The organism is Duganella sp. Dugasp78, assembly GCF_059491455.1.
The window spans coordinates 683,096-797,830 of the sequence record NZ_CP168506.1 but is presented as its reverse complement, the minus strand read 5'-3'; the positions used below and the strand labels follow the sequence as shown (position 1 = coordinate 797,830).

Annotated in this window: 100 protein-coding genes and 1 pseudogene (2 of these 101 only partly in view); 64 read left to right on the top strand and 37 right to left on the bottom strand. The window is 63.9% G+C overall.

The features are described from left to right. The 8 genes from ftsW to ACEN9O_RS03445 all read left to right on the top strand — a co-directional run. Positions 1–674: the 3' portion of a putative lipid II flippase FtsW gene (gene ftsW, locus ACEN9O_RS03480; RefSeq protein WP_495616262.1), read on the top strand. The gene continues 547 nt to the left of window position 1, outside the view; only the last 674 of its 1,221 coding nucleotides appear in the window; the start codon falls outside the window, past its left edge; its stop codon occupies positions 672–674. Further along, the gene (gene murG, locus ACEN9O_RS03475) at positions 671–1,738 is read left to right on the top strand and encodes an undecaprenyldiphospho-muramoylpentapeptide beta-N-acetylglucosaminyltransferase (protein WP_495616261.1); all 1,068 of its coding nucleotides are present in this window, start codon (positions 671–673) and stop codon (positions 1,736–1,738) included. The genes ftsW and murG overlap by 4 nt, the downstream gene beginning before the upstream one ends. Continuing rightward, positions 1,735–3,126, top strand: a complete 1,392-nt coding sequence (gene murC / locus ACEN9O_RS03470) for a UDP-N-acetylmuramate--L-alanine ligase (protein WP_495616260.1) — start codon at positions 1,735–1,737, stop codon at positions 3,124–3,126. The genes murG and murC overlap by 4 nt, the downstream gene beginning before the upstream one ends. A gap of 2 nt (positions 3,127–3,128) precedes the next feature. Beyond that, on the top strand, positions 3,129–4,100 hold the full coding sequence (locus ACEN9O_RS03465) for a D-alanine--D-alanine ligase (RefSeq protein ID WP_495616259.1): 972 nt from the start codon (positions 3,129–3,131) through the stop codon (positions 4,098–4,100). 8 nt (positions 4,101–4,108) lie between these two features. Further along, positions 4,109–4,900 carry a cell division protein FtsQ/DivIB gene (locus tag ACEN9O_RS03460; RefSeq protein ID WP_495616258.1) on the top strand — a complete coding sequence of 264 codons (792 nt, stop codon included), beginning with the start codon at positions 4,109–4,111 and terminating at the stop codon, positions 4,898–4,900. Positions 4,901–4,910: 10 nt separating this feature from the next. Next, entirely contained in the window at positions 4,911–6,143 is a 1,233-nt protein-coding gene (gene ftsA, locus ACEN9O_RS03455) for a cell division protein FtsA (RefSeq protein ID WP_020705070.1), read from the top strand. A gap of 140 nt (positions 6,144–6,283) precedes the next feature. Beyond that, entirely contained in the window at positions 6,284–7,507 is a 1,224-nt protein-coding gene (gene ftsZ / locus ACEN9O_RS03450; RefSeq protein ID WP_495616257.1) for a cell division protein FtsZ, read from the top strand. An 84-nt stretch (positions 7,508–7,591) separates the two neighbouring features. Beyond that, the gene (locus tag ACEN9O_RS03445; protein WP_117013038.1) at positions 7,592–8,095 is read left to right on the top strand and encodes a peroxiredoxin; all 504 of its coding nucleotides are present in this window, start codon (positions 7,592–7,594) and stop codon (positions 8,093–8,095) included. 54 nt (positions 8,096–8,149) lie between these two features. On the opposite strand, the gene ACEN9O_RS03440 is transcribed toward ACEN9O_RS03445, so the two are convergent. Beyond that, complete coding sequence (locus ACEN9O_RS03440; protein ID WP_495616256.1) at positions 8,150–8,467, bottom strand: DUF2628 domain-containing protein; 318 nt, start codon at positions 8,465–8,467, stop codon at positions 8,150–8,152. A gap of 88 nt (positions 8,468–8,555) precedes the next feature. Here ACEN9O_RS03440 and ACEN9O_RS03435 point away from each other — a divergent pair, with 88 nt between their 5' ends. Next, complete coding sequence (locus tag ACEN9O_RS03435; protein ID WP_495616255.1) at positions 8,556–9,068, top strand: NADPH-dependent FMN reductase; 513 nt, start codon at positions 8,556–8,558, stop codon at positions 9,066–9,068. On the opposite strand, the gene ACEN9O_RS03430 is transcribed toward ACEN9O_RS03435, so the two are convergent. Beyond that, a complete protein-coding gene (locus ACEN9O_RS03430) occupies positions 9,062–9,529 on the bottom strand; it encodes a DUF2244 domain-containing protein (protein ID WP_495616254.1) in 468 nt (155 codons plus the stop codon). The genes ACEN9O_RS03435 and ACEN9O_RS03430 overlap by 7 nt on opposite strands. 61 nt (positions 9,530–9,590) lie before the next feature. Beyond that, positions 9,591–10,367 (bottom strand): class I SAM-dependent methyltransferase, encoded by a 777-nt coding sequence (locus tag ACEN9O_RS03425; protein WP_495616253.1) that lies wholly within the window; start codon positions 10,365–10,367, stop codon positions 9,591–9,593. A 90-nt stretch (positions 10,368–10,457) separates the two neighbouring features. Here ACEN9O_RS03425 and ACEN9O_RS03420 point away from each other — a divergent pair, with 90 nt between their 5' ends. The 5 genes from ACEN9O_RS03420 (at position 10,458) to lpxC (ending at position 13,902) form a co-directional block, all read left to right on the top strand. Then, the gene (locus ACEN9O_RS03420; protein ID WP_495616252.1) at positions 10,458–11,222 is read left to right on the top strand and encodes a helix-turn-helix transcriptional regulator; all 765 of its coding nucleotides are present in this window, start codon (positions 10,458–10,460) and stop codon (positions 11,220–11,222) included. Between the two features lie 59 nt (positions 11,223–11,281). After that, complete coding sequence (locus tag ACEN9O_RS03415) at positions 11,282–11,746, top strand: VOC family protein (protein WP_495616251.1); 465 nt, start codon at positions 11,282–11,284, stop codon at positions 11,744–11,746. A 9-nt stretch (positions 11,747–11,755) separates the two neighbouring features. After that, positions 11,756–11,890 carry a hypothetical protein gene (locus ACEN9O_RS03410; protein WP_495616250.1) on the top strand — a complete coding sequence of 45 codons (135 nt, stop codon included), beginning with the start codon at positions 11,756–11,758 and terminating at the stop codon, positions 11,888–11,890. Between the two features lie 179 nt (positions 11,891–12,069). Continuing rightward, on the top strand, positions 12,070–12,912 hold the full coding sequence (locus ACEN9O_RS03405) for a DMT family transporter (protein ID WP_495616249.1): 843 nt from the start codon (positions 12,070–12,072) through the stop codon (positions 12,910–12,912). A 54-nt stretch (positions 12,913–12,966) separates the two neighbouring features. Beyond that, positions 12,967–13,902 carry a UDP-3-O-acyl-N-acetylglucosamine deacetylase gene (gene lpxC / locus ACEN9O_RS03400; RefSeq protein ID WP_495616248.1) on the top strand — a complete coding sequence of 312 codons (936 nt, stop codon included), beginning with the start codon at positions 12,967–12,969 and terminating at the stop codon, positions 13,900–13,902. Between the two features lie 69 nt (positions 13,903–13,971). Here lpxC and ACEN9O_RS03395 read toward each other — a convergent pair whose 3' ends face one another. Next, a complete protein-coding gene (locus ACEN9O_RS03395; protein WP_495616247.1) occupies positions 13,972–14,451 on the bottom strand; it encodes a DciA family protein in 480 nt (159 codons plus the stop codon). 223 nt (positions 14,452–14,674) lie between these two features. On the opposite strand from ACEN9O_RS03395, the gene secA reads away from it, so the two are divergent. The 3 genes from secA (at position 14,675) to ACEN9O_RS03380 (ending at position 19,896) form a co-directional block, all read left to right on the top strand. After that, on the top strand, positions 14,675–17,458 hold the full coding sequence (gene secA, locus ACEN9O_RS03390) for a preprotein translocase subunit SecA (protein ID WP_495616246.1): 2,784 nt from the start codon (positions 14,675–14,677) through the stop codon (positions 17,456–17,458). A gap of 108 nt (positions 17,459–17,566) precedes the next feature. Next, positions 17,567–18,346 (top strand): ABC transporter ATP-binding protein, encoded by a 780-nt coding sequence (locus ACEN9O_RS03385; protein ID WP_495616245.1) that lies wholly within the window; start codon positions 17,567–17,569, stop codon positions 18,344–18,346. Then, on the top strand, positions 18,343–19,896 hold the full coding sequence (locus tag ACEN9O_RS03380) for a hypothetical protein (protein ID WP_495616244.1): 1,554 nt from the start codon (positions 18,343–18,345) through the stop codon (positions 19,894–19,896). The genes ACEN9O_RS03385 and ACEN9O_RS03380 overlap by 4 nt, the downstream gene beginning before the upstream one ends. A gap of 34 nt (positions 19,897–19,930) precedes the next feature. Here the strand turns inward: ACEN9O_RS03380 and ACEN9O_RS03375 are convergent, their stop codons facing one another. Further along, positions 19,931–22,015 (bottom strand): TonB-dependent receptor plug domain-containing protein, encoded by a 2,085-nt coding sequence (locus ACEN9O_RS03375; RefSeq protein ID WP_495616243.1) that lies wholly within the window; start codon positions 22,013–22,015, stop codon positions 19,931–19,933. A gap of 144 nt (positions 22,016–22,159) precedes the next feature. On the opposite strand from ACEN9O_RS03375, the gene ACEN9O_RS03370 reads away from it, so the two are divergent. Next, the gene (locus ACEN9O_RS03370) at positions 22,160–23,272 is read left to right on the top strand and encodes a sensor histidine kinase (RefSeq protein WP_495616242.1); all 1,113 of its coding nucleotides are present in this window, start codon (positions 22,160–22,162) and stop codon (positions 23,270–23,272) included. Positions 23,273–23,277: 5 nt separating this feature from the next. Continuing rightward, entirely contained in the window at positions 23,278–24,045 is a 768-nt protein-coding gene (locus ACEN9O_RS03365; protein ID WP_495616241.1) for a LytR/AlgR family response regulator transcription factor, read from the top strand. 6 nt (positions 24,046–24,051) lie between these two features. Here ACEN9O_RS03365 and ACEN9O_RS03360 read toward each other — a convergent pair whose 3' ends face one another. The 3 genes from ACEN9O_RS03360 to ACEN9O_RS03350 all read right to left on the bottom strand — a co-directional run bounded on the left by ACEN9O_RS03360 (position 24,052) and on the right by ACEN9O_RS03350 (position 27,760). Further along, positions 24,052–26,055 carry a sensor histidine kinase gene (locus ACEN9O_RS03360; RefSeq protein WP_495616240.1) on the bottom strand — a complete coding sequence of 668 codons (2,004 nt, stop codon included), beginning with the start codon at positions 26,053–26,055 and terminating at the stop codon, positions 24,052–24,054. A gap of 73 nt (positions 26,056–26,128) precedes the next feature. Next, a complete protein-coding gene (locus tag ACEN9O_RS03355; protein WP_495616239.1) occupies positions 26,129–26,530 on the bottom strand; it encodes a type 2 periplasmic-binding domain-containing protein in 402 nt (133 codons plus the stop codon). 15 nt (positions 26,531–26,545) lie between these two features. Next, complete coding sequence (locus ACEN9O_RS03350; RefSeq protein WP_495616238.1) at positions 26,546–27,760, bottom strand: porin; 1,215 nt, start codon at positions 27,758–27,760, stop codon at positions 26,546–26,548. Positions 27,761–28,150: 390 nt separating this feature from the next. Between ACEN9O_RS03350 and argJ the strand changes: the two genes are divergently transcribed. Genes argJ through ACEN9O_RS03330 form a run of 4 tightly spaced genes read left to right on the top strand, consistent with a single transcriptional unit; the run spans position 28,151 to position 31,119 of the window. Continuing rightward, complete coding sequence (gene argJ / locus ACEN9O_RS03345; protein ID WP_495616237.1) at positions 28,151–29,389, top strand: bifunctional glutamate N-acetyltransferase/amino-acid acetyltransferase ArgJ; 1,239 nt, start codon at positions 28,151–28,153, stop codon at positions 29,387–29,389. 1 nt (position 29,390) lies between these two features. Next, positions 29,391–30,263: an ATP-binding protein gene (locus ACEN9O_RS03340; protein WP_495616236.1), complete on the top strand. Its 873-nt coding sequence runs from the start codon at positions 29,391–29,393 to the stop codon at positions 30,261–30,263. Next, complete coding sequence (locus tag ACEN9O_RS03335; RefSeq protein WP_495616235.1) at positions 30,260–30,676, top strand: NUDIX domain-containing protein; 417 nt, start codon at positions 30,260–30,262, stop codon at positions 30,674–30,676. Before ACEN9O_RS03340 ends, ACEN9O_RS03335 begins: the two co-directional genes overlap by 4 nt. A 20-nt stretch (positions 30,677–30,696) precedes the next feature. Further along, on the top strand, positions 30,697–31,119 hold the full coding sequence (locus tag ACEN9O_RS03330; RefSeq protein ID WP_495616234.1) for an anti-sigma factor domain-containing protein: 423 nt from the start codon (positions 30,697–30,699) through the stop codon (positions 31,117–31,119). A 4-nt stretch (positions 31,120–31,123) separates the two neighbouring features. On the opposite strand, the gene yacG is transcribed toward ACEN9O_RS03330, so the two are convergent. The 4 genes from yacG to ACEN9O_RS03310 form a co-directional block, all read right to left on the bottom strand. Next, a complete protein-coding gene (gene yacG / locus ACEN9O_RS03325) occupies positions 31,124–31,297 on the bottom strand; it encodes a DNA gyrase inhibitor YacG (protein WP_495616233.1) in 174 nt (57 codons plus the stop codon). A gap of 9 nt (positions 31,298–31,306) precedes the next feature. Beyond that, positions 31,307–32,062 carry a cell division protein ZapD gene (gene zapD, locus ACEN9O_RS03320; RefSeq protein ID WP_008445477.1) on the bottom strand — a complete coding sequence of 252 codons (756 nt, stop codon included), beginning with the start codon at positions 32,060–32,062 and terminating at the stop codon, positions 31,307–31,309. 65 nt (positions 32,063–32,127) lie between these two features. After that, complete coding sequence (gene coaE / locus ACEN9O_RS03315; RefSeq protein WP_495616232.1) at positions 32,128–32,766, bottom strand: dephospho-CoA kinase; 639 nt, start codon at positions 32,764–32,766, stop codon at positions 32,128–32,130. Between the two features lie 7 nt (positions 32,767–32,773). Next, positions 32,774–33,649, bottom strand: coding sequence for a prepilin peptidase (locus tag ACEN9O_RS03310; protein ID WP_495616231.1), 876 nt, complete (start codon positions 33,647–33,649; stop codon positions 32,774–32,776). Positions 33,650–33,822: 173 nt separating this feature from the next. Between ACEN9O_RS03310 and ACEN9O_RS03305 the strand changes: the two genes are divergently transcribed. Then, complete coding sequence (locus ACEN9O_RS03305; protein WP_495616230.1) at positions 33,823–34,104, top strand: hypothetical protein; 282 nt, start codon at positions 33,823–33,825, stop codon at positions 34,102–34,104. On the opposite strand, the gene ACEN9O_RS03300 is transcribed toward ACEN9O_RS03305, so the two are convergent. The 3 genes from ACEN9O_RS03300 to ACEN9O_RS03290 form a co-directional block, all read right to left on the bottom strand. Beyond that, complete coding sequence (locus tag ACEN9O_RS03300; RefSeq protein ID WP_495616229.1) at positions 34,101–35,324, bottom strand: type II secretion system F family protein; 1,224 nt, start codon at positions 35,322–35,324, stop codon at positions 34,101–34,103. The genes ACEN9O_RS03305 and ACEN9O_RS03300 overlap by 4 nt on opposite strands. A gap of 11 nt (positions 35,325–35,335) precedes the next feature. Further along, the gene (pilB, locus tag ACEN9O_RS03295; RefSeq protein WP_495616228.1) at positions 35,336–37,069 is read right to left on the bottom strand and encodes a type IV-A pilus assembly ATPase PilB; all 1,734 of its coding nucleotides are present in this window, start codon (positions 37,067–37,069) and stop codon (positions 35,336–35,338) included. 134 nt (positions 37,070–37,203) lie between these two features. After that, on the bottom strand, positions 37,204–38,493 hold the full coding sequence (locus tag ACEN9O_RS03290) for an HlyC/CorC family transporter (protein WP_495616227.1): 1,290 nt from the start codon (positions 38,491–38,493) through the stop codon (positions 37,204–37,206). 414 nt (positions 38,494–38,907) lie between these two features. Here ACEN9O_RS03290 and ACEN9O_RS03285 point away from each other — a divergent pair, with 414 nt between their 5' ends. Further along, on the top strand, positions 38,908–39,918 hold the full coding sequence (locus ACEN9O_RS03285) for an IS110 family RNA-guided transposase (protein ID WP_495612909.1): 1,011 nt from the start codon (positions 38,908–38,910) through the stop codon (positions 39,916–39,918). On the opposite strand, the gene ACEN9O_RS03280 is transcribed toward ACEN9O_RS03285, so the two are convergent. Then, positions 39,903–41,426, bottom strand: a complete 1,524-nt coding sequence (locus ACEN9O_RS03280; protein WP_495616226.1) for a tetratricopeptide repeat protein — start codon at positions 41,424–41,426, stop codon at positions 39,903–39,905. The two genes, ACEN9O_RS03285 and ACEN9O_RS03280, sit on opposite strands and share 16 nt — an antisense overlap. Positions 41,427–41,545: 119 nt before the next feature. On the opposite strand from ACEN9O_RS03280, the gene ACEN9O_RS03275 reads away from it, so the two are divergent. Continuing rightward, entirely contained in the window at positions 41,546–43,501 is a 1,956-nt protein-coding gene (locus ACEN9O_RS03275) for an alpha/beta hydrolase family protein (protein WP_495616225.1), read from the top strand. On the opposite strand, the gene uraH is transcribed toward ACEN9O_RS03275, so the two are convergent. Then, positions 43,502–43,855: a hydroxyisourate hydrolase gene (uraH, locus tag ACEN9O_RS03270; protein WP_495616224.1), complete on the bottom strand. Its 354-nt coding sequence runs from the start codon at positions 43,853–43,855 to the stop codon at positions 43,502–43,504. A 114-nt stretch (positions 43,856–43,969) separates the two neighbouring features. Between uraH and puuE the strand changes: the two genes are divergently transcribed. The 10 genes from puuE to ACEN9O_RS03220 all read left to right on the top strand — a co-directional run bounded on the left by puuE (position 43,970) and on the right by ACEN9O_RS03220 (position 59,876). Then, positions 43,970–44,923 carry an allantoinase PuuE gene (gene puuE, locus ACEN9O_RS03265; RefSeq protein ID WP_495616223.1) on the top strand — a complete coding sequence of 318 codons (954 nt, stop codon included), beginning with the start codon at positions 43,970–43,972 and terminating at the stop codon, positions 44,921–44,923. Positions 44,924–44,930: 7 nt separating this feature from the next. Next, a complete protein-coding gene (gene xdhA / locus ACEN9O_RS03260; protein WP_495616222.1) occupies positions 44,931–46,400 on the top strand; it encodes a xanthine dehydrogenase small subunit in 1,470 nt (489 codons plus the stop codon). An 11-nt stretch (positions 46,401–46,411) separates the two neighbouring features. Continuing rightward, the gene (xdhB, locus tag ACEN9O_RS03255) at positions 46,412–48,745 is read left to right on the top strand and encodes a xanthine dehydrogenase molybdopterin binding subunit (RefSeq protein ID WP_495616221.1); all 2,334 of its coding nucleotides are present in this window, start codon (positions 46,412–46,414) and stop codon (positions 48,743–48,745) included. Between the two features lie 10 nt (positions 48,746–48,755). Continuing rightward, positions 48,756–49,847 (top strand): xanthine dehydrogenase accessory protein XdhC, encoded by a 1,092-nt coding sequence (gene xdhC, locus ACEN9O_RS03250; protein ID WP_495616220.1) that lies wholly within the window; start codon positions 48,756–48,758, stop codon positions 49,845–49,847. A gap of 28 nt (positions 49,848–49,875) precedes the next feature. Next, complete coding sequence (guaD, locus tag ACEN9O_RS03245; protein ID WP_495616219.1) at positions 49,876–51,183, top strand: guanine deaminase; 1,308 nt, start codon at positions 49,876–49,878, stop codon at positions 51,181–51,183. Between the two features lie 17 nt (positions 51,184–51,200). Continuing rightward, positions 51,201–52,676, top strand: a complete 1,476-nt coding sequence (locus ACEN9O_RS03240) for an adenosine deaminase family protein (protein ID WP_495616218.1) — start codon at positions 51,201–51,203, stop codon at positions 52,674–52,676. A 594-nt stretch (positions 52,677–53,270) separates the two neighbouring features. After that, positions 53,271–55,664 carry a TonB-dependent receptor gene (locus ACEN9O_RS03235; protein WP_495616217.1) on the top strand — a complete coding sequence of 798 codons (2,394 nt, stop codon included), beginning with the start codon at positions 53,271–53,273 and terminating at the stop codon, positions 55,662–55,664. Between the two features lie 173 nt (positions 55,665–55,837). Then, the gene (locus ACEN9O_RS03230; RefSeq protein WP_495616216.1) at positions 55,838–57,565 is read left to right on the top strand and encodes a bifunctional metallophosphatase/5'-nucleotidase; all 1,728 of its coding nucleotides are present in this window, start codon (positions 55,838–55,840) and stop codon (positions 57,563–57,565) included. An 8-nt stretch (positions 57,566–57,573) separates the two neighbouring features. Next, positions 57,574–58,800: a phospholipase D-like domain-containing protein gene (locus ACEN9O_RS03225; protein WP_495616215.1), complete on the top strand. Its 1,227-nt coding sequence runs from the start codon at positions 57,574–57,576 to the stop codon at positions 58,798–58,800. Then, positions 58,797–59,876 carry a S1/P1 nuclease gene (locus tag ACEN9O_RS03220; protein ID WP_495616214.1) on the top strand — a complete coding sequence of 360 codons (1,080 nt, stop codon included), beginning with the start codon at positions 58,797–58,799 and terminating at the stop codon, positions 59,874–59,876. The genes ACEN9O_RS03225 and ACEN9O_RS03220 overlap by 4 nt, the downstream gene beginning before the upstream one ends. A gap of 105 nt (positions 59,877–59,981) precedes the next feature. Here the strand turns inward: ACEN9O_RS03220 and ACEN9O_RS03215 are convergent, their stop codons facing one another. Next, a complete protein-coding gene (locus ACEN9O_RS03215; protein WP_495616213.1) occupies positions 59,982–60,878 on the bottom strand; it encodes a hypothetical protein in 897 nt (298 codons plus the stop codon). Between the two features lie 197 nt (positions 60,879–61,075). Here ACEN9O_RS03215 and ACEN9O_RS03210 point away from each other — a divergent pair, with 197 nt between their 5' ends. Beyond that, positions 61,076–61,645: a hypothetical protein gene (locus tag ACEN9O_RS03210; protein WP_495616212.1), complete on the top strand. Its 570-nt coding sequence runs from the start codon at positions 61,076–61,078 to the stop codon at positions 61,643–61,645. Positions 61,646–61,650: 5 nt separating this feature from the next. Here ACEN9O_RS03210 and ACEN9O_RS03205 read toward each other — a convergent pair whose 3' ends face one another. Next, positions 61,651–62,421 carry a DeoR/GlpR family DNA-binding transcription regulator gene (locus ACEN9O_RS03205; RefSeq protein WP_495618420.1) on the bottom strand — a complete coding sequence of 257 codons (771 nt, stop codon included), beginning with the start codon at positions 62,419–62,421 and terminating at the stop codon, positions 61,651–61,653. A gap of 76 nt (positions 62,422–62,497) precedes the next feature. Here ACEN9O_RS03205 and ACEN9O_RS03200 point away from each other — a divergent pair, with 76 nt between their 5' ends. Beyond that, on the top strand, positions 62,498–63,073 hold the full coding sequence (locus tag ACEN9O_RS03200) for an NUDIX domain-containing protein (RefSeq protein ID WP_495616211.1): 576 nt from the start codon (positions 62,498–62,500) through the stop codon (positions 63,071–63,073). A 10-nt stretch (positions 63,074–63,083) separates the two neighbouring features. Next, positions 63,084–63,443 (top strand): c-type cytochrome, encoded by a 360-nt coding sequence (locus ACEN9O_RS03195; RefSeq protein WP_495616210.1) that lies wholly within the window; start codon positions 63,084–63,086, stop codon positions 63,441–63,443. Here ACEN9O_RS03195 and ACEN9O_RS03190 read toward each other — a convergent pair whose 3' ends face one another. The 5 genes from ACEN9O_RS03190 to tal all read right to left on the bottom strand — a co-directional run bounded on the left by ACEN9O_RS03190 (position 63,444) and on the right by tal (position 69,410). Further along, positions 63,444–64,415, bottom strand: coding sequence for an ABC transporter permease (locus ACEN9O_RS03190; protein ID WP_495616209.1), 972 nt, complete (start codon positions 64,413–64,415; stop codon positions 63,444–63,446). A 7-nt stretch (positions 64,416–64,422) separates the two neighbouring features. After that, on the bottom strand, positions 64,423–65,502 hold the full coding sequence (locus ACEN9O_RS03185) for an ABC transporter permease (RefSeq protein ID WP_495616208.1): 1,080 nt from the start codon (positions 65,500–65,502) through the stop codon (positions 64,423–64,425). Then, the gene (locus ACEN9O_RS03180) at positions 65,499–67,028 is read right to left on the bottom strand and encodes an ABC transporter ATP-binding protein (RefSeq protein ID WP_495616207.1); all 1,530 of its coding nucleotides are present in this window, start codon (positions 67,026–67,028) and stop codon (positions 65,499–65,501) included. The genes ACEN9O_RS03185 and ACEN9O_RS03180 overlap by 4 nt, the downstream gene beginning before the upstream one ends. Before the next feature lie 92 nt (positions 67,029–67,120). Then, a complete protein-coding gene (locus ACEN9O_RS03175; protein ID WP_495616206.1) occupies positions 67,121–68,116 on the bottom strand; it encodes a BMP family lipoprotein in 996 nt (331 codons plus the stop codon). A 202-nt stretch (positions 68,117–68,318) separates the two neighbouring features. Continuing rightward, the gene (gene tal, locus ACEN9O_RS03170; protein WP_495616205.1) at positions 68,319–69,410 is read right to left on the bottom strand and encodes a transaldolase; all 1,092 of its coding nucleotides are present in this window, start codon (positions 69,408–69,410) and stop codon (positions 68,319–68,321) included. 532 nt (positions 69,411–69,942) lie between these two features. Between tal and ACEN9O_RS03165 the strand changes: the two genes are divergently transcribed. The 4 genes from ACEN9O_RS03165 (at position 69,943) to pcp (ending at position 74,812) form a co-directional block, all read left to right on the top strand. Then, entirely contained in the window at positions 69,943–72,270 is a 2,328-nt protein-coding gene (locus ACEN9O_RS03165; protein ID WP_495616204.1) for a TonB-dependent receptor, read from the top strand. A gap of 170 nt (positions 72,271–72,440) precedes the next feature. Further along, positions 72,441–73,148, top strand: coding sequence for a DUF969 domain-containing protein (locus ACEN9O_RS03160; RefSeq protein ID WP_495616203.1), 708 nt, complete (start codon positions 72,441–72,443; stop codon positions 73,146–73,148). Next, the gene (locus tag ACEN9O_RS03155; protein WP_495616202.1) at positions 73,145–74,101 is read left to right on the top strand and encodes a DUF979 domain-containing protein; all 957 of its coding nucleotides are present in this window, start codon (positions 73,145–73,147) and stop codon (positions 74,099–74,101) included. The genes ACEN9O_RS03160 and ACEN9O_RS03155 overlap by 4 nt, the downstream gene beginning before the upstream one ends. A gap of 60 nt (positions 74,102–74,161) precedes the next feature. Further along, a complete protein-coding gene (gene pcp, locus ACEN9O_RS03150) occupies positions 74,162–74,812 on the top strand; it encodes a pyroglutamyl-peptidase I (protein ID WP_495616201.1) in 651 nt (216 codons plus the stop codon). 63 nt (positions 74,813–74,875) lie between these two features. Here pcp and ACEN9O_RS03145 read toward each other — a convergent pair whose 3' ends face one another. The 3 genes from ACEN9O_RS03145 to ACEN9O_RS03135 form a co-directional block, all read right to left on the bottom strand. Then, positions 74,876–75,784: a LysR family transcriptional regulator gene (locus ACEN9O_RS03145; protein WP_495616200.1), complete on the bottom strand. Its 909-nt coding sequence runs from the start codon at positions 75,782–75,784 to the stop codon at positions 74,876–74,878. A 125-nt stretch (positions 75,785–75,909) separates the two neighbouring features. Beyond that, positions 75,910–76,821: a pseudouridine-5'-phosphate glycosidase gene (locus ACEN9O_RS03140; RefSeq protein WP_495616199.1), complete on the bottom strand. Its 912-nt coding sequence runs from the start codon at positions 76,819–76,821 to the stop codon at positions 75,910–75,912. 11 nt (positions 76,822–76,832) lie between these two features. After that, positions 76,833–77,975, bottom strand: a complete 1,143-nt coding sequence (locus tag ACEN9O_RS03135; protein WP_495616198.1) for a carbohydrate kinase — start codon at positions 77,973–77,975, stop codon at positions 76,833–76,835. Positions 77,976–78,186: 211 nt separating this feature from the next. Between ACEN9O_RS03135 and xapA the strand changes: the two genes are divergently transcribed. The 7 genes and pseudogenes from xapA to ACEN9O_RS03100 all read left to right on the top strand — a co-directional run bounded on the left by xapA (position 78,187) and on the right by ACEN9O_RS03100 (position 86,922). Beyond that, positions 78,187–79,026, top strand: coding sequence for a xanthosine phosphorylase (gene xapA / locus ACEN9O_RS03130; RefSeq protein WP_495616197.1), 840 nt, complete (start codon positions 78,187–78,189; stop codon positions 79,024–79,026). Positions 79,027–79,168: 142 nt separating this feature from the next. Continuing rightward, the gene (locus ACEN9O_RS03125) at positions 79,169–80,362 is read left to right on the top strand and encodes a phosphopentomutase (RefSeq protein WP_117013091.1); all 1,194 of its coding nucleotides are present in this window, start codon (positions 79,169–79,171) and stop codon (positions 80,360–80,362) included. Further along, positions 80,359–81,321 carry a deoxyribose-phosphate aldolase gene (gene deoC / locus ACEN9O_RS03120; RefSeq protein WP_495616196.1) on the top strand — a complete coding sequence of 321 codons (963 nt, stop codon included), beginning with the start codon at positions 80,359–80,361 and terminating at the stop codon, positions 81,319–81,321. The genes ACEN9O_RS03125 and deoC overlap by 4 nt, the downstream gene beginning before the upstream one ends. A 14-nt stretch (positions 81,322–81,335) precedes the next feature. Beyond that, positions 81,336–83,720: an aldehyde dehydrogenase family protein gene (locus tag ACEN9O_RS03115; protein WP_495616195.1), complete on the top strand. Its 2,385-nt coding sequence runs from the start codon at positions 81,336–81,338 to the stop codon at positions 83,718–83,720. 154 nt (positions 83,721–83,874) lie between these two features. Then, complete coding sequence (gene deoA, locus ACEN9O_RS03110; protein ID WP_495616194.1) at positions 83,875–85,197, top strand: thymidine phosphorylase; 1,323 nt, start codon at positions 83,875–83,877, stop codon at positions 85,195–85,197. A 91-nt stretch (positions 85,198–85,288) separates the two neighbouring features. Continuing rightward, positions 85,289–85,699 (top strand): annotated as a pseudogene (locus ACEN9O_RS03105) (cytidine deaminase); the annotation flags it as partial. A 2-nt stretch (positions 85,700–85,701) separates the two neighbouring features. Further along, the gene (locus tag ACEN9O_RS03100; protein WP_495616193.1) at positions 85,702–86,922 is read left to right on the top strand and encodes a nucleoside deaminase; all 1,221 of its coding nucleotides are present in this window, start codon (positions 85,702–85,704) and stop codon (positions 86,920–86,922) included. An 8-nt stretch (positions 86,923–86,930) separates the two neighbouring features. Here the strand turns inward: ACEN9O_RS03100 and ACEN9O_RS03095 are convergent, their stop codons facing one another. Then, the gene (locus ACEN9O_RS03095) at positions 86,931–88,355 is read right to left on the bottom strand and encodes an HD domain-containing phosphohydrolase (RefSeq protein WP_495616192.1); all 1,425 of its coding nucleotides are present in this window, start codon (positions 88,353–88,355) and stop codon (positions 86,931–86,933) included. Positions 88,356–88,469: 114 nt separating this feature from the next. Here ACEN9O_RS03095 and ACEN9O_RS03090 point away from each other — a divergent pair, with 114 nt between their 5' ends. After that, the gene (locus ACEN9O_RS03090) at positions 88,470–89,072 is read left to right on the top strand and encodes a hypothetical protein (protein WP_495616191.1); all 603 of its coding nucleotides are present in this window, start codon (positions 88,470–88,472) and stop codon (positions 89,070–89,072) included. An 89-nt stretch (positions 89,073–89,161) separates the two neighbouring features. Here ACEN9O_RS03090 and ACEN9O_RS03085 read toward each other — a convergent pair whose 3' ends face one another. The 5 genes from ACEN9O_RS03085 to ACEN9O_RS03065 form a co-directional block, all read right to left on the bottom strand. Continuing rightward, positions 89,162–89,587: a VOC family protein gene (locus ACEN9O_RS03085; protein ID WP_495616190.1), complete on the bottom strand. Its 426-nt coding sequence runs from the start codon at positions 89,585–89,587 to the stop codon at positions 89,162–89,164. A gap of 118 nt (positions 89,588–89,705) precedes the next feature. Next, a complete protein-coding gene (locus ACEN9O_RS03080; protein ID WP_495616189.1) occupies positions 89,706–90,491 on the bottom strand; it encodes a LytR/AlgR family response regulator transcription factor in 786 nt (261 codons plus the stop codon). Beyond that, complete coding sequence (locus tag ACEN9O_RS03075) at positions 90,488–91,417, bottom strand: sensor histidine kinase (RefSeq protein WP_495616188.1); 930 nt, start codon at positions 91,415–91,417, stop codon at positions 90,488–90,490. Before ACEN9O_RS03075 ends, ACEN9O_RS03080 begins: the two co-directional genes overlap by 4 nt. Further along, positions 91,414–91,680, bottom strand: a complete 267-nt coding sequence (locus tag ACEN9O_RS03070; protein ID WP_495616187.1) for a hypothetical protein — start codon at positions 91,678–91,680, stop codon at positions 91,414–91,416. The genes ACEN9O_RS03075 and ACEN9O_RS03070 overlap by 4 nt, the downstream gene beginning before the upstream one ends. A 129-nt stretch (positions 91,681–91,809) precedes the next feature. Further along, the gene (locus ACEN9O_RS03065) at positions 91,810–92,382 is read right to left on the bottom strand and encodes a GNAT family N-acetyltransferase (protein ID WP_495616186.1); all 573 of its coding nucleotides are present in this window, start codon (positions 92,380–92,382) and stop codon (positions 91,810–91,812) included. 143 nt (positions 92,383–92,525) lie between these two features. On the opposite strand from ACEN9O_RS03065, the gene ACEN9O_RS03060 reads away from it, so the two are divergent. Beyond that, complete coding sequence (locus ACEN9O_RS03060) at positions 92,526–93,617, top strand: FxDxF family PEP-CTERM protein (protein WP_495616185.1); 1,092 nt, start codon at positions 92,526–92,528, stop codon at positions 93,615–93,617. On the opposite strand, the gene ACEN9O_RS03055 is transcribed toward ACEN9O_RS03060, so the two are convergent. Together ACEN9O_RS03055 and ACEN9O_RS03050 are read right to left on the bottom strand one after the other, a co-directional pair. Then, positions 93,580–94,260 (bottom strand): TetR family transcriptional regulator C-terminal domain-containing protein, encoded by a 681-nt coding sequence (locus tag ACEN9O_RS03055; protein WP_495616184.1) that lies wholly within the window; start codon positions 94,258–94,260, stop codon positions 93,580–93,582. The genes ACEN9O_RS03060 and ACEN9O_RS03055 overlap by 38 nt on opposite strands. After that, the gene (locus tag ACEN9O_RS03050) at positions 94,242–95,717 is read right to left on the bottom strand and encodes an aminotransferase-like domain-containing protein (RefSeq protein WP_495616183.1); all 1,476 of its coding nucleotides are present in this window, start codon (positions 95,715–95,717) and stop codon (positions 94,242–94,244) included. Before ACEN9O_RS03050 ends, ACEN9O_RS03055 begins: the two co-directional genes overlap by 19 nt. A gap of 203 nt (positions 95,718–95,920) precedes the next feature. Between ACEN9O_RS03050 and aptA the strand changes: the two genes are divergently transcribed. From aptA to ACEN9O_RS02995, 11 genes are all read left to right on the top strand, one after another. After that, positions 95,921–97,237 carry an omega-aminotransferase AptA gene (gene aptA / locus ACEN9O_RS03045; RefSeq protein WP_495616182.1) on the top strand — a complete coding sequence of 439 codons (1,317 nt, stop codon included), beginning with the start codon at positions 95,921–95,923 and terminating at the stop codon, positions 97,235–97,237. A 105-nt stretch (positions 97,238–97,342) separates the two neighbouring features. Further along, positions 97,343–98,458: an alanine dehydrogenase gene (gene ald / locus ACEN9O_RS03040; protein ID WP_495616181.1), complete on the top strand. Its 1,116-nt coding sequence runs from the start codon at positions 97,343–97,345 to the stop codon at positions 98,456–98,458. Positions 98,459–98,478: 20 nt separating this feature from the next. Then, complete coding sequence (locus tag ACEN9O_RS03035; RefSeq protein ID WP_495616180.1) at positions 98,479–99,981, top strand: CoA-acylating methylmalonate-semialdehyde dehydrogenase; 1,503 nt, start codon at positions 98,479–98,481, stop codon at positions 99,979–99,981. A 109-nt stretch (positions 99,982–100,090) separates the two neighbouring features. Next, complete coding sequence (locus ACEN9O_RS03030) at positions 100,091–101,476, top strand: NAD(P)-dependent oxidoreductase (protein WP_495616179.1); 1,386 nt, start codon at positions 100,091–100,093, stop codon at positions 101,474–101,476. After that, the gene (preA, locus tag ACEN9O_RS03025; protein ID WP_495616178.1) at positions 101,476–102,765 is read left to right on the top strand and encodes an NAD-dependent dihydropyrimidine dehydrogenase subunit PreA; all 1,290 of its coding nucleotides are present in this window, start codon (positions 101,476–101,478) and stop codon (positions 102,763–102,765) included. The genes ACEN9O_RS03030 and preA overlap by 1 nt, the downstream gene beginning before the upstream one ends. Positions 102,766–102,913: 148 nt before the next feature. Next, positions 102,914–104,395, top strand: a complete 1,482-nt coding sequence (locus ACEN9O_RS03020; RefSeq protein ID WP_495616177.1) for an NCS1 family nucleobase:cation symporter-1 — start codon at positions 102,914–102,916, stop codon at positions 104,393–104,395. Between the two features lie 19 nt (positions 104,396–104,414). Next, positions 104,415–105,809, top strand: a complete 1,395-nt coding sequence (hydA, locus tag ACEN9O_RS03015) for a dihydropyrimidinase (RefSeq protein ID WP_495616176.1) — start codon at positions 104,415–104,417, stop codon at positions 105,807–105,809. 107 nt (positions 105,810–105,916) lie between these two features. Continuing rightward, entirely contained in the window at positions 105,917–107,152 is a 1,236-nt protein-coding gene (locus ACEN9O_RS03010; RefSeq protein ID WP_495616175.1) for a Zn-dependent hydrolase, read from the top strand. A gap of 80 nt (positions 107,153–107,232) precedes the next feature. Continuing rightward, positions 107,233–108,906 carry a putative bifunctional diguanylate cyclase/phosphodiesterase gene (locus tag ACEN9O_RS03005; protein ID WP_495616174.1) on the top strand — a complete coding sequence of 558 codons (1,674 nt, stop codon included), beginning with the start codon at positions 107,233–107,235 and terminating at the stop codon, positions 108,904–108,906. Positions 108,907–108,955: 49 nt separating this feature from the next. Beyond that, positions 108,956–110,311, top strand: coding sequence for a tetratricopeptide repeat protein (locus tag ACEN9O_RS03000; protein ID WP_495616173.1), 1,356 nt, complete (start codon positions 108,956–108,958; stop codon positions 110,309–110,311). A gap of 134 nt (positions 110,312–110,445) precedes the next feature. Beyond that, positions 110,446–111,276: a PEP-CTERM sorting domain-containing protein gene (locus ACEN9O_RS02995; RefSeq protein WP_495616172.1), complete on the top strand. Its 831-nt coding sequence runs from the start codon at positions 110,446–110,448 to the stop codon at positions 111,274–111,276. On the opposite strand, the gene ACEN9O_RS02990 is transcribed toward ACEN9O_RS02995, so the two are convergent. Next, complete coding sequence (locus ACEN9O_RS02990) at positions 111,267–113,030, bottom strand: allantoate amidohydrolase (protein ID WP_495616171.1); 1,764 nt, start codon at positions 113,028–113,030, stop codon at positions 111,267–111,269. The two genes, ACEN9O_RS02995 and ACEN9O_RS02990, sit on opposite strands and share 10 nt — an antisense overlap. Before the next feature lie 57 nt (positions 113,031–113,087). Then, positions 113,088–114,023: a LysR substrate-binding domain-containing protein gene (locus ACEN9O_RS02985; protein ID WP_495616170.1), complete on the bottom strand. Its 936-nt coding sequence runs from the start codon at positions 114,021–114,023 to the stop codon at positions 113,088–113,090. A 118-nt stretch (positions 114,024–114,141) separates the two neighbouring features. On the opposite strand from ACEN9O_RS02985, the gene ACEN9O_RS02980 reads away from it, so the two are divergent. Further along, on the top strand, positions 114,142–114,735 hold the start of the coding sequence (locus tag ACEN9O_RS02980; protein WP_495616169.1) for a urate hydroxylase PuuD. 624 nt of this gene lie beyond the right edge of the window; 594 of the gene's 1,218 nt are visible here — the first part of the coding sequence; it begins with the start codon at positions 114,142–114,144; the stop codon falls past the right edge of the window.

The following is a 114,735-nucleotide window of genomic DNA, read 5'->3' as shown; positions in this document are numbered from 1 at the left end:
GCCTGTTGCTGCTGCTGGAGCCCGACCTGGGCGCCTTCGGCGTGATTGTCTGCATCGCCATGGGCATCCTGTTCCTGGGCGGGATCAACGCCATCTGGTTCGGCGGCATCGGCGCGGTGCTGGTGGTGATCTTCGGCTCCATCATCGCGCTGTCGAAATTCCGCCGCGAGCGCTACTTCGCGTACCTCAATCCGTGGGAAGAAGACAATGCACTGAACAAGGCCTACCAACTGACCCACTCGCTGATCGCTTTCGGGCGCGGCGAGATTTTTGGCGTTGGCCTGGGCGGCAGCGTCGAGAAGCTGCACTACCTGCCGGAAGCGCACACCGACTTCCTGCTGGCGGTGATCGGCGAAGAACTCGGCCTGGCCGGCGTGCTGGTGGTGATCGCCATGTTCTACTGGCTGATCAAGCGCGCCTTCGACATCGGCCGCCAGGCCATCGCCATCGACCAGACCTTCGCCGGCCTCACGGCCAAGGGCATCGGCATCTGGATCGGTGTGCAGACGTTTATCAATATGGGCGTCAACCTTGGCCTGCTGCCGACCAAGGGCTTGACCCTGCCGCTGATGAGCTATGGCGGCACGGGTGTGGTTATTAACTGCATCGGACTCGCGATCCTGCTCCGGATCGACTACGAGAACCGTGTCCTGATGCGTGGTGGCAGATTATGAAACGACTGATGATCATGGCGGCCGGCACCGGCGGCCACATTTTCCCCGGCCTGGCGATCGCGCAGACGCTGCGCGCGCGCGGCTGGGAAGTGAGCTGGCTGGGCACCGCCGCCGGCATGGAGCAGGACCTGGTACCCAAGCACGGCATCGCGATGGACAGCATCGATTTCACCGGCATGCGCGGCAAGGGCCTGAAGCACACACTGGGCGGCGCGCTGAAGATGGTCAAGGCCTTCGCCGCCTGCTTCGGCTACATCGGCAGCCGCAAACCGGATGTGGTGCTGGGCATGGGCGGCTACGTCACTGTGCCGGGCGGCCTGATGGCGCGCCTGCGCGGCGTGCCGCTGGTGCTGGTCAATGCCGACGCGGCGCTGCTGCTGTCGAATAAAACGCTGGTGCCGTTCGCCGAGCGCGTGTGCTTCGGCTTCCCGGCCAATTTCGGCAAGGCCGCCAGCAAGGCTGTCGTCACCGGCAACCCGGTGCGCAAGGAAATCCTGGAAATGCCTGAGCCGGACCTGCGCTTCTTTGGCCGTGAAGGTCCGCTGCGCATCCTGGTGGTGGGCGGCAGCCTGGGCGCGAAAGCGCTGAACGACAACCTGCCGGCCGCGCTGGCGCTGATTCCGGCCGAGCAGCGCCCGCAGGTGACGCACCAGTCGGGCAAGAAGAACATCGATGCGCTGCGCACCGCCTACGCGCAGGCGGGCGTGGAAGCGAACGTGGTCGACTTCATCGACGACATGGCCGCCGCCTACAGCTACGCCGACGTGGTGATCTGCCGCGCCGGCGCGATCACCTTGTCGGAGCTGACCGCCGCCGGCGTAGCAAGTGTGCTGGTGCCGCTGGTCGCATCGACCACCAGCCACCAGCGCGACAACGCGCAGTGGATGGCGAAACAAAACGCGGCGATCCACATGCCGCAATCGGAAATGAGCGCGCAGAGTGTAGCGACGCTGTTGGAAACGCTGACCCGCGGCGCCTGCCAGACCATGGCAACGGCGGCGCGCGGCGTCGGCAAACGCGATTCGAATGACGCTATCGCACAAGTATTGGAACAATTAGCATGAAGCATAAGGTACAGAATATTCACTTCGTCGGCATCGGCGGCAGCGGCATGAGCGGCATCGCCGAAGTGCTGCTCACGCTCGGCTACACCGTCTCCGGCTCGGACCTGGGCAGCAACGCCGTCACCCAGCGCCTGGCCGACATGGGCGCCACCGTCTATCAAGGGCACGCCGCCGACAACATCGGCAATGCCGACGCCGTCGTCACCTCGACCGCCGTCCAGCAGGATAACCCGGAAGTGGTGGCTGCGCGCAGCCGCAAGATCCCCATCGTTCCGCGCGCCGTGATGCTGGGCGAGTTGATGCGCCTGAAGCGCGGCATCGCCATCGCCGGCACGCACGGCAAGACCACCACCACCAGCCTGGTCGCATCGGTGCTGGCGCAGGGCGGCCTGGACCCGACCTTCGTCATCGGCGGCCGCCTGACCTCCGCCGGCGCCAACGCCAAGCTGGGCACCGGTGATTACCTGGTGGCCGAAGCCGACGAATCGGATGCATCGTTCCTGAATCTGACGCCGATGATCGAAGTCATCACGAACATCGACGCCGACCACATGGAGACCTACGAGCACGATTTCGAAAAGCTCAAGCAGGCCTTCGTCAGCTTCACGCACCGCCTGCCGTTCTACGGCCGCGCCATGCTGTGCATCGACGACCAGCATGTACGCGCCATCCTGCCGCAGGTAACCAAGCCTGTGACCACCTACGGCTTCCACGAGGACGCCGAAGTGCGCGCCGTGAACGCCCGCGCGGTCGGCGTCGAGATGCACTTCACCGTGATCCAGGAAGGCTATCCGGACCTGGACGTGGTGCTGAACCAGCCCGGCCTGCACAACGTGCAGAACGCCTGCTCGGCCATCGCCATCGCGCGCGAGATCGGCATCGAGGACAAGGACACCCAGGCCGGCCTGGCCGCCTTCGCGGGTGTGGGCCGCCGCTTCACCAAATACGGTGATGTCGCCATCCCGGGCGGTGGAACCTTCACGCTGGTTGACGACTTCGGCCACCACCCGCTGGAAATGGAAGTGACCACCGCCGCCGCGCGCGCCGCCTATCCTGGCCGCCGCCTGGTGCTGGCCTTCCAGCCGCACCGCTTCAGCCGCACGCGCGACCTGTTTGAAGATTTCGTCAAGGTGCTGGGCACCGTGGACGTGCTGGTGCTGGCGGAAGTCTACGCCGCCGGCGAAGCGCCTATCGTGGCCGCCGACGGCCGCTCGCTGGCGCATGCGCTGCGCGCACGCGGCAAGACCGAACCGATTTTTGTTGAGGCGATCGGCGATATGCCGGAAACCATCATGGGCGTGGTACGCGACGGCGACGTCGTCATGACCATGGGCGCAGGCTCGATCAGCGGCGTCCCGGCCAAACTGACTAACTATCCAAAGGTCTGAAAGTGAATCACCTTACTCCTGTTGACGCAAAAGCTTTCGGCAAGGTCGGCGTGCTGTACGGCGGCCGCTCCGCCGAGCGCGACGTTTCCATCATGTCCGGTAACGGCGTGCTGGCGGCCCTGCAAAGCAAGGGCATCGACGCCCACCTGTTCGACACCGGCGTGCGCACGCTGGCCGAACTGGCGGCTGAAAAATTCGACCGCGTGTTCATCGCGCTGCACGGCCGCTTCGGCGAAGACGGCAGCCTGCAGGGCGCGCTGGAACTGCTGGGCATTCCCTACACCGGCAGCGGCGTGATGGCCAGCTCGGTGGGTATGGACAAGATCACCACCAAGATCGTGTGGCTGGCCGCCGGCCTGCCGACGCCGCGCTATGCGGTGCTCAACGCCGCCGCCGGTGCAAACCCGGACCTGGACGCCGTCTGCGCCGACCTGGGCCTGCCGCTGATCGTCAAGCCGCCGCATGAAGGTTCGACCATCGGCATCACCAAGGTCAGCGCCGCCGGCGAATTCAAGGCCGCCTTCGACATCGCCGCTGCGCTGGACGATTCGGTGCTGGCCGAGGAATTCGTCACCGGCCGCGAGTTCACGGTCGCCATGCTGGGTTCCGGCGCCAACGCGCGTCCGCTGCCGGTGGTGGAGATCGTGGCCCCGCAAGGCAATTACGATTACCAGAACAAGTACTTCACCGACGACACCAAGTATTTCTGCCCGGCCGTGCTGCCGGAAGCGCTGACGCAGGAGATGCAGCGCCTGGCCGTGCTGGCCTACCGCGCCATCGGCTGCGAGGGCTGGGGACGGGTCGACTTCCTGCTGCGCGAGAGCGACCAGAAGCCCTTCCTGCTGGAGGTGAACACGTCGCCAGGCATGACCGGCCACTCGCTGGTGCCGATGGCGGCGCGCGCGGAAGGCATCAGCTATGAAGACCTGTGCGTGGAAATCCTGCGCACTGCACGTTTGAAAATGAAGGGTTAAGCAGCACGATGTGGCAAGACGCTAAAGCCTTGAATGCGACCGCCAGCGGCATTTTCGTCCTGACGCTGTTGGCATGCATCGCGGCAGGCGTGTGGTGGGTGGCGCAGCGGCCGATGTTCACGCTGCGCACCATCCGGATCGAGACGATCGGGCAGGACGAGTTAAAGCATGTGAATCACCTGACGCTGCGTAACAACGCGCTGGGTCGCATCAAGGGTAACTTCTTCACGACGAATCTGGATGCGGTGCGCCAGGCGTTTGAATCGGTGCCCTGGGTACGCCGCGCGACGGTGCGCCGCGAATGGCCGGACCAGTTGATCGTGGCCCTGGAAGAGCATGAGGCGCTGGGTACGTGGGGCGAGGACGGACGGCTGTTGTCGACCAAGGGCGAGTCCTTCACCGCCAACCTGGCCGAGGCGGAAGAGGACCATGTGCTGCCGGAGTTCGACGGACCGGAAGGCAGCGAGAAGGAAGTGCTGTCGCGTTACGACGAGCTGCGCGCCTGGTTTGCGCCGCTCAAGCTGGTGCCGGAGTCGCTGTCGCTGTCGAGGCGCTATGCATGGACGGTGAAGCTGAATAACGGTATGAGCGTGGCGCTGGGTCGGGAGCAGACCAGCACCACGTTGAAGGAAAGGGTGGACCGCCTGATGGGAATTTATCCGCAGCTGGTGGAGCACTTGCAGAACATCGAGACCATCGATATGCGTTACCAGAACGGGCTGGCCCTGAGCGCGACGGGATTGAAGATTCCGGCCGAGGGAGCCAAGCCAAAACCGATCGTGAAGAAAAAAATACAGTAGGCAGAGATAAATGACTAAAGACGCTAAAAACCTGATCGTTGGCCTCGACATCGGCACCTCGAAAGTGGTGGCCGTGGTGGCCGAGGTGATGGGCGATGGACGCCACGAGGTGATCGGGCTGGGCCAGCACGAATCGAAAGGCCTGAAGAAGGGCGTGGTGGTCAACATCGAAGCGACCGTCGAATCGATCCAGCGCGCGCTGGAGGAAGCGGAGCTGATGGCCGACTGCAAGATCCGCAATGTCTACGCCGGCATCGCGGGCAGCCATATCCGCAGCTTCAATTCCAGCGGCATGGTGGCCATCAAGGACAAGGAAGTGACGGCGACCGACGTGGCGCGCGTCATCGAAACGGCAAAGGCGGTTAACATTCCGACCGATCAGCAGCTGCTGCACACGGTACCGCAAGAATTCATCGTCGACAGCCAGGAGGACGTGCGCGAGCCGATCGGCATGAGCGGCATCCGCCTGGAAGTCAAGGTCCACATCGTCACCGGCGCCGTGTCGGCGGTGCAGAACATCGTCAAGTGCGTGCGCCGCTGCGGCCTGGAAGTGTCGGACCTGATCCTGCAGCCGATGGCCTCGGCCGACGCCGTGCTGACGCCGGACGAGAAGGAACTGGGCGTGGTGCTGATCGACATCGGCGGCGGCACCACCGACGTCGCCGTGTTCTCGGACGGCGCGATCCGCCACACGGCCGTGATCCCGATCGCCGGCGACCAGATCACCAACGACATCGCGATGGCGCTGCGCACCCCGACCTCGGAAGCGGAAGAGATCAAGATCCGCTACGGCGTGGCCAAGCAGGTGCTGGCCGATCCGGGCGAGTCGCTGGAAGTGCCGGGCCTGGGCGACCGCGGTCCGCGCAACCTGTCGCGCCAGGCGCTGGCTGCCGTGATCGAGCCGCGCGTCGAAGAGCTGTTCGCCATGGTGCACCAGGTGGTGCGCGAGTCGGGCTACGAAGGCGTGCTGTCGTCGGGCATCGTGCTGACCGGCGGCACCGCGATCATGCCGGGCATGGTCGAGATGGCGGAAGACATATTCCTCAAGCCGGCGCGCCTGGGCACGCCGGACTACCGTGGCCAGCTGGCCGACGTGGTGCGCAGCCCGCGCTACGCGACCGTGCTGGGCCTGTTGTTGGAAGCGAAAAAGCAGTACCTGCGTGGCCATATCGTCACGCGGCAGGATGGTTCGGTGAAGGCAGTATGGCAGCGCATGAAAGAATGGTTCTTGGGTAATTTTTAACGAAAACCCGTCGTTCCCGCCTGCGCGGGAATGACGGACAACTAAACTATTTATATTAAAACCGCAGTTTTCAATCCCCAGTTCTTCTAACGATATGAGGACTGGCGCTTGAAAACCGCATTCTGATAGGGAGTCACATCATGGAGTTTGATATGGTCGATAACGCAGCTTTGGGCACCGTCATCAAGGTCGTCGGAGTCGGCGGCGCGGGTGGCAATGCAGTTCAACACATGATCAACAAGGGTATGGCCGGCGTCGAGTTCATCGCCGCCAATACCGATGCCCAGGCGCTGGCGACCTCCAAGGCCGACAACGTGATCCAGATCGGTGATACCGGTCTGGGTGCCGGCATGAAGCCCGACGTCGGCCGCAAGCTGGCCGAGGAATCGCGCCAGCGCATCGAGGATTCGCTGCGCGGCGCGCACATGGTGTTCATCGCCGCCGGCATGGGCGGCGGCACCGGCACCGGCGCCGCACCGATCGTGGCGGAAATCGCCAAGTCGCTCGGCGCGCTGACCGTGGCCGTGGTGTCGAAGCCGTTCTCGCACGAAGGCCAGAAGTGCATGGACATCGCCGACGAAGGCCTGGACCAGCTGTCGGCCCACGTCGACTCGCTGATTGTGATCCTGAACGAGAAACTGGAAGAGATCTACGAAGACGAATCGCTGATCGAATGGCTGCAGCACGCCGACGATGTGCTCAACAACGCCGTCGCCGGTATCGCCGAGATCATCAACGTGCCGGGCCACATCAACGTCGACTTCAACGACGTCAAGACCATCATGGGCGAGCAGGGCAAGGCCATGATGGGAACCGCGACCGCGTCCGGCATCGACCGCGCGCGCATCGCCGCCGAGCAGGCCGTCGCTTCGCCGCTGCTGGACGGTGTCGACCTGTCGGGCGCGCGTGGCGTGCTGGTCAACGTGACCGCGTCGCGTGGCCTGAAGGGCAAGGAGATCAAGGAAGTCATGGCCGCCGTGCGCGCCTTCGCCGCGCCGGACGCGTCGATCGCCCAGGGTATCGCCTACGACGACAACATGGGCGACGACATCCGCGTCACCGTGGTCGCCACCGGCCTGGGCAAGGCCAAGAAGCACGTGCAGCTGGTTCCTCAGCAAATGCTGCGCACCGGCACCCACAACAGCCCGATGATGCCATCGGCTGCGCTGGGCGGCGCTGCTTCGTCGTCGGTCTCGATGGGCGCGACCAGCGGCATGGGCGGCGGTGCGTCGCCGGCCTTCGATGGCATGAAGGCGCCGGCAGTATGGCGTCGCGAGTCGGCTTCCGAGCAGGTGCGCGCGATGGAAAAGAATGGCATGGAAACCTATGACATTCCTGCCTTCCTGCGCAAGCAGGCGGATTAAGGCATACTGCACGCTCTAAGCCGGTGAAAGCCGCGCCTAGGCGCGGCTTTTTTACGTTTAACATTTATATAAAAGGAGTCATTCATGACCATCAAGATTGGCGATACCCTGCCAGAAGGCACCCTGTCCGAATTCATCGAAACCGAAACCGAAGGCTGCTCGCTGGGCCCGAACACGTTCAACGTACAAGACCTGGTCAAGGGCAAGAAGATCGCGATCTTCGGCCTGCCAGGCGCCTACACCCCGACCTGCTCGGCACAGCACGTGCCAGGCTACGTCAAGCACGCCGCCGACCTGAAAGCCAAGGGCGTCGACGAAATCTGGTGCATCTCGGTCAATGACGCCTTCGTCATGGGCGCATGGGGCCGCGACCAGAAAGCCACCGGCACCGTCCGCATGATGGCCGACGGCAACGCCGCCTACTCCAAGGCCCTGGGCCTGGACGCCGACTTCAGCAAGTTCGGCATGGGCACCCGCTCGCAGCGCTACTCGATGCTGGTTGAGAACGGTGTCGTGACCCAGCTGAACATCGAACAAGGCGGCAAGTTCGAAGTGTCGAACGCCGAGACCCTGCTGGCCCAGGCGTAATCGCCGGACTGGCTGGATGCAGTAACGAAACGGCGCCGTGTGCGCCGTTTGTCATTACCACCAGCCGTTATCGTGCAATACCACTTTCTTGTAGTAGTCGATGTTGGCGCGCAGCGCGAACAGCACGGTGGTGGCGACCCCCACGCCGTTTGCCAGCAAATCCCCATCGATGGCCGGCATGGCGGCCTCAATCAGAAACAGCAGCAGGAAGCCGGGCAGCCAATACAGCAGCGCCTTGCGCCACATGCCTTTGGCCAGATAGTAGAGCGGGCCGAACAAGAGTGCCCATACATTGAACAGCGTCCGCACACGCTCGCCCTTGGTCAGTTTCTTTTTCCTCGGCAGACCGGGGCCGCCCGCCAGCTCGATCAAATCAAAGCGGATGCGCCATGCGGGGCAAAAAATGGAGGTATGATTTCCAGGGCGCCGTCGGCGTGACACCTGCTAGCAGAAGATACCAATGAAAGTAATTGCCATATCCGGCAGCCTGCGGGCCGCCTCTATCAACTCGATGCTGCTGCGCGTGATGGCCGATGTGGCGCCACCGGGCATCGAGGTGCGGCTGTACCGGGGCTTGGGACAGCTACCGCTGTTTAACCCCGATATCGCCGAGCCGCCGCCGGTGGTTGCCGCGCTGCGCGATGCATTGCTGGCCGCCGATGCGGTGGTGATCGCCAGCCCGGAATATGCGCACGGCGTGACCGGTGCGGTCAAGAACGGCCTCGATTGGATGGTCGGCAACGAATCCTTCATCGACAAGCCGGTGGCGCTACTGAACGCCTCGCCGCGCGCCACCCATGCCTACGCATCGCTGCGCGAAACCATCACCGTGATGTCGGCGCGCGTGGTGGAAGCCGCGTCGATCACCTTGCCGCTGCTGGGCGCCAACCTGAGCGAACAGGCGATGCGCGCCGATCCGCAAATCTGCGGCATGCTGCGCGCGGCCTTGCTGGCGCTGAAGGCCGATCAGTAACCCGGTACGCGCAGGAAGAAGGCCAGCTCATCGGCCAGCCGGCGCCGCTGGGCCGCGCCCAGGAAGCGGCCGATTTCGATCTGCTGGTTGCGGTCGTCCAGTTGAATCAGATCGCTGTCGCGCCGTGGCGGCAGCAGACGGGTGGTGCCGGGATGCAGCCTGAGCGCGCTGCGTTGGCGGCCCCGGCGTTGCTCCACCACGATGATCACGCCGGGACAAATATCGATACGGTCGTAGTCGTCGCGATGGTGCGCGCAGTAGCGCAGGCACGCTGCCAGCGCCGCCTGCTCCAGCGTAGCGTAGACCAGCACATACCAATAGCCCTGCCACAGGAAGACCAGCGCCACCAGCGCCGACGGCACGCACAGCGTCGCGAACACCAGCGCCAGTTGGCGCTGGGTCAGTGTGCAGCGGCGCTCCAACAGCCAGCTGCGCGGCTCGGATGGCACATCGCGCGGCATCGCATTCTCCCTGGACGTCCGCAAAGTATATCGCGGTTCGCGCGCGCCGCCGTGACGCGGCTTAGTAGATATCGCCGAAATCGTGCTTGGCCTTGAACAAGGTCGAGTCGATCGAGAACGAGCAGTCGGCCTGCACGGCGAAGTATTGCAGCGTCTCCTCCGGCGCCGTGCCGAACAGGCTGCGGATCGCCGTCACCCGCTCGGCCGGGGTGCGCATGCGGGCGGTCCATTCGTCGAACTTCATTTCCAGCTTCCAGTCGCTGACGCGCTCGCAGGTGAAGCCCGCGCCTTCCAGCATCGTCTGCCATTCGGAGGGCCGGTAGTCGCGCACGTGCGAGCCGTCGCGCAGCAGCTCGACCGCCTGCAAGGTGGTGTCGTGCAGCGGGCTTTCCGGTGCGGTGATGTCGATGACGATCAGCACGCCGCCTTTCTTCAGCACCCGCTTCACTTCGCGCAGCGCGGCCGGCACGTCCAGCCAGTGGTGCGCCGAGAAGCGCGTGACCACCATGCAGAACGACGCGTCCGCAAACGGCAGGCTGGCCACGTTGCCCTGTTGCGTGATGACGTTGTCCAGCCCCCGCTCGCGGGCGGCGCCGGTCACCACGGCCAGCATTTCCGCCGACAGGTCGAACGCCGTCACGGATTTCGCCACCGGCGCCACCGCGAAGCTGGCGTGGCCGGCGCCGCAGCCCAGGTCCAGTATCGTCGGATGCGGCCCCAATACGCGGGCGATCTCGCGCAGCGCGACCAGGTCGGCGCCTTGCGAGTGGACGGTGCTGGTCAGGTAGGCGCTGGCGGTATTGCCGAATTGCTGGGCGACGACGGCTTGCTGTTTCATGTTTTTCTCCAAAAATGGGCGAGTCAGGGCAGAATAGGCGTGTTTTTATCCTGTAACAAGACAAGTACTTATCCTGGTATAAGAACTACCATGCACACCAAACTCGGCGAATTCATCCGTACCCATCGTGAGCGCACCGCGCCCGCCAGCGTCGGCCTGCCCGGCGGCGGACGGCGCCGCACGCCCGGCCTGCGGCGCGAAGAGCTGGCGCAGCTGTGCGACGTCAGCCCGACCTGGCTGACGTGGCTGGAGCAGGGCAGGGAAGTGCAGGCGTCCGGCAAGATGCTGGCGCGGCTGGCGGAAGTGCTGCGTCTGTCGGCCGCCGAGCGCGCCTACCTGTTCAGCCTGGCCGACCGGCTCGATCCGCATCACGACGACGATGGCGGCAACGCGGAGGAGTCGCTGGACGCGCTGGTCGCGGCCATCGACGCGCCGGCTTATGTCGTCGACCGGCAATGGGACGCGGCCGCATGGAACCCGCAGGCGGCGCAGCTGTTTGCCGGCTGGCTGCCGCCGCGTCCGCATTCGCCGCGGCCGAACCTGCTGCGCTACATGTTCCTCAGCCCGGCGGCGCGCGAACTGATCGTCGACTGGCCGGAGCGTGCCCGGCGGCTGGTGGCCGAGTTCCGCGCCGACATCGGCCGCCATGCCAGCGAGCAGCCGCTGGCCGGCATGATCGCCGAGCTGTCCGCCGCCAGCGCCACCTTCGCCGAGCTGTGGATCTTGCAGGACGTGGTCGGCAGGGAAGGTGGCCTGCGCCGTTTCCGCCATCCGCGGCAGGGCGATCTGAACTTCAATCAGGTGACGCTGCATCTGGCCAAGCGCCACGACCTGAAGCTGGTGATGCTGCTGTGACAGGACAAGCGCCGCCAGATCGGATAGAGTCACCGGAACTGACAATCAAGGAGTAGGGAATGCGAACGATAGCGATGCTGTGCGTGGGCGTGTTGATGATGGCCGGGCCGGGCGTCTCCGCGGCTGCCGAGCCGGCCGGACATATCACCGGCGTCGGCGGTGTGTTCTTCAAGGCCAAGGACCCGAAGGCGCTGGCGGCCTGGTACCGCGACGTGCTGGGCATGCCGCTCGAAGTGTGGGGCGGCGCCAAGCTGCGCTACGACGCGCCCCAGCATCCGCCGGCGCTGATCTGGAGCGCCTTCCCGGCCACGACGAAATACTTCGCGCCATCGACCAGCGAGTTCATGATCAACTACGCGGTCGACGACATGGACGCCTTCCTCGCGCGGCTGGGAACGAAAGGCGTCGCCATCCTGAAGCGCACCGACGACGACCCGAACGGCCGCTTCGCCTGGATACTCGATCCGGAAGGGAACAAGATCGAACTCTGGGAGCCGAGACGCGTGGCGCCTGTGGCACCTTAGCATTACGTGATGATGAAACCGCTTATCGCTTTACTGCTCACAGTCTTGTCGGGTTCGGCGTCGGCCGGCTGGCTGGTGCAATCGATCTACATGCCGGAAGCCTACGGACTCTTTAAAGACGGCGTCACCGACGGCGTACGCTGAATCAACGGGCCTTCTGCAAGGAAAGTAGGCCCTTGCTATAATCTGGACGACCGGACTCAGCCCGGCACTGGCTCCGGACGTCGCCATAATGACGTTCCCAGTGGTCCGCCCGGACCTGCAGCAAGGAGCTTCCCCTGTCCACCGCCACCCGCTCGGAAAACCTGCGCAGCATCTACGCGATGCTGGCCGCGGTCGCCATGTTCTCGTTCATGGACACCACCATGAAGGTGCTGTCCTCCCACTATCCCGCCACGCAAGTGACCGCCATGCGCGCGCTCAGTTCGCTGCCGCCGCTGTGCGGCTATATGCTGTATCGCGGCGCCTTCCGCGGCATCTTGCGCGTGCGCTGGGGCATGCACATCTTCCGCAGCCTGCTCGGCATCGCGATGCTGACTTCGTTCGCCTACGGCCTCAAGGCGCTGTCGCTGGCCGAGGCCTATTCGATCTTCTTCATCGCGCCGTCGCTGATCACGGCGCTGTCGGTGTTCATCCTGAAGGAAAAGGTCGGCACCGGCCAGTGGGGCGCCATCGCGGTGGGCTTGCTTGGCGTGCTGGTGGTGCTGCGGCCCGAAGGTACGGGCTTCCTGACCCTGGGCGGGCTGGCGCTGCTCGGCTCGGCCGCCTGCTATGCCATGACCGCGATCACCAGCCGCGTGCTGGCCCGCACCGACAGCAACGAGTCGATGATGTTCTGGTACCTGCTGCTGATGGCGGCCGGCGGCCTGGCGATGTCGGCCAGCCACTGGGTGCCGGTGCGCGCCGAGGACGGCTGGGTGCTGCTGGCGCTGGCGCTGAGCGGCTTCCTCGGCCAGCTGGCCATCACGCGCGCGTTCAGCTCCGGCAAGGCCTCGGTGGTGGCGCCGTTCGAATACTCGGCGCTGGCCTGGGGCGTGGCGATCGACTGGCTGCTGTGGCACACGCTGCCCGACGGCTACACGCTGCTCGGCGCCGGCATCATCATCGCCAGCGGCATCTATCTGGTGCGGCGCGAATCGGTCCACGCCGAAGCCGAACATCCTTGACGATAGGAAAGTTAGCCGACAGCGCGGCGGACCCAACTTCGCTATAATCGTCGGATGTTAAAACAACGCACTATCAAAGAACTGGTCCGCACCACAGGTGTCGGCCTGCATTCCGGCACCAAGGTCGAGCTGACCCTGCGCCCGGCCGCGCCGGACACCGGCATCGTCTTCCGCCGCGTCGACCTGAACCCGGTGGTGGAGTTTCCCGCCAGCGCGATGGCGGTGGGCGACACCCGCATGGCGTCCGTGCTGGTCAAGGACGGCGCCCGCGTCTCGACCGTCGAGCACCTGATGTCGGCCTGCGCCGGCCTCGGCCTGGATAACCTGTACATCGAAGTCAGCGCCGAGGAAATCCCCATCATGGACGGTTCGGCCTCATCGTTCGTGTATTTATTGCAACAGGCGGGCGTGCTGGAACAGCCGGTCGCGAAGAAATTCATCCGCGTGCTGAAACCGGTGGAAATCCGCGAAGGCACGGGCGACAAGGAAAAATGGGCCCGTCTGACGCCGTACAACGGCTTCAAGCTGGACTTCTTCATTGAATTCAACCATCCGGCGGTGGATGGCACCCAGCAGCGCGCCCACGTGGACTTCGGCGACGTCTCCTACGTGCACGACGTGGCTCGCGCCCGCACCTTCGGCTTCATGCAGGACGTGGAAATGCTGCGCGGCATAGGCTTGGCGCGCGGCGGATCGCTGGAAAACGCCATCGTGATGGACGAGTACCGCATCCTCAATTCGGACGGCCTGCGCTACGACGACGAGTTCGTGCGCCACAAGATCCTGGACGCCATCGGCGATCTGTACCTGGTCGGCCATCCGCTGCTGGCCAGCTACGAGGCCCACAAATCCGGCCACGCGCTGAACAACCAGCTGCTGCTGGAGCTGCTCAAGCATCCGGATGCGTATGAAATCGTCTCGTTCGAGACCAATGAAGTTGCGCCGCCATCGTATCTGCGCCAGATGGCGCGTGAGTGGGCGCTCACCTAACCCCCACCGCGACACAGGGGTCGGACCCCGTACGGGGTCCGACCCCGGGGGCATATCGCCGTGCGGGGTTCAGGTAGCACGCCGCTTGGCCACCATCGCCTTCAGCGCCGCGATCAGCGAAGCATTCTGCGGCGTGGCCTCCAGCGTATCGCCCAGCTCGTCGAAGGCCGTCACGGCCGCTTCCGTCAGCCACAGCGAGCGCATCTGCTCCTTGATCTCGGCCGGCTTGGTCATCAGCACCTTCAGTTTCACACCGTGCACCTGCCAGCCGCGCCGCGCCAGCGTGTCCTGCAGCTTGGGCAGCTGCTGCTTGAGCTTGGCCGCCAGCGCCGCATTCGGCAGCGACAAAATCAATTGCCCATCCTCGAACGCCAGGATTTCGCAGTACTTGAACATGGCCGGCAGGGCCGCCGCGCAGTCTTTTTGCAGCGAAGCCATGCGCTGGATGGCCGGCAGCAGGGCCGCCATCCTGTCGTCGCGGCGCAGGAAATCGGTCGCCCCGACGGGAGTGTGGCGTCTGATGGAGACGTTGGAAGAGTTGAATCGCATGTGCAGCAACATATCACAGCGGCAAAAAAACGTCACCACCGGTTAAAATGGCTTAATTTTGTGACATTGTTCGCTCTTGGGCTATTGTTAAACAGGTCAATAACCCAATGTAGGCGCGGACGCATGATAAAATCACCGTCTTTTGCCATAGTCGAACTCCGTGCGGTAAGGCGTTTTTCACCTACAGAGCTTTTTTTAACGGCGTTTTTTCAAGAATTCAAGCATGTCATTACTGACCCAGATTTTCGGTAGCCGCAACCAGCGGCTGCTCAAGCAATACCAAAAAACGGTACGCGAGATCAATGCGCTCGAGCCGGCGATGGAAAAACTGTCCGATGCCGAGCTGCAAGCGAAGACGCCTGCATTCAAGGAACGCATCGCCAATGGCGAATCGCTGGACGCGCTCCTGCCCGAGGCGTTTGCCGTCTGCCGCGAAGCGAGCAAGCGCGTCTTCAAGATGCGCCACTTCGACGTGCAGCTGATCGGCGGCATGGTTCTGCACTACGGCAAGATCGCCGAAATGGGCACCGGCGAGGGCAAGACCCTGACCGCTGCCCTGCCGGCCTATCTGAACGCGCTGTCGGGCAAGGGCGTGCACGTTGTCACCGTCAACGACTACCTGGCGCAGCGCGACGCGGAAACCATGGGCAAGCTGTACGGCTGGCTGGGGCTGTCGACCGGTATCAACCTGTCGCAGATGGAACACGCCACCAAGCAGGCGGCCTACGCGTCCGACATCACCTACGGCACCAACAACGAGTTCGGTTTCGACTATCTGCGCGACAACATGGTGTTCGAAGCCCGCGACCGCGTGCAGCGCGTGCTGAACTTCGGCATCATCGATGAAGTCGACTCGATCCTGATCGACGAAGCCCGCACCCCGCTGATCATCTCCGGCCAGGCCGAGAACCATACCGACCTGTACTACAAGATCAACGAAGTGCCGCGCCTGCTGACCCAGCAGGTCGGCGAGGAAACGCCGGACGGCAAGGGCAAGGTTGAAGTTCCTGGTGATTACACCAAGGACGAGAAAGCCCACCAGGTGCTGCTGACCGAAGCCGGCCACGAAAAAGCCGAAGCGATTCTGACCAAAATGGGTCTGCTGCCGGAAGGCGCCTCGCTGTACGACTCGGCCAACATCACGCTGGTGCACCACCTGTACGCGGCGCTGCGCGCGCACGCGCTGTACTTCAAGGATCAGCACTACGTGGTGCAGAACAATGAAGTGGTGATCGTCGACGAATTCACTGGTCGCCTGATGACCGGCCGCCGCTGGTCCGACGGCCTGCACCAAGCGGTCGAGGCGAAAGAGGGCGTGAAGATCCAGAACGAGAACCAGACCCTGGCCTCGATCACCTTCCAGAACTACTTCCGCATGTATTCGAAGCTGGCCGGCATGACCGGTACCGCCGATACCGAAGCCTACGAATTCCAGGAAATCTACGGCCTTGAAACCGTGGTGATCCCGCCTAACCGTCCTCTGCAGCGCAAGGACCGTCAGGACCAGGTCTACAAATCGTCGGCCGAGAAGTACAACGCCATGATGTTGGAAATCCGCGAATGCTACGACCGCGGCCAACCAGTGCTGGTGGGTACCACCTCGATCGAAAACTCGGAACTGCTGTCGGGCATCCTGACCAAGGGCGGCCTGCCGCACAACGTCCTGAACGCGAAACAGCACGCCCGTGAAGCGGAAATCATCGCCCAGGCGGGTAGCCCGAAGGCGATCACCATCGCCACCAACATGGCTGGTCGCGGTACCGACATCGTCCTGGGCGGTAACGTCGAGAAGCAGATCCAGTTCGTTGAAGCCAACCCTGAACTGAGCGACGCCGACAAGGCCGCGCAATCGAAGGCGCTGCGCGACGGCTGGGAGGCGTTGCACGAGCAGGTGGTTGCCGCCGGCGGCCTGCATATCGTCGGCACCGAGCGTCACGAATCGCGCCGCGTCGACAACCAGCTGCGCGGCCGCGCCGCACGTCAGGGCGACCCTGGCATGTCGCGCTTCTTCCTGTCGCTGGACGACCAGCTGCTGCGCATCTTCGCGGGCGACCGCGTGCGCGCCATCATGGACCGCCTGAAGATGCCGGAAGGCGAACCTATCGAAGCGGGCATCGTCTCGCGTTCGATCGAGTCCGCACAGCGCAAGGTTGAGGCACGCAACTTCGATATCCGTAAGCAGCTGCTGGAATACGACGACGTCGCCAACGACCAGCGTAAAGTGATCTACCAACAGCGTAACGAGCTGCTGGAAGCGACCGACATCTCGGAGCTGATCGAGTCCCTGCGCCACGGCGCCTTCACCGACCTGGTACGCGAATACGTGCCGGCGGAATCGGTGGAAGAGCAGTGGAACATCAAGGGCCTGGAAGCGGCGCTGGCATCGGAATGGCAGATCGACCTGCCATTGCGCGCCATGCTGGAAAAAGAACAGAACCTGAACGACGACGATATCCTGGACCGCGTACTGGCCGCGGCCGATGCGTTGTACCAGTCGAAGATCGACATCGTCGGCAAGGAATCGTTCGGCGGCTTCGAACGCAACGTGATGCTGCAAAGCGTGGACAGCCACTGGCGCGAACACCTGGCGGCGCTGGATCACCTGCGCCAGGGTATCCACCTGCGCGGCTACGCGCAGAAGAACCCTAAGCAGGAATACAAGCGCGAAGCGTTCGAGCTGTTCGGCCAGATGCTGGATATGATCAAGAACGAAGTGGTCAAGCTGATCATGACGGTCCGTATCCAGTCGCGCGAAGAGATCGATGCGGCGGAAGCGGCAATGCAGCAGTCGCACGTTGAGAACGTGAGCTACCAGCATGCCGACTTCAACCCGAACGCCGCGCCGGAAGATCTGTTGTCGCCAGCTGCGATCACCGGTCTGCCGCCAGGGCTGCAAGGCCTGAGCGGCGAGCAGCTGATGGAGATGGGCCTGAAAGTCGGACGTAACGACCCATGCCCATGCGGCAGCGGCAAGAAGTACAAGGCCTGCCACGGCAAGCTGGCGTAAGCACAACCCGGGAGCTGGTCTCCCGGTATCCAGGCAAGGCATGAACGGCCCGATCGTAACCTCGATCGGGCCGTTTTTATTACAACCAAAAACAAATCAGGCCGGCATATGGCAGACTCGAACACAGTGACGACTTCTCCATCCCCTGCGCTGGAGATCGTCGGCCTCGCGAAGAGCTTTGGCGGCATCGCCGCCGTAGATGATCTGAATTTAACGATTCCGCAGGGAGAATTCCACGCCCTGCTGGGGCCTAACGGCGCTGGCAAGACGACCACGCTGCGCATGGTCGCGGGCTTGCTCAAGCCTGATCACGGAAGCGTCCGCATCCTCGGGCATGACATGATGAAGGCGCCTGCGCAGGCCAAGCAGCGCTTGGCCTTCCTGCCGGATGACCCTCTGCTTTACGGCAAGCTTCGTGCGCTGGAGTACCTGGAATTTGTCGCGGGACTGTGGGGTATCTCACCTGAGGTCGCCGCGCCGAAGGCCGAGGAATTGCTGCGGCTACTCGATCTCTGGACGCATACGGGAGAACTGGTCGAGGGCTACTCCCGCGGCATGCGCCAGAAGCTGGCGCTCGCCGGTGCGCTGATCCACGACCCGCAGTTGCTGATCCTGGACGAGCCGCTGACCGGCATCGATGCCGGCGCCGCCCGCCTGGTCAAAGACTTATTGCTTGAACGAGTAGCCTTTGGCGGCACGGTCATTCTCACCACGCACATTCTCGAATTGGCCGAGCGCCTGGCGCAGCGCATCAGCATCGTTCATCGCGGCCGGGTCATCGCCCAGGGCGCCCTTGATGAATTGCGCGCCGAAGCGTCCGCGCAAGGCGGCCCCAGTACCACGTTGGAGCAGGTGTTCCTGCAACTGACCGCCGTGGACCACGCATGAAGACCATATCGACCGGGCGCCCTGGCAGCGTTCGGTGGTTGATCCGGCATGAACTCCGGCTCGCCTGGCGCATCTCCGCCGCGCGCCGGACCACATGGCTGCTCGTCCTCGGCGCGATCTGGCTGGCCTTGCACGGCGTGGCCTACTTCTTGTTCCGGTGGTGGGCAGGCGCTGCAGGCATGTCGCAGGCCGGCATGACGTTGATACTCGGAGGAGTGACCTGGGGACTGATCTGCGTGATGCTGATCGGAGCCATATCGGGCTCTGTCTCTGCATTGTTCGATCGTGACGACCTCGACCTGTTGTTGTCATCCCCTTTGCCGACGCATACTGTTTTCATGGTGCGTGGATTGGGCGTCGTGGCAGACGCGCTCAGGACGCTGCTGTTTCTGTTAGCACCGGTGGTGAACGTGGGCGTGCTGTTTGGCTTCTGGAGGCTGCTGGCCATCTACCTGACACTGCCGGCGTTGGCGCTGGCCGTGACTGCGCTGGGCATGGGACTCTGCCTGACATTGGTTCGCCTGCTGGGCGCACGCCGTACGCGCGTGCTGGGACAAATCCTGGCGACCGTCATGGGAGCCGTGGTTTTTCTCTCGATACAGTTTGGCCAATGGTTCGCCCCGGATATGAGCGGGCGCGTGGTCGATGCCATGACGCGTTGGGCTGCGCCAGGTGGCCCGCTCGCGCCAGAGAGTCTGCTGTGGCTTCCGTTCCATGCCTTGGTCGGAACGCCGATTCCCTTGCTGGTCATGCTCGTCGTTGGACCTGGCGCCTTCTGGCTCACCATTTTCCTCGCCCATCGTCGCTTTCTCGCAGGGACGCAGGAGACGGTATCCGGCAGCACCACGCGCGCAGCGGCGGCTCCCCAAGGCGGAACGGTCCGATTCAGCGCCGGCTTGTGGCGCATCGTGTTCATGAAGGAGTGGCGCCTGCTTCGCAGGGACCCAAGGCTGATTTCCCAGACGTTGACGCAGATGCTCTATGCGGTGGTGCCCACGGTGTACATCGTCATGAAAGGGGGGGCGGGTTCGGCTGGGCTACCGGCACTGCTTGGTCCGGCGATAGTGTATTTGACCGCTTCGCTGGCAGGCAATCTCGCGTGGATTACAGTCGCTGCTGAAGACATTCCTGAACTGCTGCGCAGCGCTCCGGCCTCGCTGTCCCGGCTACGCTGGGTGAAAGCGCTGGTCGCCTTGATCCCCGCCTGGTTGTTGGCGGTTCCGGCATTGCTGTTTGTCGCAAGGACCAATCTGGCCGCTGTGCCGGCGCTGTTTTTTTGTATTGCGGGCAGTACGCTTTCGACGGCGGCAGTGCAGGTCTGGTATCCCACGGCGGCGAAGCGCGCGGACATGGCGAGCCGCACGCGGGGCCTGGACGCGGTCAGCTTGATAGCGGGTTTCATCACCCTGGCTTGGGTGGCTTTTGCCTTTTGTCTGGCTGATGCCCCTGCGTACGCGCCGCTGGCGTTGTTGGCGGCAGCGTTGGGAAGTGGCGCGGTGTGGCTCCTGGGCCGGGCTCCGCGCGCAGATGAGGAATGGACACGGGATTGAAAGCGCGAGGCGGCCGATCGGGGACGTCGCGGCTTCAAAGCTGGCGCTCGTAGACGGCGCGGATGCCGGCGCGGGTTGGCGTGCTGGAGGTGCGCGCGGTACTGTAGCCGCCGTCGGCGTAGAAGCTGCCGAGCAGCTGGTCCTGGTGCAGCACGTTCAGCAGCGATATGCGCAGCCGCGATCTGCTGTCGAACTTCCATAGCGCGTAGCCGTCCAGGGTGCGCGTGACGCCGGTGTAGCTGGCCAGGCTGCCGCTGGTCCTGACCATGCCGCCGGTCTGCATGCCGGCATTGAACCCCAGCGTCAGCGCACCGGCGGGGCGGTAGTCCAGGCCCACGTTGGCGCTGAACGGGATCTGCGCGCTGAGGCGGTTGTCCGGCCCCGGCACCGCGTCCAGCCGCGACCAGTTGCGCGCCGCGTTGGCACGCACGTCGATGGGCCATGCGCTGAGGGGGAATTTGGCATCGAACTCGATGCCTGCCACCTTGGCCTTGCCGCCGTTGAACGGCGTCGTCACCCACGAGCCGTTTTGCTCGAACAGGTGCTGTACCGTCACGTCGCGGATGCGCCGCGCGTAGGCCGATACGCTCACCGAGCCTTCCTTGCCGAAGTACGATTCATATGCCGCGTCCAGTCCCCACGCCAGCTCCGGCCGCAGATCGGGATTGCCCTGCACGTCCGGGTTGGTGGGGCCGTTGTCGTTGTTGGTGGTGTAGCGGCGCGGCAGCATATCGCGGGTCGGCGGGGCCTTGTAGGTGCGCGCAAGGGCCAGCCGCACTTGGTCGCGCTCCTGGTTCGGCAGCTTCCACATCATCTGCGCCACCGGACTGAAAACACTGGAGCGGTTTTGCACCGCTGCCAGCAGGGCGCCGTCGGTACGCGTGTCCAGCCCCTCCCAGCGCAGGCCGAGATAGGCTTGCAGGCGCGGCGTTACGTCCCATTCGTCCTGCACGAAGAGGGCGATGCGGCGCACGCGGGCCTCATATTCTTGCAGCAGCTGGCCCAGCGCCGTGCCGTTGGCCGCGCTGTCGTCCTGTCGGCGCATCTCGCTGCGGCGCGTGTCGGCGCCGTCCCAGCCGATGGCCAGGCTGTGGGCTTCGCGCAGGCGGGTCAGGTATTTGCCGCTGGTAGTGAGGCTGTCGTCGTCCGCGTTCGATGCGACCGCGCGCGTGAACAGCGGCGTGCCGCCTGCATTGGCGCCATGGAAGGCGTAGTCGGTGTTGCGGTGGTTGTAGTCGTAGCCCAGTTTCACGCTTAGCTTGCCGTCCGTGCCGACCGCGTGCGTCCACGTCACGCCGCTGCGCAGGAAGGTCGTGTGCGACAGCGCGTGCCAGTCATTGACGGGGTAGGCGGTGGATGCGCCGTAGATGCTGGTTTCACGGGAGTCCCCGTGGCTGTCGGTGCGGTACAGGTCCAGCAGGTTTTGCCATGCCAGCGTATCGCCGTTTGCCAGCGTCCAGTTCAGGCGCGGCGCCAGATTCAGCTTGGTCTGGTGCGATGCATTCAGTTCCGCGAAGGTGCGCAGCGCCGCTGGTCCCTCCACGCGCTCGGTGGTGCCTGGCGTGTTGCGGAAACCCGTGTCGCTCAACGTACCGGCCAGGCCGTACGATAACGCGCCATCGCGGTCGGTAACCTGCATGGTGGCGGATGGACCGGTCACGCCTTGCAGATTCTCGACGCCCAGCTTGAGGTCGCGTTGCGCGCGGCTGCCCTTGCGCAGGATGACGTTGATGCTGCCCGCCATGGCCTGCGCGCTGTATTCGGCCGATGCGGTGCGCAGTATCTCGATGCGCTCTATCAGTTCTGGAGAGATGGCGTCGATGGACATGCCCTGCGGCGCGGGCTCACCGTTGATCAGCAACTGCGTGTAGCCGGCGCCCAGCCCGCGCATGCGCACCTCGCCGCCGGCCACCGAGATGCCCGGTTGGCGCTTGAGCAGGGCGGAGAGCGTGGTATCGCCATACAAGTCGATGTCCGCGCGGCCAATGACTATCCTGGCCGCCGTGTCGTTGCGGCGCAGGGCCTGCGCGGCGGAACCGGTGATGTCAACGCGCTGCATGTCGGCGGCGTCCTGCGCGTTTGCGCTCGCCGCAAGGCAGAGCAGTAAAAGAGGCTTCATGAGGAATGCGTAAGTTGATCCGACGGCGAGTATCGCGCCAGACCATCCGCGCCTGACAGCCTTTGTGACGAGCGCCCGGATTGCCGTGACGATGTCCCGCCATCGCGCATTTTGGCCGTCCATGCGGCTGATATACTCACCGCCATGGATCAACCCTCCCTCACATGGCGCGAAGTGCGCAACACCTTGCTGGTCAACCTGCTGGTGTGGGGCCTGCTGTGCGCGGTCGGCGCCGCCAGCGTCTACAGCGACGTGCTGCGCAAAGGCGGTGGCCCCAGCTATGGCTACGTGATGCTGAATTGGGATTTGAACCACGCACTGATCATGACGCTCAGCTTCGGCCAGTATCTGGTCTTCCGGCGTTGGCCGGACCTGACCGCCAGCGTACGCGCCATCGTGCGCTGCTACGCGATGGTGGTGTTCATCTTCCTGCCGCTACAGTTGATCTACATGGCGGTGCTGGATGCCGTGCGTGAGGACGGAGCGCTCGATCTGGCCCATGCCTGGCACCTGTTCGTGTCGCCACGCGGTTTTAATGTGTTCCTCGAATTCGCCTGGTCGACCGGGACCTACACAGCGGTCACCGCCATTTGCATCTGGCGCCGCAGCCAGGCGCGGGACAAGGCATGGCAGCAGGCGCTGACCGACAACCTGCATCTCAACCTCGAACTGGAGCGCCAGCGCATGCTGGCCCTGCGCGCGCAGCTGGAGCCGCATTTCATCTTCAACGCCCTGAACGCGATCAGCGCCCTGGTGCGCACCAGCGACGGCGACCTGGCCTTAAACGGCATCAACCGCCTGAGCGATCTGCTGCGCTACGCGCTGACGGCCAGCGGCCGCGATTGGGTCAGCGTCGGCGAGGAACTGGCCTTCGTCGGCGACTACCTCGCCTTGCAGCGCCTGCGCTACCGGGCGCGATTGCAGGTGCAGATGGACGTTGGCGACGTCCATGGCGGCGAGTGTCCGCCGCTGCTGCTGCAACCGCTGATCGAAAACGCTTTGCGCCACGACCTCGATTGTCATGAAGGGGACAGCGATATCCGCATCCATATGTACTCCGAGGGTACGCAGCTGCATATCCGCATCAGCAATCCTGTCACGACGGACGCCCAGCCGAATCCGGGACTCGGAATGGGGCTCTCCAACACGCGGGCGCGCTTGCAGCTGGCCTATCGCGGCGAGGCGTCGTTGGAGAGCGCTGCGCGCGACGGCCGCTTCGAAGTGGCGATCCGCTTGCCCATGTATCCGAAGGAGTGACGGCGATGCGTGTCTTGCTGGTCGATGACGAAGAACCGGGGCGCATCAACTTGCGCTACGCGCTGGCGCGGCATCCGCAGTGGCAGGTGGTCGGCGAATGCGCCAGCGCCGCGGCCGCGCGCGAGCTGCTGGCGCGGCAGGAGGTGGACCTGGTGTTCCTGGATGTGCAGATGCCGAAGGAATCCGGCATCGACCTGGCCCGCAGCCTGAGCGCGATGGCCGAGCCGCCGTTGATCGTGTTCGTCACCGCCTACAACGTCTACGCGATCGAGGCGTTCGAAGTGCATGCCATGGACTATCTGCTCAAGCCTTTCGACGACGCCCGCCTGGCGCAGACGCTGGAGCGCGCGGCGGCGATGCTGGCCCGGCGCCAGCTGGCCGGCTTCGCCCCGGCGCTGCGCGCCTACGTCGCCGCGCAGCCGGCGATCGCGCCGGCGGGTTACTGGCAGCAGGTCAGTGTGCGTTCGATCGGGCGCATCGAGTGCATACGGCTCGAGGAGGTGCAGTGGCTGGAGGCGGACGGCAACTACGTCAAGCTGCACCTGGAAAATCGCTGCGTGTTGTACCGCATGCCGCTCAGCCGCCTGGAGGAGCATCTGGACCCGGCATGCTTCGTCCGCGTGCATCGCCGCGCCATCGTCGCGGCAGGGCAGTTTGCCGCGCTGTCCGTGGTCGGCGACGGCAGCTACCTGCTGGCGCTGCGCTGCGGCGATACGGTCGCCGTCAGCGAGCGCCATGTGGATGCGGCGCGCGCCCGTCTGGGCGCGGCCTGATGGACACTAGCGCGTGGCGTCGCGCTGCGGGGCGGAGAAGGGCAGCAGCATGCGCACCGCCGTGCCGACGCCCGGCGCCGAATCGATGGTGATGCGTCCACCCAGCACACCGGTGACGGTGTTGTAGACGATGTTCATCCCCAGCCCCGTCCCTCCCTGGCCCATCTTGGTCGTGAAGAAGGGGTCGAACACGCGGCGCAGGACGTCCTCGGGCATGCCGGCGCCGTCGTCGCTGAACATCAGCTCGACGATGTCATCGTCCACCGCTTCCGCGCGCACGGTGATGGTGCCGCCCTTGCGCTGGTCGAAGGCGTGGTTGAGCGCATTGTTGACGAGGTTATTGAGCACCTGGTACAAGGCGCCGGGATAGGAATCGAAGCTCAGTCGCTCCGGAATTTGCAGCACCACCTCGCACTCGGCGCGGCGCAGGCGCGGCATGTAGGTGGCCATGGTGTCGTGCACCGCCGACAGCAGGTCGAAGCGGCGGCGCTGGTCGTTGGTCTGGTCGACGGCGATCTGCTTGAACGACGAGATCAGCTCCGCCGCCTTGTGCAGCGATCCGGAAATCAGCTGGCTGGCCAGGCGCACTTCCTCCAGGTGGGCGGTGAGCTCCGAGCGCCGCAGCGCGCCGGCCGCCACATGCTGGTCGAACTCCACCACGCGGTCGCGCAGCGCGGTCGACGCCAGCAGGCTGTTGCCGATCGGCGTATTGAGCTCGTGCGCGATGCCCGCCACCAGCGATCCGAGCGAGGCCATTTTCTCGGCCGCCAGCAGTTCGTGCTGCGTGTGCTGCAAAGTCTCCAGCGCCGCACTCAGGTCGGTGTTGGCGCGTTCCAGCGCCGCCGAACGCTCGCGCACGCGCGACTCCAGCGACACGTTCAAGTCCTTCAGTTCGCGCTTGGCGTTGAGCTCCTCGGTCAGGTCCAGCAGCGCCCAGATGATGGAGTCGTTGCCGTTCAGCGTCAGCGAGGACGACCAGATCGCCACGCTGCCCACGCTGCCGTCGGGCAGCAGCACGCCGGCGATGGCGCCGTGCACCGCGCCTTCGGTCTTGTACATTTCCCAGATGCGATCGCGCTCCAGCGTGCTGGCCCAGAACGGCACCTCGTCGCTGCGCTTGCCGATCAGGTTTGCCGCGCCCGCGCCGAAGGTGTGCGTGACCGCGCGGTTGGCGGCGACGATGCGGCCATCGCGGTCCGACACCGTCAGCGGCAGCGGCGCCATGTCGAACAGCGTCTTGAAGCGCGCCTCCGATTCCGACAGCCGCTGCTGCGATTGTTCCAGCTGCGCGATGCGTTCGCGCAGCGCCGCGCTCATGGCGTTGAGCGCGCGCGCGAAGACGGCGATCTCGTCGCCGCCTTCGACCGGCAGCGCCTTGTTGTAGTCGCCCAGCGCCATTTGCTGCGATTGGTCCGTCAGTGCGTTCAGGCGCCGTCCGATGCCGTGGGTGAAGGCGTAGAACAGCACCAACCCCAGCGCCAGTCCGATCAACGAGATCACGCCCCCTTGCAGCAGCACTTCGTCGCGCGCCTGCTTCAGGTCCCTGGTGCTGAGGCCGAAATTGATGGAGCCGACGCGGTTATCGCGCAACAGCAGCGGCGAGCGCGCGTGCAGCATGGCGCCGTCGAGCAGGGTGCGCACGCCCTTGAAACTGGTGCCGCCGCCTTGCCGCAGCAGCTCCGGCAGCGGACCGCGGCGCTTGCCGGCTTCGATGATGGGTTTTTCGTGTTCGTCGAGGATGACGAGGTAGCGCACAAAGCTGTCGTCCGGGTCGGACAGCATTTCGGTCAGGTAGTTGGTCAGTTCGGACAGGCGGCCGCGCGTGGCGTAGGGGCTGAGGGAGAGGTTGAGCGTGACCGCGTATTCGCGGGCGACGCGTTCGGCGTTGGTGCTGACGGCGTGGTTCATCAGGCGCAGGCTGTTCCAGATCAGCAGGCCAACCACCAGCGCCTGGATGACGGCGCTCAGCAGCAGGAATTTCGCGCGCAGCGATAGACTCAAAACGTACACTCCTTCTGGCGATGCCAGGAACGCACGTCCCTGCCGTCCACGGGGGACGGCAGGGGGCAGGGCTACCTGGAGGTTAAGGCAGGGTCAGGATCACCTTGACGGTGTCGTCCACTGCCGACTTGTCAATATAACCGATCGCCTTGGGATCGGCAGCAACTGCTTTTTTTACCTCGGCATTGTTCGGGTATTCCTTGGGCGGCGTGGCTTTACCGGTGAACACCAGCTTGGACCACAGGGCCTTGACCTGGGCCGGGTCCTTTTCCGCGACCTTCTGGTAGAAGTCGGCGCGGATGTGCGAACCTTCGGCCTGGTCGATTGGCGTGAACAGGTTGGATTTACCGAGGAAGAATTGCGAAGCCTGTTCCGAGAACATGCGGGTGGCGGGGTTCTTCTGGCTGACGATGACGACGGTTTCCGCCGAGGCGCTGGCTGCGGCGAGCGACGACAACAGCGCAGCGATGATCATTTTTTTCATGTTGTGGACTCCGGATTAGAAGACGAAATCGACCGCGGCGGCGACGACGGTGACGTTGTTGTTGAAGCCTGGCTGCACGAAGATCAGCGAGCCGCCCTTGGCCTTAGGCTTGGCGCGGTCGACCTGCACCTTCAGCGCCATCGATTTGGCGAAGTCCCAGCGCACGCCGATCAGGTCGGACGTCTGTTCCGTCGCTGGCAGCAGGCCGTAGACGGCGGCGCCCAGCGGGCTGTTCTTCGGCAGGGCCGCGGGCGGGGTCACCGAGCTGCCGGCGTCGCGGACGGCGGCGTGCGCGTAGTAAGGCAGGACCTTGCCGACGCGGTAGCCGACCATGGTGTACCAGGCGTTGGTGTCGGGGATGTACACCGCTTCCTTGGCGCGGCGTTGCGCGTATTCGGTCTGGACCACGATGTTGTGCCAGTCCATGGTGGCGCCGAGCGAGGTGAAGGCGATCTTCTTGCCGTCGGTCAGGCCGAGGTCATTGGCCAGCTGTTTGAAGCCGAACTGGTTCAGCGTCGCGGTCAGGCTGTTGATCGGCGCCAGGTCGTTGGTCTTCAGGTCGGCGCGGGCGTGGCCGAAACGCACCAGGAACGGGCCGTATTCGCCGGTGAAGCTGATGCCGACGGCGGGCGCGCGGTAGGTCGCGACGGCACCGGCGCCGGTAGGCACGAACAGCTTGCCGCGGCTGACGCCGACGAACGCCTGGGTGGTGAAGTTGAAGTCGCCAAAGGCGCGCTGGAAGTTGACGTCCGCGCCGTCGACGTTTTCGATCGGGGCCTGGCCGTACATTTCAATCGGCGGACGCATCATGGTGTTGGCGTAGCCGACGTTCTGGTAGTCCGAGATCAGGAAGGTCGGCAGCACCACGCGGCCGACGCGCACGCTCACCTCGTCGTTGACGCGGGCTTTCAGGAAGGCCCAGGTCAGGTCGGTGGTGAAGCTCGGGCTGGTGTTCTTGCGGGTCAGGATCTGCGCGGTGCCGGACAGCCAGTCGTTGATCTTGTAGGTCGCCTGCAGGCCCAGGTTGGTGTCGAGGCCGATCTTGGCCTTGTCGCCGACGCCTTCGGCCTGGTTGTAGCGGGCAAATTGCGCCTGGTCGGTATTGCTCTTGGCGATGCCCAGGGTGCCGAAGGCGCTGATGGTCAGGTTGTCATCGCCCAGGGTGCCTGCCTGTGCCTGCATGGCGGCGGTGGCGGCAAATACGGCAGCTACTAGAAGTTGCTTTTTCATGTGGTCGGTTTCCTTTGATTTGTTGTCAGTTGTTCGTTGCTATTGACGATCGTGTCGCCTTGTTTGTCTCGTGGCATGCGGGGATGGGGCATTCGGGGTGAACCATAAACTAATTTCCGTACGGCATGAAATCATTTTATTTAATTTAGAACGAACGTACTAAAATGTTGTCGCTTTTACGTTGATGATAACGATTTCTTCAATAAATTCATGGGGTTGTATGACATCCTTCTAGTGCTTTTCGAACAAATTTGCGCTTAAATTATGCTTTTTAGTGGTTGCGCAATTTTGTGACCAAAAGTATTTGAAGTGGGGAATGATGCGATGCGCCATTTTGTCCGTCAGGTATTACAATAGCGGCTCCCACTTTCCACTCACGAGAACACATATATGGCCGTCAACTCCCCTCTGCCCGTCGCCTCCGCACTGAAGCCTGTAGCCGGCATCGAAATCGGTTTTGCCGAAGCCGGCATCAAGAAGCCGAACCGCAAGGACGTGCTGGTGATGAAAGTGGCGCCGACCGCCACCGTGTCCGGCGTGTTCACGCTGAACCGCTTCTGCGCGGCGCCGGTGCAGATCGCCAAGGCCCACCTGGCGGCCGCCAAGGAAAGCGGCAAGCCGATCGCCGCGCTGCTGATCAACACCGGCAACGCCAACGCCGGCACCGGCGAGCTGGGCCTGTCGCTGGCCAATGAAACCTGCGCCGCGCTGGCCGCGCAGCTGGGCTGCGAAGCGTCGCAGATCCTGCCGTTCTCCACCGGCGTGATCCTGGAGCCGCTGCCGGCCGCCAAGGTGATCGCCGGCCTGCCGCAAGCGGTCGCCGGCCTGAAGGCCGACAACTGGTACAACGCCGCCGAAGCCATCATGACCACCGACACGCAGCCGAAAGCCGGCTCGCGCACCGTCACCATCGGTGGCCATAGCGTCACCATGAGCGGCATCAGCAAGGGCGCCGGCATGATCAAGCCGAACATGGCGACCATGCTGGGCTACCTGGCGTTCGACGCCAAGGTGGCGCAGCCGGTGCTCGACGTGCTGGTCAAGCAGGTGGCCGACCAGTCGTTCAACTGCATCACCATCGACGGCGACACCTCGACCAACGATTCCTTCATGCTGATCGCCACCGGCGCCGGCACGCTGGAAATCACCTCGGTGGACTCGCCGGAGTACGCCCAACTGGCGGCCGCCGTGACCGACCTGTCGCTGTTCCTGGCGCAGGCCATCGTGCGCGACGGCGAGGGCGCGACCAAGTTCATCACCATCACCGTAGAAGACGGCGCCAGCGTCGAGGAGTGCCGCAAGATCGCCTACTCGATCGGCCACTCGCCGCTGGTCAAGACCGCGTTCTTCGCGTCCGACCCTAACCTGGGCCGCATCCTGGCCGCCATCGGCTACGCCGGCGTGGACGACCTCGATGTCAGCAAGCTCAATCTGTACCTGGACGACGTGTGGGTGGCCAAGAACGGCGGCCGCAATCCGGACTACAAGGAAGAAGACGGCCAGCGCGTGATGAAGCAGAGCGAGATCCTGGTGCGCGTCAAGCTGGCGCGCGGCGCGGCGGCGGCCACGGTCTACACCTGCGACCTGTCGCACGACTATGTGAGCATCAACGCCGACTACCGTTCGTAAGATGGCGACCCCTCTCGAACAATTCCTGGTGCGCGCCGAGGCCTTGCTGGCGCGCGTGGAGGCGGTGCTGCCGCAGGCACCGCGCGAGCCGGACTGGAAGCTGGGCTTCGCCTTCCGCTGGCGCAAACGCAACGGCGGTGGCGCCAGCTACCTGCAAGCGGTGGCCCACGTGTCGTCGATCGCGTTGGACGACCTGCAGCACATCGGCCCGCAGAAAGAGCAGATCGAGCAGAACACCCGTCAGTTCGTGCAGGGCAAGCCGGCCAACAACGTGCTGCTGACCGGCGCGCGCGGCACCGGCAAGTCCTCGCTGATCAAGGCCTGCCTGAACCAGTTTGGCAAGGATGGCCTGCGCCTGATCGAAGTCGACAAGGCCGACCTGGCCGAGCTGCCCGACATCGTCGACATCGTGGCGGGCCGGCCGGAGCGCTTCATCATCTTCTGCGACGACCTGTCGTTCGAGGAGGGCGAGAGCGGCTACAAGGCGCTGAAGGTGGCGCTGGACGGCAGCATCTCGGCGCAGTCGGACAATGTGCTGATCTACGCCACCTCCAACCGCCGCCACCTGATGCCGGAGCGTATGTCCGACAACATGAGCTACAAGCACGACGAGGATGGCGACCTGCATCCCGGCGAGACGGTGGAGGAGAAGATCTCCCTGTCCGAGCGCTTCGGCCTGTGGCTGACTTTTTATCCGTTCAAGCAGGACGACTACCTGGCCATCGTCGGCCACTGGCTGTCGTCGCTGGGCTGCAGCGAGGCGCAGATCGAGGCGGCGCGCGCCGATGCGCTGCGCTGGGCCTTGCAGCGCGGCTCGCGGTCGGGCCGCGTGGCCTGGCAGTTCGCCAAGGACTACGCCGGGAAGCAGGCATGAGCGGCGCGCAGGCGAAGGTCAAGCCGGTGGACGTCGCGGTCGGCATCCTGATGAAGCCCAATGGCGACGTGCTGCTGGGCCAGCGTCCGGCCGGCAAGCCGTATGAAGGCTATTGGGAATTCCCCGGCGGTAAAGTCGATCCGGGCGAGACCGTGCTGCAAGCGCTCAAGCGTGAGTTCGTCGAGGAACTGGGCCTGACCGTCAACAGCGCCGAGGAGTGGTGCGGCGTCGAGCATGTGTATGAACACGCGCATGTGCGGCTGCATTTCTTCATCAGCCGCGACTGGAGCGGCGAGCCGCAAAGCCTGGAAGGCCAGGCCTTCGCATGGCAAGGCGCGGTCGGCGTCGAGCCGCTGCTGCCGGCCACTATCCCTCTGCTGGAGTGGCTGGACCTGGTGCGTTACGGATCGTGATGACGCGCTGGTGGAATGACGTGAGCATCTGGCGCGGACTGGCCAGCGTCGCGCTGGCTGGCTGCGTCGGCTTGGGCGCGATGCTGGTGCTGCGCCCGGCACCCCCGGGACCCGCCTGGGTCGCGGTGCTGTCGGCGCCACAGGACCGCAACGCCGGCTGGATCGCGTCGGTGGGCGCGGACCGCCAATTGACGCTGACTCCGCTGCACGACACCGTCGTCGCCAACCGCAAGGCGCTGCAATTGTGGATATCGGCGCCGGGTTGGAGCGCGCCTGTGTCGCTGGGTTTGCTGGAGCAGGACCGCCAGCTGAAACTGGCGTTGGATCAGCTGCCGCCGCTGCAGGCGGAGCCATCATTCGTGATCACGCTGGAACCGCAAAGCGGCTCACCGGCGCCAGGCGGACCGGTGCTCTACGCCGGCCAAGCCGTCAAGCCGCAATAAGGGCTTATTCTTCGTCGTTCGGATCTTTGGGCGGAGCGGCGGGGATGGCGTACTTTTCCTCGGCCCAGGCGCCGAGATCGATTTGCTTGCAGCGTTCCGAGCAGAACGGGCGATACTTATTTTCTTCCTTCCACTCCACTTTTGCGGAGCAGGTCGGGCAGTCAACTACGGTGGCCATGATAATTCTTCAGAAGTTACAGAGTGTGAGCTCGAATGGTACATCATCTTCCAGCGGCTTGGGTTTCAGGTCGCCGCCCTGCGAGGTGAAGCGCACCCACAGCATGTACTTGTTGGCCGAGATCTCCGGGATCGCGCCCAGCGATTCATCCAGGGTCAGCCGCAGCATCTGGTAGACCTTCCCCTGCAACATTTGCTGGTAGCTGCCGGCCACGGCGATCATCTTGACCGGTCCGCCGGAATCGCGCAGCAGGCGCAGCACCAGGCCCAGCGCGTCGAACAGCGGCGCCAGCGGCGCGAACCAGGTGGCGATGTCGTTGAAGCGCTGCTCGGCCGGCCGCTTCTGCCAGGCGTAGTAGGACGGCAGGTCGAATTCGCAGGCGCCGCCGGGAATGATGGTGCGGCCGCGGATGCTCATCAGCCACTCGTTGTCGCGCACGTTCTGGCCGGTCTTGCCCTGGGCCGCGACCAGCGCGCTGCTCACGCCGTCCAGCTCGGCCAGGATGGCGTCCAGCGTTTCCGCTTGCACGTTCGGGTTCATGCGGTAGCCCAGCAGCGATTGGCGCTGGCGCTCCAGTTCTTGCAGCAGGTCGGATTTCAAGTCGGCGCGACCGGCCACCTCCAGCATGTCGAAGATGGTCGCCAGCGCGACGTGGTGCTGCATAGGATGTTCTTGATGCACAAAGAACTTGAATTTCTCGTACAGATCCTCTAATCGCAACAACGTGCGGATGCGCTCGTTGAAAGGATATTCGTAGACAATCAAAATAACATCCCTCTGTAGGTGGACTTGCGATTAATTCCCGTGATTTTGAAGCAAGCCAAGCAAAATTACAAACGTTGCGAAGGTATTGTTGCCGTTCTTTTCGAAAATGCCAGATATAAAGCGTGCAAGCGGGCGATTTGGGGCTCTAAAGCTTCAATTCCGTTGCCGTTTTCGATAACGTCGTCCGCCGCGTCCAGCCGTTGCTGGCGGCTGGCCTGCGCCGCCATGATGGCGCGGACCTGGCTTTCCGGCAGATTGTTACGCGCCATTACGCGCGCAATTTGCACTTCTTCCGGACAGTCTACCGCGAGTACGCGCGTAACCCGCGCACGCCAAGTGCCCGATTCGACCAGCAGCGGCACGGCGAAGATGACGTAGCTGCCGCTGGCCGCTTCGGCGGCGGCCAGCGCGGCGTCGCGGATGCGGGGGTGGAGGATGGCTTCGAGGCGGCTCTTGGCGCCGGCGTCGGCAAACACCAGGCTGCGCATGCGGGCGCGGTCGAGCGCGCCGTTGGCGTCGGCGAATTCGGCGCCGAACGCGGCGACGACGGCCGGCATCGCCGCGCCGCCGGGGGCGGTCAGGCTGTGGGCGATCTGGTCGGTGTCAACGATGCTGGCGCCGCGCGCGGCGAACATGTCGGCCACCGTGCTCTTGCCGCTGCCGATGCCGCCGGTCAGGCCGATGGAGAAGGGCAGTGTGCTCATCGGTGGCTTAGAGGTAGGGATAGAAGGTGCGGGTGAACGCCATGATCGGATCGCGGTACAGGAAGACGATCAGGCCGGCCGCCGCCAGGTAAGGGCCGAACGGGATCTGGTAATCGAAGCCGCGGCGGTTGACCAGCATCAGCGCGATGCCGGCCACCGAGCCCACCAGCGACGACATCAGCACGATGGCCGGCAGCGTCGCCCAGCCCATCCACGCGCCCAGCGCGGCCAGCAGCTTGAAGTCGCCGTAGCCCATGCCGTCGCGGTGACGTACCAGCTTATACGCCCAATTGACGGACCACAGCGCCAGATAGCCGGCCGCCGCGCCGATCACGGCGTCGTGCAGCGTGGCGAAGGTGCTGTTGATGTTCATCAGCAGGCCGGCCCAGATCAGCGGATAGGTCAGGTCGTCCGGCAGCAGCTGGGTGTCGAAGTCGATGAAGGTCATGGCGATCAACAGGTACAGGAACAGCAGGCCGGCCAGGCCGGCCCAGCCGCTGCCGAAGTGCCACACCACCACGGCGGACAAGGCGCCGGTCAGCATCTCGATGGCCGGATAGCGCGCCGAGATCGGCGCCTTGCAGTTGCTGCATTTGCCGCGCAGGACCAGGTAGCTGAGCACCGGGATGTTCTCCATCGCGGTGATCTGGTGCTGGCAGTGCGGGCAGGCCGAGCGCGGCACCATCAGGTTGTAGCGTCCGGTGTGCGGCTCTTCCTTGCCGGCCTCGACGGCGCAGTAGTTGTCCGATTCGCGCTGCATCATCTTCGGCAGGCGGTGGATCACCACGTTCAGGAAGCTGCCGAACAGCAGGCCGAACAGGCCGGCAATCAGGCTGATGGCGAGCTCGCCGGCGGGGGCAAACAACAGGGTTGGTTCAGGCATAGGTCGGGCCGCGTGGATTATTACAGTGGCTCATATTAAAGCATTACGGCAACATAGCGGAACGGTTTTTCAACGCGCGCCGTCCAGCGCAAGCCCCTCCTTGGGGATATGGTCATGAAGTTAAAATTCAGGCAAGGTGGAGGGCCTGTCACCGCGCGTCGTGGAGTCCGCTTTTGTTCCCGCTTACCCTCTTTATTTTGGGCGTGCTGCTGGCCTGCCTGTGCGTCGTCGGCTATCGTTGGCGAAAGATGGCGAGGCGCGAGCGCGCCGTCGCGGCCGTGCAGGACACGCTGCTGCAAAACATGCAGGGCCTGATCCTGCGCTTTCAAAGCGTCAGCCACCGCCTGCCGGAAGGCTGCGCCGAGCGCGCCAACATCGAAACCATCCTCGACCAGGCCGACGAGGTGCTGGCCGAGGCGCGCAACCGCATCGCGGCGCTGCACGAATCCAACTAGACCACCGAGCCGAGCTTGAAGATCGGCAGGTACATGGCCACCACCAGGCCGCCGATCAGCACGCCCAGGATCACCATGATGGCCGGTTCCATCAGGCTCGACAGCGCACCGACGGCCTCGTCCACTTCCTCCTCGTAGAAGTCGGCCACCTTGCCCAGCATGGCGTCCAGCGAGCCGGACTCCTCGCCGATGGCCACCATCTGCGTCACCATGTTCGGGAACACGTCGGCGTTCTGCATTGCCACCGTCAGGCTGGTGCCGGTGCTGACCTCGTTCTGGATCTTGCGGGTGGCGTCCAGGTAGACCGCGTTGCCGGCCGCGCCGCCCACCGAATCGAGCGACTCCACCAGCGGCACGCCGGCCGCGAACATGGTGGCCAGGGTGCGGGTCCAGCGCGCGATGGTGGCCTTGCGGATGACGTCGCCGAACACCGGCAGGCGCAGCAGCAAGCGGTCCATGAAGCGCTGCATCTGCAGCGAGCGCTGCCACGCTCGGAAGAAGAAGTAGATGGCGCCGAAGATGCCGCCGAAGATCAGATACCACCAGGCCACGAAGAATTCCGACAGCGCCATCACGAACAGCGTCGGCGCCGGCAGGTTGGCGCCAAAGCTCTTGAACACTTCCTTGAACGCCGGCACCACCCAGATCATGATCACGGCCGTGACGATAAAGGCCACCGCCAGGATGGACACCGGATACATCAGCGCCGACTTGATCTTGGCCTTCATGGCCAGCGTTTTTTCCTTGTAGATCGCCAGCCGGGTCAGCAGGTCTTCCAGGATACCGGCCTGTTCGCCGGCGCCCACCAGGTTGCAGAACAGCGGATCGAAGTACAGCGGGAACTTGCGGAACGCCTGGTTCAGGCTGGTGCCGGTCTCGATATCGGCGCGCAGGTCCATCACCAGCTTGGACACCGAGGGATTGGCGTGGCCCTTGCCGACGATGTCGAACGATTGCAGCAGCGGCACGCCGGCCTTCATCATCGTCGCCAGCTGGCGCGTGAACAGCGAGATATCCTTGTCGGTGATCTTCTTGCCGCTGCGGTAGGCCTTCTTCTTGACCTTGGTGACCATGATGCCCTGGCGGCGCAGGGTGACGTTGACCACGGCCTCGCCGCCGGCGCGCAGCTCGCCGCGCACGGTCTTGCCGCTCTTGTCCTTGCCTTCCCAGGCGAAGATCGATTCCTTGACCTGGTTGCCCGCATTGCCCGATGTCGCCATGGAGTCGATTCCTATTCGTTGGTACAGCCGAGCACTTCTTCAAGACTGGTCAGGCCGCTCCGGACCTTCACCAGGCCGGACCCGCGCAGCGACTTGACGCCTTCCGCTTCCGACTGCGCGGCGATTTCCATGGCGTTGCCGTTGGCCAGGATGATGCTTTCGATGGCGGGCGTGATCGGCATGATCTGGTAGATGCCGACCCGGCCCTTGTAGCCGCCGCCGTTGCAGCGCTCGCAGCCGACCGGGCCGTAGGGCTTCCAGCTGCCGTCCAGCTCATGCTGCTTGAAGCCGGCCTTGAGCAGCAGCTCGTTGGAGATCTCCACCGGCTGCTTGCAGGTGCACAGCCGGCGCGCCAGGCGCTGCGCGGTGATCAGGATCACCGACGAGGCGATGTTGAACGGCGCCACGCCCATGTTCATCAGCCGCGTCAGCGTCGACGGTGCGTCGTTGGTGTGCAGCGTGGAGAACACCATGTGGCCGGTCTGCGCCGCCTTGATGGCGATGTCGGCCGTCTCCAGGTCGCGGATCTCGCCGACCATGATGATGTCCGGGTCCTGGCGCAGGAAGGACTTGAGCGCCACCGGGAAGGTCAGGCCGGCCTTGTCGTTGACGTTGACCTGGTTCACGCCGGGCAGGTTGATCTCGGCCGGATCCTCGGCGGTGGAGATGTTGATGCCCGGCTTGTTGATCACGTTCAGGCAGGTGTACAGCGACACCGTCTTGCCCGAGCCGGTCGGCCCCGTCACCAGCACCATGCCGTAGGGGCGCTGGATGGCGTCGAGCAGCAACTCCTTCTGGTCCGGGTCGTAGCCCAGCGCGTCGATGCCCATCTGCGCCTGGGTGGCGTCGAGGATACGCATCACGGTCTTCTCGCCGAACAAGGTCGGCAGGGTGGAGATGCGCAGGTCGATGGTCTTGGTCGGCGACACGATCAGGCGCATGCGGCCGTCCTGCGGGATGCGCTTCTCCGAGATGTCCAGCTTGGCCAGCACCTTGATGCGCGAGACCAGCTTTTCCTTGATCGAGATCGGCGGCTGGGCATGCTCCATCAGCACGCCGTCGACGCGGAAGCGCACGCGGTAGAATTTTTCGAACGGTTCGAAGTGCAAGTCCGAGGCGCCCATGTTGACCGCGTCCATCAGCATCTTGTTCAGGAAGCGCACCACCGGCGCATCCTCGACATCGTTGGCGCCGGGATCGGCGGCGGCGTCGGCGGCCGCGGCTTCTTCCTCGGCGAACTGGATGTCGGACTCGTCGCCGCCCAGGTCGCTGATGGCTTGTTCGCTGTCCTTGTTCAGGCGCGCCAGCAGCTGCAGCAGCGCGTCGTGCGCCACGATGACGGGTTCGACGGTGGACTCGGTCTGGAACTTGATCTGGTCCAGCGCCTGGGTGTCGGTCGGATCGGAGATCGCCACCGACATCTTGTTGCCGCGCTTGGCCAGCGCGATCACGCGCTGCGCCTGCATCAGCTTGTTGTCGATGATCTTGGCCGGCAGCGCGTCGAAGTTGAGCGCCTGCACATCCATCAGCGGATAGGCAAAGGTCTCGGAACAGAACATGGCCAGCGCGCGGGCGTCGATGGTGCCGCTGGCCAGCAGCACGTCGATGAAGGCGTGCTTCTCCATGAGGGCTTTTTTTTGCAGCATGTCGGCCTGGGCCGCGGAGAGGCGCCCGGCTTGCATCAATGCCCGTGCCAGCCCCGGCATCGGGGCGCCTGGCGCGGCGTTGGGTAGGACTGCTGCCATAGATGCGTCTGCTTGATGGAGGAGGCTGGATCACGGAATGATGCTCTCAGGCATCATATTTGTAAAGCCGTATCTCGTCCCAAGGAAACGATTGTACTCCGCAATGTTGCGTTTGCCGCACGCGATAGCGTGGATTAGTGAGTGCGTTTGCTCACCGGGCGTATCAATTTAACGACTTTGATGGCCTGATCGTGCGCTTGCACCACTTCGATGATGCAGTTGGCAACCTTGATGCTGATCGGCGCGTCCGGGATTTCCTGCAACAGTTCCAGCAGCAGGCCGTTCAGGGTCTTGGGGCCGTCCAGCGGGAAGTTCAGGCCGAGGCGCTTGTTGATGTCGCGCAGCGCGGTGGCGCCCTCCAGCAGGCACTCGCCCTGCTCGGACCAGCCGAAGCTGTCGGCGCGGGCCGCGCCCGGCATCGATGTCGTAAATTCACCGATCATTTCCTCGATGATATCGTCCAGCGTAACCAGGCCCTGCACCTCGCCGTACTCGTCGACGATGATGCCGAGGCGCTCCTTGTTCTCCTGGAAGTACTGCAGCTGGGTGAAGACGCTGGTGTCCTGCGGGATGAAGTAGGGCGTGCTCAGCAGCTCGCGGAAATGCTCGACCGTCAGTTCGTCCACCTGGTTCAGCAGCGCCACCGCCTTGCGCACATGCAGGATGCCGATAATGCGGTTGATCTCGCCTTCGTAGACGGGCAGCTTGTTGTGGTAGCAGGTGGTCAGCTCGCGCTTGATCTCGTCGACCGTCAGTTCTAGGTTCAGCGCCTCGATCTGCGAGCGCGGGGTCATGATGTCCTCGACCGAGATGGTCTCCAGGTCGAACAGGTTGAGCAGGATGCTCTTGTGCTTTTGCGGGATGAAGTTGCCACCCTCCAGCACGATCGAGCGCAGCTCTTCCGGCGACAGGCGCGCCTCGTGCGCGTGGGCGCCGGCCTTGATGCGGAACAGCTTGAGCACCAGCGAGACGAACAGGTTGACGAACCAGATCACCGGCTTGGCCAGCGTCATCAGCGGCTTGAGCACCATGCTGGTGGGCAGGGCGATCCGTTCCGGGAAGGTGGCGCCGATGACCTTGGGCGAAATCTCGGCGAACACGATCAGCAGGAAGGCCACCACGCCGGTGGAGATGGTGATGACGTTGTCGTCGTGGCCGAAGGACTGGATGGCGATGGCGGTGACCAGCGCGGTGGCCATGGCGTTGATCAGCGTATTGGCGATCAGCACCAGCGACAGCAGCTTGTCGGTGCGGTCGAGCAGCCACAAGGTGGTGATGGCGCTGCGGCTGCCGCGCTTGGCCATATGGCGCAGGCGATAGCGGTTGGCCGCCATCAGCGCGGTTTCGGCCATGGCGAAGAAAGCCGAGCACAGTATCAGGAGGGCGAGCGCAAGAAGTTGCGCCCAAAACGGCACGGTATCCAAGGGTCACCGTAAAGAATCATGCGTGGGAAACTGGTCGGCCTGATCACGGCACCGGCCCAGACGGCATGGCCAAAACGCGGCCACAGAGCTTCGGATTCTAAGGCAAGGCCGGATTCCATGCAAGTTTGCCTATCTTAGCTGGGGGGCAAGTCTGACATTCGGACACGCGCTCAGCCGTAGGCAGCGCCTACGGCTGAGCGCGTGTCCGAATGTCAGACTTCGTATATTGAGCATACCGCATCTCCATCGGATAATAAGGAGGTAGGTGCGGCCAGGCGGAGTGACGCTGATCAGACTTAGTGCCGTGGAGCACGTGGGTCAGATAGGTGCCTCTGCCTGTTTCATTTGATAAGTCCGAACGGTATCTGGGGCCATCGCGCCAGCGCGTAAGCCCGCATACGAGGAAGGTCAAAAATGGATACGATATGCGCAGCGGTAGGTATTGATGTCAGCAAGAAGAAGTTAGATATTGCACTGCTGGTCAACGGAAAAACCAAGACCAAAGTGCTGGAAAATTCCGCCGAAGGCCATCGGGCAATGGTCGACTGGCTCACCAAATCCAAAGTTCCCCTGTCGGCAATGCATGCTTGCATGGAGGCGACCGGGGTCTATTCCGAGCCGTTGGCATTGGCGCTCCACCAGGCCGGGCTGGTGGTGAGCGTGGTCAATCCAGTCTGCATCAAGGGCTTCGGCCACAGCGAAAATATTCGCAACAAGAACGATACGATCGACGCCGGGCTGATTGCACGCTACTGCGTCGCGATGAAGCCCGCGCCCTGGAGTCCGCCGCCGCTGGAGCAGCGCCAGTTGCGGGCTTGGTCGCTGCGCGTCCAAGCCTTGAAGGACATTCGCCAGCAGGAAGAAAATCGGTTGGAGGCATTGATCATCAGCGGGATGGAGGACGTCGCGCAGCATGTGCGACAGCATGTCGCTTGGCTCAGCGTAGAAATAGAGAAGCTCGAAGGCGACATCGACGATCACATAGATCGCCATCCTGGCCTCAAGCACGATGCCGATCTGCTCGCCACCATACCTGGCGTCGGAACGACGACCGTGGCAAAAATACTGGGGCATTTGGGGGATATTCGCCGCTTTGACAGCGCGAAAACCTTCGCTGCCTTTCTTGGGGTAACGCCCAAACAACGCAGCTCTGGAAGCTCGCTGAGGGGACGAACGACGATCAGTCGAACCGGCAGCACCTCAATGCGCGCTGCCCTGTACATGCCGAGCTTGGTGGCGCGCCGACATAACCCCATCCTGCGGCAATTCGCCGAACGGCTTGCCGCGACCGGAATGGCAAAGAAAGCCGTGATCGGGGCAGTCATGCACAAGCTGGCTCACTTGATTTATGGGGTGATACGCAATGACAAGCCTTTCGATCCTAATTACTTATCGAAAGGGCTTGCCATTCAAGACGGTATCTGACCCCGCGGCTTTTGCAACATGATGGCCAGGGCGGCGGTGGGGGCGCCGTTTTCCTGGCGGGCTGTCAGTGCTTCGGCGGCCTTGAGATGGAAGCCGGTGGCGATGGCCAGGCGTTCGATGTAGGCCAGCGTGTGGGCGTAGCGGTTCGATGGACGCAGCACGAAGTCGGCGCCGTCGCCCGCTTCGACCGAGAAGCAGAAGTGGCCGCCGTCGCGCAAGGCGCGGTGCACGCCGGCGAAGACCGGCGCCAGGTCGCCGATGTAGACGAAGACGTCGGCCGCCACCGCCAGGTCCCAGGCGTCGCGCTGGCCGTCGAGGTAGGCGACCAGTTCGTCGCAGGCGAGGCTGTCGTACAGCTTGCGCTCGGCGGCCTTGTCCAGCATCTGCTGCGACAGGTCGACGCCGGCCAGGCTGCGCGCGTAGGCCTTCAGGTAGGGCCCGCACAGCCCGGTGCCGCAGCCCAGGTCCAGCGTATCCACCGGACCGGCGCCGATGCTGCGGCGGATCAGCCCGTCCAGATAGGACGGCGTTTGATAGTCCAGCACTTCCACCAGGTGCTGGTCGAAGTGATTGGCATACTGGTCGAACAGCGAACGCACGTAGTTAGCCGGCAGCACGGCAGGCGTGTCGCCGGCGCCTACCGAGGCCAGCGCGAAGGCGATGGTTTCGGGATTGTCGCCATGCGCCAGCGCGGCGCGGTAGGCGGCGATGGCCTCGTCATTGCGCTGCATCGCGCGCAGCGTGTTGCCGCGTGCGTAGTGGGCCAGCGCGTAGTCCGGCTTGAGCGCCAGCGCTTGGTCGTAACTGTCAAGTGCCGCGTCGAAGATGCCCAGCCGGTGCAGCGCCGCGCCCTGGCCGTTGTAGGCCTCGGCCCACTGTGGCCGCAGATGGATGGCGCGGTCGTAGCTTTCCACCGCGTCCGGCAGCATGCGCAGACAGTGCAGCGCATTGCCGCGCGCGAACCAGGCGTCGGCGTTGCGGTCTTTGATATGCAGTGCCTCCTCGGCCGCGCCAAGCGCGTCGAGGTAGCGGCCCTGGTCGTGCAGCACGATGGCGCGGTTGCGGTGGGCTTCGGCGTAGGAGGGCTGGATCGCCAGCGCGCGCTGGTAGCTCAGCAGTGCTTCGTCGAGCCGCCCCAGCCGGCGCAGGGCGTTGCCGCGATTGCTCCATGCCATGGCGTAGTCGGCTTGCAGGGCGATGGCGCGGTCGTGGCTGGCCAGCGCCTCGTCGGCGCGGCCGGCATCGAGCAGCGCCACGCCGAGGTTGCAATGGGCCTTGGCTTGCATGCCGTCGACCGTGAGCGCTTGCGAGATCAGCGTGATGGCCGCCTGAGCGTCGCCTTGCTGGCGCGCGATCACGCCCAGCAGGTGCAGCGCGTCGAACTGGCGCGGGTCGAGTTCCAGCACCTGGCGGTACAGCGCCTGCGCCGGTTGCAGCCGGCCCTGTTGATGCAGTTCGACGGCTTGTTGCAGAAAGGACGCGGTCAGCGCCGAGTGGGTTCCAGTCATAGTGTGCGCATCTTAGCCGATGCACGACTGGCGCGGCTGAATTCTCTCCAATTGTTATCTTTTGATAATCTTGCCAGTCGTGATAGTATTTTTGGAAATCAAAAATCTTGGGGCGATAAATGAAAAGAATGCTGGCCAGCGCGATCTGCGCGATATTGCCGTTGATGGCCAAGGGCGCCGCGCCCGCGCTGATACCGATCCAGGCGTTTGTCGAGGAGGACCAGTACAGCAATCCGCAGATCTCGCCGGATGGCAAGCATCTGGCCGTGACCGTGCGCGTGCCGCAAGGCGCACGCACGGTGCCGATGCTGTCGTTTTTCAGCTTGCCTGAAATGAAGCCGGAAAGCACTGTGCGCATGCCTCCGTTTATCGTACCGGCCGATTATTACTGGACCAGTAACACCCGCGTGGTGGTGGAGCAGGCGAAGGAATACGGATCACGCGAAGCGCCTCAGCGCAACGGTGAAATCGTGGCGATGGATTACGACGGTACGCATCAAATCTATATGCACGGTTACCAGATGCTCATGCTGTCCAAACAAAATACACGCTATGGCAACGATTGGGCCTATGCCACGGTGGTCAGCTTGCCGGAGCCGCGTAATGGCCATGCATTTATCGCCAGCTATCCGTGGGAGCACGAATACAGCGCTTTGTACGACTTCGACAGCCGTAATGCGATCCGTAAACTGATAACTGACCTCCCTTCACCCAACGCGAATTTTGTCCTGCACTCCGACGATACGCCGGCTTACGCGACCGCTACCGATCGGCAGGGACTGTTCCAGTTGTGGCGCTTCGATCGCGCGAACGCAAAATGGAGTGTCGAAGAGCAGGCCAAGGGAACCAAGCTGGTTCCGGCCGCGTTCAGCGCCGACGAGAAAGAATTCATTGGCTATTATTCGGAAAACGGCGGTGCGAGCAAGCTGATACGGCAGAATATCGCCACCGGCCAGCGCAAGACTGTCGCCGAAGATGCAGGTGGCAGTATTGGAGGCTTGATATACGATACCGGAAGAGGCTTCCCGATCGGCGCATACACGCATTCTGGCCGGCCACGCGCTATGTATATCGAGCCATCCCATCCAGATGCAATTTTGCACCGCGACCTGAGCGCGCAATTCCCGGATGCCACCGTTGTACTGCATAGCGCCACCGCCGACGGCAACACTGTGCTGGCCCAAGTGCAAAGTGACCGCGATCCCGGCGTGGTCTATCTCTACGACCGCAAGACCAACAAGGCCGACCTGTTGTTGACCTACATGGCGGCGATCGATCCAGACGCCATGGCGCCGCGCCTGCCGGTGAGCTACACGGCGCGTGACGGCCTGCGTATCGATGGCTACCTGACGATGCCGCTGGCGAAGGGCGAGGGCAAGCCGCCGCTGATCCTGATTCCGCACGGCGGACCGCATGGTGTCTCAGACAGCTGGTACTTCGATAACGATGCGCAGTTCCTGGCCAGTCGCGGTTACGCAGTGCTGCAAGTGAACTATCGCGGCTCGAGTGGGCGTGGCGACAGCTTCCAGAACGCCGGCTACCGCCAGTGGGGCGACAAGATCATGGATGACCTGGTCGATGGTGTGCAGTGGGCGGTTGGACAAGGCAAGGTGGATGGCACACGCATGTGCGTCTATGGCGCCAGCTTCGGCGGTTACGCGGCGATGATGTTGGCTGCGCGTGAGCCGGACTTGTTCAAATGTGCGGTCGGCTACGCGGGCGTCTACGATCTGCCGTTGCTTTACAAGCGTGATGCGTCGGTCCTGGAGGAACGGGTTAGCAACACCTACAAGCGCTGGGTCGGCGAAGACTCCGCCGAACTGGCGCGCAATTCGCCGGCGCGGCGGGCGGCGAGCATCAAGGCCGGCGTGCTGCTGATCCACGGCGGCAAGGACGAGCGCGCGTTGAAGGAAAACGCCTTCCGTATGAAGGAGGCGCTGGAAAAGGCCGGCCATCCGCCTGAATGGTATTACGTCGATTACGAAGGCCACGGCTTCTACGACACCGCCAACCGGACCGAGGTCTATCAGCGGATGGAGAACTTCTTCGCCAAGTACCTCGGCAAACCCAAGTAATCAGCTGCCGCGATAGGTCGAATACGCCCACGGCGAGACGACCAGCGGCACGTGATAATTCTGGTCGGCGCTGGCGATGCCGAACGCCAGCGTCACCTCATCGATAAAACGCGGCTCGGGCAGATCCACGCCCTGGGCCGCGAAGTAGGCGCCCGCGCCGAACACCAGCTCATACTTCCCCGGTTTCATGCTCTCACCTTCCAGCAGCGGCACGGCGCAGCGGCCGTCGGCGTTGGTGACGTCGGTCTTCAGCAACTCGCGGCCCTGCGCCGTGACGGCGTACAAGGCCACCTTGACGCCGGCGCCTGGTTTGCCGACAGTGATATCGAGAACGTGTGTACTAAGCTTGCCCATGGTAAGTCCTATATCGGTAGGTAATAAGTATCTATTGGACAAATCATATACCGATGCTGTTCTAGGCATATATGATTGCAGATATATTCCTCATAGACTAACTAGCTTGCGCCCATGACTACCTACGACAACTACCCGCGCGACCTGATCGGCTACGGCCCGAAGCCGCCTCACGCGCAATGGCCCAACCGGGCCCGCGTCGCCCTGCAATTCGTGTTGAACTACGAAGAGGGCGGCGAGAACAACGTGCTGCACGGCGATGCCGGCTCAGAGACCTTCCTGTCCGAGATCATCGGCGCCGCCTCGTTCAGCAACCGCCACATGAGCATGGAATCGATCTACGAGTACGGCTCGCGCGCCGGCTTGTGGCGCCTGCTGCGCATGTTCGAGGAACGCAAGCTGCCGCTGACGATCTTCGGCGTGGCGATGGCGCTCAAGCGCCATCCGGAAGCGGTGTCCGCGTTCCAGGAGCTGGGCCACGAAATCGCCTGCCACGGCCTGCGCTGGATCACCTATCAGAACATGGACGAAGCCACCGAGCGCGCCCACATGAAGGAAGCGGTGCAGATCATCCGCGAGCTGACCGGCAGCGCGCCGCAGGGCTGGTACACCGGCCGCGATTCGCCGCAGACCAAGCGCTTGGTGGTGGAGCACGGCGGCTTCCGCTACGACGCCGACAACTACAGCGACGACCTGCCATTCTGGCAAAAGGTGGACTACACTGATGCGGAGGGCAAGGCCGCCGTCGCGCCGCAGCTGATCGTGCCGTACACGCTCGACACCAACGACATGCGCTTCGCCGCCGCGCAAGGCTTCAACTCCGGCACGCAGTTCTTCGATTACCTGAAGGACGCCTTCGATGTGCTCTACGCCGAGGGCGATCCGGACGGCCTGAATCAGCCGAAGATGCTGTCGATCGGCCTGCACTGCCGCATCGTCGGCCGGCCGGCGCGCGCCGCGGCGCTGGCGCGCTTCCTCGACTACGTGCAAAAGCACGATAATGTGTGGATCACCCGCCGCATCGATATCGCCGAACACTGGCGCAAAACCCATCCATTCGCAGGTTGAGGCCAAGATGTCAGAACCGATTCGTTTTTACTACCGTGGCGCTGTGCAGGAAATCTCCAACGCCGCGCCAACGCGCACCGTGCTTCAACACCTGCGCGAGGACCTGCACTGCACCGGCACCAAGGAAGGCTGCGCCGAAGGCGATTGCGGCGCCTGCACCGTGGTGGTCGGCAGCCTGAATGCCGCCGGCCAGCTGGAAATGAAAGCTGTGAACTCCTGCATCCAGTTCGCGCCCACGCTGGACGGCAAGGCGCTGTTCACCGTGGAAGACCTGCAGCAGCCGGACGGCGCGCTGCACCCGGTGCAGCAGGCGATGGTGGAATGCCACGGCTCGCAATGCGGCTTCTGCACGCCCGGTTTCGTCATGTCCCTGTGGGGCATGTACCTCGACAAGGATGGCCAGCCCGCGCAGCGCAAGGAGATCGACGACTGCCTGTCCGGTAACCTGTGCCGCTGCACCGGCTACCGTCCCATCATCGAAGCCGCGCACCGCATGACCGAATTGCCGAAAGTCGGCTTCGACCGTGCGGCGTTGACCGAACAGCTGCGCGCCTTGCAGCGCGACGCCGGCGCCAGCTACACCGCGCATGGCCAGACCTTCCACGCGCCGCGCACCCTCGATGAGCTGGTGGCGCTGCGCGCCGCGCATCCGAAAGCCACGCTGTTGTCGGGTTCCACCGACATCGGTCTGTGGGTCACCAAGCAGATGCGCGAGCTGGGCGACATCATTTATCTCGGCCACGTCAGCGCGCTGCAAACCGTCAGCGAGGCGGACGGCATGCTGCACATCGGCGCCGGCGTGTCGCTCAACGATGCGTACGAAGCCTTATGCCGCCTGTATCCGTCGCAATTGGACGAAATGTGGCAGCGCTTCGCATCGCTGCCGATCCGTAACGCCGGCACCCTCGGCGGCAACGTCGCCAACGGTTCGCCGATCGGCGATTCGATGCCGTGGATGATAGCCGTCGGCAGCGAAGTGGTGCTGCGCGGCCCGGCCGGCGAACGCGTGATGCCGCTGGAAGCGTTCTATCTCGACTATCAGAAAAAGGACATGCGGCCCGACGAATTCGTGGCCGCCGTGCGCGTGCCGCTGCCGCGCGTAGGTGTGCAGTTCCGCACCTACAAACTGGCCAAGCGCTTCGACCAGGATATCTCGGCCGTCTGCGCCGCGTTCGCGTTCAAGCTCGATGGCGACCGTATCGTCGAGGCCCGCATCGCCTTCGGCGGCATGGCCGCGACGCCGCGCCGCGCCGCCCGCGCCGAAGCTTCGTTGACTGGCCTGAGCTGGAGCGAAGCCAACCTGCGCGTGGCGATGGACATGCTGGCGCAGGATTTCGCGCCGCTGTCGGACATGCGCGCCTCCAGCACCTACCGCATGCAGACGGCGCAGAACCTGCTGCGCCGCTTCTGGTTCGAAACCCGCGCCGACGCGCCGCTGGCGGCCGATGCCGTCAACGCCTTTGCCTGCCGCGCCTGAAAGGAGCCATCATGAATCAACCAGTTGCTCCCTCGCTGCTCGCCGCGCAAGCGTGGAAGGCGGTCGGCGTCGCCCGGCCGCACGAATCGGCCGAGCTGCACGTGCTCGGCCAGGCTACCTACACCGACGACATCCCCGAGCTGCAAGGCACGCTGCATGCGGCGCTGGGCCTGTCGTCCAAGGCCCACGCGCGCATCAGCGCGATGGACCTGGCGCCGGTGCGCAATTCGCCCGGCGTGATGGCAGTCTACACCGCCGAAGATATTGTCGGCACCAATGATTGCGGTCCGATCATCCACGACGATCCCATCCTGAGCGCGGGCGAAGTGATGTATGTCGGCCAGCCGATCTTCGTCGTCGTCGCCGATACGCACGACAACGCCCGCCGCGCCGCGCGCCGTGCCGTGATTGGCTACGACGAACTGCCGGCCGTCTTCACGCCGCAGGAAGCCAAGGCCGCGCAGTCGTATGTGCTGCCGCCGATGCATCTCAAGCGTGGCGATTACCAGGCCGCGTTCGAGCGGGCGCCCAACGTGGTCAAGGGCCAGTTGTTCGTCGGCGGCCAGGAGCAGTTCTACCTGGAAGGCCAGATCGCCTATGCGATCCCGAAGGAAGACCACGGTATGCTGGTGCAGTGTTCGACCCAGCACCCGAGTGAGATGCAGCATGTGGTGGCGCATGCGTTGGGCGTGCATTCGCACAAGGTGCAGGTTGAGTGCCGCCGCATGGGCGGTGGCTTCGGCGGCAAGGAATCGCAATCGGCGTTGTGGGCGGCTTCGGCCAGCATCGCGGCGGCCAAGCTGCGCCGCCCGGTCAAGCTGCGCGCGGATCGCGACGACGACATGCTTGTCACCGGCAAGCGCCACTGCTTCTTCTACGAATACGAAGTCGGCTACGACGACAGCGGCAAGATCCTCGCCGCCAAGGTCGACATGACTTTGCGTGCGGGCTTCTCGGCGGACTTGTCCGGCCCTGTGGCCACCCGCGCGGTCTGCCACTTCGATAACACCTACTATCTGTCGGACGTGGACATCCGCGCCGGCTGCGGCAAGACCAACACCCAGTCGAATACCGCCTTCCGTGGCTTTGGCGGACCGCAAGGCGCGATCGCGATCGAGTACATCGTCGACGAAATCGCCCGCAACCTGGGCCGCGATGCGCTGGATATCCGTCGCCTGAATTTCTACGGCAAGACAGAGCGTAACGTCACGCCGTACGGCCAGGAGATCGTCGACAACGTGATCGAAGCGCTGACGGCGGAGCTGGAACAGAGCAGCGAATACCGCGCTCGCCGCGCGGCGGTCGAAGCCTACAACGCCACTAGCCCGGTGCTGAAGAAAGGCCTGGCGCTCACGCCGCTGAAGTTTGGCATCGCCTTCAACGTCACGCACCTGAACCAGGCCGGCGCACTGGTGCATGTGTATGTGGACGGCTCGGTGCTGGTCAATCATGGCGGTACGGAGATGGGGCAGGGCATCAACACCAAGGTGATGCAGGTGGTGGCGCATGAACTGGGCCTCGACCTGGACCACGTGCGCGCAACCGCCACCGACACCAGCAAGGTCGCCAATACCTCGGCGACGGCCGCGTCGACCGGCGCGGACTTGAACGGCAAGGCGGCGCAGGATGCCGCGCGCCAGATCCGCGAGCGCCTGACCTCCTTCGCCATCAAGTTGTATGGCGACGAGGACGGTGTGCCGGTTCAGTTCTTCAACAACGCCGTGCATGTGAACGGCCATGTGGTGCCGTTCGCGGAGCTGGTGCAGCGCGCCTATCTGGCCCGCGTTCAGCTGTGGTCCGACGGCTTCTACGCCACACCTGGCCTGCACTGGGACCCGAAGACGATGAACGGCCATCCGTTCTCGTACTACGCCTACGGCGCCGCCGTTTCCGAAGTGGTGGTCGATACACTCACCGGCGAATGGAAACTGCTGCGCGCGGACGCCTTGTACGACGCCGGCCGTTCGCTCAATCCCGCCATCGACCTGGGCCAGGTGGAAGGCGCGTTCATACAGGGCATGGGCTGGTTGACCACCGAGCAGCTGTGGTGGAACCCGGCCGGCAAGCTGATGACGCACGCGCCATCGACGTACAAGATCCCCGGGGTCTCCGACTGCCCGGAGGACTTCCGCGTGCGGCTGTTCGACAACGGTAACGTCGAGGACAGTATCCACCGCTCCAAGGCCGTCGGCGAGCCGCCGTTGCTGCTGCCGTTCTCGGTGTTCTTCGCGATCCGCGATGCGATTTCCGCTGTCGGCGGGCATCGCGTCAATCCGCCGCTGAACGCTCCGGCGACCAGCGAGGAGATCCTGCGCGCCGTGGCCGCCGTGGAAATGGCCGCCTGAGGACTTCGACATGAACGAATGGCTGACAACTGCAATGGCGGAACCGGCAGTGCTGGTGACGGTGGCTATCGTCGAGGGCTCCGGCCCGCGCGAGCCCGGTGCCCGCATGCTGGTTACCGCTGGCGGCCAGGTCGACACCATCGGCGGCGGGCATCTGGAGATGTGCGCGGTCGATGTCGGTCGCAGCATGCTGAAAAGCGCCGCCAAGGCAGGCGAGGGTGTTCATGCGCGGCTGGAGCGCTACGCACTGGGCCCGACGCTGGGCCAGTGCTGCGGCGGCGTGGTGCACCTGGCGTTTGAGCTGATCGATGGTGCATTGGCTGATGTGATGAGCAGCCTGCGCAAGCGCTGGCGCGAAGACAGCTGGCGTCTCAGCGCCATCGACGGCACGCCGGTCTCGCTGCTGCTCGATGCGCATGGCGCGGTCGTCGCCGGTGCGGGTGATGCAACCGTCGCTGATGCCACGGCCTTCGGCCCGGCATTCCCCACCATCGACCGCCAGCGCGGCACCCACATCCTGCGCGACACCGCCGGCCGCCGATGGCTGGCCGATCCCTGCCTCGCGCCGCGTGCGCATCTGTTGCTGTTCGGCGCCGGTCATGTCGGCGCGGCCATCGTGCGCATGCTGGGCGAGCTGCCGTGCACCGTCACCTGGGTCGACGAGCGCGAGGACATGTTCCCGTCCACGATACCCGCCAACGTCACCGTCGAGGCCACCGACGCGCCGGAGGCGCTGGTGCACAGCGCACCCGCCGGCGCAAGCTATCTGGTGATGACCCACAGCCACGCTCTGGACCAACGCCTCAGCGAGGCGATCCTTGCCCGCGCCGACGTCGGCTGGTTCGGCCTGATCGGCTCCAAGACCAAGCGCGTGCAGTTCGAGCGCCGCATGGCTGCGCGCGGCCTGCCGGAAGAACGCATCGCCGCCATGGTCTGCCCGATCGGCATCGCCGGCATCACCAACAAGCTACCCGCCGCGATTGCCGCCTCCGTCTGCGCGCAGTTGCTGATCGTGTGGGAAGCGCAGCAAATCGCCGCCCTCGAAACGGACGCCGCGCCAAACACCGCAATCGCGCCGGTGCGTCTGGTCGCATCGCGCTAGAATCAGCATTCCTCTTCAGGACATCGCCATGCCCAACTCCTTGCAAGCCTACCGCGGCAGCTTGCTGCACTTTGTCGCCGATCCGGCGTTCAGCGCGCAGTCACATGCGTGGCATGAAGACGGCCTGCTGATCGTCGCCGATGGCAAGGTGCAGGCGGCCGGCGACTACGCGGCGCTGCGCGCCACGCTGCTGCCCAGCGCCGAGCTGCACGACTACAGCGGCAAGCTGCTGATGCCCGGCTTTATCGACACCCACGTCCACTATCCGCAGACCGACATGATCGCCTCCCCGTCGGAAGGCCTGCTGCCCTGGCTGGAAACCTACACCTTCCCGACCGAGCGCCAATTTGAAGACCCGGCCCACGCGGCCGGCGTGGCCGACTTCTTCCTCGACGAGCTGCTACGCTGCGGCACCACCACCGCCATGGTCTACTGCACCGTGCACCCGCAGTCGGTGGACGCCTTCTTCGCAGCGAGCGAGCAGCGCGGCCTGCGCATGGTGGCGGGGAAGGTGATGATGGACCGGAACTGCCCCGAGTTCCTGCGCGATACCGCAGAATCCAGCGCCCGCGACACCGAGGCGCTGATCCAGCGCTGGCACAAGCGCGGCCGCGCGCTGTACGCGATCACGCCGCGCTTCGCGCCCACCTCCACCGAGGCGCAGCTGCAGCTGGCGGGCGAACTGGCTCGCGCCTATCCCGACACCTACATCCAGACCCACGTTTCCGAGAACGAAGCCGAATGCGCGTGGGTGCGCGAACTGTTCCCCGCCTCGCGCAGCTACATCGACGTCTACGACAGCTACGGTATGCTGCGGCCGCGCGCCATGTACGGCCACTGCATCTGGCTCAATGAACAGGACCGCATCCGCATGGCGCAAACGCAGTCCGCCGCCGCCATCTGCCCGACCTCCAACCTGTTCCTCGGCAGCGGCCTGTTCGACTTCGAGCGCGCCGACCAGGCGGGCGTGCCGCTGTCGCTGGCGACCGATGTGGGCGGCGGCACCTCGTTCTCGATGTTGCAAACGATGAATGAAGCCTATAAAGTAGCGCGACTGAAGGACAGTTACCTGCCGGCCTTGCGGATGTTCTACCTGGCCACCCTGGGCGCCGCCCGCTGCATGCAGCTGGAAGGCACGATCGGCAATTTCGCTGTCGGCGCCGAGGCGGATTTCATCGTGCTCGATCCGCAGGCCACGCCGCTGCTGCAACGCCGGACCGCGCGCGGCGAGAGCCTGGAAGAACTGCTGTTCGCGCTGGCCCTGCTGGGCGACGACCGTGCGGTGGCGGCGACGTATTCCGCTGGCCGCCAGGTGCACGCCCGCGTAATGACTTAATTCACATTGGAAGACTCATGCAAAAAAATATCGCCAGCCTGAAGGCCGCCGCCATTGCCGCCGCCCTGTTCTGCGCCTTGCCGCACGGCGCACAGGCAGCCAGCAATGAAGAGATCACCAAGCGCCAGTTCGCGGCGCTGGTGGCGGGCCCGGAGCCCAAGACGGCCGAGCTGACGATGTTCCTGACCATGATGCCCAAGGGCGGTGACCTGCACCACCACTATTCGGGCGCGATCTACGCCGAGCAGTATCTGGAGTGGGTGGACAAGGAAGGCTACTGCGTCAACAAGAACACCTACCAGATCGACACCAACAAGGCCGACACCAGCGCCGAGCAGGCCAAGCCGCTGGCGGACCGCGTCTGCCTGTCCGGCCAGGACGTGATGAACAATAACGCCGTGCTGGCAAACCTGCTGCAGCGCTGGGCCGACAAGGACTTCTACAACCACGGCGCGCTGCAATCGCCGCCGGACCGCCAGTTCTTCGACACCTTCGGCTACTTCAACGCGGTGGCCTCGACCAACGCGGCTGATGGCCTGCACCGCCTGAAGCAGCGCGCCATCCAGGAAAACCTCAGCTACATCGAGACCATCTATGAGATCGCGCCGATGGCGCAGGACGCCGCGTTCGACCAGAAGGCGGCCGCCGGCACCATCACCGACGCCGACCTGGCCAGCTACGCCGCCACGCTGGAGACCAACAGCGCGTTCCAGGGCTGGATCGCCTCCTATCTGCAAAATGTGGACACCGCCGGCGCCGGCATCGACGACGCCAACTTCACGCTGCGTTACCAGCCGTTCGCGCTGCGCTTCCTGACGCCGTCGCAGGTGTTTTCGCAGATGGTGTCGAGCTTCAAACTGGCGCTGGCGAATCCGAAAATCGTCGGCGTGAACATCGTCGGCCAGGAGAGCGTCAACGTCTCGATGCACGACTATGCGCTGCACATGCAGATGTATAAATTCCTGAAATCCAAACATCCAGGCGTGAAGCTGGCGCTGCATGCGGGCGAGCTGGCGCTGGGCGTGGTGCCGCCGGAAGGCCTGACCTTCCATATCAAGGACGCCATCGACGTCGCCGGCGCCAGCCGCATCGGCCACGGCATCGATATCGCCCACGAAACGGACTCGCTGGCGATCATGAAAAAAATGCGCGACAAGCAGATCGCCGTCGAGGTCAACCTGACCAGCAATCAGTTCATCCTGGGCGTCAAGGGCGAGGCCCACCCGGTGACCCTGTACCGCAAATACGGCGTGCCGTTCGTGCTGTCGACCGACGATGCCGGCGTGTCGCGCAACAACCTGTCCGGCGAATATGTGCTGTACGCCGCCCGCTACAAGCCGGACTATGCCGAGATCAAGAAACTGTCTTACGACAGCATCCGCTATTCCTTCCTGGCTGATGCCGATAAACAACGCTTGTTGAAGGCTTTGGACGGCAAATTCGCCAAATTCGAAGCCGCCATCGCCACCGCGCCGATCGCCAAGGGCCGCTGAGCACATGACCACGGCCGCCGCGGATGTTGCGTTGCCGCGACGGGAGTACTAGTGCTACTGATCTAAATTTTCCTCAGGCCGCCTTCCGGGCGGCTTGTCACATTTGTCACGCTCCCACGAGGGTGTGGCAACATTGCGACAAAATCAGGCTTGCGCGCACCAGTTTTGGGCATTCCCTGCGTGAAAATATTTCAAGTGGTGCACAGCCCGCTATAATGCTCCCCTTAAAGATGCGCCTCGCTTACAGAGCGAAACCCGCGCGGTTCAGCGCCCCATTTATATCGCGTTCATATAAATCCCTAAAGTAAATCGTATTTGTCACGCATTTTTTGCTGATGCATAGTTGTTTGAGATGCTTCCAAACTGCCAACTTTGTTGGCGTTTCGAGGGTGTTGCATGCAAATGTCAGTCAGGCAAGTCAGTGGCAGTCTGATCACCTGACTTCTTGTCATGTTGATGAAATATTTACTGGTTACAATTTTGTGATGTCATGGGCACATTGTGTCAAGAATGTGACTGCAGGCCATAAGCCCGTCCGGTCCGAGGCATCTTAAAACACAATAAATTTTTTTACATAAACTGGGAGTTCCTTTAATGCAATCCGCCGTTAAACACAATCCGACGCTACGTCTGAGCCTGGTCGCTCTGGCCTGCCAGATGGTCTGCATGGGTGCCGCGTTCGCACAGTCCGACGCCGCCCCTGCCGCCAAGCCAGTCACCGAAACCGTGACCATCACCGGTCGCAAAGTCGGTATGGGCCTGATGGTGCAGGAAGATGTGCCAAAAGCTCGCTCGACCGTTACCGCTGAGGAACTGGCGAAACAGCGTCCTACCGGCAACGCCTACGACGCTCTGGCCCTGCTGCCAGCAGTGAACACCTACAGCTACGACGCCACCGGCCTGTTCGGCGGCGGTCTGACCCTGCGCGGCTTCAACAGCGACCAGATCGGTGCGACCATTAACGGCGTTCCAGTGAACGACTCCGGTAACTTCGCCGTGTTCCCACAAGAATACGTCGACCAGGAAAACACCTGCACCACCTTCGTGACCCAGGGTTCGACCGACGTCGACTCCCCACAGGTAGGCGCCACCGGCGGTAACTTCGGCATCACCACCTGCGAACCAGAAGACGCCAAGCGCTTCCGCGTCGCCCAGACCCTGGGTACGCTGAGCATGTTCAAAACCTATATGCGCTACGACACCGGCCGCTTCTGGGACAACAAGGCCAAGGTCTTCGTCTCGGTATCGCAAGCCAAGTCGGACAAGTGGAAAGGCGCCGGCGAAGCCAATCGCAAGCACATGGACATCGGCTTCAACTACGACTGGGATCGTTTCAACTACATCCACGGTACCGTGTTGTACAACCGCGCCGTCAACAACAACTTCAGCACCTTCAACCTGGCTGACCTGGCGAAGAACGGCTACCACTACGACTACAGCACCAGCTTCATCGGTCACGCTGCGCCTAGCCCAGGCAAGGCCGTGAGCGATCCGGCGCAGGCCAATGCCGACTCCTACTACAAGCTGTCGCTGAACCCGTTCGAGAACGTGATCGCTTCGGCAACCGCCAAGTTCCGCGTCGGCGAAAACACCGACATCAAGATCCTGCCTTACTTCTGGTACGGCTACGGCACCGGCGGCGTGCAGCAGAAGCTGCAACAGGAAAATGCCTTCCTGAACACCACCACCGGCAAGTTCACCGGCGTCGACCTGAACGGCGACGGCGACACCCTGGACAAGGTCTGGGTGTACAGCGGTTCGATCACCCGTACCCAGCGTCCTGGCGTTTCGGTTTCCGTGACCCACAACTGGGACAACCACCAGATCCTGGCGGGCTTCTGGTACGAGCGCGCGACCCACAAGCAAACCGGCCCGATGGAAAAAATCGGCGCCAACGGCGAGCCTACCGACATCTGGCTGCGTGACGGCCTGGTCACCCGTCCTGACGGTTCGCTGTACGAATCGCGCGACTGGAAGAGCATCTCCACCGCGTTCCAGGGCTTCATCCAGGACACCGCCACCTTCATCGACGACAAGCTGACCGTCAACGTCGGCCTGCGCACCCCGCACGTCAAGCGTGATTTCACCAACTACGCGAACGAAGGCAACAGCCAGACCTCGCCGAACTCGGGCGTCACCTACAACTACAACAAGACCTACTCGACGCTGCTGCCGCAGTTGGGTCTGCGTTATCGCATCACCAACGACGACCAGCTGTTCGCCAGCCTGGCCAAGAACATGAAGGCGCCACCTAACTTCGTGTACTCGACCACCAACGGCAACCTGTCGCTGATCAACAACCTGCCGACCCTGCTGGGCGACGTGCGCCAGGAAACCTCGATGAACCTGGACATGGGCTACCGTCACCAGACGGCCGCCATCACCACCCAGGCCACCATCTTCTTCAGCGACTTCAAGGATCGCCAGGCAACCGCCTTCGACCCGAACTCGCAGACCTCCACGCTGACCAACGTCGGCAAGGTGAAGAACAAGGGCTTCGAAATTGAAGCGGGTAACACCCCGGTCAACGGCTGGTCGTTCTACGCTTCGCTGGGTTACAGCAGCAGCGAGATCCAGGAAAACCTGCAGGCCGGCAAAGGCATCTACCTGCCAACCAAGGGCAACCAGTTCCCACTGACCCCGAAATGGAAGGGCGGCCTGTCGGCTTCGTATGAAACCAACAGCTGGTACACCCGTCTGAAAGCCAAAGTCACCAGCACCCAGCAGGCGACCCTGACCAACGACGAACTGGTTCCTGGCTACACCACCGTCGACTTCGACGCTGGCTACCAGTTCCCAAGCGGCGAATTCTTCAAGAATCCAAAGCTGACCCTGAACGTGTCGAACCTGCTGGACCGCGAATATCGCAATCCATCGTCGCAGTCGGTGACCAACGCCACCGCCTACCCAGGCGTGACGGCGAAGGGCGTGTTCTACTACCTGGGCGCTCCGCGCGCTGTGTCGGCTACGCTGCGCGTCGACTTCTAAGTTAAGATACCGGTCTGGTCTTTGTGCCAGACCTGATCTGACCGGCAGGCCTTCGGGCCTGTTGTCGTTTTCGGGCCGGATTGTCGATCGATCCGGCCATATGCGAGCGCCGCGCGCGACGTTCGCATATGGCCGCCGCCATCAGGGCGGCTGCCGAATTCGGAGCAAGTTAGATGATCAAGTTTTCCCCGGCGGCGCGCGCGCTGCGGCCCGCACTGGCCCTGCCTGCCTGCGCCGCGCTGCTGCTGTCTTCCTGCGCCTGGTTCAAGCCGGCGCTGCCGCCCGGCGTGGCGCAAGTCGAGCTGGTTACGCTGAACGATTTCCACGGCAATATCGAAGCGAGCAAATACGTGCTCGACAGCGCTAACGGCCGCGGCGAACGCACCGTCGTCGCCGGCGGCATCGACACGCTGGGCGCCGCGCTGCAAGCATGGCGCAAGGACGATCCCGAGCTGCTGCTGGTCGGTGCGGGCGACCTGATCGGCGCCAGTCCGGCGATCTCGTCGATGTGGGCCGACGAGCCGACCATCGGCGCGATGGACCTGCTGGGCCTGCGCACCAGCTCGGTCGGCAACCATGAATTCGACGCCGGCCGCGTCGAACTGCTGCGCCAGCAGCAAGGCGGCTGCAAATCGCCGCGCATCGACAAGGCCTGCAAATTCGAGAACCCCTACGGCGGCGCCAGGTTCCAGTACCTGGCCGCCAACGTGGTCGACATGGTGACCAAAAAGCCGCTGCTGCCGGCCTACAAGATCGAGCAGGCGCATGGCGTCAAGATCGGTTTCATCGGCGCGGTGCTGCGCGAGGCGACCGAAAAAGCGCCGGCTTCCGGCATCGCCGGCCTGGACTTCGTCGACGAGGCGGACGCCATCAACCGCCAGCTGCCGGAATTGCGCAAGCAGGGCGTGGGCGTGTTCGTGGTGCTGATCCACCAGGGCGGCCGCACCACCGACAAATTCGACCAGCAGGAATGCAGTAATCTGAAGGGGCCGATTGTCGATGTGGTCAAGCGCCTCGATCCGGCGATCCGGCTGGTGATCAGCGGCCATTCGCACCGCGGCTATCTGTGCCGCGTCGACGGCCGCCTGGTGACGCAGTCGGATATGGGCGGTCATGTCATGTCGCGCATCCGTCTCACCGTCGATACCGCCAGCAATACGCTGCGCGACGTCAGCGCCAAGCAGGAGGTGATGATCCCCGGTACCTGGCCGGCCAATCCGGTGTTGGATGCCTACCTGAAAAAAGTCCGCGACCGCAGCGCTGCCGCACTGGCGCGTCCGGTGGCGGCGCTGGCCGTGCCGAGCGTGCCGCGCGAGAAGCAGGACGACGGCGAATCCGCGCTGGGCGACCTGGTCACCGACGCCACGCTGACGGCGGGCCGTCCATACGGCGCGCAGATCGCCTTCGTCAACAACGGCTCGCTGCGGCATGACCTCGACACCAGCGCCGGCAACCGCGTCAACGTCGGCCAGCTGCTGGCGGCGCTGCCGTACACGAATTCGCTGGTGGTGATGAACCTGCGCGGATCGCAGATCCGCGAACTGCTGGAGCAGCAATGGACTGGCGGCCGCGATATCACGCGCGGCCTGCTGCAGGTGTCGGATGGCTTCAGCTACGTATGGGATCCGCGCCGCGGCGAGGGCGGCAAGGTGGTGCCCGACAGCTTGATGCTGCACGGCGTGCCGATCGAGAACGGCACCACGTACCGTGTGGTGGTCAACAACTTCCTGGCCGAGGGCGGCGACGCTTTCCCGGCCTTCGCCCAGGGCAGCAACCGTGCCGAGACCAATATCCGCGACATCGACGCGCTGACCGATTACCTGACCCAGCGCGAGCAGTACGGCAAGCCGGCCGGCCGCAGTGAAACCCAGGGCCGCATCAAGCGCCTGCAACAACCCTAGGAGTGACCATGCGTCGCGTTTTACTTTCCATTTTGCTGCCGGCCCTGCTGGTGTCTGCCCTGCCTGCGCGCGCCGAGTTTTCGATACCCGGCTTTGAACTGGTGCAGACCGCGCCGGTGGAAACCTCGCTCCACAGCAGCGACCTGCGCGACCCGGCCACCGTATGGAGCGAGTTGTTCGACGGCGCGAAAAGCGAGATCGTGCTGGGCCAGTTCTATGTGGTCGGCCACGAGGGTAGTGTCTTCAACAAGGTGGTGGAGCATCTGGCGGCGGCCGGCAAGCGCGGCGTCAAGATCCGCTTCCTGCTGGACCAGAAGGGCGTGGGCCTGTCGGACAAAGCCACCATCGAGCAGCTGAAGGCGATCCCGAACCTGGAGCTGCGCATCATCGATTTCAATAAGCTGACCGGCAACGGCATCCTGCACGCCAAGTACATGGTGGTCGACGGCGCCGTCGCCTACGTCGGCAGCCAGAACTTCGACTGGCGCTCGTTCGAGCATATCCACGAAACCGGCTTGCGCATCACCGATGCGAAGATCGTCGGTCAGGTGCAGGCAGTGTTCAACCAGGACTGGCGCGCGCAGGCGATCACCACGCAGGGCCTGGTGGCGCCGGCGCTGAACGTCAAGGCGACCACGCCGGATATTCATCAGGGCACCTTCCTGCTGTCGAGTCCTCTCCAGTTCAACCCGGCCGGCGTCGGCGATTCCGAGGCGGGCCTGCCGGCATTGCTGGCGGAGGCCAAGAGCGAGGTGCGGGTGCAGGTGCTGGATTACGCGCCGCTGAGCTACGGCCCGAAAGGCACGCGTCCGTACTACGCCGTGATCGACAACGCGGTGCGCGCTGCCGCCAACCGCGGCGTCAAGATCAAGCTGATGGTGTCGAACTGGAACCTGGAAGAACCGGCGCTGGTCTACCTGAAAAGCCTGGCCGTGCTGCCCAACGTGGAGATCCGCGTGGTCACGCTGCCGACCGCCAGCAGCGGCTTCATTCCGTTTGCGCGCGTCATCCACAGCAAGACCATGGTGATCGACAACCGGGTGGCCTGGGTCGGCACCAGCAACTGGAGCGGCGGCTATATGGACTTGTCGCGCAACCTGGAAGTGGTGATGCGCAACGAGAAGATGGCGCTGCGCCTGGCCGCGCTGCACGAGCAGACCTGGAGCTCGCCGTATGCGCAGCCGCTGGACATCAACAAGACGTATGCTAAACCCGTCAAAGGCAGCCCGGAATGAAGAAGCTAGCTTTAACTGTGGCGCTGAGCGGTGCCTTCGTTTCCTTCAATGCCCACGCATGGGGCAATGACGGCCACCGCGCCGTCGGCGCCATTGCGGACCAGCTGATCCAGGGCAGCAATGCCGAGCAGCGCGTGAAGGCCTTGCTGCTGCCGGGCGAGAGCCTGGAAAAAATCTCCACCTGGGCCGATTGCGTCAAGGGCACGTATTGCGGTCCGCTGAGCGAGGAGATGACGGCCTACGTCGCCGCCAATCCGCAGCACAGCACCTACCACTACACCGACGTGCCGTTCCAGAACGCGCACTACCACGACCACGACGCCGGCACCGCCGACGACGATATCGTGCAGACGCTGAAGCAGTGCATCGCCACCTTGCAGGGCAAGGGCGACAAGATCAGCAACCCGCACAACTTCACGCCGCGCCAGGCGCTGCTGATCCTCACCCATCTGGCGGGCGACGTGGTGCAACCGCTGCACGTGGGCGCGGCGTATGTGGACAGGAACGGTGCTTTTGTGGTGCCGCAGAAGCAGGCGCAGATCGACGCGGTCCATATGTACGACGCGCGCGGCGGCAATGATCTGCTGCTGGACGATATCAAGTTAAGCGCCATCAGCGCGCAGCTGATACCGGCCGCGCCGGCGGAGGCCAAGCCGGCCGCGCAGGTCACCGCGCCAGGCACGCCGCCGCGCGCCCCGCAGACCACGCGGCCCTTCCATTCGTACTGGGACACCACGGTGGTGAACTACGTGTTCCGCCGCGTCGGCGCGCGTTCGCCGCAGGAGTTTGCGCAGCTGGCCATCGCCAGCAAGCCGGCGGTGGACGTCTACAGCGGCGATCCGATCAGCTGGCCGTATGCCTGGGCCGACCAGTCGCTGGCCGTGGCCAAGCTGGCGCACACTGGCGTGACGGCCGGCGCCATCGGACAGCAGACCAGCAAGAACGGCGAGGTCTTTAACGTCTGGGCGCTGGCGGTGCCGGACGATTATCCGGTCCCCAGTTCGGCCGCCGCCAAGGCGCAGCTGATCCAGGGCGGCTACAACCTGGCCGCCGTGCTCAAGGCGATCTGGCCGTAGGCTGGGCTTTACCCCGCACGGCCAGGCTGGGGTCAGACCCCATCGGGGTCAGACCCCTATGTGGCGAAGCATACTTTGCCACTTGGGAGCAAGGGGTTCCGCCTTTCACTTGCCGGCGAGGGGATTGAACCAGAGCTCGCCGCGCGCCAGCGGCGTCTGCGGCGTCAGCTTGGGATTGGCGAGCTGGATCACGCGGCGCTTGTGCATGGCGGTGCTCTTGATCAGGTCGCCCTTGTAGCGCTCGAACAGCGCGTTCAGCGTGCCGTCCTTGATCATCATCTCCATGCCCGCCTCGATGCGTTTGGCCAGCAGCTTGCCCTCGGCGTCGCGTCGCACGAAGAAGTAGCGCGGCAGCGGATAGTGCAGCAGCAGCGTTTGTTCCACCGCCATTTTCGGATGGGCGTCGTGCCGCTCCTGGAACTCGCGCAGCGCTTCGTCGGCCGAGCGCGGATAGAAATCGAAGCGGCCCATATCCAGCATGGCGAACAGACCGTCGTAGCTGCTGCCTTCCACCACCTTCACGCCGGCTTTTTCGAAGACGGGGATATCGGCCCAGCCCTGGCCCAGGCCTGCGCTCAGGCGGCGCAAGTCGGCGATGGTCCTGACCTTGGCGAAGCGTTCTTGGTCGGCGCCGCGTATCAGCAGCAGCCGGTAGCCTAGCAGGCCGCGGTCGACCGGCAGCCGCACCGGCATGAACTGGCGCTCCAGTTCCGGCGAAGTGGCGCGGACGAAGATGTTAATGCGTCCCGACGGCGACGTCATTTCCTGCACAATGCGCGGCGGCGACATCGCCACGTTCGACTGGTGTTGTTCAAATACGCCGTAGCGTGGGGTGGTCTTTTCCAGCGCGGCGCGCAGCACCGCCCAATCGTAGTCGTAGCGGCTGTCGATGCCGTCGCTGGTGAGCGGGTAGGTGAGATGGGTCGCTGCCTGGCACGAGGCTGCGATCATGCTGGACGCCAGCAGCAGCGCGCGCCAAATCCCCCGCAACCTGTAGGCCATGTTCATGCTGCTCATGTTCCGTGAAAAGGCTAGTGTGCCATGCCCAGCGCCACCGCACCAAATTTTTCCGCGCACCGGGACGGTAAAGGATCGGGAACCGGGCGCTTTGGTACCGTTCGTAAGGACTCCGCAGCAAGGGCCACACTCGGCGCGGAATAGCTGTTATGTTTGCAAACTTGTAAATACCGGGAGATCTCATGAAGCGCGTTATTTTTGCCTTGCTGCTTTTACCGCTGATGCCGGTAGCGTTGGCGCAAGAGCGCAGCGACGATTCTTTGGGGCCGCTCACGCACTGTTTTGACGGCAGCAAGTTCAGGGTCGGCTCCAAGGACCGGCTGCCCGCGACAAAAAAATGGCGCCAGGTGGACAGCGCCGACGGCAAAGCCGACGTGTCGACGGACGACGGCTACCGATTGCTGCTCTACACCAGCGGTCCCGATCCGGTGGTGAACCTGAAGCTGGAGCGCGCAGCGCCGGGACGCATCGCCGCGGACCGCGACGCCATCGTCGGCCAGATGCGGTATCTGGTTGCGCACAACCCCAAGGATACCGCGCAGTTCCTCTCGTCGGAGCAGGGCGGCATCGAACACCTGACGGTACGCAAAACATCCTTGGACGGCCACGGCGTCGCCAACATCGAGACCTTGATCCAGCAGCGCACCAGCACCGTCGCCACCGCCTACCTGATCGACACCAACCCCGCTGGCTTCGAAGCGCTGCGTGGCGAGTTCCTGTCGCTGCTGTCGGCTTGCATCGAGAAGCAGTAGGCGCATCAGGGCGCCAGCACTACCTCGATGCCCAGTTCTCGGTAGGGCGCCAGCAGCGCGGCGGGCACGCCGGCATTGACCACGATCGCGCCGATGCGCTCCAGCGGCGCGATCTGGAACGGCGAGGCGGTGTCGAGTTTTTCGGGCGATGCCAGCACCACCGTCTTCATCGACGCCGCAGCGATGGCGCGCTTGATGCCGGCTTCCTCATAGTCGCCGGTGCTGATGCCATGCTGCGGATGCAGGCTGCACACGCCCATGAAGAAGATATCGGTGCGGATCTGCGCGATGGCTTCCAGCGCGGAAGGCCCCATCGTCACGATGGAGTGCTTGAACAGGCGGCCGCCGATCAGGATCACCTCGATCAAGGGATGCTCGGCCAGCTCCACCGCGATGCTTGGGCTGTGCGTGACCACGGTGCAGCGCAGCGCCGGCGGCAGCGCGCGCGCCAGCTGGACGGCGGTGGTGCCGCCATCGATGAAGACCACTTGTCCCGGCGCGATCATGGCCGCCGCCGCGCGGGCAATGGCGGGCTTGGCCTCGCTGGAGAGCTGCTGGCGCTGGGCGAAGTTGCCCATCGCCGGCGAGGCGGGCAGCTCGAGCGGCAGCGCGCCGCCGTGCACCCGTTGCAGCAGGCCTTCCGCCGCCAGTTCGCGCAGGTCGCGGCGGATGGTGTCTTCCGATAGTCCCAGCTCCTCGCTGAGCGATTTGGCGACGATCTGGCCGTCCTGTTTCAGACGGGCGATCAGCAGTTCTTTGCGTTGGCGTGTCAGCATATGCATGAATTTTCTTGATATTGCACGATATTGCATGATATCGTAAAAATACGCAACCATCATCAAGGAGTCAGACATGCCCGAAGACCGCATCCGCATCCACAAAGTGGAAACCCTGTCCGACGACTGGTTCCTGCTGCAAAAGACCACCTTCGACTACCGCCGCAACGACGGCAGCTGGCAGCGCCAGACGCGCGAGACCTACGACCGGGGCCACGGCGCCACCATCCTGCTGTACAACCGTGAGCTGCGCACGGTGGTACTGGTGCGGCAGTTCCGCTTTCCCACCTACGGCAACGGCCATGACGGCTTCCTGATCGAAGCTGCCGCCGGCTTGCTGGACCAGGCAAGTCCGGAGGAGCGCATCAAGGCCGAGGTGGAGGAGGAAACCGGCTATCGCGTAAGCGAGGTGCGCAAGGTGTTCGAGGCATTCATGAGTCCCGGCTCGGTGACGGAGCGGCTGTACTTCTTCGTCGCCGAATACGATCCCGCCTCGCGCATCGGCAGCGGCGGCGGCATCGAGGAAGAGGGCGAGGATATCGAAGTGCTGGAGCTGACGATGAAGCAGGCGATGCAGATGATGGCCGACGGCCGCATCGCCGACGGCAAGACCATCATGCTGCTGCAATACGCCGCGCTGCATCTGCTGTAAAGTGGCATGTATGAAGACATACTTTTTACTTGTGTTGCTGGCCGCCGGCCAGGCTGCGGCGGCGGGCGATGCCAAGGTGGGCGAGGTGCTGTTCAAGCGCTGCGCCTCCTGCCATCAGGTCGGGCCTTACGCGCAGGGCGGCTTCGGGCCGCAGCTGAACGGCATCATCGGCCGCCGCGCGGCGTCGACCACGGACTACAAGTACTCGGAAGCGATGAAGAAGTCGGGACTGGTATGGGACGAGAAAACGCTGGCCGCATATCTGCGCGCGCCGCACGACGTGGTGCCGGGGACGAGCATGCGCTTCTGGGGAATCAAGGATGAACAGCAGGTTGCCGACCTGCTGTCCTATATGCGCTCGCTGCGTTGATCAGCGCGATTTGACGAACGGCGTACCCAGCGCCTTCGGCGCCACCGACTTGGCCATCAGGCCAGCCAGCACGATCACGGTGACCACGTAAGGCACCATCTGGATCAGCGAACCTGGCAGGCGGCCCACCACCGGCAGGTCCACGCCTTCGATCTGGATCTGCACCGCGCCGAAGAAGCCGAACATCAGGCAGCCGAGGAAGGTGTACACCGGACGCCAGTTACCGAACACCATCGCCGTCAGCGCCAGATAACCAGCACCGGCCGACATATCGCGCAGGAAGAAGCCACTCTGCACGATCGCCAGATAGGCGCCCGAGAACGAGCACAGGACACCGGCGATCAGCATCGCCGCATAGCGCTGGCGCTCGACGCTGACGCCAGCCGCATCGGCCGCATGCGGGTTCTCGCCGCAGGCGCGCAGGCGCAGGCCGAAGCGCGTGTGATACAGCATCCAGTGCACCAGCGGCACCAGCCCGAACGCCAGGTACACCAGCACCGAGTGGCCGCCGATCAGGTGTGCGTACAGCCAGCCGATGAACGGTATGCCTTCCACCGCAGCGCTGCCCGGCAGCACCACGTCGAACAAGCGCGCTTGGCCCAGGTCCGGTGTGCGTCCGCCCTGCTGGAAGAAGAACTGCGCGACCACGAAGGTCAGGCCGCTCATGGCGATGTTGATGGCGATGCCGGCCACCAGCTGGTTGCCCTTCTGCGTGATCGCGACATAGGCTTGCAGCGTCGCCAGCAGCACCGACACCAGCATGCCGGCGGCCACGCCGTACCACGGGTTCTGCGTGGCGAAGGCCACGGCCGCCGAGACGAACGCCGACGCCAGGATCTTGCCTTCGAGGCCGATGTCGATCACGCCCGAACGTTCGGCGAACAGGCCGGCCATGCCGGCGAAAATCAGCACCGGTGCATTGCGTACGGTGGACACCAGGATGCTGCCGATTTGGAGGTCTTCAAAAGTCATGACGGTCTCACTTTTTCCGTTTGATCAGGGCGGCAATGGCGGGAGCGTAGAAGTTTTCCATCGCGCCGCAGAACAGGATGATCAAGCCCTGGATGAAGATGAAGGTCTCAGGCGGGATGTTCTGCTTTTCCAGCGACAGGTCGAAACCGCCCTGGATCAGCGCGCCGAACAGCACGGCCGACAGGAAAATCCCTACTGGGTGCTGCCGTCCCATCAGCGCAATCGCGATGCCGACGAAGCCCGCGCCACCGACAAAATTCAGCGACAGGTAGTGGGTCGAACCCATGATGGAGTTGACCGAGCCCAGGCCGGCCAGCGCGCCCGAGATCAGCATCACGGTGATGATCATCTTGCTGATGCGGACGCCCGCGTAGTGCGCCGCGTGCTTGTTCAGCCCCGTGGCGCGCAGCTTGAAGCCCCATGAGGAACGCGACACCATCACACCGTAGATCACCAGCGCGATGATCGCCAGGAAGAAGCTGATGTTGAGCGGCGTCTCGCCCAGCACCGGGAACCACTGGTTCAGGCGCGGCATCTCGGCGGCGGCGCTGAAGACTCGGCTGGCCGGATTCTGTTCGCCGGCCGGCACCAGGTATTTGACGATCACTGTGTTCATCAGCGCGCCGGCGATGTAGTTGAACATGATGGTGGTGACCACCACATGGCTGCCGCGTTTCGCTTGCAGGTAGCCGGGCAGGAAGGCCCACAGCGCGCCAAACAAGGCCGCGCCGATCATGCCGACCGGGATCAGTATCCACATCGGCAGCGAGCTGTCGAAGGCCAGCATGGCCAGCGTCAGGCCCAGGCCGGCAAAATACATCTGGCCTTCGGCGCCGATGTTGAACAAGCCGGCCTGCATGGCGATCGAAACCGCCAGGCCGGTGAAGATGAAGGTGGAGGCGTAGAACAGCGTGTAGCTCAAGCCTTCCGGATTGACGACGGCGCTGTTGATCAGGATGCCCATCGATTCGACCGGGCTTTCGCCCAGCAGGTAGATCACCAGCGCGGCCACCAACAGGGCCGACAGCAGGTTCAGAACGGGCATTGCAAACGCGGTAGCCCAGCGTGGCAGGTCGTGGTTATTCATGATTTGTGCATCCCGCCCATCAGCAAGCCGATACGGGTCGTGTCGAATTCTTCAATTTTCAGTTCGCCGGTGATGCGGCCGCCGCACATGACCAGGATACGGTCCGCCAGCGCGCGCACTTCCTCCAGCTCCACGGAGACCAGCAGGATCGCCACGCCTTCGTCGCGCAGCTTGAGCAGCTGCGTGTGGATGCTTTCGATGGTGCCGATGTCGACGCCGCGCGTCGGCTGGCCGACCAGCATCAGCTTGGGCTGCGCCAGCACTTCGCGGGCGATCACCACCTTCTGCTGGTTGCCGCCGGAGAGCAGGCCGATACGCAGGTCGTGGTTGTTGGGGCGGACGTCGAAGTTCTTCATCAGCTCCGCGCAGCGCGCGGCGATGGCCTTGAAGTCGAACAGGCCCCAGCGGTTTTTCAGCTTGTCCTGGTAGCCGAGGATGGTGTTGTGCATGACCGAGAAGGCCTTCACCACGCCGTCGCGCAGACGGTCTTCCGGTATGTGGGCGATGCCCAGGTCGCGGAAGGTGCGCGGCAAACCGTCGGCGTCGGAGCGGCCGGCGAACGGCAACGCCTTACCCAGGAAGTCCAGCTTGCCGGAGGTCGGCAGGCGCATGCCCGACAGGATCTCCATCAACTCGCTCTGGCCGTTGCCGGACACGCCGGCAATCGCGACGATCTCGCCGGCGCGCAGCGTGAAGCCGATATCGGCCAGCAGCTTGACCTGCTGCTCGTCCTGCAGCTGCAGGTTCTCGACGTGCAGCACCGGCGCGCCCGGGTTGTACGGCTTGCGCGGCAGGTTGTTCTCGATCGGGCGGCCGACCATCATATTGGCCAGGTCTTCCTTGGTGGTGCCGGCGGTCGGCACCGCGCCGATCACCCGGCCGCCGCGCATCACGGTGACGGTGTCGGTGATGTCGAGGATCTCCTGCAGCTTGTGCGTGATCAGGATGATGGTCTTGCCCTGTTCCTTGAACAGGCGCAGGATCTCGAACAGCGACTCGGTCTCCTGCGCGGTCAGCACGGCGGTCGGCTCGTCCAGGATCAGGATGTTGGCGCTGCGGTAGATCTGCTTGAGGATCTCCACGCGCTGCTGCGCGCCCACCGACAGGTCGTGGATGGTGGCCAGCGGATCAACGTCGAGCCGGTAGCGGGTGCAGATCTCGCGCAGCTGCGCCTCGACGGCGGCGCGCTTGGACTGCAGCTTGAAACCGCCCTCGCTGCCCAGCATCACGTTATCGAGCACGGTCATGTTCTCGACCAGCATGAAGTGCTGGTGCACCATGCCGATGCCCAGCGTGATCGCCTCCTGGCTGTTGCGGATGTTGCGCGCCTGGCCATCGAGCAGGATCTCCCCGCCGTCGGCGCGGTAGTATCCGTACAGGATGCTCATCAGGGTCGATTTGCCGGCGCCGTTCTCGCCCACCAGGCCGTGGATCGAACCCTTGGCGATGGTGAAGTTGACGTCCGTGTTCGCTTTGACGGCTCCGAAATGCTTGGAGATGCCGCGAAATTCTACTGCTGGCTGCATAGGATCGTTTTCGGTACGGAGTTGAGTAAAAAATGTTAAACGCGCCGCACGGGGGAAAAACCCCGGCGGCGCGCTCAATGTTCAAACGGATGTCAGACCGGGCAGGCAGCGCCCGAACGGATGTCGATGACCTTGACCTTGCCGTCGATGATGTCCTTGCGGGCACCGATGACGCGCTTCTCGATCTCCGGCGTGATCAGCTTGCGGTTGTTCTCGTCCAGCACCCAGTCGACGCCGCCTTCCTTCAGGCCCTTGGCGGTGACGCCGGCCTTCCAGGTGCCGTTCTTCATCTGCATGAAGGCATCGTACACGGCGATGTCCACGTGCTTGACCATCGAGGTCAGGATGCTGCCGGGGTAGAGGCCGTTCTGGTTCGAATCGACGCCGATCGCCAGCTTGCCTTTTTCCTTGGCCGTTTGCAGCGTGCCCAGGCCCGAACCGCCGGCCACGGCAAACACCACGTCGACGCCGCGGTCGAATTGCGAGCGCGCCAGCTCACCGCCCTTGGCCGGATTGTTCCACGAATCGGAAGTGGTGCCGACCATGTTGGAGCTTACTTCGACCTTCGGGTTGACGGCCTTGGCGCCCTGGGCGTAGCCGCAGGCGAAGGTGCGGATCAGCGGGATGTCGACGCCGCCGATGAAGCCCAGCTTCTTGGATTTCGACGCCATCGCGGCGGCCACGCCGGCCAGGTAGGAACCTTCTTCTTCCTTGAAGGTGATGGAGTTGATGTTGGCGCCTTGCGCCACGCCGTCGATCAGCACGAAGCGGACTTTCGGGAATTCCTTGGCGACCTTCTGCACGGCCGCCTGCTGGGCGAAGCCGATCGAGGCGATCATGTCCAGGTTCTTGCGGGCCAGGCCGCGCAGCACCTGCTCCGCCTGGGTGTCGCTGGAGGCTTGCACCTCGATGAAATTGATGTTGGTTTCCTTCTTGAAGCGCGAGGCGCCTTCAAAAGCGGACTGGTTGAACGATTTGTCGAACTTGCCGCCGGCGTCATACACGATGCCCAGCTTTGGGTCAGCCGCGGACGCGCTGGCAGCGATGAACAGTGCTGCAACCGTCAAACTAAGTTGTGAAAGTTTCATGAATGGGCTCCTGGAAGATCGATATTGTATATTTTTATTGGATGAAACATGTAATTTGGCGCCGGTTTATCGCACTTGTCGTTCCCGCGAAGGCGGGAACCCATGCATTGCATGAATTCCCTCCATGTATTGCCTCTAAGTCGGCGAAGTATGGATTCCGCATCGGCGGACCGCCGCTTTCGCGGGAATGACGGGAGCGGATTCACTCTACCAGCGCCAGTAGTTTGTCAAAAGCTTGTTCAAATTGCAGCAGGCCGGCGGCCAGCAACTGCTGGCCCACCGTTTCCAGATCGATGCCGTGGCGCGCCAATTGCGCCATCACTGCGCGGTCGGCGTCGATGTCGGTCGCCAGCAGCGTGGCCTCGGCCACGCCGTGGTCGCGGAAGGCGGCCAGCGTCGTGTCGGGCACGGTGTTGATGGTGTGCGGGCCAATCAGGCCTTCGACGTAGCGCACGTCGCGCTGGTCCGGGTGCTTGGTGCCGGTGCTGGCCCACAGCAGCCATTGCGGCGTGGCGCCGAAGGCCGCGAACACCGAGAAGCCGCCGTCGTTCTTCCAGTCGTGGTAGGCGATGCGGGCGGCCGCCATGGCGGCGCGGCCGCGCAGGGCGACGGCGCTGCTGTCGGCCGAATTTTCCAGCAGGGCGTCGACGGCGACGTCGATGCGGCTGATGAAGACGCTGGCGACGCTGGCGATGCGCTGCACCGAGGCCGTGTCCTGCAGGCGGCGCGCCAGGCCGCGGCGGTGGGCGGCGCGCACCGCGTGGATCTGGCTGGCGGTGAAGATCAGCGTCATGTTGACGTTGATGCCGGCATAGATCACTTCCTCCAGCGCGGCGATGCCGGCCGGTGTGGCCGGGATCTTGATCATCACATTGGGGCGGGCGATGGCGGCCCACAGGCGCTTGGCGGCGGCGATGGTGCCGTCGACGTCGTGGCTCAGGCGCGGCGATACCTCGAAGCTGACGAAGCCGGCGCGGCCGTCGGAATCGCGGTACAGCGGCGCGAACAGGTCGCAGGCGCGCTGCACGTCCGGCAGCACCAGCGCTTCGAAGCGCGCTTCCGGTGTCGCCAGCGCGCTGCGCAGTTGCGGCAGGGCGGCCTGGTAGGCGGCGTCGTGCTGGATGGCGTGGTAGAAGATCGCCGGATTGGAGGTCAGGCCCTGGATGCCGTCGGCGGCGATCAGCTCCGCCAGCTGGCCGGAGGCGAGCAGGTTGCGGCTCAGGTTGTCGAGCCAGATTTGTTGTCCCAGGTCGCCGACCGCGCGCAGGCGGCTGTGTTCGAGCATGTTGTTCATCTACATTTTCCGTCCAAGATTGTGTCCTGCCGGCCAGTGCTGGGATCCATGTCGCACTGCCGCAACAGTTAAGGCCGAATTTAATATTTTTGTGCTGTTGCTTTTTTGTCCGTTTGGAAAAATTTCCTGCTTGTTGGATAAATAATTTTCCGCATGGCTGGGGGCTTCCGGGGCATTCGGCCCTGCCTTGGAAATCAACAATTTACCTGCAAGCAGGGTGGCTTTTTCGTGTCAGGTGACTACTTCCGTAGGCCGTCCACTACTATGCATCAGCCTCGATATGTACGACAAATTCGATTTTATTTAGCTATTTATATAAAATAAATATGAATCGAATCACTCAAAAAGTGAGTTTCTGTCATTTTTTTTCCATGCTAGCATGGTTGGTAGTTTGCATATTCTTATGCGAGACTTCGTAGTTTCGATACATTTTTGCCAATAAAAACAAAGACATCGCCCGTTGCGCTCAGCAGCGAAAGCGAGATTCCGGATTGATATTTCAACCTTGCCTACACAATAGGGAGCAGGACTCATGAGTAAAAAAAGTAGTGGTTACGCAGTGCGATCGCTGATCGCGCTGGCTGTCGCAAGCGCATTCCCGCTGCACGCGGCCATGGCCGCCGAAGCAGCCGCCGTTGCAGCAGACCAGCCGGCGGCCGACGCCCCGGATACCGCCACCAAAGGCCAACTGGAAACCGTGATCGTGACCGCGCAGCGCCGCGCGGAAAACATCAAGGACGTGCCGATGTCGATCGCCACGCTCAAGGGCGACAAGCTCGACGTGCTGACCTCCGGCGCCGCCGACATCCGTTTCCTGGCTGGCCGCTCGCCGTCCGTGAACGTTGAATCGGACTACGGTCGCACCTTCCCACGCTTCTACATCCGTGGCCTGGGCAACACCGACTTCGACCTGAACGCTTCCCAGCCCGTGGGCCTGGTGATGGATGACATCGTCCAGGAAAACGCCATGCTGAAGGGCTTCCCTGTGTTCGACGTGGACCAGGTCGAAGTGCTGCGCGGCCCGCAGGGCACGCTGTTCGGCCGTAACTCGCCGGCCGGCGTGATCAAGTTCGACTCGGCCAAGCCAGTGTTCAAGCAAGAGGGCTACCTGACCCTGGGCGTGGGCAACTACTCGGCCAAGACCGCCGAAGGCATGTTCAACATCCCGGTCAGCGACACCGTTGCGCTGCGCTTCTCCGGCACCAGCCAGCACCGCGGCGACCGCGTGCACAACACCAATCCGACCCCGAACAAGGGCACCCAGGACTTCGAAGGCTACGGCGACAACGCCTTCCGCCTGCAGGCGCTGGTCAAGCCGACCAAGGACTTCAGCGCGCTGTTCAACTACCACGAGCGCGACTACCACGGCAGCGCCACGCTGTTCCGCGCCAACATCATCAAGAAGGGCACCAACGACCTGGTCGATGGCTTCGACTACGGCTCCTACCCGAGCGACGGCGTCAACTACCAGAAGCTGACCACCAAGGGCGGCAACATCCGCCTGAAGTACAACCTGGACGACATCACGCTGCACTCGATCACCGGCTACGAAACGCTGAAGTTCAACAGCCGCGCCGACGTCGATGGCGGTTATGGTTGCAACGTGGGTGGCTGCCAGGTGCTGCCGGCCGGTCCCGGCAGGATCCCGTTCCCGGTTGAAACGGCCGACCTGCTGCCTAACCACAAGCAGTTCTCGCAGGAGTTCCGCGCCGAGTCGAACTACAAGGGCCCGCTGCAGTGGATCGGCGGCCTGTTCTTCTTCAACGAAAACATCCAGATCGACTCGATCAGCTTCAACTCCTTCGCACCGGGCAACCCGCAGAACGCCGCCTACGCGCAGCAGTTCCAGCACGCCAAGTCGTGGGCGGCCTTCGGCTCGCTGAACTACACCGTCAGCGACAAGCTGAAGCTGCGCGGCGGCCTGCGCTACACCACCGACAAGAAGGAATTCTCGGCCGTGCGCTACGAACCGCCTCAGATGTCCGGCCCGTTCGAGATCGACAACACCTCGCACAACCTGAGCTGGGATGTGAGCGGTACCTATGAACTGAACAAGACCACCAACCTGTTTGCCCGCGTTGCCACCGGCTACCGTGCGCCGTCGATGCAGGGTCGTCTGAACGGCCTGGGCGACAAGCCATCGTTCGCTGGCGCCGAGAAAGCGCTGTCGTATGAAGCCGGTATCAAGCAGGACCTGTTCGACAAGCGCGCCCGCCTGAGCGCGTCGGTGTTCCAGTACCGCGTCAAGGACAAGCAGCTGACCGCGGGTAGCGGCACGGTCAACATGAATCAGCTGATCAACGCTGAGAAGGTGACCGGCCAGGGCGTTGAAGTGGACTTCCAGGCCAATCTGAGCGACGAGTTCAGCATGACCCTGGGCGGCAGCTACAACGACACCGAGATCAAGGACAAGAACCTGTTCGTGCAGTACTGCGGCAACCTGGCGAACACCGCGCCGTACAACTACGGCTGCACGCCGACCAATATGGATCCGAAGATCGCTGGCGTATCGCGCATCAACGGCAACCCGCTGCCGCGTGCACCGAAGACCCAGCTGAACTTCACGCTGAAGTACAGCAAGGAAATCGGCGACGGCGAGTTCTACGCCTACACCGACTGGACCTACCGCAGCAGCTACAACTTCTTCCTGTACGAAGCGCCTGAGTACCAGGCCAAGTCGCTGGTTGAAGGCGGCGTACGCGCTGGCTACAAGTGGGGCAACGGCAAGTATGAAGCAGCGCTGTTCGGCCGCAACATCACCGACAAGCGCGTGATCATCGGTGCCATCGAGTTCGACAACCTGACCGGTATGCTGAACGAGCCACGCACCTGGGGCGGCACCTTCAAAGTCAACTTCTAAAGAATTGACCGCTATCTGAAAATCCCCGCGCGTCGTAAGATGTGCGGGGATTTTTTTATGATTGAGCGCAAACCCGCAATCCGGATGGCGGGGTCGGACCCCGCGGGGTCCGACCCCTTTCGGCCGCATTGCGGGGTAGATCGCGGCAATACAATCGTCGTGGAGATAGAGTGAATCATACCGTCGTCAATCTGTGGCCGCTGCTCGGCGTGGCCGTCATCATTCTGGGCTTCGCCCTGCGCGCTCATCCTGTGCTGGTGGTGATCGCCGCCTGCGCCGTCACCGGCGTCGCCGCCGCCATGCCGGTCGAGCACCTGCTCGCCACCCTGGGCACGGCCTTCATCAAGACCCGCAACCTGCCGCTGATCCTGCTGCTGCCGCTGGCGGCCATCGGCCTGCTGGAGCGTTTCGGGCTGAAGGAGCACGCGCAGGCGTCGATCGCGCGCATCAAGTCCGCCACCACCGGCCGCCTGCTGATCGTCTACCTGGCGATCCGTGAGATCACCGCCGCCTTCGGTCTGACCAGCATCGGCGGCCACCCGAACATGGTGCGCCCGCTGATCGCGCCGATGGCGGAGGGCGCCGCCGAAGTACGCTACCCGGCGCTGACGGAGGAGCTGCGGCACCGCATCCGCGCCATGTCCGCCGCCACCGACAACGTCGGCCTGTTCTTCGGCGAGGACGTGTTCGTGGCCTTCGGCGCCATCCTGCTGATGCAGACCATCCTGCGCGGCGAAGGGCTGGAAGTCGATCCGCTGCATATGGCGTTGTGGGGCATACCGACCGCGGTGACGGCCTTCGTCATCCACTCGTGGCGCCTGCACCGGCTGGACGCGCAGATCGCCCGCGCCATGCTGGCGGTGAAGGAGCCGGCATGATACTCAAGCTCGATTACTTCTACTACGTGCTGGGCGCGATGCTGCTGCTGGTCGCCTGCATGTCGCTGACCGACAAGCACAATCCCAGGCGCTGGTCGAGCGCCTTGTTCTGGGCCCTGTACGCCGTGATCTATTTGGCCGGCGACTTTTTGCCGCCCGTGGCGGCGGGCGTGCTGATGGTGGTGATGGCGCTGATCGCAGGCTTCGGCGGCGTGGCGCTGGGCCGTTACGGCGAGCGCACGCAGGAAGAGCGCAAGAGCAGCGCGCAGCGGCTTGGCCATCGCTTGCTGATACCGGCGCTGATCATTCCCGCCACCACGGTGGTCGGCTCGACCCTGCTCAAGGATGTGCACCTGGGCGGCCTGCTGCTGCTCGATCCGAAGAACGCCACGCTGGCCAGCCTCGGTTGCGGCTCACTGTTCGCGGTGGTCACCGCCTGCTGGCTGACGCGCGCCACGCCGATGCAGGCGATGCGCGAGTCGCGCCGCCTGATCGACCATCTGGGCTGGGCGGTGGTGCTGCCGCATATGCTGGCGGTGCTTGGCCTGCTGTTCACCGAGGCCGGCATGGGCAAGGCGGTCGCGCACGTGGTCACGTCCTACATCAACCTCGATGTGCGGCTGGTGGCGGTGGCGGTGTACTGCGTCGGCATGGCGTTGTTCACCGTCATCATGGGTAACGGCTTCGCGGCGTTTCCGGTGATCGCGGGCGGCGTCGGCATCCCGGTGCTGGTCGGCGTGTACCACGCCAACCCGGCGGTGATGGCGGCGATCGGCATGTTCAGCGCCTACTGCGGCACGCTGATGACACCCATGGCGGCCAACTTCAATATCGTGCCGGCCGCACTGTTGGAACTGCCCGACAAGAACGCCGTCGTGAAGATACAGGTGGGCACGGCGCTGCCTCTGTTGCTTGCCAATATAGCACTTCTTTATTTTCTGATGAACATGTGACATGCATGTGACTTGGGGTAGAGTAGCGCACAAGCAGCGCAGCAATCGGAGTCCATGTAGATGAAAAAGATAATATTGTTGACCGGTTTCGAGCCGTTTAACAAGGAGACCATCAACCCCTCGTGGGAAGCAGTGCGCATCCTTCAGGGCTGGCATGAAGGCGACTTCGTGGTTCATGCGCGCCAGTTGCCGTGCGTGTTCGGACAGGCCAGCAAGGTGCTGCACCATGCGGTGGAAGAACTCCAGCCCAGCATCGTGATCGCGGTCGGGCAGGCGGGCGGCCGCGTCGATCTGTCGGTGGAGCGCATCGCCATCAACATCGACGACGCGCCCATCGCCGACAACCAGAAGCGGCAGATCGTCGACCAGCCCATCGTCACCAACGGCCCGGCGGCCTACTTCGCCACGCTGCCGATCAAAGCCATCGTCCATGCGCTGCGCGAGGCGGGCTTGCCGTCATCGGTGTCGCAGACGGCGGGGACGTATGTGTGCAACCACGTGTTCTATAGCCTGATGCACCAGGCGCACGAGTGGGGCACGACCATGCGCGCCGGTTTTATTCACATCCCTTATTTGCCGCAGCAGGCCGCCGCGCATCCGGGTTCTGCCAGCATGAAGCTGGAGGACATGGTCGAAGGCCTACGCATCGCCATCCGCACGACAATGGCCCACGACGTGGACATGCGCGAGGCGGGCGGCGTTACCCACTGACCCCGCAGATGCCGGACAACTCCGGCCTGGCCCGCGGCCAAAGGGGTCTGACCCCGTACGGGGTCAGACCCCAGGTTTTACGGGGTTAAGGATGTTCAGGAAAGCCCGCACCACCGGCGCGTCGTCCAGCGTGGTGTAGGTGATGTACAGGTTCGCCGACGGTGGATTGGTACGGATCGGCAGGAATACCACGCCCGGCCAGCCGATGCGGCTGGTGGTCTCCGGCAGCAGCGCCACCCCCAGGCCCGCACCCACCATCGCCAGCAGTGTCTGCGGCTCGGACGCTTCCTGGAATATCGTCGGCTGGAAGCCGGCTTTCACACAGCACTGGATCAGGTAGCGCGGGAAGGACGACTTGTCCAGCGCCAGCGTCAGCATCGGCTCGTCGGCGATGTCGGTCAGCTCGATCGCTTCCTGCTTGGCCAGCGGGTGATGCTCGTTGATGGCCACGCAGACGTCCTCGCGGAAGCACAGTTCCTGGCGCAGGTTGTCGTTTTTCAGGTCGTCCTCGTCGAGCTTGGGCTCGCGCCAGAATCCCACGTCGATCTGCTTGGCGCGCAGCGCGTCGTATTGCAGCGTTGGACCCAGTTCGTGCAGGGTCCAGCTCACGCGCGGGAACTTGGTCTGGAACTCTTCCAGCAAACTCGGTATCGGTCCCCACATCGCCGAGCCGACAATGCCCACCCGCAGCCGGCCCACTTCGCCGCGGTCGATCTGGCGGATGGTGTCGATGGTCATGCGCATCTTGCCCAGCAGGTCGGATGCTTCGCTCATCAAGGCCTTGCCCGCCACCGTCAGCTCGAAGGTGCGGGTGGTGCGGGCGAACAGCTTCACGCCCAGTTCACTTTCCAGCTTCATGATCTGCTGGCTCAAAGGCGGCTGCGAAATGTGCAGGCGCTCGGCGGCGCGGCTGAAACTCTTTTCTTCTGCGACGGCGAGGAAGTACCTTAGTTGTTTCAGATCGATGGACATGGCGTATTTCCGGATGAGCGGTCAGCGCCGTCATTCCCGCGCAAGCGGCGGTCCGCCGGTGCGGAATCCATACTGAGCGTGCGATGACGCGTTCTATGGATTCCCGCCTGCGCGGGAATGACGGGTCAGGTGGTCTGCATTGCTACGGCCAGCGCCGCGCCGCAGCGGGCGTTGTTCTTCACCAGCGCGATATTGGTGGCCAGGCTGCGGCCCTCGGTCAGCTGCTTGATGCGGCTGAGCAGGAAGGGCGTGACGTTCTTGCCGGTGACGCCCTGCGCATCGGCTTCCTGCAAGGCCTGCGCGGTGATGGCGTCGATCTCCGCCTTCGGCATCGCCTCGGCGGCCGGCACCGGATTGCTGACCACCACGCCACCCTTGAGGCCCAGCTGCCACTTGGTGTGGATGAAGGCCGCCTGCTCGGCCGGCGTGTCGAGCTGGAAGTCGGCGTTGAAGCCGCTCTCGCGCGTGAAGAAAGCGGGGAAGCCGCGCTGGCCCACGCTGACCACCGGCACGCCGTGCGTCTCCAGGTATTCCAGCGTCAGACCGATGTCGAGGATGGACTTGACGCCGGCGCACACCACCGCCACCGACGTCCGCGCCAGTTCCTGCAGGTCGGCCGAGATGTCGAAGCTGGTCTCGGCGCCACGGTGCACACCGCCGATGCCGCCGGTGACGAACACGGAGATGCCGGCCAGTTCGGCGCAGATCATGGTCGCCGCCACGGTGGTGGCGCCCAGCTTGGCTTGCGCCAGCACGTAGGGCAGGTCGCGGCGGCTGACCTTCATGGCGTCGGGCGAGGTGCCCAGCAGTTCCAGCTGCTCCTCCGACAGGCCGATGCAGATCTTGCCGCCGATGATGGCGATGGTGGCCGGCACGGCGCCGCCGTCGCGGATGATCTGTTCCACTTCACGCGCCATCTGCACGTTCTGCGGGTAGGGCATGCCGTGCGAGATGATGGTCGACTCCAGCGCGACGATCGGTTTGCCGGCGGCGCGGGCGGCCGCCACTTCGGGCGAAAAGAGCAGATATTGGTGCATGGTGTAAGTCCTTATGCCTTGTTGGGGAAGAGCGGCGGGTTGTATTCCGCCGACAGGTCGAAGTCGTGGATCTCGTCGAGGATGTCGGCGGCCAGCATCGGCGACACCGTCTCCTGGGATTCGAGCGTCATCGCGGCGACTTTCAGGCCGCGGCGGCAGGCCAGCGTCAGATCCTGGCTGCCCTGGTACAGCGACCAGCAGACGGCGGCCGAGAAGGCATCGCCGGCGCCGGTGACGTCGACCACCTCCACCTGGTGCGCGGCCAGCCAGACCAGCTCACCGTCGCGGGTGTGGAACACGCCCTGGCTGCCGCAGGTGACGATGACGTCCTGCGCGCCCTGGGCCTGCACCTCGCGGCAGGCGGCGCGCACGTCGGCTTCGGTCGGCAGCGCGCGGCCGGCGCGGGTTTCCAGCTCGCCGCGGTTGAGGATCAGCAGGCGCAGGCCTTTCAGGTCCGCCGGCAGGCGCGCCATCTTCGGCTGCGACACGGCCACGATCACCAACGGCACATTGTCGGCGTGGGCGCTGGCGAGCAGCAGGGCGATGCTGTTTGCCGGCAGGTTCAGGTCGACCACCGTCATCGCTGCGGCGGCGCGCTGCGGCTGGCGGCTGGCCAGGTAGTCCGGCGTGATGCGGTCGTACAGCGCCATGTCGGCCAGCGCTACCACCAGCTCGCCGGCGTCGTCGAGGATGGCGGTGTAGGTGCCGGTCGGCGTCTCCGGCAGCTTGAGCGTGCCGCGCGTGTCGATGCCGGCCCTTTCCGCGTGGTCCTGCAGGCTGCGGCCGGCGACGTCGTCACCCAGGGCGGTCAGCAGCGCGGTCGGCAGGTTCAGGCGCGACAAATTCTCGGCGATGTTGCGCGCCACACCGCCGTAGACTTCCTCGGCGGTGGCGGGATTGGAGGTGCCCAGCTGCATGGCGGCGATGGTGCGCAGTTTGCGGTCCAGGTTGGCGGCACCTATGCACATCACCGGGCGCTTGTCCGGCAACACGTAGGCACGGCCCAGCAGGCGCCGTTCGCGTATCAAGCCAGCGATATGGCCGGCCACGGCGGAGCGCGACAGGCGCAGTTCCACCGCCAGATCCTGCTGGGATATAAAGGGATTGGCGCGGATCAGCTGGTAGAGCTGGTCCTTCTTGGAGGAATCGGTCACGGTGTACTCACTAAAACATTTGTCCATAATAATAAACATTTGTTCAAAATCAGTCAATCACGCACTGTGGCTAAGTTTGCCTTGATTTATAATACCCTTGATTTATATCGCTTTAGTATAAATGATGAAGAAAAATGGTATTTGCCATACATATGGACGATGATGCATAGTGTCAGCTTCCCCAGCCACAACAGAAAAACAGAGGATAACCATGTCTAATAATTCCCCATTCCAGGCAGCTGATATCATTCGCGCCCGTGTCCCTGCGGGCTTCAAGCCGCGCATCGCCATGATTCTGGGTTCCGGCCTGGGCGTGCTGGCGGAAAAAATGACCGACGCGGTCACCATCAGCTTCAATGAACTGCCAGGCTTCCCGATCAGCACCGTGCACGGCCACGCCGGCGAACTGGTGATCGGCACCCTGTCGGGCGTGTCGGTGGTGTGCATGAAGGGCCGCGGCCACGTCTACGAAGGCTATGGCCTGGGCGTGATGACCAGCGCCGTGCGCACCATGAAGCTGCTGGGCTGCGAGATGCTGTTCGTGACCAATGCCGCCGGTTCGCTGCGCGCCGAAGTCGACGCCGGCTCGCTGGTGGCGCTGACCGACCATATCAACTACCTGCCGGGCACCCCGATGATGGGCCCGAACGACGAGCGCTTCGGTCCGCGCTTCTTCAGCATGGCCAACGCCTACGACGCCGACCTGCGCGCGCTGCTGCACGCGTCGGCCAAAGAGAAGAACGTCACCATGCACGAAGGCGTGTACATCGCCTACGCCGGTCCTAACTTCGAGACCCCTGCCGAAATCCGCGCCTTCAAGACGCTGGGCGCAGACGTGGTCGGCATGTCGGTGGTGCCGGAAGTGGTGTCGGCCCGTCACTGCGGTTTGAAGGTGGTCGGCGTGTCGGCCATCACCAACCTGGCGGAAGGCCTGTCGCCGTTCCCGCTGTCGCATGAGCAGACCTTGAAGTACGCGGCTGTCGCAGCGACCTCGCTGATTGAAGTGATCCTGGGCTTCCTGGCCAACGTCGCCAAAACGCCGCAGGCGTAAGATTCCCTAGGGGCGGCTGGTCCGCCCCTTTTGCATTGTTAACGCGTCATCCCCGCGAAAGCGGGGATCCATGCTGAGTATCACAGCCCAGTGTCTATGGATCCCCGCTTTCGCGAGGACGACGGAACCGGAGTTCGAAATTATGAAACGCGCATTTATCCTCTTGCTCGATTCGTTTGGTCTGGGCGCCACGCCCGACGCCGCGAAGTACAACGACGTCGGCGCCAACACCTTCGGCCACATCGCCGAGTGGGCCGCCAAAAGCGGCAAACCGATGTCGCTGCCGACCATGGAAAAACTGGGCCTTGCCGCGGCCGCCCATACCGCCAGCGGCCAGTGGGCCGCCGGCTTCGAACAGCGCGAAGGCTTCACCGCCGCCTACGGCGCCGCGCGCGAACGCTCGACCGGCAAGGACACGCAGTCCGGCCACTGGGAAATCGCCGGCGTGCCGGTGGAATTCGACTGGGGCTACTTCCCGAAAACCGTACCGTCGTTCCCGGCCGAGCTGACCGCCAAGCTGCAGGAACTGGCCGGCGTGCCTGGCTTCCTGGGCGACTGCCACGCGTCGGGCACGGAGATCATCAACAAGCACGGCGACGAGCATGTCGCCAGCGGCAAGCCTATCATCTACACCTCCGCCGACTCGGTGCTGCAGATCGCCGCGCACGAGGAATCGTTCGGCCTGGAGCGCCTGTATGAAATCTGCGAGATCGCTTTCAAGCTGGTCGAGCCTTACAACATCGGCCGCGTGATCGCTCGTCCGTTCGTCGGCGCCAATGGCAACTACACCCGCACCACCAACCGACACGACTACGCGGTCGCACCGCCGGCGCCTACGCTGCTGGACCACGTGAAGAACGACGGCGGCGAAGTCATCGCCCTCGGCAAGATCAGCGACATCTTCGCGACCCAGGGCGTGTCGCGCCTGGTCAAAGGCAAAGACAATATGGCGCTGTTCGACGCGCTGATGAAGGTGGAAGAGGAAGCCGGCGACAAGTCGCTGACCTTCGTGAACTTCGTCGACTTCGACCAGGCCTTCGGCCACCGCCGCGACGTCACCGGCTACTCGAACGCGCTGCACGAGATGGATGCGCGCCTGCCTGAGTTCATCGCCAAGCTGAAAGAGGGCGACCTGGTGGTAATCACCGCCGACCATGGCTGCGATCCGACCTGGCCGGGCTCCGACCACACCCGTGAACACATTCCGATGATCTTCTTCGGTCCGGGCGTGAAGGCGCAGCAGCTGCCGATCTCCGAAACCTTCTCCGACATCGGCCAGACGCTGGCCCATCACCTCGGCGTCAAACCACTTTCCCACGGAAGCAACCTGTTATGAGCATCGTCACGGATTTCAAGCGCAACGAAGCGGTCCCGCTGGACCTGGGCTGGATTAATCACATCCACATCAACAAGAGCGCTGCCGACCGCCGCGCCGCCAGTCTGGCGAACCGCCGCACGGTGAAGAAGGAATACCAGGCCGCGTGGCTGGTCAAGGCCATCGGCCTGATCGACCTGACCACGCTGTCCGGCGACGATACGCCGGGCCGCGTCGAGCGCCTGTGCATGAAGGCCATGCGTCCGCTGCGTTCGGATCTGGTCGAGGCGCTGGGCCTGCAGGACTACAAGCTGACCACCGGCGCCGTCTGCGTGTATCACGAGATGATCAAGCCGGCGGTGCAGGTGCTGCAAGGCCGCCTGCCTATCGCCGCCGTGTCGACCGGCTTCCCGGCTGGTTTGACCAGCATGGAAACCAAGGTGCGCGAGATCGAACTGTCGGTGGCCGCAGGCGCCACCGAGATCGATATCGTCATCACCCGCCAGCACGTCCTGACCGGCAACTGGCAAGCGCTGTACGACGAGATGCTGGCCTACCGCAAGGCCTGCGGCGAAGCGCACGTCAAGGCGATCCTGGCGACCGGCGAACTGGTCACGCTGGAAAACGTGGCCAAGGCTTCGTGGGTCTGCATGATGGCCGGCGCGGACTTCATCAAGACCTCGACCGGCAAGGAGCCGGTCAACGCGACGATTCCGGTATCGCTGACGATGGTGCGCGCGATCCGCGACTACCACGAGCAGACCGGCTTCAAGATCGGCTACAAGCCTGCGGGCGGCGTGGGCACGGCCAAGGCCGCGCTGCAGTACCTGTCGCTGATGAAGGAAGAACTGGGCAACGAGTGGCTGGAGCCGCACCTGTTCCGCATCGGCGCATCGAGCCTGCTGACCGACATCGAACGCCAGCTTGAGCACTATGTGACCGGCAACTACTCCGCCGCACACCGCCACGCGCAACCATAAGAACGGAATACGTCATGCCTTCAATTAAAGAGATCCTGAATACCATGGAATACGGCCCAGCACCGGAAAGCACGAAAGAAGCGCAAGCGTGGCTGGAGCAGCATGGCCGCGCCTTCGGTCTGTTCATCGACAACCAGTGGAGCGAGCCGGGCGAGTTGTTCGCCTCGACCAATCCTGCCGATGCGGCCAAGCTGGCCGACCTGACGCAAGCCACCGGCAGCGACGTCGATCGCGCCGTGGCAGCTGCGCGCGCAGCGCAGCCAGGCTGGCAGGCACTGGGCGGCCATGGCCGCGCCAAGGTCATGTACTCGCTGGCGCGCCTGATGCAGAAGCACGCGCGCCTGTTCGCCGTGCTGGAGACGCTGGACAACGGCAAGACCATCCGCGAAACCCGCGACGTCGACCTGCCGCTGGTGGCGCGTCACTTTTACTACCACGCCGGTTGGGCGCAACTGCAAGCCGAGGAATTCGCGGACTACCGCGCCGTCGGCGTGGTTGGCCAGATCGTGCCGTGGAATTTCCCGCTGCTGATGCTGTCGTGGAAAATCGCACCGGCCATGGCCGCTGGTAACACCATCGTCTTCAAGCCGGCTGAATTCACCTCGCTGACCGCGATGCTGTTTGCCGAGATCTGCGTGCAGGCCGGCGTGCCTGCCGGCGTGGTGAACATCGTCACCGGCGATGGCCGCGTGGGCGAGGCCATCGTCAATCATCCAGGCATCGACAAGCTGGCCTTCACCGGCTCGACCGAAGTAGGCCGCTTGATCCGCATCGCCACCGCAGGCAGCGGCAAGAAGCTGTCGCTGGAACTGGGCGGCAAGTCGCCGTTCATCGTGTTCGACGATGCCGACCTGGATGCCGCCGTTGAAGGCCTGGTCGATTCGATCTGGTTCAATCAGGGGCAGGTATGCTGCGCGGGTTCGCGCCTGCTGGTGCAGGAATCGGTGCAGGACAAGTTCCTGGCCAAGCTGCGCGCCCGCATGGACAAACTGACCCTCGGTTCGCCGCTGGACAAGTCGATGGACATCGGCGCACTGGTCGATCCTGTGCAGCAGCAGCGCATCGCCGGCCTGGTGGAATCGGCCCGCGCCGAAGGTTGCGATGTCTATCAGCCAGCGTGCGAAATCCCTGCCAACGGCTCGTGGTTCCCGCCGACGCTGATCACCGGCGCATCGACTTCCGCCGCCGTGGCGCAGGCCGAAATCTTCGGACCGGTGCTGGTGGCGATGAGCTTCCGCACTCCGCCGGAAGCCGTGCAACTGGCGAACAACACCGTCTACGGCTTGGCCGCCTGCGTCTGGACCGAGAACATCTCGCTGGCGCTGGACGTCGCGCCGCAGATCAAGGCCGGCGTGGTGTGGATTAACACCGCCAACCAGTTCGACGCCGCTTGCGGCTTCGGTGGCTACCGCGAATCCGGCTTCGGCCGTGAAGGCGGCCGTGAAGGCATGTACGAATACCTGACCGCCAAAGCGGAAGATGCGCGTCCTGCGACACCTGTCGTTGAAGCCAAGGCCAAGGCGAAAGCCGCAGCTCCGGCAGCAGGTGGCGCCTTCGCCATCGACCGCACCGCCAAGCTGTACATCGGCGGCAAGCAGGCCCGCCCTGACGGCGCCTACAGCCGCGCGATCCACGGCGCCGACGGCGCCTTCATCGGCGAAGTCGGCGAAGGCAACCGCAAGGACATCCGCAACGCGGTGGAAGCGGCGCACAAGGCCGGCGGCTGGGCGAAAGCCACGTCGCACAACCGCGCGCAGGTGCTGTACTACATCGCTGAAAACCTGGCCGCGCGCGGCGAGGAATTCGCCGCCCGCATCGCCGCGATGACCGGTTCCAAAAACGCGGAAAAAGAAGTGCAGGCTTCGATCGAGCGCCTGTTCTACTACGCCGCATGGGCCGACAAGTACGACGGCCTGGCGCACCAGCCGCCTATGCACGGCATCACCGTCGCGCTGAACGAACCGGTCGGCGTGATCGGCATCGTCTGCCCGAACGAATCGCCGCTGCTGGGCTTTATCTCGCTGGTGGCGCCGGCTATCGCGCTGGGCAACCGCGTGGTGGTGGTGCCGTCGGAAGCGCATCCGCTGTCGGCCACCGACCTGTATCAGGTGCTCGATACGTCGGACCTGCCGGATGGCGTGGTCAATATCGTCACCGGTTCGGCGGACGAACTGGCGCGCACGCTGGCGACGCACTCGGACATCGACGCGGTATGGCGCCATGACGGTTCGGCCGAAGGCTGCGCGGAAGTGGAGCGCCTGTCGGCTGCATCGCTGAAGCGCACCTGGGTCGGCGGCGCGAAAGGGCGCGACTGGTATAGTACCGCTCAAAGCGGCGGCCGCGCGGTACTGGCGCACGCCTCGCAAGTCAAGAACGTCTGGATTCCTTACGGCGTTTAACCCTAAGACGAAGGGGTCTGACCCCGTACGGGGTCAGGATAGGGGCTTCGCCCCGCCGATCCCAGTGGGATCGGCCCCCAGCCGCCGCAGTGCGGGGTTCGCGGGTGCCGCGAACTCCACTGCGGCGTTATCAATTACCCGATTGGAGCATTCCATGTTTTTACCTCAAGAGATCATTCGCAAGAAGCGTGACGGCGGCGTCCTGAGCGCTGAAGAGATCCAGTTCTTCGTCGGCGGCATCACCTCCAACCGCGTCACCGAAGGCCAGATCGCCGCGCTGGCGATGGCGGTCTTCTTCAACGACATGACCATGGATGAACGCGTCGCCTTCACCCTGGCCATGCGCGATTCCGGCGAAGTGCTGGACTGGCGCTCGCTGGACCTGCCAGGCCCGGTGGTCGACAAGCACTCGACCGGCGGCGTCGGCGACGTGGTCTCGCTGCTGCTTGGCCCCATGGTCGCGGCCTGCGGCGGCTTCGTGCCGATGATCTCCGGTCGCGGCCTTGGCCACACCGGCGGCACGCTGGACAAGTTCGACTCCATCCCCGGCTACACCACCGTGCCGACCAATGAACAGTTCCGCAAAGTGGTCAAGGAAGTCGGCGTCGCCATCATTGGCCAGACTTCGTCGCTGGTGCCGTCGGACAAGATCTTCTACGGCGTGCGTGACGTCACCGCCACCGTGGAATCGGTCGCCATGATCACCGGCTCTATCCTGTCGAAGAAGCTGTCGGCAGGCCTGGACGCGCTGGCGATGGACGTTAAAGTGGGCAGCGGCGCCTTCATGCCGACCTACGACAAATCGGTGGAGCTGGCGGACAGCATCGTCAAGGTCGGCAACGGCGCCGGCATGATGACCTCGGCCATCCTGACCGACATGAACGAATCGCTGGCGCCATACGCCGGCAACGCGCTGGAAGTGCGCGGTGCGATGGACTACCTGACCGGTAAATCGCGTCCGGCGCGCCTGCATGAAGTGACGATGGCGCTGTGCGCCGAGATGCTGGTGCTGGGCAAACTGGCTGCCACCGAAGAAGAAGCGCGCGCCAAGCTGCAAGCGTCGCTGGACAGCGGCGAAGCGGCCGAGCGTTTCTCGCGCATGGTGGTGGCACTGGGCGGCCCTGCCGACCTGATGGAAAATCCGGACAAGTACCTGGAGCGTTCGCCTATCATCGTTCCGGCACCTGCGCTGGTCTCCGGCTACGCCTCGACCGCCAACTGCCGCGATATCGGTTTGGCCGTCGTAAGCCTGGGTGGCGGCCGTCGCCGCGCTGCCGATCCGATCGATTTCGCTGTTGGTTTGACCGACCTGGTTGGCCTGGGCGACAAGATCGAAGCCGGCCAGCCGCTGGCGATGGTGCATGCGCGCACGCAGGAAGCTGCCGATCAGGCGATCCGAGAAATCCAGGCGGCCTACCAGATCGCAGCCGCAGCGCCGGCCGCGAATCCGGTCATTTACCGTACGATACGTCCGTAACCCCGGAAAACCGGGGTCGGACCCCGTACGGGGTCCGACCCCAGGCGGTGCGGGGTAAAGCCCGCACCGCAACAATAGCAAACCTAGGAACACCATGAACAAACAGGAACTGATCGCCGAAGCCGCCGCCGCGCGCCTGAAGGCCTACACGCCGTACTCCAACTTCAAGGTCGGCGCGGCGCTGCTGACCAATGACGGCAAGGTCTTCCACGGCTGTAACGTGGAAAACGCGTCCTATGGCCTGTGCAACTGCGCCGAGCGCACCGCCTTCTTCAGCGCTTTCGCGCACGGCTACAAGCAGGGTGATTTCGAGCAGCTGGTCGTCATCGGCGAAACCGACGGTCCTATCGCGCCGTGCGGCGCATGCCGCCAGGTGATCCTGGAGTTGGGCGGCAACGAACTGCCGGTGCTGCTGACCAACCTCAAAGGCGACATCTACGAAACCACCGCGGCCGAACAACTGCCGAACGCCTTCGGCGGCGCTGACCTGAAGAAGAAGTAAGCTTGGCCTTCAAGAAGACAATCGATGTGCAGGCCGCCGTCGCGATCGCGGCGTCGGAGGCTATTGCCGCCAAAACGCAGGGCACCTTCGGCGTCGGCGGTTTGATGCTCGACCAGCACGGCAACGTGCTGCAGTCGCTGCACAACAACGTCATCAAGCAGGGCTTGATCTTCGACCCGACCGCGCACGGCGAGCGCCAGTTGATCGACTGGTACTACGCCGAACGCGCCAAGGGCCGTGAGCTGCCGGAGCCCCAGGACATCACCATCGTCACCTCGCTCGACCCGTGCTGCATGTGCAGCGGCGCGATCCTGGCGGGCGGTTTCAACGTGGTGGTGGCGGCGCCGGACAAAAGCGCGGGCCTCAACTACGACGCCAGCGCCACCTTCAGCGCGCTGCCGCAAGCGCTGCGGCCGCAAGCCGAGGCGACGTTCAGCTATCCGGCCATCCTCGGCTCGTCGCTGTACACGCGCGGCAGTTCGGGCGCCGCGCCGAAGTCCTTCTTCATCGGCAAAACCATCTCCGAACCGACGCAGGCCTTGTGCTCATTGGTGTTCGAGGCCACGGCCGCAGAAGTGATGGAACTGTTCAACACCGATCTGCCGCAACAACAATTGAAATGCCCGCTGACGCTGCCGTCCGATCACGCCATCGTGCGCGCCCTCAAACAGTTGTACCCGGACGCATTGGCCTACCGCTGCACGCCGCAGCAGCCGGACGCCGGTCTGGCGCCATTCCTGCTGCAGGCGATGGCGCGCGACCGTGAACATGGCGGGGCGGGGGAGGCGGTGGCCTTGCTGGATTCGTTCGGCAACCTGTTGCTATGCATGCCGGGCCGGATGTCGCAGTCGGACATCCGCAGCGCCTTCATGGAAACCACGCGCGCCTACGCGCAACTGCGCTTCAAACTGATGGCCGGCGCCACGCCGGCGCAGCAGGAAGAGGTGCGCCAGTATCTCGGCCACCCCAAGGACGGCACCTTCGTCTTTGCCAAAGGGCCGGACAGCGGCGCCGTCAGCTTCATGGACCTGGGCGCCTACGGCTCGACGATGGAAGGCCCGCTGCCGTTGAAAAATCCCACGCAGTTCCAGTACGTATTGCCGGGCATGCCGGAGGCCGAACTGGCCGCCTTATGCGCTGCCATGCCGCCGCTGTACCGCAACATCATCCGCATCCGCCCCACGCAAGTCGCCGACCAGGACCTGATCGCCGCGCTGGCATAGTAGCCGGATCAGATCAGCCGTAGCGTTACGGCCTTGAGGGTGGCGGCGGCGCGCGTGCTGCATTCCAGTTTGCGAAACACGTTTTCCACGTGCGTGCGCACCGTGCTCGGGCTGATCGCCAATGAGCGCGCCACTTCCTTGTTGGTCAGGCCCAGGCTGATGCCACGGAAAACTTCGGTCTCCCGCTCCGTCAATATGACCTGGTGTTGCGCGTCGGCTGCGGCGGGCGCCGCGCCGCTGCAAATTGCCCGCACGGCGACGCTGTCGAAGCGGCCGGCATCGGCTTCCGTTTCCAGTAGCAGGCGCGCAGCATCCGGTGTCATGGCCGCACGCCAGGGACGGAGCGACTGCAGCGCGATCCATGCCGATGCTGCGGCCACGATCCGGCCCTCGACCGGAATCGACGCTCCCGCGCACGCCCGGAAGGCACCGCTGCCGTCCAGCCGTTCGGCGGCATAGGAGCCGGCGGCCGCCGCACTGGCCAGGGCGCCGATGCGCGTGGCGGCGCGGCTGGTCCAGTAAGGCGCCAGCCGCAGTTGTTCGCGCGCGGCTGCGGACAGCCGGCCGGTCATGTTCCATACCGAATTGGGCACCGCCGCGCGGCCGATGCCATGCACCAGCGCCGCCCGGCGGCAGCGCTCCGCTGTTTCCATGCCGAGTCCCATCGCGATTGCGCCGCAACGCGCCGCTTCCGCCACGCGACGCGAATAGCCGGTCATCCATGGCAGCTTCAGGTCGATCACGTCGGCCAGCAGCTCGAGCGGCACGGTGTCCTGTTCGGCCAGCGCGCCGAATGACAGCGACGCCTGCCAGCTCTCGTTCTGGTCCAGCACTTCCAGCCACGATGTCGCGTTCTGCAGCGCGATCGATGCCAGCGGCGCCGGGTAAGCCTTGCCGCTTTTGTGCCCGATGATGTCCAGCATGCGCTCCAGACCCTGCGCGCGGCTGAGGACCTCGATGTCACTGGCCAAGGCCACGATGTAGACGCTCGCCGGCACACCCACTCCGGTTGCGAAGATCGAGCGCAGCGCCAGCTCGACATCGGCCGGAACGCTGAGCATGCGGGCGATGTCGCCCGACACCTCGCAGTGGATTTCCGACAGTTGCTGGAAGGCGCCCTGCAGTTGCCTGCCCATCGCCACAAAGGCCGGGTCGCTGGTTTTCTGCGACATCAACAGCGCGCGGCCGCCGACATCATCGCCAATCAGCACGCTGAAATCCGGCGCGTTGGCGGTGCAGCCCGACCAGCGCAGCAGCGCGACCTGTTGCACGGCTTCGCAATCGCGGGCGCCGCAGCCGGAGGCGTGGGCCAGGCGTGCGCCCAGCCACGCGGTGCGCAGCGAATGGTCGGTGGGCTGGCCCATGCTCAAGTCGCCGATATACGCCAGCGCGTGCATGGTGTCTGTAACGGAGACGAGGGTTTCGGGATGCATCGGCCGATTATAGCCATCTTTGCTTCACGCCCGGCATCGGACATTCGACCGATTACGGCGCGGCGCCGGGCGCGGCATAGTGCGGCCTCCACTTCATTCATCCGAGGACACACCATGAAATTTATCACGACCCTGATCGCCATCGCCACGCTGGCCACCGCCGGCGCCAGTTTCGCCGCCGACCGTCAACTGCATCTGCGCGGCGAAGTGACCGCAGCCGGCGCCGGCGAGTTGACCATCGTCGACCGCAAGGGCGTCAAGACCACGGTGCAGTTGTTGGAGCAGGCGCAGGTGTTGGACGTGTCGCGCAGCAGCCAGGCGGCGATCCAGGAAAACAGCTTCCTCGGCATTGCCGCCGCTCCCGCCCCGGATGGCAAGATCCGGGCGACGGGCGTGATGATCTTCCCGGAGGCGGCGCGCGGCATGAACGAGGGCCACTACCCCTGGGACAACATCGAACAGGGCACCATGACCAACGCCACCGTCGCCAAGGTGATCAAGAAATCCAGTAGCACCGAATTGGAAATGCGCTTTGGCGGCAGGTCCCAGCAAGTGTTGCTGGACAAGGCCACCACCTACGGCCAGTTCGTGCCGGGCGAGCGCAAACTGCTGGTGGTCGGCGCCAAGGTCATGGTGATCGGCATGGAAGGTGCGGATGGCAAGGTCCACGCCAACGCGGTGCTGGTCGGCCGCGACGGCTTCATGCCGCCGCTTTAAACGCGATAGATGCCACCGGCGTTTTAGCGTCAAGCCGCGCTGGCGTCCCACTGCATCATGTCGAAGAGATTGCCGTCGAGATCTGCTCCTTAATCCGCCGGATCGTACGTGCCAATGCTCCAGATATGGCCTTCAGGGTCGCGGCAGGTGAAGCCGCGGCCGCCGTAGTCCTCGTCCTTGATGTCGAGCAGGATCTCGCCGCCGGCCTGCTTGACGCGGTCGTACACCAGGTCGGCGTCGTTGACGACCAGGTAGGAGCTTTGGGTGTTGAACTGGCCGATCTCGGAAGGTTGCTTCATCAGGCGGCCGAACTCGGTGTCGAACACCGAACCGAGCATGATCATGCCGTTGCCGAAACTGAGTTGCGCATGGGCGATACTGCCGTCTTCGTTCGGCACCACCAGCGCCGCTTCAAAGCCGAAAGTGGTGCACAGCCAGTCGATGGCGGCTGGCGCGTCGCGGTAGCGCATGCATGGAATGACGTTGCTGCGCGTTTGTTTGGGTATGTTGGACATTGTTTTCTCCCTGTCGTGGTATGGAACAGATTCGATCAATATTTACCCCCATCCGTTCGGCGGCCTGGTGCGGCCGAACGATGCGGGAAAGTATATATTGATAACGATCAGATGGAGATTACATTTGCTGGAATAAATGGGCGTTGCCGCGGCTGACTTCCAGCTGTTCGGCGAAGTTGCGGATCCTGACCATCTGCCGTCCGCGCAAGTCGCGCGTGACTTCTTCGATGGCATCGACGCGTACCAGCGTCGAGCGGTGGATGCGCCAGAATTCGTCAGGGTCCAGCTCGTCGGCCAGCTCCTTCAGCGTTTTGCGTATCAGCACTTCCGCCTGCGCGGTCTGCACCCGCGTGTACTTTTCGTCGGCACGGAAGAACAGCACTTCGCGCGTGCTGATCATGCGCAGGTTGCTGCCGACCACCGCCTGGATCCAGCGCAGGTAGTCCGGTCTGGCGGTGGGCTTGCTTTGGCTGGACAACAGCTGGCTCAGCTGCCGCTCGATGTTGGACGGCTGCTGTCCGATCAGCGATTGCAGGCGCGCGCAGGTGGTCTTCAGGCGTTCGCCGCCGGCCGGCTTGAGCAGGTAATCGAGCGCGCCCTGTTCGAAGGCTTCGATCGCGTATTGATCGTAGGCCGTCACGAACACCAGGTGGCAGCGGTTGAACAGCATGCGCGCCGCCTCGATACCGGACAAGCCGGGCATGCGGATGTCGAGGAACACGATGTCCGGCTGGTACTGGCCGGCCAGCGCCACGGCCTCGATGCCGTTGGCCGCCTCGGCAACGATCTCCAGTCCCGGCCACGCCTCCAGCAGGCGCGCGCGCAGCTGGCGGCGCATCGGTTCCTCGTCGTCGGCGATCAGCGCGGTGGCGCGGCGCTGGCCGCCCGGTGTGACGATACTCATTTCGATCCTCCGGCAAAGATATCCGGCGCATAGGGGATGCGGACGCTGGCACGCGTGCCGCCGGTCAGCGGCGCTTCGATCACCAGCTGCGCGCGGTTGCCGTACAGGATGCGCAGGCGCTCGCGCACATTGGCCAGGCCGATGCCGTCGCCGGCGTGGACGTTGAAGCCGATGCCGTCGTCCAGCACGTCCACCTGCAGCATGGCGCCGTCGACGCTGGCGCGGATGTCGATGCGGCCGCCTTCGATCTTGGGCTCCAGGCCGTGCTTGATGGCGTTCTCGATCAGGATCTGCAGCATCATCACGGGGAAGGTGGCGCTCAGCATTTCCTGCGGCACGTCGATCGACACCGCCAGCCGCGCGCCCATGCGCGCCTGCATGATGGCCAGGTAGGCGCGCGACATCTCGATCTGCCGGCCCAGCGTGCCGGCGCCCTTGGCGCGCATCTGCGGCAGCGTGGCGCGCAGGTAGTCGATCAGGTTCTGGTGGATGCGCGCGGCCTGCGGCGGATCGGTCTCGATCAGCTGGCCGATCAGCGCGAGCGTGTTGAACAGGAAGTGCGGCTCGACCTGCGCCTGCAGCGCCGCCATGCGCGCCTCGACCACGCGCCGCTCCATGCCTTCCTCGTCGGCGTGGCTGGTGGCGTCGCGCGCTTCGATCTCGGCCTTGCGCTTGCCGCCGGCCAGCACCTTCAGGCCCAGCGACAGCGCGATGAAGGCGGCGGTCTGCTTGGGCAGGCCGAACGGCGTCAGGCCGAACAGCAGCAACAGCAGCCACACCATCATCAGCTTGCGCCATTCCACCTGCGCCAGCCAGTCGAAGAAACGCCACCACATGCTGGTGGCCGTCTCGCCGATCTCGCGGATGATGTCGAGCAGGCTCTTGGCGTTGTCGTAGCCGGCCCTGGCCAGCCCCCGTTTTTTCATTGCTGGTGCTCCTGGCGGCGACGCTGGCGGCGGCTGCCGATCACGCAGACGCCGACCGCGATCTTCAGCAGCATGAAGAAGGCGAACAGCACCAGCGCCAGCGGCAGGATGCTCACGATGAAGGCCAGGATCAGCGCGGCGCCCAGCAGCGCCGGCGGCGACATGCGTTGCACCAGCCGCAGGCCGTAGCGTACGGTCTGCGCGAAGGCGCGGAAGATTTCTTCCATCAGATCCATCACGGCCTGGCTGTTCAATTTACTCATTTGGCACTCCATCAAAATCGTTGCGATGGAATCACTGTAGCAAAGCCACCAAGCGCGCTGTTGCGGATTCCGATCAACTGCGGTTTGAGCGGGATGACCGGTTATTCCAGAGGATAAGCGGCGGCTAAATCAGTGCTGCTGCGCAACGCCTGTTGCTGCGTTCCAGTCGCTGCGCAGCAGGCCATAGATGACGCTGTCCGAGATTTCGCCGCTCACGAACCAGCGCTCGCGCAGCAGGCCTTCGCGCTGGAAGTGCAGGCCTTCCAGGATGCGGCCGGAGGCAATGTTATCGGGATGGATATCGGCTTCGATGCGGTGCAGTTCCAGCGGGCCGAAGCCATGGCCGATCAGCGCGGCCAGCGCTTCCTGCATGTAGCGTTTGCCCCAGTGCGGCTGGGCCAGCATATAGCCGATGTCGCAGCGGTGGTTGCGGCGGTCGAAGGCGTACAGGGTGGCCGTGCCGATCAGTTCGCCGTCCGGCAGCACCATCGCCAGGCGCAGCGAGCTGCCGTCCTGGTAGCCTTTGAGCGTCTGCTCGATGTTGTCGATGGCCTGGTCGCGGTGCAGCCAGGGGCCGCTGCTCCAGTAGCGCAGCGCGATGGGATCGGAGAACAGGCGGAACAGCGCGTCGGCATCGCCGTTGTCGATGAAGCGCAGGGTGAGGCGGGACGTCTGTAGCTGGAAGGGTTCGAAGCTGGGCATGCGGGTTCCGTTAATGCGTGGCGGTCTTCCAGCTTAGCGGACTTTTGCGATTATGTGGCATCCTGGTATGCTAACTATAGGAAACAATGATATACTTTCAGCAATTCAGTTATTTTTCTTATATTTTCCATAGGGACCGCTTCATGATCGCTCGTACCTGTATCGCCATTGCCGCCGCAACCCTTCTGTCGGGAACGGCCTGCGCCGCCCCGCTGACCGCCAACCAGATGCTGCAACAGTTCAACGTGGTCGTCAGCGGCAACCTGACGTCGACCTCCCACGTCGACGGCCGCAGCTATGTGGGCCTGAACGCCAACGGCGGCGATTACGTCCAGCATGTCGGCGACACGCCAGCCTCGGCCTACGCCGGCCTGACCGTGGGCGGCACCCTGAGCGGCAACGTGCATGTGAACGGCCTGGGCCTGGTGACCGGCGGCGACGCCAACGGCATCAACGTCAACAGCGGTTCCTCGTACGTGGGCGGCTCGGCGAGCGGCTCCAGCTTCAACGGCGACGCCTGGGTGGTCGGCACCGCCAGCAGTGTCAACTTCAACGGCGGCACCCATGCGGGCAACTACGTCAACACCAATCACAACAATGTGATGGCCGCGCCGACCGCCGTGATGAACAGCACGCTGGCTGCCTCGACCTCGACCAATTTCGGCGCGGTGATGACCGGCCTGTCGAGCCAGTTGTCGGCCCTGCACGCGACGGCCGGCACCCAGGTCATCTACAGCAACAACGACAGCAACGTGCTGCTGAGCGGCACCGCCGTCAACGGCGTGCTGGTGTTCGACCTGACCCAGGATGACAGCAAGATCTTCTCGAACAAGGTGACCGATATTTCGTTCAACCTGAACGGCGCCAGCACGGTGATCTTCAACACCGACGACAGCAACCTGAGCCTGTACGCCAATTTCAACCAGGCGCAGGCGCTGGGCAGCAAGCTGATCTGGAACTTCGCCGGCCATGACAATAGCGTCACCGTCGGCCGCACCTTCGGCGGCCAGGTGCTGGTGGCCGACGGCACCTTCAGCAACGTCGGCGGCGCCAACGTCGAAGGCGGCGTGTTCGCCAAGACGCTGAAACAGTACGGCGAGATCCACTTGCAGAGCTTTAGCGGCACCGTGCCGACCGCGCCGGTGCCGGAACCGGAAACCTACGCGATGCTGCTGGCCGGCCTGGGCCTGGTGGGCTTTATGGCGCGCCGTCGCAAACTGGCGGCGGCACGCTGATCGCCGACAGCACCATATCGACGATGACCTTCTCGGCATCGTCGAAGTCCTTTTTGGTCAGCTGCTTGCGGTTCAACACCAGCGCCATCTGCGCAGAAAAGTCCGCATAGGACTGCGTCATCGCCCAGATGGCGAACAGCAGGTGCGTCGCATTGATCGGCGCAATCTTCCCCTCGCTGATCCACTTCTCGAACACCTCGATATCCTTGCGCACCAGCGGCACCACGCGGTTCTGGATCTGGGCGCCGTACATCTGCGCGCCGCTGATCACCTCCATCGCATACACGCGCGAGGCCCACGGCTGCTCGCGCGAGAATTTGAGCTTGGCCTGCACGTAGGTGCGCAGCACGTCGCGCGGATCCTGGTCGCCGGCGGCCAGGTTCTCCATCCGTTCCAGCCAATCGTCCAGCACCTCGTCCAGCACGCGCTGGTACAGCGCCTGCTTGGTGGGGAAGTAGTACATCAGGTTCTGCTTCGACAGGCCGGCGTTCTCCGCCACCGTGGCGATCGAGGTGCCTTCGTAGCCGCATTCGGCGAATACCCGCACCGCCTCGGCGGCGATGTCGGCTTCCAGTTTGTCGCGATTGAGAACGCGCCGCTTGATCTTCGGCGCTGGCTCGGCATTCAGTTTTGCTGTCGGCATGTGAGTCTCAGGAAGGTCAGGAGTTGTGGATGGTCGGTGTAGGCCACGTTGAAGCGGAACCAGATCGATTCCGGCGCACGCAGCATGAAGAAATCGCAGGGCGACAGCAGGATGCCGGACTTGAGCGCCAGGTCGGCGATGACCTTGCCGTTCCAGTCGGCGCTGGGCGCCTCGCTCCAGCCGGCGCTGACGAACATGCCGCCGCGCGGCCTGGCCAGCGGCTCCATGCCGACGCTGCGCAGGCTGTCGATGGCGCGTTCGCGGCCGGCCTCCAGCTGGTTGGCCAGCTTGTCCACCATGCGCTTGTAGGGGCGCGCGGTGATGGCGTGGTAGGCGGCGCGCTCGTTGATCTCGGAGGTGGTCAGGCCGGCCAGCATCTTCACCCGCAGCAGCTCCGGGATCAGCGAGGCCGAGGCGCAGATCGAGCCCACCCGCAGCACCGGCGACAAGGTCTTGGAGAAGCTGCCGACGCGGATCACGCGCCGCAGGCCGTCCATCGCCGCCAGCGAGGCTTCGCCGCGCGGCGCCAGCTCGCGGTAGATGTCGTCCTCCACCAGCCAGAAATCGAACTGCTCGGCCAGGCCAAGCAGGCGATGCGCCTGCGCCACGCTGAGCGAAGTGCCCAGCGGGTTTTGCAGCACCGTGTTGACGAACATGAGCTTGGGCTGGGTCTGCGCGGCCTGTTTGGCCAGTGTGTCGAAATCGAGGCCATGCTCGCCGCGCGGAATGCCGACCGGGACGCAGCCGTGGTGGCGTATCAGCGACAGCAGGTTGCTGTAGCCGGGATCCTCGACGAACACGGTGTCGCCCGGCTTGGTCAGCGTGCGCAGGATCAGGTCGAAGGCGTGGGTGGCGCCATGAGTCAGCAGCACCTGCTCCGGCTCGACCGGGAACAGCTCGTCGCTCAGCGTGGACGACAGCTGCTGGCGCAGCGACGGGAAGCCCAGCGGATGGCCGTAGCCGCGCAGCCGGTTGGCGGGGATGCGCATCGCGTGGCGCACGGCGTCGAGGATGGTGTCCTCGCCATACCATTCGGGCGGCAACCAGCCGGCGCCCACGGCCAGCGCGTCCGAGGTGCCGGAATACAGGTCGGGGGTGAGGGCGTCGATGGCGGTCGGCACCGCCTGCAGCGTGGACGGCAGCAAGGTCGCGGGAATGTCCTGCCGGGCCACAAAATAGCCGGAACCGCGGCGCGATGACAACAGTCCCAATGTCACCAGGCGGTCGTAGGATTCGACAACTGTAAAGGTGCTGATGCCATTACACTTCGCAAATTGCCGCACCGACGGCATTTTCGTTCCGATGCGCAACTCCCTGCGGCCCACCATCGCGCTGATGGCCGAGACGATCTGGTCGACCAGGCTGCCTTTCTTGCTGCGCTCTATGGCGAGCACGGGCCAGCCTGCCGCGCCGGGCGGGCAGTCGGCTTGATCGATCGCAGGATTCGTTAGCTCCATCCTTGACTCCACTTAAAGCGCAAAGCAAAACTGTAGTGTTTTTGTTGCCTGTACGGTTGGGCAGTTTTGATATTTGTGTATCTGTGCCATAGTTGTTGCGCTGTCTATTATTGCATCATCATTTTGCCAACTGGTAAATTTTTTTACGGTTCGTCAAAAAAATCCACACGTTTGCGAGCAAACTGTTATTCCGGGAGATGAGCATGAACGAATCCAGACCTGAATCGATGGCGTCCTTCTGGATGCCTTTCACGAATAATCGCGATTTCAAAGCCCATCCGCGCCTGCTGGTGTCGGCCGAAGGCATGTACTACAAGGACGTCGACGGCAATACCATCCTGGACGGCACCGCCGGCCTGTGGTGCGTGCCGTGCGGCCACGCGCAGCCGAAGATCGTCGCCGCCGTGCGCGAGATGGTGGGTCAGCTCGATTTCGCGCCGACCTTCCAGATGGGCCACCCGGCCGCCTTCGACCTGGCCGAAAAACTGATGGAGTACACCAACCACAAATTCGGCCACGTGTTCTACACCAACTCCGGTTCCGAAGCGGTGGACACGGCGCTGAAGATCGCGCTGGCGTACCACAAGGCGCGCGGCGAGGCGAGCCGCACGCGTTTGATCGGCCGCGAGCGCGGCTACCACGGCGTCGGCTTCGGCGGCATCTCGGTGGGCGGCATCGCCGGCAACCGCAAGCCGTACGGCGTGATGCTGCCAGGCGTCGACCATCTGCCGCACACGCACAACCTGGAGAAGAACGCCTACACGCGCGGCGAGCCGGAATACGGCACCGAGCTGGCCGACGAACTCGAACGCATCGTCGCGCTGCATGACGCGTCGACCATCGCCGCCGTGATCGTCGAACCGGTGGCCGGTTCCACCGGTGTGCTGATCCCGCCGAAGGGCTATCTGAAGCGTCTGCGCGAGCTGTGCACCAAGCACGGCATCCTGCTGATCTTCGATGAAGTCATCACGGGCTTCGGCCGTTTGACGACGCCGTTCGCGGCCGACTACTTCGATGTCGAGCCGGACATGATGACCACCGCCAAAGGCCTGACCAACGGCGTGATTCCGATGGGCGCGGTGTTCAGCAAAAAATTCATCCACGACGCCTTCATGGAAGCGCCGGCCGGCATTGAGCTGTTCCACGGCTACACCTACTCTGGCCACCCGGTCGCCTGCGCCGCCTCGCTGGCGACGCTGGAAGTGTTCAAGGAACAGAAGATCCTCGAACACGCCGCAGGCATGGCCGAATATTGGGCCGACGCGGTGCACTCGCTCAAAGGCCTGCCGCACGTGATCGACATCCGCACCATCGGCCTGATCGCCGGCATCGAGCTGGCGCCTATCGCAGGCAAGCCGGGCGCGCGCGCCTTCGCCGCCTTCAAGCAGGCCTTTGCCGACGGTATTTTGATACGCACCACCGGCGATATCATCGCTCTGTCGCCACCGCTAGTGCTGGAGAAAAAGCACATCGATGAACTGTTTGGAAAACTCACGACTGTACTTAAAAACCTAGCCTGACCGCCGTCGTCCTCGCGAAAGCGGGGACCCATGCTGAGCATATTCAGCATGGACTCCCGCTTTCGCGGGAGCGACGGTGGTGGCGGAGACAATGAGGAGAACACCATGCTGGTAGGCGTCCCAAAAGAGATCAAGAACCAGGAGTCCCGCGTTGGCCTTACCCCGGCCAGCGTGAAGGAACTCGTATTGCGTGGCCATCAAGTACTTGTACAAAAAAACGCCGGTGTCGCCATCGGCTTGAGCGATGCGATGTATGAGGGTGCCGGCGCCAACATCATCGAAACGGCGTCCGAAATCTTCGCTCGCGCCGAGATGATCGTCAAAGTGAAGGAACCGCAGCCGGAAGAATGCGCGATGCTGCGCAAAGGCCAGATCCTGTACACCTATCTGCACCTGGCGCCGGACCCGGAACAGACCAAGGCGCTGGTGGAATCGGGCGCGGTCTGCATCGCCTACGAAACCATCACCGGCGCCAACGGCGGCTTGCCGCTGCTGGCGCCGATGAGCGAAGTGGCGGGGCGCATGTCGATACAGGCGGGCGCCGCGCACCTGGAAAAATCCAAGGGCGGCATGGGCCTGCTGCTGGGCGGCGTGCCGGGTGTGGCGCCGGGTCACATCGCCATCATTGGCGCCGGCGTGGTCGGCACCAATGCCTTGCAGATGGCGGTCGGCATCGGCGCGCGCGTGACGATTTTGGACAAGAACATCGACCGCCTGCGCCAGCTGGACCTCATCTACGGCAACCGCATCTCGACCATGTATTCGAACGCGCACTCTATCGAGGAAGCCGTGCTCGATGCGGACCTGGTGATCGGCGGCGTGCTGGTGCCCGGCGCGGCGGCGCCCAAGCTGGTGACCAAGGAAATGATCGCGCGCATGAAGCCGGGCGCGGTGGTGGTGGACGTCGCCATCGACCAGGGTGGATGCTTCGAAACCTCTCACGCCACCACGCACGAAAAGCCGACCTACGTGGTCGATGGCGTGATTCACTACTGCGTGGCCAACATGCCGGGTGCGGTCGCCCGCACGTCGACCTTCGCACTGAATAACGCGACCATCGGCCACGCGCTGGCGCTGGCCGACAAGGGCTGGCAGAAGGCGCTGAAAGCCAATCCGCACCTGAAGAACGGCTTGAATGTCTGTCTCGGCCACGTCACCTACGAAGCGGTGGCGCACGGCCTTGGCTATACCTATGTTGACGCAGACAGCCTGCTGGGCTGATCGCATTTAGAGAGAACGTTATGAGCAACCTGGACACTATCACCCACTACATCAACGGCAGTAAAGTCGATACGCAAAGCGGCCGCTATGCGGACGTGTTCAATCCCGCGCTGGGCGAACCGGTGGCCAGGGTTGCCCTGGGTACGACGGAAGAAGTCGATGCCGCCGTACGCGCAGCGGAAAAAGCCTTTCCTGCGTGGTCCGCCACGCCGCCGCTGACGCGCGCCCGCGTTCTGTTCAAATACCTGCAACTGTGCCAGCAGCACACCGACGAATTCGCGGCCATGCTGACGCGTGAACACGGCAAGACCTTCGCCGATGCGCAAGGCGAAGTGGCGCGCGGTATCGAGATGGTGGAATTCGCGGTCGGCATTCCCCAGTTGCTGAAAGGCGAATTCACCGACCAGATCTCGCGCGGCATCGACGCCTGGTCGATGCGCCAGGCGCTGGGCGTGGTGGCCGGCATCACGCCGTTCAACTTCCCGGTGATGGTGCCGATGTGGATGTTCCCGGTGGCTCTCGCATGCGGGAACACCTTTATTCTCAAGCCTTCCGAGCGCGATCCGTCGCCGTCGCTGCTGCATGCGCGGCTGCTGAAGGAGGCCGGTTTGCCGGACGGCGTGTTCAACGTCATCCAGGGCGACAAGGTGACCGTCGATGCCTTGCTCGACCATCCGGTGGTGCAGGCGGTGAGCTTCGTCGGCTCGACGCCGATCGCCGAATATATCTACTCGCGCGGCTGCGCTGCGGGCAAGCGCGTGCAGGCTTTGGGCGGCGCGAAGAACCATATGGTCGTCATGCCGGATGCGGACATGGAGATGACTGTCGATGCGTTGATGGGCGCGGCGTATGGTTCCGCCGGTGAGCGCTGCATGGCGATCTCCGTGGTGGTGGCGGTTGGCGATGCGGGCGACAAGATCGTCGACGCACTGGCAAAGCGCACCGCCGCACTGAAAGTGCGCGACGGCATGGCGTCGGATGCCGAAATGGGACCTGTCGTTTCAAGCGCGGCCAAGCAGCGTATAGAGCGCTTGATTGGCGAAGGCGTGGAGCAGGGCGCGAAACTGGTGGTCGATGGACGCAATCACGTCGTCGCTGGCCGCGAGAACGGCTTCTTCATCGGCGGTACGTTGTTCGACCACGTCACGCCGGATATGTCGATTTACAAGGAAGAGATTTTCGGCCCCGTGCTGTGCATGCTGCGTTCGCCGGACGTGGGCAGCGCGGTGGAACTGATCAACCGTAACGAGTACGGCAACGGCGTGGCGATCTACACGCGCGATGGTGGCGTGGCGCGCGAGTTCGTGCGGCAGATCCAGGTCGGCATGGTGGGCGTGAACGTTCCGCTGCCGGTGCCGATGGCCTTCAACAGTTTCGGCGGATGGAAGCGCAGCCTGTTCGGCGACCATCACGCATACGGTCCCGAAGGCGTGCGTTTCTACACGCGCCACAAGGCAGTGATGCAGCGCTGGCCGAACACCGCAAGCGCTGGCGCAGAATTTGCATTCCCACAGATGAAGTAAGCTCCGTCATTCCCGCGCAGGCGGGAATCCATAGAACGCATGACCGCATGCGAAGTATGGGTCCCCGCTTTCGCGGGGACGACGCTCACCATATAAGCCAGGAAATCGTATGATGATCGAATCTCTCAAATACATGCCCCAGCCGAAGGAAGCCAATGCCACACTGGCGGAACACTTCACTGACCTGGCACCCGCGCTGAATGCGCGCCAGGCCGCGATCGAAAGTTCGCGCTGCCTGTATTGCTACGACGCGCCGTGCACGCGCATCTGCCCATCCGATATCGACGTCGCCAGTTTCATCCGCAATATCCACGACGAAAACATCAACGGCGCGGCCGTCGGCATCTTGAAGCAGAACATCCTGGGCGGCAGCTGCTCGCGCGTCTGCCCCACCGAGATCCTGTGCGAAGACGCCTGCGTGCGCAATCATGATGCCGAAGGCCAGCCGGTGAAAATCGGCCTGCTGCAGCGCTACGCCATCGACAACATGACCATCACCGAGCATCCATTCAAGCGCGCCGCATCGACCGGCAAGAAAATCGCCGTGGTCGGTGCAGGTCCCGCAGGCCTGTCGTGCGCGCACCGCCTGGCGATGCTGGGCAACGACGTGGTGATCTACGAAGCGAAAGAAAAGTCCGGCGGCCTGAATGAATACGGCATCGCCAAGTACAAGCTGACCGACAACTTCGCGCAGAAGGAAGTGGACTTCCTGCTGCAGATCGGCGGCATCGAAGTCAAACATGGCCAGGCGCTGGGCGGCAACGTGCAGCTGAAGGACCTGCACGCGCAGTACGACGCCGTGTTCCTCGGCCTGGGCCTGGGCGCCAGCAAGCAGCTTGGTCTGACCGGTGAAGACGCCCCTGGCCTGCTGGCCGCCGTGGACTACATCGCCGCGCTGCGCCAGGCCGATGACCTGAGCAAGCTGCCGCTGCCAGCGCGCGCCATCGTCATCGGCGCCGGCAATACCGCGATCGATATGGCGGTGCAGATCCAGCGCCTCGGCGCGGAGGAAGTCACGCTGGTGTACCGTCGCGGCTTCGACGCGATGAGCGCCACCGAACACGAACAACACATTGCGAAAGAAAACCAGGTCCGCATGCGCACCTGGGCCCAGCCGCAGCAAGTGCTGCTGGACGAAGCGGGCCGCGTGCGCGGCATGCGCTTCGAGAAAACCGCAATCACCAACGGCCGTCTGGCTGGCACCGGTGAGACTTTCGAGATCGCGGCCGACGCGATCTTCAAAGCCATCGGCCAGAGCATGGACGAAACGAGCATCAGTGATCCACTGGCGAAAACGCTGAAACGCGACGGCGACAAAATCCACGTCGATGATCAGTTCCGCACAGTCCTGCCGCGTATCTACGCCGGCGGCGACTGTGTGGCGCCCGGACAGGACCTGACCGTGCAGGCGGTACAGCACGGGAAACTCGCTGCACAGGCCATACATCAAAGTTTGAACAAAATGAGTAACGTTGAGAAGAAGGAGGCTGCATAATGGCTGACCTGAGCATAGAATTCTGCGGCATCAAGTCCATCAACCCGTTCTGGCTGGCCTCCGCGCCGCCGACCGACAAGGCCTACAACGTGGTGCGCGCATTCGAGGCGGGTTGGGGCGGCGTGGTGTGGAAGACGCTGGGCGAAGATCCCGCCGCGGTCAACGTGTCGTCACGCTACTCGGCGCACTACGGCAAGAACCGCGAAGTCCTCGGCTTCAACAACATCGAGCTGATTACCGACCGCTCACTGGACATCAACCTGCAAGAGATCACGCAGGTGAAGAAGGACTGGCCGGACCGCGTCATCATCGTCTCGCTGATGCTGCCTTGCGAAGAAAAGCTGTGGGCCGACATCCTGCCGAAAGTGGAAGCCACCGGCGCCGACGGCATCGAGCTTAACTTCGGCTGCCCGCACGGCATGCCGGAGCGCGGCATGGGCGCGGCCGTGGGCCAGGTTCCCGAATACGTGGAGATGGTCACGCGCTGGTGCAAGACGCACTCCAAGCTGCCGGTCATCGTCAAGCTGACGCCCAACATCACCGACGTACGCGCACCGGCGCGCGCCGCCAAGGCCGGCGGCGCCGATGCGGTCTCGCTGATCAACACCATCAACTCGATCACCCACCTGGACCTGGACCAGATGGTGGCCTTCCCGATTGTCGGTGGCGCCAGCACGCACGGCGGCTACTGCGGTTCGGCCGTCAAGCCGATCGCGCTGAACATGGTGGCCGAGATCGCGCGCGATCCGCAGACCAAGGGACTGCCGATATCCGGCATCGGCGGCATCGGCAACTGGCGCGACGCGGCGGAATTCATGGCGCTGGGTTCGGGCTGTGTGCAGGTCTGCACGGCCGCCATGCTGCACGGCTTCCGCATCGTCGAAGAGATGAAGGACGGCTTGTCGCGCTGGATGGACGAGAAGGGCTACAAGAGCATCAGCGAATTTGTCGGCAAGGCGGTGCCCAACACGACCGACTGGAAATACCTGAACATGAACTATCAGGTGATCGCGCAGATTAACCAGGACGATTGCATCAAGTGCGGCCGCTGCTACGTGGCGTGCGAAGACACGTCGCACCAGTCGATCGCACAGCTGATCGACGCTGTCAGCGGTGAGCGCACGTATGAAGTCATCAAGGAAGAATGCGTGGGCTGCAACCTGTGCGAAATCACCTGCCCGGTGCAGGGCTGCATCACGATGGTGCCGCAGGATACAGGCAAGCCATACATGAACTGGACGCAGGACCCGCGCAACCCGCGTGCGGAAAAGGTTGCCGAGCCAGTGTGATTGAGTGGCAGCGCCCACCCCAGGACAAAAGGGGTCTGACCCCGTACGGGGTCAGACCCCGGCGGCTCGCAGTGCGGGGTGAGCGGGCGCAAAATAGGTACGGAACTTGCAGCGATAGAAGGATACACAACCTTTTGGAGAAAGCCCCGTGAGCAAAGAACTCTCTGGCAGCACGCAACTCTGGAACGAAGACCTGGCCCCGACAACGGCGGCGCAACGCACCTGGCGCTGGTATCACTTCGCCGCGCTATGGGTCGGCATGGTGATGTGCATACCGGCCTATACGCTGTCCGCCAGTCTGATTGAAGGCGGCATGTCCGGCTACCAGGCCGTGCTGACTGTGTTCCTCGCGAACGCCATCGTTTTGCTGCCGATGCTGTTGATCGGCCACGCCGGCACCAAGTACGGCATTCCGTATGCGGTGCTGGCCCGCTCGTCGTTCGGCACCGCCGGCGCGCGCTTGCCGGCGCTGATGCGCGCCATCGTCGCCTGCGGCTGGTACGGCATCCAGACCTGGTTCGGCGGCCAGATGATCTACACGCTGCTTGGCGTGATGATGGGCGGCGATATCGGCGGCGAGAAGATCTCGGGCCTCGGCATCAACGGCGGGCAGTTGCTGTGCTTCCTGGCTTTCTGGGGCATCCAGTTCTGGTACATCGTGCACGGCATGGACGCGATCCGCAAACTGGAGACCTACACCGCACCGCTCAAGATCGTGATCTGCTTCGTGCTGCTTGGCTGGGTCTACAACAAGGCCGGCGGCTTCGGCGACCTGTTATCGGCACCTTCGCAGTTTATCGCGGGCGGTAAGAAGGCGGGCCAGTTCTGGTCCGTGTTCTGGCCTTCGCTGACGGCGATGGTCGGCTTCTGGGCCACGCTGGCGCTGAACATTCCAGACTTCACCCGCTTCGCCAAATCGCAGCGCGACCAGGTGCTGGGCCAATCCGTCGGCCTGCCGGTGCCTATGGGCCTCCTGGCGATGATGGCGGTGATCGTCACCTCCGCCACCGTGGTCTTGTACGGCAAGGCGATCTGGGATCCGGTCGACCTGGCCAGCCGCATGACCGGCGCCGCCGTGCTGATCGCGCTGTTGATCCTGCTGATCGATACGGTATCCGTCAACCTGGCCGCCAACCTGGTCGGCCCGGCCTACGATTTTTCGTCGCTGGCGCCCAAGCAGATTTCGTACAAGGTGGGTGGCTACATCACGGCCGGCATTGCGATCCTGATGATGCCGTGGAAGATACTCGAATCCACGCAAGGCTATATCTTCACGTGGCTGATCGGCTACTCGGCGCTACTGGGCCCCATCGCCGGCATCCTGATCGTCGACTACTACATGGTGCGCAAGACCGAGTTGAACGTCGCCGAGTTGTATCGCGAAGACGGCCAGTACTCATATGGCAACGGCTGGAACATGGCCGCGCTGGCGGCGTTTGTGATCGGCGTGCTGCCGAATATCCCCGGCTTCCTCAATGCCGCTTTCCCGGCGTCCTTCCCCGATGTGGCGCCCGCTTTTAAAACGATATACACCTATGCCTGGTTTGTGGGAATCGCTATTTCCGCGCTGGTGTATGGGGTTATGATGAAGGGCAAAGCGGTGCCCGCGATCCGGGCCGCTCACCCCTAAAGAGACTCAGGAGATGTCCATGACAACTATCATCCGCGGCGGCACTGTCGTCAACGCCGACCGGGCTTTTCGTGCCGATGTGCTCTGCTACGGCGACAAGATCGTCGCCGTCGGCGACAACCTCGATGCGCCGGCGTCGGCCAAGGTGATCGACGCCAGCGGCCAGTACGTCATGCCAGGCGGGATAGATACCCACACCCATATGAACCTGCCCTTCATGGGCACTGTGACGCAGGATGATTTCTACACCGGCACGGCGGCCGGCCTGGCGGGTGGCACCACCACCATCATGGACTTCGTGATACCGGCGCCGAAGCAGAACCTGATCGAGGCCTACCACCAATGGCGCGGCTGGGCGCAGAAGGCCGCCGGCGACTACACCTTCCACGTGGCGATCACCTGGTGGGACGAGACGGTGCACCGCGACATGGGCATCCTGGTGCGCGATCATGGCGTCAACAGCTTCAAGCACTTCATGGCGTACAAGAACGCCATCATGGCCGACGACGAGACGCTGGTGAAGAGCTTCCGCCGCTCGCTGGAGCTGGGCGCGATTCCGACCGTGCACGCGGAGAACGGCGAGCTGGTTTATCAGCTGCAGCAGGACCTGCTGAAGAAGGGCTTGACCGGACCGAGTTCGCATCCGCTGTCGCGTCCACCGGCAGTGGAGGCGGAGGCGGCTAACCGCGCCATCGCGATCGCCAATGTGCTCAACACACCGGTGTACATCGTGCACGTCTCCTGCGCCGAATCGTTGGAGGCCATCACCCGCGCCCGCGCCAACGGCCAGCGCGTGTACGGTGAGGCGCTGGCCGGCCACCTGGTCATCGACGACAGCGTGTACCAGAGCGAGGATCTGGACTTTGCGGCGGGCCATGTGATGAGCCCTCCGTTCCGCAGCAAGCACCATCAGGCCGCGTTGTGGCATGGTCTGCAAGGCGGCAACCTGCACACCACCGCGACCGACCACTGCACCTTCTGCGCTGAGCAGAAGGCCGCCGGCAAGGACGACTTCACCAAGATCCCCAACGGCTGCGGCGGTGTGGAAGACCGCATGTCCGTGGTGTGGGACGCGGGCGTCAACAGCGGCTTGCTGACGCCGTCGGAATTCGTCAAGGTGACGTCGACCAACGCCGCACAGATTTTCAATATGTATCCGCGCAAAGGCGTGATCGCCGTCGGTGCCGATGCCGACATCGTGGTCTGGGACCCGGAAGGCAGCCGCACCATCTCGTCGCTGACGCAGTTCGCCAAGGGCGGGTTCAATGTATTCGAAGGCCGCAACGTGCGCGGCATTCCGAGCACCACGCTGGCCGCCGGTAACATCGTGTTCCATCGCGGCGTGCTGATGGCGGTGGAGGGCGCGGGCCGTCATATCGACCGTCCGTCGTTCAAGCCAACGTCGGCGCGCTAATACCATCTCGTCGTTCCCGCGAAAGCGGGAATCCATAGGACGGCGGCGCGCCCGCTCAGCATGGATTCCCGCCTGCGCGGGAATGACGGAACTACTGGAGATTGATTATGAGCGAAATGCGCATTAACGGCGACCGTCTGTGGGCGGCGCTGATGGAACTGGCGCAGATAGGCGCCACCGCAAAGGGCGGCGTCAAGCGCCTGGCGCTGACGGACCTGGACAAGCAGGGCCGCGACCTGGTGGTAGGCTGGGGCAAGCAGGCCGGCATGTCGGTCACGATCGACCAGATCGGCAATGTCTTCATGCGCCGCGACGGCACCAACAACGCACTGCCGCCGGTGATGACCGGCAGCCATATCGACACCCAGCCCACCGGCGGTAAATTCGACGGCAACTACGGCGTGCTGGCCGGCCTGGAGGTCGTGCGCACGCTGAACGATTTGAAGATCAAGACCGAAGCACCGATCGAAGTCGCCTTCTGGACCAACGAGGAAGGCTCGCGCTTCGTGCCCGTGATGATGGGCTCCGGCGTATTCTGCGGCGCCTTCAGCCTGGAGACGGCCTACGCCGCCAAGGACACCGAAGGCAAGACCGTCGGCGAGGAGCTGGCGCGCATCGGCTACAAGGGCGAGCAGGTGCCGGGTGATCATCCCATCGGCGCCTACTTCGAAACCCATATCGAACAAGGCCCGGTGCTGGAAGACGCCGACAAGGTGATCGGCGTGGTGCCGGCGGTGATGGGCTTGTCCTGGTACGACTGCGTGGTGACCGGCATGGAAGCCCACGCCGGTCCGACCCCGATGGGCCTGCGCAAGGACGCGCTGCAGGTATCGACCCGGATCATGCAGGAAGTGGTGGCCATCGCCAACCGCTATCCGCCGTATGGCCGCGGCACGGTCGGCATGGTGCAGGTGTTCCCGAACAGCCGCAATGTCATACCCGGCGAGGTTAAGTTCAGCATCGACCTGCGCAACGTGAACGATGAGCTGCTCAACACCATGCATGAAGAGATGTTGGCCTTTATCGATAAGACCCGCAGCGAAACGGGCTTGAAGATTTCGATCGAGCGCGTGTCCTACTACCCGCCATGCCCGTTCCACCCCGAATGCGTGGACGCGGTGCGCAACGCCACCGCCAAGCTGGGATATTCGACGATGGACGTGGTCTCCGGGGCCGGCCACGACGCGATCTACGCCGCGCGACTGGCGCCCGCTGGCATGATCTTCGTCCCTTGCAAGGACGGCATCAGCCATAACGAAATCGAGGACGCCAAGTCCGAACACCTGGAAGCCGGCTGCAACGTTCTGTTGCATGCGATGTTGGAGCGCGCCCGTATAGTTTGACCGCCGCCCGGCCGAGGGGCATACTGATCCGTGACTGGCTATTCGGCCGACAAGAACGGATCGCGCCCCCGGCTTTCAACATGCAAGAACCCTCTCAATCCCACGCGGCGGCGCTGGAGACAGCCCGCCTCACGGCCACGCTGGAAAGCATCTCCGATGCGGTCCTGATGCTGGACCGCAGCTGGAATATCCGCTACATGAACACCAATGCGGAGCGGCTGCTGCAAGTGCGGCACGCCGAGGTGACCGGGAATAACGTATGGACGGTGTTCCCCGAGGCGGTCGATGGTCCGTACTACCGCGCCTATCACCTGGCGGCGGAGACCAACAACCCCGTGGAGTTCGAGGAGTATTACGCACCGCTCGATTTGTGGACCGAGATACGCGCCTATCCGTCGCAAGAGGGCGTGACGATCTACTTTCGTGACATCAGCGAACGCAAGGCCATCGAGGCGCAAATCCACAGCATGGCCTTCTACGACAAGCTCACCGGCCTGCCGAACCGTCAACTGCTGCTGGACCGCGCCGGACACGCGCTGTCGCTGGGCCACTTGGGCGCCATGCTGTTCATCGACCTGGATAACTTCAAGGCGATTAACGACACGCGCGGCCACGATAAGGGCGATATGCTGTTGCAGCGGGTTGCAGCCCGCTTGCGCGCCGAAGTGCGCGAATGCGATACGGTGGCCCGTTTCGGCGGCGATGAGTTTATCGTTCTGCTGGAAGATTTGGGCAGCACCGAGAACGACGTTGCCAGGGTGGCGCAGGACATCGCACTCAAGATCGTCCATGCATTCGCCGAGCCGTTCGATATCGAAGGGATGGAACAATACAGCACGCCCAGCATCGGCATCACGGTCTTCAGCGGTGCCTGCAGCGGCGTGGACGATGTGCTGAAACGCGCCGACCTGGCCATGTACCAGGCCAAGGCGGCGGGCCGCAATACCGTCTCGTTCTTCGATCCGGCGATGCAGGCACGCGTCAGTGCGCGCGCCGCGCTGGAAGCCGACATGCGGCGCGCGCTGAGCAACGATGAATTTGTGCTGCACTACCAGCCGCTGATGACCGTGGACGGCACCATGGCTGGCGCCGAGGCGCTGGTGCGTTGGAAGCATCCGCAGCGTGGGTTGATACCGCCTGTCGAGTTCATACCGGTGGCCGAGGATTCGAACCTGATCCTGCCGCTGGGGCGCTGGGTGATGCGCGAGGCGTGCGGCCTGCTGGCGCGGTGGGCCGGTGACCCGCGCACGGCCGGGCTGGAAATTGCGGTCAATGTCAGCGCTGCGCAATTCCACCGGCCGGACTTCGTCGAACACGTGCTGGAGGTGCTGGCGCAAGCCGGTGCCCGCGCGGACAGGCTGCGGCTGGAACTGACGGAGAGCCTGCTGCTAAAGGATGTCGAGGGCACGGTGGCGAAAATGCAGCAGCTGCGCGCCGCCGGCGTCAGCTTCGCGCTGGATGATTTCGGCACCGGGTATTCGTCGCTGTCCTATTTGCACCGGCTGCCGCTGGACCAGTTGAAGATAGATCGTTCCTTCATCTGGGGCGCCGTCATGCAAGACAGCGGGGCTGCGATCGTCCGCACCATTGTCTCGCTGGGCAAGGCATTGAACATGTCGGTGCTGGCCGAAGGCGTGGAGACGCGGGAGCAGCTCGACTTCGTCATCGCCGAGGGCTGCCATTACTATCAGGGCTATTTATTCAGTAAGCCGCTGCCGGAATCCGAGCTGCTGACACTTATCGCGGGCTTATAGTTTGATGCACTCGGATCCACAGCAAGCCTACCTCGATGGAAACCACCACATGGCCGCCGGCGACCTCGCCGCCGCGGAGGACTGCTTTTTGCAGGCCCTGACGCTGGAGCCCATGCACGGCGCCGCGCGCGCCAACCTCGGTTATCTGAAGGAGCAGCAGGGTGCGCTGGCCGAGGCGGAATTCCATTATCTCCAGGCGATTGCGCTGATGCCAGACCATGCGCAGCTCTACCAGAATCTCGGCGTGCTGCTGCTGAAGGCGAAGCGCTTCGCCGAATCGGAAGCGGCGATGCGCATTGCGCTGGAGCTGGCGCCGGAATCCGTGTCGGCTTGGAGCCAGCTGGGCGTGTTGCTGGCGTGCGTGAAACGCGAGCAGGAGGCCGAACAATGCTATCGCCGCGCGCTGGCGCTGGATCCGGAGTACGCGCGGACGCGCTTCAACCTGGCCTACGTGCTGCTGCGGCAAGGGCGATTTGAAGAAGGCTTGCCCCTGCTGGAAGCGCGCTGGCAGTTCGACCCGTTGGCGCATACCTTCGCGTGCCCCCGCTGGGATGGGGAGCCGTTGCATGGCAAGTCGGTGGTGATCGTGCTGGAGGCTGGGCAGGGCGACATGATCCACTTCTGCCGCTACGCCGCGCAGCTGAAGGAGCGGGGAGCGTTACGCGTGGCCGTGATATGCCATGCGTCGTTGAAGCGCCTGTTCGCCACGCTGGACGGCGTCGACCAGTTGTATGCCTTGGGCGATCGGGTCCCGGATGAGCACTGGGATTACTGGACGCATCCGATGCGCCTGGCCGCCACGCTCGACATACGCCTCTCCGCCATGCCGGCGGCGACTCCCTATCTCGCGGCGGAGCCTGAACTGGCGCGGCTTTGGGCCGGACGGCTGCCGCGGCAAGGCTTGCGGGTCGGGCTGGCATGGAAAGGCAACCCGGATTTCGAGAACGATGCCGACCGTTCGCTGCCATCGTTGCTGACGTTGGCGCCGCTGGCCGCTATACCTGTACATTTCGTCAGCCTGCAAAAAGGTCCGGGCGAGGAGGAGGCGCTGAACCCGCCCGATGGCATGTCGCTTTACGCAGCAGGCCCGCAGCTGTGCGACTTCGCCGACACCGCGGCACTTATCGTCAATCTTGATCTGGTGATCAGCGTGGATACAGCGGTGGCGCATTTGGCGGGTGCCTTGGGCAAGCCGTGCTGGCTGCTGCTGCCCGATTATCGCTGTGACTGGCGCTGGCTGACCGCACGTAGCGATACGCCGTGGTACCCGTCGATGCGCCTGTTCCGGCAATACACCGCAGGCGACTGGGCGCCGGTAATCGATGCCGTCGCGCGCGAACTGGCGCTGTCGGCCTTCTTGACAATCGATGCCACCGCGGCGGCATCCGCTGGTCCAAACCACTGACTTTATAGGCTTTACGCACCAAGGCATGCTTCGTGCATCGCGTCTCCACGGCCGGCAGTCCCGCCGGCGGTTGAACAGGGAGAGGCGACATGAATATCCATTCCATAATCAGGCGCGGCTGTACGTACGGCGCATTGCTTGCCGCGACGGCGGCGGCATTGCCGGCATCGGCCGCGCCGTTCTTCTTCAGCACCGGCGGCCCCGATGGTCTGATCGGCACAGTCACGCGACCAGGCACCGGCGGCAAGGTCGAAATCGAAACGGCGGACGATTTTATACTCGGCTCGCACACCAGCATCACCAGCGCAAGCTTCACCGGCTTGCTGACCGGAGGCGCCACGGCCGCCAGCATCGGCGAGGTGGTGGCGGAGATTTACCGCGTGTTCCCCAAGGACTCCACCAGCCCTCCATCGGGACGCGTGCCGACGCGTACCAATTCGCCGTCCGATGTGGCGTTCGACAGCCGTGACAGCAGCGGCAGCGGCTTGAGCTTTACGGTCACTACGGTGGGCGCTTTCAGCGCCGCCAACAGCGTCCTCAATGGCATCAACCCTATACCTAACCATACCACCCACGGTGAAGGGCCGATCAGAGGCACCGAGGTGACCATCACCGTCAACTTCGGCACGCCCTTCGATCTGCCGGCCGATCACTACTTCTTCGTGCCGCAGGTGGAGGTGACGGGTGGGGAATTCTACTGGCTGTCCGCTGCGAAGCCCATCGCGGGTGGCACGGGGCCATTCGTCCCCGACCTGCAAAGCTGGATACGCAACGAGCCGCTGGCGCCGGACTGGCTGCGCATCGGTACGGACGTCGTCGGCGAGGGGGCCTTCAATGCGTCGTTCTCGCTGGTGGGCGCTACTGCGGTGCCGGAACCAGGCAGCGTTGCGCTGCTCCTGGCGGGCGTGTTGCCGCTGCTGTTGGTACGCCGCCGGCGCGTGCCGGCGGATCGCGCTCAGGCGTAGCTGCGCAGGAAATCCAGCAGGACATGGGCGGCGATGTCGGCATCGTCCGCCGTCATCGTCTCCAGCGGATTGTGGCTGATGCCGCCGTTTCCGCATCGGGTGAACAGCATGGCTACGTCGGTGATCGCGGCCATTGCCATCGCGTCGTGACCGGCGCCGGAAAGGAGATCGAATCGTGGCAGGCCGGCGCGCTCGATGGCGGCGCCGAACTGCTGCATCAGACGCGGCGCGCACGGAGCGGCCGAGGCGTTGACGATCTGCTGCATGCTCACGTCCACCTGGCGCCGCGCGCAGATCGCCGCGATGCCGTCCAACACATCCTTCACCGCCGCCAGGCGCACCGCATCGTCGGCGGCGCGGATATCCAGCGACAGCTTGCACGCGCCCGGTATCACATTGACCGAGCCGCCCGGCACCTGCAACTGGCCGACAGTGCCGACCAGCGACTCGCCCTGCGCGCAGCGCCGCTCGACCAGCAGCACGATTTCCGCCGCCGCCGCTGCCGCGTCCCTGCGCATCGTCATCGGCGTGGTACCGGCGTGGCTGGCCAGGCCGGTCAGCTCGACCAGGTAGCGCGAGCTGCCGGCGATGGCCGTCACCACGCCCAACGCCAGGTCGCGCTCCAGCAGCACCGGACCTTGTTCGATATGGACTTCCACGAAGCCGAGCAGTTGCGCAGGATCGCGCGCGATGGCCGGAATGCGCGCCACGTCATGGCCGGCGGCCAGCAGCGCATCGCGCATGGTGACGCCGTCGGCATCGGTCTGGTCCAGCAGCGACAGGTCGAAGCGGCCCGTCACCGCGTTACTGCCCAGGAAGGTGCTCTTGAAACGCACGCCTTCTTCCTCGGCGAAACCGACGATCTCGAAATGGAAGGGCAGCTTTTCGCCGCGCTGGTGCAGGTGGCGCACGATGGCGATTGGCAGCAGGATGCCGAGACGGCCGTCGTATTTGCCGCCGTTGCGGACGGTGTCATAGTGCGAGCCGGTCATCAGTGTCTTTGCATCCGGCGCATCCGAGCGGTACACGCCGACCACGTTGCCGACGGCGTCGATGTGCGCGTCCATGCCTGCTTCGCGCATCCAGTCCATCAGCTGCGCGGCGGTCTTGCGGTGCGCTGGCGTCATGTAGGCGCAGGTCAGGTCGAAGTCCGCGTTGGCGCTGTTGTCGGCGTCGCTCCATACACCGATGGTTTCGCACCACTGCATGATGGTCGGCCCGAAGTCCAGCGTCACGCCCAGCAGGTCGTTCAGGCGCAGTTCGGCGATGCGCTTAATCTGGCGCAGGCACTCGGCGATTTCGTCAGCGCGCTGGTTCTTCAGGCGACGCGTGAAGGTGGCGATGATGGCGCGGCGCGTCAGCCCTTGTCCGTCCGGGCCTTTCACGGCGAGGATGAAGGGGAAGCCGAATTTGTCGTTGTAGTCCGCGTTCAGTTTGTGCAGCGTGGCGAATTCCTCGGCGCTGCACAGGTGCAGGCCGGACTTGGCTTGCTCGTTGGTGGATTCGGCTGTCAGCTGGCCGGATACGGCTGCCTTGCCCGCCAGTTCAGGGTGGGCGCGGATCAGGCCGAGTTGCGCGTCCAGCGTCGCGGCGCTGACCACCGCCTGCAAGGCCAGCTTGAGCGCGGTGGCGTTGGCGAAGGGCCGCCGGGCCGCCGCCCGTTCCGGTATCCACGGCGAGTGCTCGTAGATGCCGCGCAGGCGGTCGGTGAAGGTGGCGGCGTCGCAGCTGTTTAGTTCGGAAAGTGTCGTCATAGCCTAGTGTAATCGCAACTGAGCCGTGCAGTTATATGCGGTATCCGCTAAGGTTTATTATTTACCGAGCGCCTTGGCAGCGGTGGCGACCTGCTCGCGCAGCCATTTGTGCTCTGGCGCCTGGTGCACGCGCTCGTGCCACAGCTGGTAGAAGCGCATCGGCGGGAACTTGACCGGTACCGTGAAGGTCTTCAGCGGCATATTGCGCTCGTAGTAGCGCACGAACTGCCGGCCGGTGGTCAGCACCAGGTCCGTCTGCGTCAGCATGTACGGGATCAGGCCGAAGTAGGCCGATTCCACCGCGACGTTGCGCTGCAGGCCCTGGCGCTCCAGGAAGTCGTCGATGACGCCGTGGTAGCCGGGCAGGATCTGTGTCGGCGCCACGTGGGGCAGGGACAGGTAGTCGTTGATCGTCATCTCGTCGCTGCCGGTGCGCAGCGCGTACGGGCAGTCGGAGCGCATCACGGCGATGATCGGATCCTCGAACAGCTTGGACATGTGCAGATGCTCGGGCGGCTCGTCCCAGTTGGCGATGACCAGGTCCATGTCGCCGTCCGACAGCAGGCGCACGTAGTCCACGCCGGGGCCCAGGCCGTGGATCTTCACGCGGCTGTTGGGCGATCCGCGCCGCAGCAGCGCCACCAGGTTGGGCAGGAACTGGCTGTCCAGGTAGTCCGGCGCGGCGATGTGGAAGGTGCGCGCTTCTTCCTGCGGCACGAAGGGCGACTTTTTCAGGAACAGGTTCTCGGTCTCGTCGAGGATGCGCTTGGCCGGCGCCAGCAGGCTTTCGCCGTGCTGGGTCGGCACCATGCCGCGCGCGCCGCGCACCAGCAGGGGATCGCCGGTCAGCTCGCGCAGCTTGCGCAGCGAGGCGGAGATCGAGGGCTGCGGCTGATTCAGTTTGAGGGCGACGCGTGAGACGTTCTTCTCAACCAGCAGCAGGTAGAGGATGCGGATCAGGTGCAGATCCAGGTGTTGCGGCAGGGCGGCCATGTGAGTATTTCTGTTATACGGAATCGGATATGTTTAATATACTCTAATGTTCATGTGGTCGGCATCAATTCCGTTTATCTTCTGTAAATTAGCCACACTCTTTACCCCGAAAGCTCCCATGGATTTATACGCCTATCTGATCCCGTACGGCCTTGAGTGGCTAAACCTGATTGTGCGCTGGCTGCACATCATCACCGGCATCGCCTGGATTGGCGCCTCGTTCTACTTCGTCTGGCTGGATAATTCGATCCGCCCGCCCGCTCCCGGCTCGGAGCTGGCGAAGAAGGGCGTGTCCGGCGAACTGTGGGCGGTGCACGGCGGCGGTTTCTACAACCCGCAAAAATACCTGGTGGCGCCGGCCGAACTGCCGAAGGACCTGCACTGGTTTAAATGGGAAGCTTATTCCACCTGGCTGTCCGGCATCGCGCTGCTGACCATCGCCTACTACTTCAACGCCCAGGCGATGATGATCGATAAATCGGTGGCCGATATCGGCAGCTGGCAGGCGATCGGCATCGGCGTCGGCACGCTGGTCGTCGGCTGGACCGTGTACGACCTGCTGTGCCGCTCGCCGCTGGGCCAGCGCGACCTGTGGTTCGGCGTGGTGGTGTTCGCGCTGATCGTCGGCGCCGCGTATGGCCTCACGCATGTGCTGAGCGGCCGCGCCGCCTACATCCACGTCGGCGCGCTGATCGGCACCATCATGGTTGGC

What these genes read in the sequence shown, in the direction of transcription:
- ACEN9O_RS03005 (WP_495616174.1), top strand. Translation starts at nt 107,233, where the DNA reads ATGCAAGAACCCTCTCAATCCCACGCGGCGGCGCTGGAGACAGCCCGC.
- ACEN9O_RS03095 (WP_495616192.1), bottom strand. Translation starts at nt 88,355, where the DNA reads ATGCATCCCGAAACCCTCGTCTCCGTTACAGACACCATGCACGCGCTG.
- ACEN9O_RS03060 (WP_495616185.1), top strand. Translation starts at nt 92,526, where the DNA reads ATGATCGCTCGTACCTGTATCGCCATTGCCGCCGCAACCCTTCTGTCG.
- ACEN9O_RS03215 (WP_495616213.1), bottom strand. Translation starts at nt 60,878, where the DNA reads ATGGCCTACAGGTTGCGGGGGATTTGGCGCGCGCTGCTGCTGGCGTCC.
- ACEN9O_RS03210 (WP_495616212.1), top strand. Translation starts at nt 61,076, where the DNA reads ATGAAGCGCGTTATTTTTGCCTTGCTGCTTTTACCGCTGATGCCGGTA.
- ACEN9O_RS03355 (WP_495616239.1), bottom strand. Translation starts at nt 26,530, where the DNA reads ATGAAAAAAATGATCATCGCTGCGCTGTTGTCGTCGCTCGCCGCAGCC.
- aptA (WP_495616182.1), top strand. Translation starts at nt 95,921, where the DNA reads ATGAACGAATCCAGACCTGAATCGATGGCGTCCTTCTGGATGCCTTTC.
- ACEN9O_RS03155 (WP_495616202.1), top strand. Translation starts at nt 73,145, where the DNA reads ATGATACTCAAGCTCGATTACTTCTACTACGTGCTGGGCGCGATGCTG.
- guaD (WP_495616219.1), top strand. Translation starts at nt 49,876, where the DNA reads ATGCCCAACTCCTTGCAAGCCTACCGCGGCAGCTTGCTGCACTTTGTC.
- ACEN9O_RS03370 (WP_495616242.1), top strand. Translation starts at nt 22,160, where the DNA reads ATGGATCAACCCTCCCTCACATGGCGCGAAGTGCGCAACACCTTGCTG.
- xdhA (WP_495616222.1), top strand. Translation starts at nt 44,931, where the DNA reads ATGTCAGAACCGATTCGTTTTTACTACCGTGGCGCTGTGCAGGAAATC.
- ACEN9O_RS03365 (WP_495616241.1), top strand. Translation starts at nt 23,278, where the DNA reads ATGCGTGTCTTGCTGGTCGATGACGAAGAACCGGGGCGCATCAACTTG.
- ACEN9O_RS03010 (WP_495616175.1), top strand. Translation starts at nt 105,917, where the DNA reads ATGAGCGAAATGCGCATTAACGGCGACCGTCTGTGGGCGGCGCTGATG.
- ftsA (WP_020705070.1), top strand. Translation starts at nt 4,911, where the DNA reads ATGACTAAAGACGCTAAAAACCTGATCGTTGGCCTCGACATCGGCACC.
- ACEN9O_RS03335 (WP_495616235.1), top strand. Translation starts at nt 30,260, where the DNA reads ATGAGCGGCGCGCAGGCGAAGGTCAAGCCGGTGGACGTCGCGGTCGGC.
- ACEN9O_RS03070 (WP_495616187.1), bottom strand. Translation starts at nt 91,680, where the DNA reads ATGAGTAAATTGAACAGCCAGGCCGTGATGGATCTGATGGAAGAAATC.
- ACEN9O_RS03280 (WP_495616226.1), bottom strand. Translation starts at nt 41,426, where the DNA reads ATGACTGGAACCCACTCGGCGCTGACCGCGTCCTTTCTGCAACAAGCC.
- murG (WP_495616261.1), top strand. Translation starts at nt 671, where the DNA reads ATGAAACGACTGATGATCATGGCGGCCGGCACCGGCGGCCACATTTTC.
- lpxC (WP_495616248.1), top strand. Translation starts at nt 12,967, where the DNA reads ATGTTAAAACAACGCACTATCAAAGAACTGGTCCGCACCACAGGTGTC.
- ACEN9O_RS03380 (WP_495616244.1), top strand. Translation starts at nt 18,343, where the DNA reads ATGAAGACCATATCGACCGGGCGCCCTGGCAGCGTTCGGTGGTTGATC.
- preA (WP_495616178.1), top strand. Translation starts at nt 101,476, where the DNA reads ATGGCTGACCTGAGCATAGAATTCTGCGGCATCAAGTCCATCAACCCG.
- xdhC (WP_495616220.1), top strand. Translation starts at nt 48,756, where the DNA reads ATGAACGAATGGCTGACAACTGCAATGGCGGAACCGGCAGTGCTGGTG.
- ACEN9O_RS03055 (WP_495616184.1), bottom strand. Translation starts at nt 94,260, where the DNA reads ATGCCGACAGCAAAACTGAATGCCGAGCCAGCGCCGAAGATCAAGCGG.
- ACEN9O_RS03200 (WP_495616211.1), top strand. Translation starts at nt 62,498, where the DNA reads ATGCCCGAAGACCGCATCCGCATCCACAAAGTGGAAACCCTGTCCGAC.
- ACEN9O_RS03115 (WP_495616195.1), top strand. Translation starts at nt 81,336, where the DNA reads ATGCCTTCAATTAAAGAGATCCTGAATACCATGGAATACGGCCCAGCA.
- ACEN9O_RS03175 (WP_495616206.1), bottom strand. Translation starts at nt 68,116, where the DNA reads ATGAAACTTTCACAACTTAGTTTGACGGTTGCAGCACTGTTCATCGCT.
- tal (WP_495616205.1), bottom strand. Translation starts at nt 69,410, where the DNA reads ATGAACAACATGCTCGAACACAGCCGCCTGCGCGCGGTCGGCGACCTG.
- ACEN9O_RS02985 (WP_495616170.1), bottom strand. Translation starts at nt 114,023, where the DNA reads ATGGCCGCCCTGCCGCAACACCTGGATCTGCACCTGATCCGCATCCTC.
- ACEN9O_RS03420 (WP_495616252.1), top strand. Translation starts at nt 10,458, where the DNA reads ATGCACACCAAACTCGGCGAATTCATCCGTACCCATCGTGAGCGCACC.
- coaE (WP_495616232.1), bottom strand. Translation starts at nt 32,766, where the DNA reads ATGAGCACACTGCCCTTCTCCATCGGCCTGACCGGCGGCATCGGCAGC.
- deoA (WP_495616194.1), top strand. Translation starts at nt 83,875, where the DNA reads ATGTTTTTACCTCAAGAGATCATTCGCAAGAAGCGTGACGGCGGCGTC.
- hydA (WP_495616176.1), top strand. Translation starts at nt 104,415, where the DNA reads ATGACAACTATCATCCGCGGCGGCACTGTCGTCAACGCCGACCGGGCT.
- ACEN9O_RS03220 (WP_495616214.1), top strand. Translation starts at nt 58,797, where the DNA reads ATGAAGAAGCTAGCTTTAACTGTGGCGCTGAGCGGTGCCTTCGTTTCC.
- ACEN9O_RS03180 (WP_495616207.1), bottom strand. Translation starts at nt 67,028, where the DNA reads ATGCAGCCAGCAGTAGAATTTCGCGGCATCTCCAAGCATTTCGGAGCC.
- ACEN9O_RS03145 (WP_495616200.1), bottom strand. Translation starts at nt 75,784, where the DNA reads ATGTCCATCGATCTGAAACAACTAAGGTACTTCCTCGCCGTCGCAGAA.
- secA (WP_495616246.1), top strand. Translation starts at nt 14,675, where the DNA reads ATGTCATTACTGACCCAGATTTTCGGTAGCCGCAACCAGCGGCTGCTC.
- ACEN9O_RS03415 (WP_495616251.1), top strand. Translation starts at nt 11,282, where the DNA reads ATGCGAACGATAGCGATGCTGTGCGTGGGCGTGTTGATGATGGCCGGG.
- ACEN9O_RS03240 (WP_495616218.1), top strand. Translation starts at nt 51,201, where the DNA reads ATGCAAAAAAATATCGCCAGCCTGAAGGCCGCCGCCATTGCCGCCGCC.
- ACEN9O_RS03435 (WP_495616255.1), top strand. Translation starts at nt 8,556, where the DNA reads ATGAAAGTAATTGCCATATCCGGCAGCCTGCGGGCCGCCTCTATCAAC.
- ACEN9O_RS03425 (WP_495616253.1), bottom strand. Translation starts at nt 10,367, where the DNA reads ATGAAACAGCAAGCCGTCGTCGCCCAGCAATTCGGCAATACCGCCAGC.
- ACEN9O_RS03165 (WP_495616204.1), top strand. Translation starts at nt 69,943, where the DNA reads ATGAGTAAAAAAAGTAGTGGTTACGCAGTGCGATCGCTGATCGCGCTG.
- ACEN9O_RS03375 (WP_495616243.1), bottom strand. Translation starts at nt 22,015, where the DNA reads ATGAAGCCTCTTTTACTGCTCTGCCTTGCGGCGAGCGCAAACGCGCAG.
- ACEN9O_RS03340 (WP_495616236.1), top strand. Translation starts at nt 29,391, where the DNA reads ATGGCGACCCCTCTCGAACAATTCCTGGTGCGCGCCGAGGCCTTGCTG.
- ACEN9O_RS03075 (WP_495616188.1), bottom strand. Translation starts at nt 91,417, where the DNA reads ATGAAAAAACGGGGGCTGGCCAGGGCCGGCTACGACAACGCCAAGAGC.
- ACEN9O_RS03050 (WP_495616183.1), bottom strand. Translation starts at nt 95,717, where the DNA reads ATGGAGCTAACGAATCCTGCGATCGATCAAGCCGACTGCCCGCCCGGC.
- ACEN9O_RS03460 (WP_495616258.1), top strand. Translation starts at nt 4,109, where the DNA reads ATGTGGCAAGACGCTAAAGCCTTGAATGCGACCGCCAGCGGCATTTTC.
- xapA (WP_495616197.1), top strand. Translation starts at nt 78,187, where the DNA reads ATGTCTAATAATTCCCCATTCCAGGCAGCTGATATCATTCGCGCCCGT.
- ACEN9O_RS03445 (WP_117013038.1), top strand. Translation starts at nt 7,592, where the DNA reads ATGACCATCAAGATTGGCGATACCCTGCCAGAAGGCACCCTGTCCGAA.
- ACEN9O_RS03235 (WP_495616217.1), top strand. Translation starts at nt 53,271, where the DNA reads ATGCAATCCGCCGTTAAACACAATCCGACGCTACGTCTGAGCCTGGTC.
- ACEN9O_RS03085 (WP_495616190.1), bottom strand. Translation starts at nt 89,587, where the DNA reads ATGTCCAACATACCCAAACAAACGCGCAGCAACGTCATTCCATGCATG.
- ACEN9O_RS03410 (WP_495616250.1), top strand. Translation starts at nt 11,756, where the DNA reads ATGATGAAACCGCTTATCGCTTTACTGCTCACAGTCTTGTCGGGTTCG.
- ACEN9O_RS03090 (WP_495616191.1), top strand. Translation starts at nt 88,470, where the DNA reads ATGAAATTTATCACGACCCTGATCGCCATCGCCACGCTGGCCACCGCC.
- ACEN9O_RS03190 (WP_495616209.1), bottom strand. Translation starts at nt 64,415, where the DNA reads ATGACTTTTGAAGACCTCCAAATCGGCAGCATCCTGGTGTCCACCGTA.
- ACEN9O_RS03230 (WP_495616216.1), top strand. Translation starts at nt 55,838, where the DNA reads ATGATCAAGTTTTCCCCGGCGGCGCGCGCGCTGCGGCCCGCACTGGCC.
- ACEN9O_RS03030 (WP_495616179.1), top strand. Translation starts at nt 100,091, where the DNA reads ATGATGATCGAATCTCTCAAATACATGCCCCAGCCGAAGGAAGCCAAT.
- ACEN9O_RS03350 (WP_495616238.1), bottom strand. Translation starts at nt 27,760, where the DNA reads ATGAAAAAGCAACTTCTAGTAGCTGCCGTATTTGCCGCCACCGCCGCC.
- ACEN9O_RS03140 (WP_495616199.1), bottom strand. Translation starts at nt 76,821, where the DNA reads ATGCACCAATATCTGCTCTTTTCGCCCGAAGTGGCGGCCGCCCGCGCC.
- ftsZ (WP_495616257.1), top strand. Translation starts at nt 6,284, where the DNA reads ATGGAGTTTGATATGGTCGATAACGCAGCTTTGGGCACCGTCATCAAG.
- pcp (WP_495616201.1), top strand. Translation starts at nt 74,162, where the DNA reads ATGAAAAAGATAATATTGTTGACCGGTTTCGAGCCGTTTAACAAGGAG.
- ACEN9O_RS03205 (WP_495618420.1), bottom strand. Translation starts at nt 62,421, where the DNA reads ATGCTGACACGCCAACGCAAAGAACTGCTGATCGCCCGTCTGAAACAG.
- argJ (WP_495616237.1), top strand. Translation starts at nt 28,151, where the DNA reads ATGGCCGTCAACTCCCCTCTGCCCGTCGCCTCCGCACTGAAGCCTGTA.
- murC (WP_495616260.1), top strand. Translation starts at nt 1,735, where the DNA reads ATGAAGCATAAGGTACAGAATATTCACTTCGTCGGCATCGGCGGCAGC.
- uraH (WP_495616224.1), bottom strand. Translation starts at nt 43,855, where the DNA reads ATGGGCAAGCTTAGTACACACGTTCTCGATATCACTGTCGGCAAACCA.
- ACEN9O_RS03185 (WP_495616208.1), bottom strand. Translation starts at nt 65,502, where the DNA reads ATGAATAACCACGACCTGCCACGCTGGGCTACCGCGTTTGCAATGCCC.
- ald (WP_495616181.1), top strand. Translation starts at nt 97,343, where the DNA reads ATGCTGGTAGGCGTCCCAAAAGAGATCAAGAACCAGGAGTCCCGCGTT.
- ACEN9O_RS03035 (WP_495616180.1), top strand. Translation starts at nt 98,479, where the DNA reads ATGAGCAACCTGGACACTATCACCCACTACATCAACGGCAGTAAAGTC.
- ACEN9O_RS03300 (WP_495616229.1), bottom strand. Translation starts at nt 35,324, where the DNA reads ATGGCGACATCGGGCAATGCGGGCAACCAGGTCAAGGAATCGATCTTC.
- ACEN9O_RS03225 (WP_495616215.1), top strand. Translation starts at nt 57,574, where the DNA reads ATGCGTCGCGTTTTACTTTCCATTTTGCTGCCGGCCCTGCTGGTGTCT.
- ACEN9O_RS03285 (WP_495612909.1), top strand. Translation starts at nt 38,908, where the DNA reads ATGGATACGATATGCGCAGCGGTAGGTATTGATGTCAGCAAGAAGAAG.
- ACEN9O_RS03395 (WP_495616247.1), bottom strand. Translation starts at nt 14,451, where the DNA reads ATGCGATTCAACTCTTCCAACGTCTCCATCAGACGCCACACTCCCGTC.
- ACEN9O_RS03080 (WP_495616189.1), bottom strand. Translation starts at nt 90,491, where the DNA reads ATGAGTATCGTCACACCGGGCGGCCAGCGCCGCGCCACCGCGCTGATC.
- ACEN9O_RS03385 (WP_495616245.1), top strand. Translation starts at nt 17,567, where the DNA reads ATGGCAGACTCGAACACAGTGACGACTTCTCCATCCCCTGCGCTGGAG.
- ACEN9O_RS03430 (WP_495616254.1), bottom strand. Translation starts at nt 9,529, where the DNA reads ATGCCGCGCGATGTGCCATCCGAGCCGCGCAGCTGGCTGTTGGAGCGC.
- pilB (WP_495616228.1), bottom strand. Translation starts at nt 37,069, where the DNA reads ATGGCAGCAGTCCTACCCAACGCCGCGCCAGGCGCCCCGATGCCGGGG.
- ACEN9O_RS03310 (WP_495616231.1), bottom strand. Translation starts at nt 33,649, where the DNA reads ATGCCTGAACCAACCCTGTTGTTTGCCCCCGCCGGCGAGCTCGCCATC.
- ACEN9O_RS02990 (WP_495616171.1), bottom strand. Translation starts at nt 113,030, where the DNA reads ATGACGACACTTTCCGAACTAAACAGCTGCGACGCCGCCACCTTCACC.
- ACEN9O_RS03275 (WP_495616225.1), top strand. Translation starts at nt 41,546, where the DNA reads ATGAAAAGAATGCTGGCCAGCGCGATCTGCGCGATATTGCCGTTGATG.
- yacG (WP_495616233.1), bottom strand. Translation starts at nt 31,297, where the DNA reads ATGGCCACCGTAGTTGACTGCCCGACCTGCTCCGCAAAAGTGGAGTGG.
- deoC (WP_495616196.1), top strand. Translation starts at nt 80,359, where the DNA reads ATGAGCATCGTCACGGATTTCAAGCGCAACGAAGCGGTCCCGCTGGAC.
- puuE (WP_495616223.1), top strand. Translation starts at nt 43,970, where the DNA reads ATGACTACCTACGACAACTACCCGCGCGACCTGATCGGCTACGGCCCG.
- ACEN9O_RS03000 (WP_495616173.1), top strand. Translation starts at nt 108,956, where the DNA reads ATGGCCGCCGGCGACCTCGCCGCCGCGGAGGACTGCTTTTTGCAGGCC.
- xdhB (WP_495616221.1), top strand. Translation starts at nt 46,412, where the DNA reads ATGAATCAACCAGTTGCTCCCTCGCTGCTCGCCGCGCAAGCGTGGAAG.
- ACEN9O_RS03065 (WP_495616186.1), bottom strand. Translation starts at nt 92,382, where the DNA reads ATGCCCAGCTTCGAACCCTTCCAGCTACAGACGTCCCGCCTCACCCTG.
- ACEN9O_RS03195 (WP_495616210.1), top strand. Translation starts at nt 63,084, where the DNA reads ATGAAGACATACTTTTTACTTGTGTTGCTGGCCGCCGGCCAGGCTGCG.
- ACEN9O_RS03125 (WP_117013091.1), top strand. Translation starts at nt 79,169, where the DNA reads ATGAAACGCGCATTTATCCTCTTGCTCGATTCGTTTGGTCTGGGCGCC.
- ACEN9O_RS03405 (WP_495616249.1), top strand. Translation starts at nt 12,070, where the DNA reads ATGCTGGCCGCGGTCGCCATGTTCTCGTTCATGGACACCACCATGAAG.